Source organism: Dialister succinatiphilus YIT 11850, assembly GCF_000242435.1.
Lineage (GTDB): Bacteria > Bacillota > Negativicutes > Veillonellales > Dialisteraceae > Dialister > Dialister succinatiphilus.
In genome coordinates this window covers 133,370-241,234 of sequence record NZ_JH591189.1, presented here as the reverse complement: position 1 = coordinate 241,234, position 107,865 = coordinate 133,370, and the positions used below count along the sequence as shown (strand labels likewise).

Sequence of the window (107,865 nt, the reverse complement as noted above, 5' to 3'; positions counted from 1 at the left end):
GCAAGCGTTGGCCGCGCGCAGAATCTGGCCGACATGATAACGACGGAAGAACGCCGAAGTTTTCTTCGAGATGGATTCCATCTGCTGGGTGGTTTGTGATATACTTTTCATAGCATGAGCCTCCGGTGCTTGGTATGTTTTTGAGCCAACATAATTATACCAAACTGGCAAGACTCATGCTATTTTTCTGTTTACAAAGCCTGGACTTTCAAGGGGTGCAGGGGATTTTTACCTGCGAAGTTTGAGTTTCCATCATGAAAATCTTCTCTCTTCCCGCCTTCCCTGCCCCTTTCCGCCGGAGAAGAATCATCTTATAATAAAGAAAATCAGGAGCTTTCCCAGCCTGCAGCAGAGCAGGTAAAGAGAAGTAAGCCTGGCCCCTCCAGTGGAAGAACAAGCCCCGCCTTCTTTCCTTTCTTTCTGCAGCAGCCTGCTCCATCCAAAGGATTCCTGTAAACAAAGGAGAAAAACTATGAATATTGTCATTGCCCCGCCCATCAAAGAAACCTATGAAAAAGATGTCCAAGCCCTCTTCCCCGATGCCGCCCTGTTCTGGCTGGAAGAGCTGGATGAAGAGAAGCGGAAAAAGGCTCTGGAAAAGGCAGATGTGGTGCTTTCCAGAAATATTGTAGGCGATATCAGGAAAGAGGAAATCCCCCTTCTTGCCAAACCAGCCATGGTGCAGACCACCAGAACCGGCGTGGACCACCTGGATTTCAAAAAACTGCCGAAGGATATCCGCCTTTACTGCAACTCCGGCGGCTGGGCCCGGGGTATTGCAGAATCTGCCTGCGGCATGATCATCGCCCTGAACCGCTGCCTCCGGGAACAGCTCTATGACCTGCAGCAGGGGAAATTCCATATCCTGGGCTACCACCAGAAGCTCCTTTCTGAACAGACCGTGCTCATTGCAGGCTTCGGCGGCATCGGACAAGCCCTGGCGGAAGTGCTTCCCCCCTTCCACTGCCGCCTCACCGCCATTTCCCGCCACCTGCCAAAGTCCCCTCTTCTCCACAAAGCCTACACCATGGACCAGCTGGAAGAAGCGGTGAAGGAAGCGGACGTACTGGTGCTGGCCCTGCCCTTCACCAAAGAAACGGAAGGCCTCATCAGCAGACACATCCTTTCCCTCATGAAAGAGGACAGCCTGTTGGTAGACGTGGCCCGGGCCCAGCTCATTGACCGGGAAGCCCTGCTGGACAAGGTAAAAAACAATCCCCGCTTCCATGTGGCCATGGACGTATGGTGGGAAGAAAACGAAGCCTATCCAAAGGACGGCGATCCCCTCCTCACCTATCCCAACGTCATCGGCAGCGCCCACAATGCAGAAATGAGCAGCACCGCCCACCGGGAAGCCCTCATGAATGCCCTCCATAACATCCGCGCTTTCTTGGATGGAAAACCGGTGAAGGGAAAGGTGAACAGGAAGGAGTATGAAGCTTGAGGTTTGAGGTTTGAGGTTTGAGATTTGAGATTTGAGATTTGAGATTTGAGATTCTTCGGAATCTTTTCCTGAAAAAGCAGGTCCCTCCTTTCGGAGAGACCTGCTTTTTCAGCCATTTTCAGGGAAGTGATTTTAATCAGCGCTTCCCTAGTCCCAGCATTCCACGGGAATCCCGTTTTCCATGCAGTAGGTATAGGCGTTGCTGTCCCTTTCGCATTTCACAGTGACCGGCGTATTTTTGAATACATCTTTCCCTATTTCCCGAAGGTTTGAGGGAAGGGTGATGGTCCGAAGGTTCGGGCAGTCGGCGAAGGCTTCGTCTTCCAGCCGGAACAGGTTATTTCCCAGTTCCACATAGGTCAGGGCCCGGCAGTCCTTAAAAGCACCGGCCCACACTTCCCTCACCTTTTCGCCGTAGAAGGCGATGAGTTCGGAGGAGGCAAAGGCATATTCGCCGATGTATTCAATATCCCTGCCGCCGTTTACGTAGAGAAGGGTGGCGTGATTGTAGGTGTCGGTGCAGATGTAATTGTTGAAGGTCATGGTCCAGGGATAGATGAGGATATGCCGTTTTCCGTCGGCCGATGTATATGCCGGACGGCGGGGATCTGCCATGATGGCACGGGCCATGGCCTCCCGGTCATAGTCTCCGTTCTTTTCCGCCTGGACTCTGATGAAATAAATTCTTTCGCCATTGTCCTCTTTTTCCCTTCCCCTGCTGTCCACCGGAATGCCCCGGATGCTGCTGGTAGAAGGAGCGGTGCGCTTGAAATCATCCATAAACCCGTCGTGGCTGTAGTATTTGGAATTGTCGTAAATGTGCCAGTGATTTTCAGCCCAGTACTTCCGCTTCAGCTGCTCGTCTTTCACTTTCCTCATGAGAGGCGACTTCTCTCCCTTCAGGAAATAGGGAATATGGTTTTCCCGGCAGTAAACTTCCCAGGAACTTCCCGGCAGGCAGCACACCGTGATTTCATCACCTTCAAAGACTCCCTCTCCGATACGGCAGTCCTGCTGAAGGAGCTCCATGAAATGAAGGTCCCGGCAGTGGGCAAAGGCATGGTCTCCCACATAGGAAAGGCTTCGGGGCAGCTCTGCCTTGGCAAAGTAAAGCAGCCCTTCAAAGGCATGGGCCCCTATGGATTCAAGTCCCTCGTCTGCCTTTATCTGGTACACTGTAGATTTTTGGAAACAGGACTCCCCGATTTCTTTGATATCTCCTTTCAGGTGAAGATAGCAGATGGGCGCTTTGATGAAGGCGCTGCAGTCCAGCTTTCTATAGGGAGCTGCTCCTTCTCCCTTTTCCGGAATGTGGATGACTTCAGGAAAGCGATCATTGTCTTCCTCCAGGAGCTTTGAAATATCCGGAAGGAGCCGCCTGTATTCCACCGGAAGGCCCGGGTGTTCTTTTGCGGAAATGATATCCCCTGCACCTGCCTTCGTAAGAATGGTGGTATGGCTGTCTAAAAGGTCTCTTTCCTTCATATATTCATAGGCCTTGCCGGAAAGAGGGATGTCCAGCCGCACGGGAGATTCACGGTCCTCATCGTCTTCCACCATGGTATCCGGCGAAAGCTCCACCACCATGTTTCCCTCTGCCGCAGAAAGGGGATACACCGATACAGAGGAAGGGATGGACAGTACCTTCAAAGAAGGCAGCCTGTAAAAAGCATGCCTGCCGATGGTTCTAAGGCTCTTTGGCAGTCTGATTTCCTTAAGGTTCCTGCAGTAGCAGAAGGCGTAGTCGGAAAGGGCCGTCACCCCTTCCGGGAGCGTAATGGATTCATCGTCCCGGTGATAGAAATAGAAGGAGGGAATGGTGCCATCTTCTCCCATATTCCGGGATTGTCCCTTTTGAATGACGATTTCTTCTGTTTCCTTCTTTAATTCATCCATAAGGTCATAGGGAAATCTTGTTTCCACGCCTTCCATGGCCGCAGCAATATCTCCTGCCTTTGGAAGAAGTTCCCGATCCATGATCTCGTCAAGCGCCGTCCCCCCTTCCTTTATCCGCTGCAAGAGGGAAGGCAGCGGAAGGCCCCTCTGTTTTTCATAGGATGAAAGCACTGCCATGGAAAGTTCATACTTCACCTTTTCCAATGCTCCCCCAAGGCCGAAGGCCTCGGCAATACGGTCAGCGGTACCCTTTTGGTCCCTGCCAAAGGCATAGAAAAGCTTATAGGAAAGCATGCTGCAGGGATTATGGGCCAGGGCATAAGCAGCCCCATCCTTTCGGCGGCCCTTCTCCAGCTCTCCGTTTTGGATGGCAGAAAGAATCCTCTCCGGCACTCTCACGTCCTTCTTGTCCAGCGGAAGCAGGTTCAGCCGGTCCGCTGCATCCATCACCAGGCATCCCGCTGCCCTTTGATAGGCATTCATAAAGGACTTCATGAGGTCCTCTGATTGAAAAAGTTTCTCCAGCTCCTGCCTTTCCTGGCTGTTTGTAAAGGCATTGCCTATGGCATTGAAGAGACTGTGGCCGGCGCCAATGACCAGATTGGCAATGCCGGCGGTAATCATGCCTTCAATGGCGCCGCCGATACCGAAGCCGCCGCCTATAATGCGGCCTCTATACTCCTTGCGGAGTTCCCTATATTTTCTGGCCGCCTCGGCGCTGCCTGTAATCCGGCCCACCTTTTCCAGAAGGAATTCGATGAAGTCCTGCCAGGCATCCAGCGCAGAAGGGGCTCCTTCCTTCGTATCCCGGGTCATAAAGTTTTGAAATTCCAAACCGTAAATGCCGCGGCCCATGAGGAGGGACGATTCCTTTTTCAAGAGGCTTCCAAAGAGCTCCTTCACCGCCTTTTCATCGGAAACAAATTGAAGAAGCCCCTTCACATCACCTTCGCCCAGGTAAATACGCTTGAGTTCTGCCGGAGTTTTTGCTTCAGCCATCATAACCTTAAACAGACGGAAAAATCCCACCTGCCGCTCATCGTATTCAAAATGGCAGCCGTCCATGTCAAAAGCATAGACTCCCCTTTCTCCGTCATGGAAAGGACGGAGCGATTCACTGTCGTCATGGGGAGAGCAGAAAATAGGATAGATTTTTTCTTCCTTCTTCTCATCTACCTTCTTCAAGAGATCATCCAAAGAAGGCCCCTCTTCCGATGAGCCCTTTCCTTCGGAAGAAATCACCGGCGTCCCGCAGTGGGGGCAGAATTTCGAACCATCAGGCAGCGGTTTTCCGCAGTTCATGCAAAACATGGCAATCCTCCTATTCAATCAAAGGTTTCTTGTATTTTATTGTACTACGCAAGGCAGGGTATGTCACATGATAGACCGGGAATATATCTTCACTCTCCTCCCCACCAAAAAAGACCTCCCCCAGGGGGAAGTCTTTTTTTAGTGCCTATCAGGCTTTTGCCTTTTTCGCTTTCACTGCGTGAGGTTCATTTCTCTGGCTGTGAAGGTGTTCATGCCAGGTGACCCAGATACTGGATGCCACGCAGATGGAGGAATAGGCACCGGAGATGAAGCCGATGAGCATGACCAGGGCAAAGTTCTTTGTAGTATCCCCGCCGAAGAAGTAAAGGGATGCTACGCAGAAGAGGGTGGTGGTCAATGTATAGAGGGAACGGCGGATGGTCTGGTGAATGGAATCATTGGCCAGAGTGGCAAAGCTGTCGGTCCTTCTGTGGGTGTGAAGGTTTTCACGGATGCGGTCGAAAATAACGACCGATTCGTTCATGGAGTAGCCAAGAACCGTAAGGATGGCGGCCAGGAAGGAGGCGTCCACTTCCAGATGGAAGAAGGCAAAGACTCCCAGTACCATGAGGATATCATGGCAGATGGCCACAATGGCGGAGATAGCGATTCTATGTTCAAAGCGGATGGACATGTAGAGAATCATGGCACCGAAGGAAATGAGCACGTTCAGCAGGGTGCTTCTGGTTACTTCGGAACCGATGACGGCACCTACCGTTTCGATACGCTTCACGTCGCCGCTGCCTACTTTATCCTTCACATGACCTACCACGGTCTGTGCCTCTTCAGAGGACAGGTTTCTGGTACGGATGATCACATCATTGCTGGTCTCACCGGACATATTGCCGGAAAGCTGGATGGTGGCTGTCTGGAGTCCGTCTTCTCGAAGTCCGTCACGTACTTCTTCTACGGTGACATTCTTGTCAAAGCCCAGTTCCAGAATGGTGCCGCCGGTGAAGTCAATGCCCCAGTTGAAGCGGAACAGGATGATGGAAATGATGGAGAGGATGATCATGATTCCCGAGAAGGTGAACCAGATCTTCTTATGGCCGATAAAATCGAAATTCTTAAACATTATCTGTCATACCCCCTTTTCCCGCCGAACCACCAGGGATTATGAATCCAGCTGGCATCAATAAGGAGCATCAGGAGGGTACGGCTCACGGTAATGGCGGTGAACATGGAAACTGCCACGCCAAGGCCCAGGGAGAAGGCGAAGCCCTTCACCGTAGCACTGCCCAGGAAGAAGAGGATGCAGGAGGTAATGATGACGGTCATATTCGCATCGAAAATGGTGACAAAGGCCCGCTTGAAACCGGCCTGCACCGCCAGACGAAGGATTTTGCCCGCCGCGATTTCTTCCTTGAATCGTTCAAAAATAAGGACGTTGGCGTCCACCGCCATCCCTACTGACAGGATGACGCCGGCGATACTGGGGAGTGTCAGGGTGGCGTGAAGGATATTCAGCACGCCCAGAAGGATGAGCACATAGACCAGAAGTGCCGTATCAGCCACAAAGCCTGCCATGCGGTAAACCGCCATCATGAAGAGTACTACCAGGGAAATACCGATGGTAAAGGCTACCACGGACTTGTCCTTGGAGTCCTGGCCCAGGGAAGGACCTACGGTTCTGACTTCCAGTACAGAAACTTTCACCGGAAGGGCGCCGCTTCGAAGGAGGATGGCCAGATCTTTGGCTTCTTCCAGGGTGCGCTGGCCGGTAATGACGGCAGAGCCGCCGGTAATGGCTTCATTAACCACCGGATTGGTCAAAAGTTCGCCATCCAGGTAAATCCCGATGTGGCGGCCAATATTGGCAGCCGTGAGGTCGCCGAATTTTTTGCCCCCTTCATCGGTGAACTGCAGTGCTACCAGAGGCTGCTTGTTCTGACCCATTTCTTCCTTGGCGTTCTTCAGATCTTCACCGGTCAGCTTGACATTGCCTTCCTCATCCTTGAATTCGAGGACTGCCGTCTTACCGATGGTTTCGATGGCTTTCTGGGGATCCCGTTCACCAGGAAGTTCGATAATGATACGGTTGGCCCCTTCCCGCTGGATAATCGGTTCGGTGAGACCCATTTCATTGACACGCTTCTGCATGATATTAATGACCTGGGTAATCGCCTCGGGGGTGACTTTGTTCTGCGGCGTATCTTCCGCCTGCATGACGATATGGGTACCGCCCTGCAGATCCAGCCCCTGCCGGATATGGCCGGCCAGCGGTCCCACAGCGGCAGCAAAGGCACCGATAATGACCAGGATCACCACCCAGAATCGGATGAGAGCTCCCTTTCTCAGGGGGCTTTTCCTTTTTGTTTCCAAAACTTCAACCTCTTTTCGTTACAATGATACCGGTATCGGTTACAATTTTTGCCATCTTTCTATCAAAGGGTTCAGAAGGAATGGCCTCCACCACCTGGAAATCCCAGAGGGCAGCCACCCTCTTTTCCAAAGGCACCCGGGAGAGGTAGCGGTCGTAATAACCGGCGCCCATGCCCAGACGGTTTCCCGCCCTGTCGCAGGCCACGCCGGGAACCAGCACCAGATCCAGTTCTTCCGGAGTAATGGTGTCATATCCTTTGGGCAGATCCCGAAGGCCCAGGGGCCCTTTCACAAAATGGTCCATGTCCAGAAGCCTTCCGGCTTCCATCTGCCGTTCTGGCAGACATACCGGCACGTATACTTCCTTTCCCTCGGAAAGGGCCAGGGCAATGAGCCGGTCCAGATTGGACTCGCCTTTCATAGCCAGGAAGGCCATGATCCGCTTTGCTTTTTGGTATTCCGGAAGAGAAAGGATCTGCTCGGTGAGGCGGTCTGCCTTTTTTTCTGCCTCATCATCAGAAAGAGCCCGCCGTAAGGCGAGCATCTTCCGGCGGATTTCCTTTTTCAGTTCCGAAGAGGAAATATCCGTCTCTGTCATTTCTTTACCTCAGTTTTGGACTTTGCATCCTTAGCCGCATCCTTGTCATCCACTTCCACTTCTTCTTCGATGACTTCGGTACCTGCGTCTTTGGGATCGTCCACTTCCACCACTTCTTCTACCACCTGGGTTTCCGGTTCATCCTTTTGGGATTTCTTGTTTTCCGGAATCACTTCAGAGGCAGGAGCTTCGCCTACAGCCGGCTTGCCTTCAAAGTGCTGGATAGCTGATTTTTCAACCTTGATGACTACTTTCGGTGCGATTTCCAGTTCCACGTATTTATCACGGAGAACTTTAATGGTCCCATGGACGCCGCCGGATGTTACCACCTTGTCGCCTTTCTTGAGAGCCATGAGGAAACGTCCTCTTTCAACCTTCATCTTCTGGGTAGGACGGTACATGAAGAAGTACATAATAGCTACCAGAATGAGGAAAGGCCATACCAGGCTCAGGATATTCATTGCTTGTTCCACTTATGATTTCACCTCCAACGAACGTATAGAATCATTTTAGCATAAAACAGGGGGGATGTCTTTATCTTTTGTAGTTTGCCATGAAATTTTCGCGGAATTCCGTAAAGTTTCCGTCAATAATGGCCTGTCTCATATCCCGCATGAACTGGAGCAGGAAGTACAGGTTATGGATGGTGACGAGACGGAAGGCCAGAAGTTCTTCGGACTTATAGAGATGACGGATATAAGCCCTGCTGTAATGGGTGCAGGTATAGCACTGGCATCCTTCTTCCAGAGGCGCCCAGTCCTTCTCATATTTTTTATTCTTCATGTTCATGCGGCCGCTGTGCACCATGGCCATGCCGTTTCTGGCCACCCTGGTGGGGAATACGCAGTCAAACATGTCAACGCCCCGGGCCACGCCTTCCACCAGGCAGTCCGGCGTACCTACGCCCATGAGGTAGCGGGCTTTATTCACCGGCAGGAACTGGGTGGTATATTCCAGCATTTCATACATGAGGTCATGGGGTTCGCCCACGGAAAGACCGCCGATGGCCATGCCGTCAAAGGGCATGGCAGAGATTTCCTCGGCGCTCCTTTTTCTAAGGTCCTTGTACATGCCGCCCTGCACAATGCCGAACATGCCCCGGTCGGTGCGGGTGTGGGCCTTGATGCAGCGCTCCGCCCAGCGGGTGGTGCGGGCAGTGGAATGGTCGGCATAGTCATAATCTGCAGGATAGGGAATACATTCATCGAAGGCCATGGCAATGTCGCTTCCCAGATCTTCCTGGGCATGGATGGATACTTCCGGTGACAGGAACTGTTTGGAACCGTCCAGGAAAGAACGGAAATGGACGCCCTCTTCCGTAATCTTTCTCATGGCTCCCAGGCTGAACACCTGGAATCCGCCGGAATCGGTGAGGATTCCTTTATGCCAGTTCATGAAATCATGAAGTCCGCCGGCTTCCCGGATCAGTTCCGTGCCGGGACGGAGAAAGAGATGGTACGTATTGGACAGGATGATCTGGGCGCCCATGTCTTCCAGTTCCTCCGGCGTCACCGTCTTCACCGTAGCCTGGGTACCTACGGGCATGAACATAGGTGTTTTGAAGGTGCCGTGGGGCGTATGAAGAAGGCCCGCTCTGGCTCCTGTTTTCTTATCTTCTGCAATGAGTTCGTAGTTGATAACCATAGAGGATTCCTTATCTGATAAACATGGCATCGCCGAAGGAGAAGAAACGATACTTCTGTTTCACCGCTTCCTCATAAGCTGCCAGGATATGCTCCCTTCCTGCAAAGGATGCCATCATCATAATGAGGGTGGATTCAGGAAGGTGGAAATTGGTGACAATGGCGTCCACCATATGCCACTGGTAGCCGGGGTAAATGTAGAGCTGTGTCCAGCCGCTGCCGCTCTGCAGCGTTCCGCTCTGTCCTGCCGATTCCAGGGTACGCACGGAGGTGGTGCCTACGGCAATGATGCGGCGGCCTTCGCTTCTGGCCTGATTGACTGCATCCGCCGTTTCCTGGCTTACGGTGTACCATTCCTTGTGCATTTCATGGTCTTCGATATTTTCCTCATTCACCGGGCGGAAAGTGCCGATGCCTACATGAAGGGTAACGAAGAGAAGTTCAGCCCCCTTCTTCTTCATTTCCTCCATCAGTTCCGGCGTGAAATGAAGACCTGCCGTAGGAGCAGCAGCGGAGCCTTTGTACTTGGCATAGACCGTCTGGTACTCATCCTTGTTTTCCAGCTTCTTGTGGATATAAGGAGGTGTAGGCATTTCTCCCAGCTGGTCCAGGAGGCTGTCGAAATTACCATCATAGTGGAATTCCACCACCCGACCGCCAAAGTCCGTTTTGTCCAGCACTTTGCAATAGCAGGAATCGGAGAACTCGATTTCTGTGCCGGGAAGAGCCTTCTTGCCCGGGTTCACCAGCACTTCCCACACATCATTGCCTTTCGGCGTAAGAAGAAGCATTTCCACCTTGCCGCCGGTAGTTCTTTTCTTTCCGTAGAGACGGGCGGGAATGACCTTGGTATTGTTGAATACGAATACATCGCCCGGACGGATTTCATCCAGAATATCCCGGAAATGATGGTGCTCCCAGGCGCCGGTGTTCTTGTCCAGCATCATCAGCCGGCAGGAATCGCGGGGTTCCGCCGGTTCCTGGGCAATGAGCTCTTTGGGAAGGTTATAGTTGAATTCTTCAAGTTTCATTAATTCTTATCTCCTGTCATTCAATGTAATTCTTTATCAGTTTAACCTTTATATTATATGACAAAATGATGGAAAGTTTCCAGTTTCCGGTTTATTGGAGACATGCGTCAGGCAGAGGAACCATATGCCCGGTGTCAAAGGTGCAGAGGGCGGTGGTATCGCTGCCCCTCTCAATACATTTTTTCCACTTTTGTCCCTGAGTAATAATGGGTGAGAATGGTCTTATAGTAGTCTCTTCCATTGCCTTGTTTTTCCGCCATGGCTTCGGCGCCCCACTGGGAAAGACCCAGACCATGGCCGTAGCCGTAGCCGGTAATGATGAGATTGCTTCCCTTCACGTTTAAATCATAGAGGGTACTGTCCAGGCCATAGATGGACTGGAGCTTGTCTCCCGGAACGGTCCTGCTTCCCCCTTTGCCGATGAGGGTAAAGGTCTTCACCCTGCCGGAAATGCCCCGGTCACTGCTCCGGTGGGCTTCGCCTATGCGGAGCTTGGAGAGTTTGATGCCCTTTAATGAGCCTACGCCATAGCCATAGTTGCTCATGGTACGCACAAAGGAGGAAAGAGGAATGGTCTTTGTCCATGGATTTCCTACATAGGATTCTTTTACGCCCCGAAGATAGGGAATGACCGAGCCCCACACATTTTCGCTGTTTTCCGTATAGCCGCCGCCGCTGGAATGGAAAAGGGCATCAATGGGCTTTCCGCCGTAGGTCACAATTTCCCCTGCCGTTTCCCTCACCGCCCGGCTGGTGGCTTCCGTTTCGGAAGATATGCCGGAATAGACCTGGGACCGGGTATCATCGGTAACGTCATAGCCCGAGGAACGGTAGCCATTCTTATGGTACATGGCATAGGTCCTGGCTGCCACTGCCTGGGCTTTCAGGGCATCGGCCTTCCAGGACGGCACCGCTTCCGCCGGCACCACGCTCTGCAGGTACAGCTCCATAGGCACTGCATTCACTACGGTGACGCCGCTGCCCCAGGCAGAAGGGATAAGCTTCATCTGTCCCCGGTATCGGTTGCCCTTCACCGCAAAGGCAGGGGCGCTGTTTCCTGTGATGAGGTACACCTTTTCCCCTGCTTTTTTGCCATTCAAAAGGATGGTATTTCCGCTTCTGGAAATAGAAAGCCGCGTGCCATTTCCATATTTCCCTACCACCTTTCCTGCCGATTCCGCTTTGAAATCTGCAAGGCCCGTAATAGTCACCTCGCCGGAAGTAAGAAGCCCTACTTCCACATCAGGACCCAGGCCGGATGCCTTGTTTTCATCTCTTTTCGGCGCAGGCGCTGCCGCCTTCTTCCGGGGCACCGCCTTTCTTACGGCAGGGGCCTTGACGGAAATCGCCGATTTTCTATGAATGGGAATAGACTCTGCCTCTGCCGGCAGCACTGCCAGCGAAAAAGCAAAAGGAAGCAGCAGGGCTGTCCATAATTTTTGATTCATAATGATTACCTTCTAAAAAACAGATTAAGAAGAATGGTACCGATGACGCTGACCAGGATGCAGGAAATCACAGGAAAATAAAACTCCGTATTTCCTCTGGAAAAATGGATATCCCCGGGCAGATGGCCCAGAAAGGTGAGCCTGCCGCCGGCCATAAAGAAAAGGCCGGCCAGAATGAAAAGGACACCGATAATGATAAGTGTTTTACCGATCCCCATGATCTCCTCCAAAGAGGCTCGTTTCTCCCTCTTTGCCGGGCCAGGAAATTCCCAGATGGTCATAGGCTGCCGCCGTGGCTATCCGTCCCCGAGGGGTTCTGGAAATAAAGCCAATCTGCATGAGGTAAGGTTCGCATACGTCTTCAATGGTAGCCCTTTCCTCGCTGACAGCGGCGGAAATGGTATCAATGCCCACGGGACCGCCGTTAAATTTATAAATGATGGCCTTCAGAATTTCATTATCCAGATCATCCAGGCCGATTTCATCCACATGAAGGGCCTTCAGCGCTTCTGATGCAATATCGGCGGTAATGGCGCTTCCCTGTACCTGGGCAAAATCCCTTATCCGCTTCAACAGGCGGTTGGCAATACGGGGCGTACCGCGGCTGCGGCGGGCGATTTCTTCGGCGCCGCTGTCCTCGATATCAATGCCCAGAATATGAGCAGCCCTGGTAATGATTTTCTTCAGCTCCGCCGGTTCATAAAACTGCATATGATTGGTAATGAGGAACCGGTCCCGAAGAGGCGCTGAAAGGGAGCCTGCCCGGGTGGTGGCGCCGATTAAAGTGAAATGGGCCAGGTCGATGCGGATGGAACTGGCGCCGGTGCCCTTTCCCATGACGATATCCAGGGCGAAATCCTCCATGGCGGAGTAGAGGATTTCCTCCACATTCCGGTTCAGCCGGTGAATTTCATCGATGAAGAGCACATCATGGTCCTGCAGAGTAGTCAGAATGGATGCCAGCTCCCCCGGCCGTCCAATGGCAGGGCCGCTGGTCACTTTGAACTGGCTTCCCAGCTCATTGGCAATGATTTTCGCCATGGTGGTCTTTCCCAGCCCCGGCGGGCCGTAGAGAAGCACATGGTCCAGTGCTTCTTTCCTGGATTTCGCCGCTGCAATATATACCTTCAGGTTTTTCTTAAACGCTTCCTGGCCTATGTAATCATCCAGCCGCTGGGGGCGCAGGGAATTCTGCCACTCATCTTTCGGCGTTTCCTCCGTAGAAACGATGCGGCCCTTACTGCCCAGCACCTCTTCTTCCTCCTGGCCTCCCAGACTTTTTATATACTTATTATTCATCTATTACTCCCGGTTTTTTGCAAATTCACGGAGCGCGGCGCTGACCAGCTTCGACACATTATCATAGGAGCCTGAAAGCCTTCCCAGCACCGGCGTGATTTCATCCATTTCATAGCCCAGGCTCATGAGGGCCTTCACTGCCTCATCAGCTGCAGGATTTTCCTCTGCCGAAGGAGCCGCTGCACGACCGTCGTCGGAAAGAGGTTCCACCGAAAAGGCGCCTACTTTATCTTTCAGTTCCACCAGAAGTCTTTCCGCCGTCTTTTTTCCGATGCCCGGCAGCTTGGTGAGCCGGGTGACACTTCCTGTGGTAATGGCCCCTACAAAAGCAGAAGGCGTCATGGCAGACAGGATGCCCATGGCTACCTTGGGACCCACTTTGGAAATGGAAATCAGCAGGAGGAAGAGATCATACTCTTCTTTCCCCAGAAAACCATAAAGCAGGATGGCATCTTCCCGTACAGCCATGTAGGTCAGAAGTTTCGCTTCCTCCCCCTTTGCCAGCTGCTGCCTCGTCTTATCGGAAATAAAAATCCGATAGCCTATGCCGCCGGCCTCCAGAAAGCAGGAATCTTTAAATAAAGCAGTCACCTTTCCTCTGATATATCCAATCATTTCATTCCCCCATACAACTGACGATGTTCCACATGGTAGGCGGCAGTGAGACCGATAGCCAGTGCATCGGCTGCATCATCGGGATCAATGTTCTTATGGATGCCCATAAGCCGCTTCACCATTTCAATGACCTGTTTCTTTCCGGCCCGGCCATAGCCGGTCATCTGCTGCTTCACCTGCAGCGGTGTCACCGGCACGATAGGAATATTCTGCCGATACCCCGCCAGAAGGATGACGCCTCTGGCCTGGGCCACCTTGATGCCGGTGGTAATATTCGTATTGAAATACAGTGTCTCCACCCCCATGAACTGGGGACGATAAGCGGCAATGAGCTCACATATGCCTTCATATACAATATTCAGCCGCTCCAGGTCGCTCTGGTCCTTGTAGGTCTCGATGACCCCGTAATTCACCGGCGTAATGGACGTGCCCACCTTGTCCACCACACCGAACCCGCACCGTCCGGTGCCCGGGTCAATGCCTAGTACCCGCATAGTTCCTCCTGTTTCATGGCTGAAAAGTTTGTTCTTGACTGTTATATTATACCATAGTTTCAAAGGGAGGCAGAGATGGAGACACACCTTCGGTGTGAGGGTTCAGAGGGGAAGGTTCTTAAGATGGACCGGCCTTATGGCCGGAGGGTTCTTAGGTTTGACGGCCTTTCAGGCCGAGGGTTGTGGTGGCGGCTTCGCCGCAATTTTTAAAGGGGGCGATGAGTTTTATCATGTCACCACATGCTTTGATGCATGGAGAACCTTTTAGCTGCTCCCTCATAGGGCGCCCGCTTGGAAGCGTTTCCTTGGCCCTCATTGGGGAATGCAAGGGTGGTTAATTTTTCCCCACGAAAAAAAGCTGAGAAAAAATGATTGAACCTTTTTTCTCAGCTTTTTTTAACTGCCTGTTACGGCAAACCATCGGTCATGAGATGGTGGTAATGTTCCTGAATCTTTCTTGTCACCGTGCCCACTTTGCCATCGCCGATGGGCTTGCCATCGATGGCAACGACCGGCACAATGCCGTCCTGGCTGTTGGTGAGGAATACTTCTTCCGCATCCATCATATTGTCCAGACGCACCGGTTCTGCGCCGTCATCAATGGAGGTGACGCCGGCGGTGGGAGCTACGCGGGAGAGCACCAGGGAGCGAGTAATTCCGGGAATCATGAATTCATTCTTGGCGGGAGTCCAGATGACGCCGGCCTTGACGATGCACACATTGGAATGGCTGGCTTCGGTGAGAAGGCCGTCTTTGATGAAGATGGCATCATAGCAGCCTTTTTTCTGTGCTTCTGCCCGAGCCATCATATTGTTCAGCTGGTTCAGGGAGAGAATATCGCAGTGATGTCCGCGGTCATCATTCATGGTAATGCACTTGACGCCGTCCTGCACCTTGGCAATGCTGTCCAGGTTAATGGGCTTTGCATAGACCAGTACATTGGGGCGGAGCGCATTCCGGGAAGGAATGGTGAAATCGTGGTCGCCGCTGCCGCGGGTGACGATGATTTTCACATATCCTTCTGTAACTCCTGTTTCTTCGATAACCACTTCCACGATTTCCGTGAATTCATCAGGCGCCGTCACCGGGCGGATGCCCAGAAGGCGCATGGAGCGGTACAGACGGTCCACATGGTAGGAAAGGGCAAAGGGATGACCCTGGAATACCCGGATCCATTCGTAGCAGCCGTCGCCGAACTGCAGGCCTCTGTCGTCGGCACTGATGATTTTGGAGAAATCATAGTAGAAATTGTGATTGTAGTAGATGGTAGTTTTTGCTTCTGCCATACCATTCACCTCCAAAGTAAAATGGGAATGCAGGAAATCCTGCCGGTGAGAACTTCTATTTTATTATATCATTGTCAGGCCTGTTTTTCTGCCTTCCAGGTCTTCAATTTTTCTATGAGTCGGGGCATAAATTCTTTCAGGTCCGCCACAACCGCATAGTCTGCCATTTCCATAATCGGCGCCTTGGGGTCCCTGTTCACCGCAATGACAATGTCCGCGTTCACAGCACACATATGCTGCATGGCGCCGGAAATGCCAAGGGCAAAGTACACCTTGGGAGACACGCCTTTGCCGGTCTGTCCGATCTGACGGCTGTGAGGTTCCCAGCCCAATTCGGAAATGGGGCGGCTGCAGCCTACGGCAGCGCCCAGAAGGTCCGCCAGTTCATGAACCATTTCCCATTCCTCCCGGCTGTGGAAACCGCGGCCTCCTGCCACAATGACTTTGGCCGTTTCCACAGGATTTTCATCCTTTTCGCCCTGGATGATGGATTTCAAAACAGTGCCCAGATCCTCTTCATCAAGGGTCACCGGCACTTCTTCCACCGTGCCCTGGCGGGACTCATCGGCCTTGGGATATTTGAAAATCCCCGGCCGCACAGTGCCTACCTGAGGCCGGAAAAGAGGACTTACAATGTCGGCCATAATGTTGCCGTCCATGGCAGGGCGGGACCAGATCACCAGCCTTTTTTCCTTATCTGCCGAAAGCTCCGTCACATCGGCGGTGACACCGCATACCAGCTCTGCCGCCAGCCGGGGCGCCAGGTCTCTTCCAAAAGAAGTGGCTGCAAAAATAATGGTGTCCGGCTTGCGGTCTTTCAGAAACGAAGCCAGTACCTTCTGATAAGCTTTCCCGTCATAATGGGAAAGGAGCTTATGAGTGAGCACATAGACCTTGTCCGCTCCCAGGGGAATCAGGGATGCCGGGTCATCCTTCAGTGTTCCACCTACGAGCACCACATGCACCGTCTCGCCCAGCTCATCAGCCAGAAGGCGGGCTTCTCCGACCAGTTCCCCCGTCACTTTCTGAATCCCGCCGTTTACGAGAGCACCAATTACATAAATTCCTTTATATGTAGAAAAATCCATCATTGCCCTCCTATACCAGATTCAGCTTCCGCATGGCGCCAAACAATTCTTCCACTGCCTCTGCCGCCGGCTTTCCTTCAATACGGAGATTTTCCTTCTTAGGCGGCACCACAGGCCGCACCTGCCGCACCTGGGTAGGAGACCCTTTCATGCCGATACGGCCGGCATCCACCGGAAGGTCTGCTGCCGTGAGATTATGGATTTCCACTTCATCCTTCTTCAGGATGCCTTTAATGCTGGGATAGCGGGGCTTATTCAGCTCGCCGGTGCAGGTAACGACACCCGGAAGCTTCATGTCCAGCACTTCCAGGTCATCGCCAAACTGCCGCTCCACCTGTACATAGCCTTCTTTTTCATAGGAAAGGCCAATGGCAGCGCTCACATCGGAAATCCCCAGGGTCGCTGCGATTTCCGGCCCGATCTGGGCGGTATTGCTGTCGATGGATTCCATGCCGCAGAAAATCAGGTCAAAGCTGCCGATTTTCCGGATGGCACTGGCCAGGGTATAGCTGGTAGCCAGGGTATCGGCACCGCCAAAGGCCCGATCCGTCACCAGGTACGCCTCATCGGCTCCCATGGAAATGGCTTCCTTCAGCACCGCTGCCGCCTGGGGCGGCCCCATGGAAATCACAGTCACCCTGCCGCCGGTCTGGTCCCGAAGACTCAGCGCTGCCTCCAGCGCATTCCGGTCCATGGGATTCAGAATACTGTTTGCATTATTTCTTTTCAATCTGCCGGTAGCCGGATCCACTTCCATCTGGGAAGTATCCACCACCTGTTTCACGCAAACCAGAAACTTCATAATAACCCCCTTTGCAACAACTCCAAGGTTTCCTTCTTTAGAAGATTTTATCTATTTTAGTATATCATATGAAAAGCTTCCGCGGCATACTTATTTATGTACGGCCGCTTTGCGGCCGAGGTTCAAAAGGTTCAGAGGGTTCAGAAGGTTCAGCGGGTGTGGAATCGCCGCCTTTGGCAGCGATTCTTTATAACTTCCATGAACCAGCCCGCTCTGTGGGCTGAACCCATCGGTCAGTGCATCAGCACATGACCCATAGAACCGGGGCGTCCAAAAGGCGCCTGAACCCGCCTGATTCCGGGAATAGTGTTCCGAATTCCTTTGTACGACGGCCCCTTTCTCACTTCCGTCCTTCCACGCAGGCATTGCCCAGAAGGCCCTTCAGCGCTTCTTCCGCTTCTTCTGAAAAGTCCAGGAAGAACCTAGGCACCATGCGGATTTCCTGACGGGTCCTCTGGATATGGAGGAATACTGGCGTGTTCCCGTGGTATTTCAGAAGGATACGGCCCAGGGCATCGCTGACCATGTTATTTTCATGCCTTTCATCCACATAGAGATGGACCGCTGATACCGGCGGGCGCACTGTCTTATGGAAGAGGGAGAGGGGAATGATTTCGTCCGCCAGGATTTTGACTTCCCTTTCATTGGACTGTACCCGGCCTCTGATGCATATCGCTGCATCTTCGGTGAGCACCGGCCTTGCCTTTTCCCATACCGAAGGGAACACCACCGCTTCCAGTTCACCATCGTAGTCCTCCAGGGTCACATAGCCCATGGGGGCCCCCTTCTTTGTCATGGTGCCCTTCACCCGGGTCACCGTGCCGCCTACGGTTACTGCCTTTCCATCATATTTGGCACTTTCTGAATTCAATTTGTAAATAGGAATGCACTGGGCCATCTGCTTTTTGTAAGCATCCAGGGGATGGCCGCTGACATAGAAGCCCAGAAGCTTTCTTTCCCATTCGATTTTTTCATTCTGCGGAATATCCGGAAGGGGCGGATAGATGATAGTTTTCGCGCTGTCCATGTCGCCGAAAAGGCTCACCTGTCCCGATTCCCGGTCTTCCCTCACAGACTGGGCATTGCTCATGGCCTCCGGCAGCACCGCCAGCAGCTGGGAGCGGTTGCGGCCCAGGGAGTCCAGGGCGCCGCAGCGGATGAGGCTTTCGCAGGCCCGGCTGTTCAGCCCCCGGCTGTCCACCCGTTCCAGAAAGTCGCTGATATCCCTGAAGGGGCCTCCCTTCCTTCTGGCCTCAATGATGCCATTTACTGCATTTTCCCCTACATTCTGGATGCCGTCCAGTCCGAAGAGGATTTTATTTCCCTTAACGGAGAAATAGGCTTCCGAAAGGTTCACATCGGGAGCGGCGATTTCCACCCCCGCCCTTTTGGTATCGGAAATATAACGGCTCACCTTCTCCCGGTCGCCGATATAGCAGGTCATCATGGCCGCCATGAATTCCGGCCGGAAATGGGCCTTCAGGTACGCCGTCTGCCAGGCAATCCAGCCATAGCACACACTGTGGGATTTATTGAAGCCGTAGCCTGCAAAGTGGACCATGAGGTCAAAGACATAGTTGGCCGTCTTCTCATCCACCCCGTTCTTCAGGGCCCCTTCGAGGAAGGTATCCCTGTTCTTCTGCAGGATTTCCGGCTCCTTGTGGCCCATGGCGCGGCGCAGCATATCGGCCTGGCCCAGGCTGAATCCACCCATGACAGAGGCAATCTGCATGACCTGTTCCTGGTAGAGGATGACGCCGTAGGTTTCCTTCAGAATCGGTTCCAATGAGGGATGAGGATACTCCACCGGGATTTCCCCATGCTTTCTCTTGATGAAATCTTCCGCCATGCCGCTTCCCAGAGGCCCCGGCCGGTAGAGGGCCACCATGGGGATCAGGTCCTCGAACCGGTCCGGGTGAAGCTTCATGAGAAGGGACGTGAAGCCGGAGGATTCAGACTGGAACACACCGATGGTGTCTCCCTCGCAGAGCATGCGGCAGGTTTCCTCATCTTCCGTGGGAATACTGTTGATATCCAGATGGATGCCCCGGTTTTTCTCTATCATTTCCAGGGCATCATGGATGACCGTCAGATTTCGGAGCCCCAGAAGGTCCATCTTCAGAAGTCCCAGCTGTTCCACCTGATCCTTTTCGTACTGGGTCTGGATGAAATTGTCCTGGGTGAGCTGGATAGGCACATAGTCGTCTACAGGCTTTGAACAGATCACTACGCCTGCTGCATGGGTGCCGGAATTTCTTGACAGCCCTTCCAGGTCCAGACAGTGGTCGATGAGACTGTGCACCTGGGGATTGGATTCATAAAGCTCTTTGAATTCCCGGGAGCCCTCCAGGGTCTTTTTCAGTGTCACACCGGGACCGGAAGGCACCATTTTGGCGATCTTATCCACATCCCGAAGAGGCATATTGGTGACACGGCCCACATCCCGGATGACCGCTCTCGCCGCCAGGGTGCCGAAGGTAATGATCTGGGCCACCTGGTCCTTGCCGTACTTCCGGGCCAAGTAATCAATGACCTCTCCCCGCCGCCGGTAGCAGAGGTCCGTATCAATATCCGGCATGGACACACGCTCGGGGTTCAAGAAACGTTCGAAGAGAAGGTCAAAACGGAGCGGATCGATTTCCGTAATATGAAGGAGATAGGCCACAATGCTTCCTGCCGCACTGCCGCGGCCCGGACCGATGGGGATGCCATGGGACTTGGCATAATGGATGAAATCCATGACGATGAGGAAATAGTCAGAAAAGCCCATGTGCTCGATGACTCCCAGCTCATAGTCCAGCCTTTCCTTCTCCTTTCCCGAAGGATGGGGATACCGCTCCGGCAGCGCCTTCTCGCAGAGCTTTCGAAGATAGGTGGTGGACGTCTCCCCCTCAGGCACGTCAAAAGAGGGCAGCTTATGGTCCCCGAAGGTCAGGGTCACATGACAGCGGTCCGCAATCTTCTTCGTATTCTCAATGGCACCGGGATACTCTCCCAGAATGGCTTCCATTTCTGCCCCGCTCTTGCAGTAGAACTCATTATTGGCAAAATGGAAATGGTAGGGATCATCTAGCGTTTTTCCTGTAGAAATACAGAGCTTGATTTCCTGACTCCCTGCATCTTCCTTCCTGGTGTAGTGGAAATCGTTGGTGGCCACCAGACCAAGGCCATACTCCCTGGCCAGCGATGCCAGCACCGGACGCACCGCCGCTTCTTCCGGAAGACCGTGATTCTGGAGCTCGATGAAATAATTGTCCTTCCCGAAAGTATCTATATAGAACTGGATCACCTTCCGGGCCTTCTCCATATCATGGTTCAGAATGGCCTGGGGCAACTCGCCGCCTACGCAGGCCGACAGGGCAATGAGGCCTTTATGGTACTTTTGCAGCAGCTCATGGTCCGCCCGGGGTTTGAAATAATACCCCTCCGTCCAGGATTTGGAGCAGATTTTGATGAGGTTCTGATAGCCCTCATTATTCTCCGCCAGAAGAATCAGATGAGCCAGCTTCTCCTTCTCTCCCCCTGCCCGCTTCTCAAACCGGCTTCCCCGGGTCACATAGACCTCGCAGCCAATGATGGGCTTGATTCCCTGGGCCATGCATTCCTTGTATAGATACACCGCCCCATACATGACCCCATGGTCCGTAATGGCCAGAGCCGTCTGCCCCATATCCTTCACATGGGACACCAGTTCCTTAATGCGGCAGGTGCCATCAAACAAGCTGTATTCTGTATGCACATGAAGATGAACGAATGGATCCATGGTCCCTCCTGAAATCATTGAAAAAGGTTTTTGTTTTATTGTATCACAATGAGGGGATAAGGGCTTATAGGAAAGGACACGCCTTCGGCGTGAGGGTTGACGGGACTTCGTCCCGAAGGTTCTTAAGTTTGACGGCCTTTCAGGCCGAGGGTTGTGGTGGCGGCTTTCGCCGCAGATTTAAAAAGGGGGGGCGCGGCTGGCGCCGCAGGTTGTGTAAAAGGGTTGCGTCGCTTCCACTCAGGGGGCGACAGCGCCTGCGGCGCTGAGGGTTGTGGTATCGCCCCCTGGACGATGAATATAAAGTCAGCGTTACGGGAATTGACTTTCTGTGTCATATGGCATGATACGCATTCTGGTGATTGACTCACTGCGTTCACCACCAAAGGGGGGAACTGCGGAATGGTACATGAAATATATGCCTCTCTGTTTTTCCTCTCCATACTTCTCGTTTCCCCTTGAGGGGAAGTCCCGCGAAGCGGAAAAGGGTGTACGGGGCAGAGCACCGATAGGATGCTCTACCGCGGTCCTGACCGCCAATCGGCGGCCTGTGTCATTTTTGTTTCTTACCTTTGGACACACCTTCGGTGTGAGGGTTCAGAGGGTTCAGAGGGTTCAAAGGGTTCAGAGGGTTCAAAGGGTTCAAAGGGTTCAGAGGATTCAGAGGGTTCAGAGGGTGCTGGTGGCGGCTTCGCCGCAGATTATAAAAAGGGGCGCGGCTGGCACCACAGGTTGTGTAGAAGGGTTGTGTCCCCACAGGGGAAACGACTCACTATGATTTGTTCGTCGCTGGCGCTCCTTCATCCTCTGCTGTCACTGACTCACTGGATTTTCAGGTCGCTGATGCTCCCTTACAAATCCAGTTCGCATAGTGCATCCACTGCTGTCACTGACTCACTGGATTTTCAGGTCGCTGATGCTCCCTTACAAATCCAGTTCGCATAGTGCAAATCATGTTCGCTGTGCATCGCTTCGCTCAGGGAGCAAGGAAACTAGAAAATTAGCCGCCTTTCCCATGGATATGCAAGGCTTTGAAACTTCCACGCATCGAAAGTTGTCCCTTTAATTCATACATTCCTAATTTTTATTTAATATCCATCTTTATCTGATACAAAACTCCCTATTTTTTCAAACACAGAGTCGGTGCTTTCCCGAGCCATCTCCGGCTGGAGCCGAAAGACTTTTTTCTCATCTTTGGCAGGGTGCCAAACTTTTGGAGCATAAAAAAATGGGGCTCCCGAGAGAGTCCCATCTTTTCTTAGTTCTTAGAAGAGCCGCAATTATTTCAGTTCTTTAATTGGAAATGTTGTTAAAAGCAAAGTTATTGATTTTATCGGTGCTTTTCTTATTCCAGTTTCACCTATGTTGGCTATTTCAATATAATTTCCAGTACTATTCGTTGAATTTTTATCGAATTTTCTTTTAAACGCACTTGTATATTTTATCACTTCTACATCAAAAGCTAAGAAGTATATATCTATCTGCACGCCTATGCAAGATAAACATGACCCAGAAATTTATGTCTTTTATTTCAGTAAGGTATTCACAACTTTATGGTCAAATTCCTGCCTCCTATAAAATATTCCTGAAAACATGGGATGATAAAAGGAAGCATTGACAAACGAATGCTTCCTTTTATCATCCCATTATTACTTTATTAATAAAGAGTCTTGCCACCCGTCAGCGCGCTATAAGACTGATTGACCCGCTTCACATAGGTCAGGTGCTGGTTGCGATACCCCTTAAGTCCGTTTTCATAATAAGTTTTCTCGTCGTCTGTCATTTTCTCCCATTGGATTTCTCTTCCGAAGCCTTTAGCCCGAGATACCTTCATATCTCCAACATCCTGAATATTGGTCAACTGGAAGGCGCCGCTGTCATTATCCCACTGTATGTCTGCCGTCTTGTCAAGCACACGCCAGGCTTCTGCATGAGAAACATTGGGCGGCCAAAATTCAAAGGTATACTCCATTTTAAGGATGCCATCTTCCACATAGAAGCGAAGTCTATGACCACCTTTCTTTTCACCCCAGTCTTCCGCATCCGGCATGGGAAGCCCTGCTTCCTTCATTGAAGTAGGCGTAATATAAGAAATGAACTGTCCATCCTTTTCTCCCACGAGCCAATAGCCATGCTGAGTACCACTGTTTCCATTGCTGTCATACACAATAGACCAAAGGCGATAAGACGGATCAGACACCTGCACTTCCGTCACTTCCACACGGCCATGTTCATAGGGAGCATCTTCGCTGTCATATATTCTTTCCTCACTGTCCTCCGGTGTAATATAGAATCCAGATGCTTTGCAGTGCATAGTAAAATGATTTCCTTCTGCTCCTTCCAAAACACAGGATGCACTTGGTTCATCTCCCCTGGTTGGCGGATAAATAGTCCTCTTCTCACCTAAAGCAAGAATACTGATTTGAGGTTTTGCAGGTTCCGTCTGGGCTGCGTCTCCTCCATGCAGTAGGCCAGACCAATAAGCTGGTACCGCTGCCGCTGCAGCACCCATGACCACCACAGCAGAAATCAATATGACTTTCAATTTCTTGTCCATTGCTTACTCCCCTTTCCGAAATAAACCATTCTATTTATCCTTCTTCTGCTGATCCAGCACGTTTCCGGAAGGAAGCTTTGAAATTCTGGATACCAGCTCAATAGCTGCCAAAACCATGCCTATCGTCACGAGTGGCGGAACAACAACAGAACCTGCCAACAGTACAAGAAATACAGGAAGCTTAACCAAGCCCCAAAAGAGGCAAGCTATGCCTTCCCACACATGGTCAAAGAAATGGATGATACCAATAAAATTGCTGATAACTGAAAATCCTCCCCCAAGCTCCGGTCCTGCCACTACGGAAACAACGAGAGTCATTACTACATCAAAAATAATGGGTAATATGTAGGTACTGGCATAGCCAGAAATGAACCCATCTTTCCACGCTACGAAATCAGAGCCGAATGGAATTACTGATATAAGCCACCCTGCCGGCTCGTACAGAACAGTATACACGAATTCCAGCAGTCCTAAAAACAGAGAGATAATATCACTCATTTGCCATCCCCACCTTTACCCATCTCAAAGCCTTTTCCTTCTGGCCCCATTAAAAGGGCGCTGGAACTGCAGGAGAATCATCCTCCAGATCATAGGATTTATTAAATGCCATCTCCCAGTATTTCATAAAAATCAGGCTGGTTGGATCTTTGGCATGTTTCTTCAAATCCAGTCCTACAAACTGATGTACTGGCATGTTCATAGTATTTACAAACACCACATTCTTAGGTGCCGATGCTCTACGGATAAAAGTATACACCTCCACCTCAGCCTTTTTATCATTAGCTTCCCCTACCCTGGCCAGCGCCATAAGCATGACATCCTGATTATCAGGATCCATGCTTCTATATTCTTCCAGAGCATGAGGTGTCGGCTTAGCCACATATACCTTTTTCCCATTCTTAGCCGTCCCTGCTAAAGCAAACAGGCTATCTGTCTTGGCGGGAGCCGTTTGTGTTACGCCTCCATCTGTTGTTCCGGACGTGCTGGATGCAGCCAATGCAGTACCGCTTCCAAACATGCCTGCTGCCAGCACGATAGCCAAGATACCTTTATAGCTTCGTTCCATTCTCATATGAATCATACTCTCCCTTTTTTCGAAAAGCTAATATACCATTGATGCCCAAGTACCAATCCTTACTTCCTAAGAATTCCACGATTTTGCAATGCATTCACCCTATTATAAAAGTCGACTTCCCTCTTATTGCTGTTGCTTACGCGTGGTGAAATGATCCGGTATCCCGTAACGATGCCTCTTCTCAGATTTGTTTCGGAAATACGGTAGATAGAGAACTGTATAAGTGTTTCATCCGAAGCCAAGTATTCAATGACATCCACTTTGCTGGCCCAGCCAGCCCATGTATGGTTATTCAGATAAATACCTTTATCATCACCGGGATTGAAGCCCATTTCTCTGAAACCCTGATAAATACTTTCATTGGTGAAGCTCAGGTAATCCACACTGTTCGTATTAATACCTCGAACCGGACCATAAACATTCATGACATCCGCCACTGTGCTCCTGCCAATCTTAATACCTTTATCCGTAGTGCCTTTCCGAAAGAAAATATCGTAGATGTAATTACTTCCCGTATCAGTCAGCACTGTAATGCTTTTGTCTTTAGAATTATAAACAGATTCATACTGGGTTCCACCTGCATAGCTAAACCCATAGTTGTTCAGAAAAGATACTGCATCTGCCGTTGGCTGGACTCCATCTAGAAAGGTATATGTGTCAGCCGCCTTTGCTGGCAATGCTGCACCAAAAGCAGCCAGTACCATGCACGCTCCCAATACTGTTTTCTTCAAAGTATTCATTTCTTTCTCCCCTTTGCCAATCCTTTGCTGCTGGTCTTTTATATTATATACCTTTATTATTACATGCTTTATGCCCCGATGCAAATTTTTCGGGGCATGCCTGACATTCCTGCTATTTTGTATCTTTGAAACGACCTTTGGGGAATTCCAGATCATTTTCAAGGAACTGCTTCAGCTTCAGCAATTTAGAAGACTGCTCCATATTATAGATACCAACCCCATCGTTACCGGCTCTTTTAGCAAAAGCTTCATAATTCACTGCCTCCCCCTTTCCTTTTTGAGGCGTGCGTCCCATGCTTTTCAGATAGAGGTCATTATTCCGTTTTATCAGTTCATCATGAATTGACCCGAACTTGGCCTGGTCCTGATGAAGTGCCTTTACATTGGATTCAACAGATTTGTATACCTCATTCACCGCATCCATTGCATCCTGACCTTCCTGCAGTGTGTAATCATTTGACATCCATGACAAATTTCCCGGATGTTTTGCCGGATCCAGTGCCCTGTATTTCACCGGATCCTTCTTGTAGTACTCACCCAGTTTCGCATCTGCATCGCTCAGTGCTTTACCGTTTGCATCCACATCTTTTTCCACTTCTGCAATTTTACTTTCATAAGCATCATGGAGGGAAACCTGTTTCCCGTCGGAACTGCATCCTGCCATCACCAGAGACGCACAGGCCGCAGCACCAACAAGCATAAGTTTCAGAGATTTATTTAATGTATTCATTTTCTTCTCCTTTCTGACTGGAACCTTTAGTCTTTAATGTCATCATGGAATTTGATGTCACCGGTCAAAGTGGGATGCGGTCCAAAGATATGTCCGTTTTCCGCTTCTGTCTTCCATTTGTTATCAATAGCCTTCCGGTACTCGCTGATTGCATTCCGCATACTCTTTTCATACTCTTCAAGTGCTCCTTTCTTTGCCCTTGTAAGCGTAATGGTTTTTCCTGCCGGGTTCGTCATCTTCAGACTATCCTTCTTATCATCAAAGAAAATCCGATAATTCCCGTTCCTGCCAAATGCAGTAATCACATTGTCATTCTTACTGCTCTTGTTGTTCTTGCTGTTCTCATTTTCATCTGCAAAGGACTTATACATAAGATAGTCTGGATAAAGCGTATATTCATAATCCGTCAAGCCAAATGTTTTTTCCTGAGGCGCTTTCTTAAAACCTGCAATAGCTCCCCACATATCCGTAGTATCTACCAGGCACTTTACACCGGAATCTGTTGTATCCGGGCCATAGCCGGAATAAGTACGTACACGATACTTCTCCCCATACGAGTAAATCACATTGGTGACTTCATAGCGGCCCCCTTTCTTTTCAATGACCACATTCTGGAAGCCTGGACTGTCAAACTTCTTTTCGGGTTCAAGTGCAACCTTATCCTGGGCGGTCCACTCTCCTTCCAACTTGCTTGTGCCACATCCCGATGCAGTAGCAAGCACCGCCGCTACGGCCAAAGCCATCATACCGATTTTGATCCTTTTCATATTGTCCTCCTTTAAAATTTCCTTCCTGCCAAATCATTCAGATTTCATTTCCGAAGTAGTCATAGTATCTGCCTTCATGAACGCCACAATCACCACCCTCAGCAATTTCTCTCAACCAGTTATCGTATGACCCAACAAATTCACTGGTTTCCATTATTCTATCTTCTGGTTCATCGTAACCCAGAAGTGCTTCCCGCTCACGTTTTCCTAACTCATAACGTCTCATTTCTTCCTCACGTTCGCGTTCTTCCTCACGTTCACACGCTTCCTCGTATTCTCGTTCTTCATCATATGCGTCTTCACATTCATCTTCGTATTCTTCTCCCGCTCTGTTAGCCGTTTGGTTAAAGCTCTTGTTTTGAGTCATTGTCATACCTCCTTGTAAAAATGAAGCCGGTGTCTCGCCAGTCTTTCAGCTTCGCTGTTCTTAATTTACATATAGTATAAAGAAAAGTATGATTTTGCACCGTAACAAGTTAATATTAAATTTCTATTTATCTGTAATTTTTACCTATGCAGCAAAAAACGCCTGCGAAGCAGACGTTTCAGTAAATAGTATGTATTTCAAAGATCCAAGCCGCAGTAATCCCTGTTCAAATGAATTTCCAGCCGCGGATTTTCTGCATATGCGTAAATTTCCTTTACCCTTGCCACGGAGCCAAACACCTGGGTAAAACGGACGGGGATGCCTTTCTTCCTGATTTCTTCTGTATAAGCATCAATTCTTCCATGATTCCTCTTCCAGGATAATTTTTCCCTAGAGGGCCAAATTGCGAGATCATAGGAATGACTGTGCAGTAGGACAAGCTGCTCCTTTTCTCCTTCCTTTCCAATCCAGGAGCAAAGAGGGATTCCTAAGCTGAAATAAAAAGATGGATGACGGAAATCCATTTGTATACCGGAAGAGCCAGGTATTTCATCATTTCCCGTCGCAGGAACCGCCCATTTCTCTTCATCTCCATCTGCCTGTCCTCTGTACACTGTAACTGACAAGTCCCCATTTTTATCTTCCCACACGATCAGCTCCCGGTCTCCCTGTTGTTTCTCACGAATAAAAAACAGCCTGTCCGCTTTAAAAACCACTTCCTTGATTTCCGGAAACTGATGGTACCAAGGTACCGATCCGCATTCACCAAAAGATAAACACTCTCCTGTCATAAGAGACACATCAAAGTGTGTAGATATTTCTCCGTCCATCTCCGCCAGATAGGAGTAATACTGATCTCTGTGAAAGCCTCTGATTCTTCCTGGAAGGGATGCTTCTGCCCAGCTATTAACCTGCTCAATATCCCTGTCTTTTCCCTGCAGTTCCATGGTATACGTATCTGTCTTTCCCTTATGAGCCCTATCACAAACTTTCTTGATCCAGTTGTCCATATTCCTGCTGTCCCTTGCCTTTGGAGAAAAATTACCTATGTATGTCTTGATACTTTCCTTATCCAGACAGAAGAATAAAATCTTAACCAGCATCCATTCCTTCTTCTCAAGCCCTGTAAATGTATAAGGTTTTAAAGGTGCCCGGTAATAGTCAAATAATTTTTCCATAAATTCTCTGTCTGGCATCATCTTCTCATGGGATTCCTGCCCCTTATTGATTGACATCTTCTTTACCTTTTCCGGAAAAGACAAGCTGACCGGACATGTGTCAATCCCAATATTCGCTGCCGCCCAAAACAATTCCAACTTTGCAGAGAAATCAAGTGGCAGCCTCTCTCTTTGCACCTTCAAGTCAGCAGCTTTTTGCTTCCACCAATAAGAGACATCTTCTTTTCGCAGGATGAAATCCGCCGCTTGGCGAAGAGCAAATTCTTTACCTTCCCATAAGTTTGCTTCCGACTTATCTGTAAGAAACCTTTGGCATCCAGGGATTCCCGCAAAAAGGCCTTCCCATTTTTCTTCCGCTTTCTCCCATGACCGGCTGTCATCCAGAAGGAAAGGAATTGCATCGGGATACCGCTTCTCCATATCCAGCCGGAAATTAGCTTCGCCTCTCACAATCATTCGTTCCTGCCGTACCAATTTGACCAACGCCGTCCAAAGGCCTTTATAAGATTCCTCCAGCTGATTCCAAAACTGTTTTCCCCTATTTTTATCGTTCTCCAGAATATCCTTCAGAAATAATTTCTGCCTATGAAAAATATCCTGCAAATCAGCTTCAGAATCTGCATGTTCCCAAATAGCTGAAATCGTACTTTCCTCTGCCATATGATTCATCCATTCCTCCAAACCAGGCTCATACGCCCATTGAAGGGAAGATTCCTGCCCTGTTTCTCTCCAATCCAAACGATTCTTGGAAAGAATCTGATCCCAGAAATCACAGTATTCTGCTATCTCATTGGGGAGCGGATCCGTTTTAGAAAAAACTGCGGCACTTCCATGAAGAAGAGCCCAAAGCTTCCAGTTATCTTTGATTTTGTGCAAAATCCCCTGACCCAGTTTACCGCTGAAGGTCCACCTGCCATCTTTTTTTTCATAACCATAAGCATGGAAATCAGAATCTGCCATATGAGATTCATCCAGAAAGGACAAGCCTGTTTCCCTGACCAGTTCCGTTATTTGCCTAAAAAGATGGTTAGCCTTTTCATAGGATATCCGACTCTCGCTTCCTGTCAGGTATCGGGCAAGAAGGCAGTCCAACCATTCTTCTACTGGCTGCTTTTCCATAAGCCTTTCCTTTTGTCTATCAGAAAATACCTTTTCTGCAGCGTCATCACGGGCATTTTTGAAGAATCTGCTTTCCTCATTAGACAAGCTTTCACCAGGTAAATTCTTCTCAAAATGACTAACAAGGGATTTCACATAATTAACAAATTCCGACTGGCTCAGCCGTTTTCGCTCCGTTTCCAAAGAAGCAGAAAATATCTTTTTAGCCAGCTCCATTTCTTTATCCCGGCATCTGTTAAGCAATTTTTCTGTATTTATGTCCGCTCTGTCGCAGCCCAACTTCTTCAAGCAGGAAGCCAGCACTGCTTTGTCTGTATCTGCTGGCGGCAGGCCAAGGATATCTCCCATGCCCACTATCTGACCGGTCAGCTGGCTGATCGCACAAGCCAATGATTTGGCAAAAGCCAGCACAGATACCGGTTTGCTGAATTGATGAGTCAGATTTCCATTCCATGCTCCCTTTTCGCCTTTCATATAATCGAGAATATTACGAGATGAAGTGCTGCACTCCATCTCCGCAAGTTTGATACGAAAGTCTTTCTCTGACCGACATAGTCCATGTGCTGAAGCAAAAACAAACCAGGCATGTATATTAGTACTGATAGCAGCATCAATGAAAGCAGGGTAAAAGCACGTAATCACTAATCTGCGTGGATGTGTTTCGTCTCCTTCCAATTTGTAGACACCTGCATCATCCAATCTCCCTGTATGTCCATTGTATAAAGGAATCTTCCTCCAAAACTCCTCATCATAACTCCCTCTTTCAGTCATGGTACTCCTCCTTTCCATAAATACCGGTAACTGCATCTTTCATATAAGAGTCCACCTTTGACATATTCTCCATCATGCCGAATGCCAGCATGAGCAGCACATAAGGGCCATTTTTACTATCTTTCGCCAATCGTGTAAGAATATTTTCTGAAAGGCCATCACTTATAGCCATGAAACAGGAATAAGCAGCAGGCTGTAACTGACAGATTCCATTCTGTATGCATTTCTGCAGCTCCGGCTCACTGGATAATTTATTTTTAAAAGACTGGACTAACTGCCCCAGCTCCAGTTGCGGTGAAACAGGCTTTCCTTTCTTCCAATTTTTCCATGGTCCCTGGCTAAACAATTCCCAAAGGATTCGACTGCAGCCAAAATATATCCGGAATACAGAACTCCTCGCATCCTTGCTATCATATCCGCCGCTGCCCATCGTAAAGGAAGATGCATCCATGGAATACGATTTCAAAGGATTAAAGCCAAAGGCATCAAAACATAAGACTCCTATCAAGTCCAAAGAATGGGACCTGCGATCCACCTTCCAGCTCCGATTTTCACCTTCTTTGTCATACCGACTGTCCAGCCAATGGTATCTGGCTTTTCGATACACCTCATCTCTGCTTTTATTAAATCTTTCCTTGTGATACTCAAAGCCTCCTTTCCCATTCTCCGGGAAAAGAACATCTGTCTTAAAATCATTTTGTATTACTTTTAACAGTTCATCAGCCATGTATCGAGCAAATAAAAAGTAATCAAGTTGTGCTCTCTCATTGTCTCCGGACTCACGGAAAAGTGCATCTACCCGATCTCCATTCATTTTGACAACCAGCTCCCTATAAGATGAAAGGTCCTCCATTCTCTGCCTGACGCCATGGTTACGTTCTTTCTGCCCCAGGATTTCGTGAATCATGAAACTGTCCCTTTCAGCATTTGCCATTTCATTGACAGCCTTCAAATCCTCCCAGCGGAAAGATTTAACAGTTCCGTATTTTCCCTTGACTTCAGCCATGAAAGGAGCCTGGTCAAAAATATTTCTTTCCTCCTGTGGCTTAGCCGCCGCATCTCTGGCATTTCTGTCAATGCATATATGCAAAGACTCATCCTTAGAGCAGCTATCCTTCAATGCATCCATAATCGGAGAATCCAGCTGCGGAAGATGAACCAGATCCTCCAACGGCCTGTGATAATAAGCACAAAGCAGAAATAAAGTCGGTAAATTCATCCGTCCCTTATTTCCCGCAGCCACCTTTGCTCCTGCCCAATTATTAAAAGACTTGTCATGAATTTTCTCCATGCCAAGAAGGTTTCGAATTTCCCCTAAAACCTCCTCCTCCCCCTCCGAAGGAGTGTTTTCTTTTCCCTTAAGCAATACTCTTTCCAGCTTTTCTAAAAGAGAAACAAGCCTGGGATTCTCAGTAGGACAGTGTATTCTCTTTAAGGCAAAGTTCTTGATCATTGAATCAATGGATTTGTCCATCTGTTCAAGCTGCTTATCTAAATAATTGTCCACTTGATTCCAGCCATCATTGCCGTTAAGCCCCTTACATGTCTCCCTCACCAGATAATAAAAGTTATCGGTTGTATTTTTATTTCCATATGCCATCCTGCACTTTCTCCTTTCATTCCGCCACATCTTTCTTTATCTATACCCATATTATACCTGAATAATTCATTTGTCCTTTCGGAATATATAGAAAATTGCTAAAAATCCGATGTAAAATGAAGCAATCCATTTGCATATAAAAAGCAGGGACATGCATTGGTTACCACTGCATATCCCTGCTTCCAGATCATTAATACAGATCAGACTCATCCAGTTCCGGTAAAAAGGATTCATCCGGAATTTCGTCAGGCAGATCATCCCGACCCTGCTCATCCGATATTTGCTGGATTTCTTCCTGTATATTCTGGGGCTCTGTACCATCGCCCTCCAAATTTCCCTCTGGTTGGCCCATGACAAAGCCTTCCTGATTAAAGGCCTCTGAACGGTTTCTGGCAATTCCACGTATCACCAGACCGCACCAGAAGCGGACGTCAGCCTCTTCCGGAAGCATTTCCATTTCTCCTTCCGAATTGTCTTTTTCCGTTTTTTCTCCACCATTCCGTGAAGACGCTGGTGATGCCTCCTTTTTAGTGAAATAGGTGACTATATCCATTACAAGCAGACGGTCAAACACTTGGGGAAGCTCAAATTCCTGCTTTTTCCCTTTTCTGTAGGACTGCTCCTTCAAAAGCATCCTCCCTAATTTTTCCGTAATATTTCCTATTATTGAGGGCACATTCCCGGAAGTTTCCTCATCTTTTTCTACCAGGCCTAAAGTATACAATACCTTCTCCTGCTTTTCACGCTCGTTTTTATTTCCACCCTCTTCTGATTTATAAAGGAAGAGCTCCCTGCCTATGGGTATCTGATGAACGATAAACTGTTGAACATCCTGTCGATCAAATGAATTAGGATCTACATCATTATTGGAATCGAAAGGGAATCCGAGAAATATGGATTTTCCATCAGCCCTTCCATATCTGGAATAAAACAAAGTTCTTCCTTCACGACGCGGATAGGCATAGTGCCCCAAATCATCTTTCTCATACATCAGCTGTCGTCCAAAATAGGAGGAAAAGGATAATCCTCGAATTCCCTTGTTTCTATTAGCAGCAGTGGTGTAAAAATGCACATCTCTTCCCGCCCGTGTAAGTGCCACGTAAGATACGCGGCAAGCTTCACCAATATCCTCCTTATTACCATAAACTGCGGGATGAAAAATATGATGCGGCAAAAAAACTTCATCATACTCCAATCCCTTTGCCTGATGAATAGTGCTCAAAGTCAAGGAATGGTATGGCAGGAAAGTCTCATCATATTCCAGTCCCTTTGCCTGGGGGATGGTGTCTAAGCTTCCTTCACCCTCGCTCGGCATCCTTCCGGGCATATCACCGGGAAATAAATATCCCCGCTTGTCATATTGACGACTGGCATATTTACAAATTTGCCGAAGAAAATCCTGTACCTGATATGAATCTGTATCTTCCTCTTGAGTTCCCATTTCTTCCCCAAATTCCGGAAAGAGGAGAGACTCCTCTTCTTCAGAAATTGGCCAAGAAGGCTCTTCTCCTGCATCCAAATTCTCCGCTTCAGAAATTGGAAAATCATCAACTCCCTCAATCATTTGTTCAGGAAACTCTTCTCCTGCATTCCTGTCATTTTGCTCATAAAATGCTTCTGTATCCATCTGGCAGCTTTCCACTGCCTCCCAATACCCCTCCGCTTTACCGGTCATGTTCAGTTTCTTCCGTATATCCGAGGGAAAAATCTTGTTAAAATGATTTATGAACCTGTTACGGCTAATAGTCTTGTCCGGATAACTGAAGAAAAACAGACCAATCCAGCCAGCCATTTCCAGCAGCCCACCCTTGTGGTCCCCATGAGAAGCCATCCTTAAAAGAAACCATGGCCTCTCCTGACCCGTTTTCCATAACTGATGGAAATGCCACATCACCAGCAAGGCTGTGTTATTTCCCCATGTCAGCACTGCATTCTTTCCTTGAGGGACACAGAGTTGCCGATCATACAATGCAAAAGGAGCCAGTCTCTTTTTGACATCTTTTTCATTACCCATACGTTCCAACAGATGAAGCGCCCATGGTCCGTCATGCCATGAAAGCGGTCTTCGGAGTTCCGCCAGCCAGGGTTCCATCCATCTCAAATCGCTTCCGTTCTTGAGGCGATGATTTTTTTCATCCAATATATACCTTCGAACAGTCTCATTCAGTGCCAGTTTTCTGAACAACGAGGTGGAGTCAATGGACTCCTGCCCTTGCTTGGACTCCTGCCCTTGCTCTTTCTCATTGGAAAAATCATAAATAGCCTGGCATGGATCTGTCATAAAAATAAATTGGCAGTTCTGCATCACTGACATCAATTGAAGAAGAAAACGCGCCCGTATCCCTCTGATATCCTGAAGTTCATCTACAATCACATACCGGAAACGAGGAAAGTTTTTCCACCATATTCCCAATGCATCCTCGTCGCCAAAGCCGGAATATCCATACTTATTATAGGCATCATTCACTCTATCAAGGAAAAGTTTGATTTGTTCCTCATACGATGAAGACAGTTGGCGCGGGGCATGTGTATCATTTCCCATTTGCTCCGACGTACTGTTTTTCTCCTGTCCTGACCCCCCAGCCTTTTGATTCGCAGCCCGATATTCAGCGTCTTTTCTAAAAGCTTCCGATCCCGCCGCCATATCATCATCCTGTTCCTCCGAATCCTCCAGCCGGTCGATTTCTTCCATAGCTATCTTAAACGCATAATTCTGCCTGCCACAGAATGAGTCAATAGTCATGACTTGATATATCCTGCCTTTATTACTGCCATTTTCATTGTCTGTCAGCTTTTTATTAATCACCGCTGCCACGGCTGCTTTAGAAAAGCAAATAACCAATATCTTTGTATCACCATTTTTTGCCTCTCCCTCTTTAACGAGTAAATCATGATGAGCAGCCAGTTTCCGGACCAGCTCTACTAGTGTTGTAGTCTTTCCCCTGCCCGGCGCAGCTGTAATAAGAAAATGGTCTGACTGTTCACCAATTACACACTGGCTAAAGTTACTATTTTTAATCTTTTTTAATTTATTCCTGTACTTTTTATTCGTATAAATTCGCCGCAGTTCCCATGTGTCATCATCCACCATCTCAGTGAATTCTGAAAAATCCAGGTTCATAGCCCGGCAGACCTTCATAACTGCTGAAAGGTCTACATCGCCATAGTTCCATGGGTATTTTAATTTCTGCAAGGTACTTTTGGAAATTCCTGCCTTTTGGCATAATGTCTCTCCCTGCATGCCTCTTTCCTTCATGATTTGGAATAACAAACTGTATGATATATGCATAAAAGCCTCCGCATCAATCACTACAATCACTACCCATCGTTCATGCTAAATATTATAATAGAACAAAAAGAAGGGAAACACAAAGTCTGCCCAGAAAGAAGCACCGCCATGAAACCCAGTTTCCAAAAACTTTTCAACCTGATGAAAACGAAAGGCATCACTGCTCAAAAGCTCAGCAGCGATGCACAGATTCCGCCATCTCTGTTGACCAAATTAAAGAAAATATCCTTTCAGGAATATCCGGACGGCTCCGTACGTATGGACAGCCTTGCCAGAATCTGTGCTGCCCTTCATACCAATCTTACGGATATCATGGAAATAATTAAAGACAACCAGACTGCTTCCACGCTGGAAGGAAAGGAAAAACTGTCTCTTCCTTCTGATTTTCATTCACTGCAGGAAGAACACCCGGATCCGGAAATCTCTGAGATGGACAGTCCCTACTGGCCAAAAGCGAAAAAATTAGATTTATCCCACCTTCCATTTATCAAGATATACCCTTACGGCTTCCTAAAACTCTGCCAACTCTCCAAAAGTGGTGCATTCATATTCCGTGTAGTCTGCCATAAACTTTCCGGCAGCAAAGGCATTAACCAATTTTGGGTTTCACTTTCCGAAGCTGATGAAGATTGGATTTTAAAAGATTCCTCCCTGGGAAATTCACTAAAAAAAAGCTCTTCAATAAAATCCTTTAAATATATCCTGTTCCGTGGGAGGAAGGAACTGATAGAAAAGGATCTGCTTTACCCTGCTATTCCTAAAACTGCCGCCAATATTAAGGGAAACGATGTGTGTGTAAATAAATACTTCATCAACTTCTTCCGATTTTTTTGTGGTGACAGGTTATCTGACTTGAATGATACTATGCCCCGTGTCATTCGTAGAAATTTTAAGAAGCCAGACTTCGACCGGTTTTTTCCCCAATTTACCCGATTCAGAAAGCAGATTAAGCATAAAAAACAACTTTTCCATAAGGATAGGATGGACCATTCCTTATTCATAAAAATCATGGCTCCCTCACAGGAAAACAAAGAAAATGGCATTGATACCATTTTTACTCTGCCTCAAGCAGGGCTAGCCGTGATGTATCTTATTTTCAACCAGATTGCGGTCACTCCTGGGAAGACCTCCATCTACCTGCCCTCCGTTAGTTCACCTCAATGGAGATATACCCTATCATCTCTAGCAAAAGTATGTCCTCAGAAGACCTATGGCCGCCAAAAGGAATATACCCCCGATGATTATGAAAGATATCTAAGAAATAAGTATCAAAGAGGCATACGCGCCTGCCTTAGTGCTAATATAATCCGACGCAGCAATCGCTCCGACCTTTATTTTGTAAATCCACGCTGCCTGTTTTACGGCAAATTTCCAAAACTCTATAAACACTAATTAGACTCTGCGGCTCTGATTTTTCTCTTCTCCTTATGAGGATAAAAGAATGATCAAAAAGAATATGATAGAATTAGAGTTTGTCAAGCAATGTCAAGATTAAGGAGGAGTATCAAATGACCACAAAAAAAGTCGTATACGATATTGTTCTGGTCATGCCAATTCAAGATGACATCTCATCACCCGGTGCATTTATGCTAAAAGAAAGCTACGACAATCTGAAAGAGGCACTTGCAAAATTCAAGGAACTCGCAAAGGAGCCAGGGAGAGGCGAAAAAGGATTCATCCTTGAAAAAGCAACTCTGGCGCATGAAACAATCGAAAGAATTGCGATTATAGATTACGAATATAAAGGATACAAAACGCTAAATGAATTTTTCGACAAAAGGACGAAAATAATAAAAGATTATATAGATGATAAAATAACTTATGATGAATTTAGAGATGAGCAGCTTAAAAACATGCCAACATTGAAAATTAATAAGAAATACCTGAAATAAAACTAGGCTGTGAAAAAAATGTCAACCATTTCTTCACAGCCTATTATATTTTATTGTGGTCGTATTCAGTTTCAGAGATAGAGTACAAATACTGGGTCCGTTGTTGCCAGAAGTTATGACGAAGACATTAGCCAACAGCCTTTATAAGCAAAATAAGATATAATTATTTATCTCTAAAATATTAAATATTACATTTGACCACACAAAAAGGACCTTGTGCCCGTTAGAGCCAAAGTCCTTTTTCTAATCTGCATGTGGCTATATTAATCTGCATGTGGCTATATATTTATAAGTAAAATTCAAGTCCTTGGGACTTCCAATAACAGATGGATCCGCTTTATCTTAAAACGGTATCTCATCTCTCATATGCCATTCCGGGTATTCTTTGCTTTTTTCATCCAGCTTCTTGATTTTCGGATTGCCTTTGCCACGGATACACTGAGGTGTCAGGATAACTTCCTTTTCACCTTCTCCTTCCACCAGCGGAAAAATGCGATACATAATCTGATCCAACACAGATGCGAGCCCTCTGGCGCCAACGTTTTCTTTTATTGCCATCTTCGCCAATAGCTTATAAGAAGCTTCCGGTATGATTAAGTTTACTCCAAAATCAGCCAGAAGTTTTGCGGTCTGAGACAAATCACTGCGATCAGAATATTTCAAGATGCGGATCATGTCCTTTTCCTTCAGCTGATCGAGCACCACCATGGCTCCCATCCGGCCTGCCAGTTCCGGAGTGAGGTCGTAATATTTGGTTAAGCCATCCAGGGTAATAGCGGACGGTCCGACTTTCTTCAATTTTTCAATCCGGCCTATATAATCCACCTTGGTCTGCGCCTTCTTAGCAGTCAGATTTGCTTCCGTATCATCATATCCCCAAGCCTGGCTTTCCAGTTCTTTCATTTTCAAGTTGATTTTCTCTATTTTCAATTGCAGCTCATCCATACCCTCCTGATTTTTCTTTTTCTTTTCTGCGATTTTCTTCTCCAAGAGACCCAATTTCTGATTTGTCTGGTCAATTTCCTCTAACTTACTATCTGCTGCCATGCGTGCCTGTCTCTCCAGTGTCGCGAAGTCACCCTCATGGATTACCTCTTCACTTGTTTTGGCAGCTGAGTCCACAAAGCCGATACGATGGACTCTGTAATCATCATTGCAGTCAGCCCAGGCAGCCTGACAGCGGGAAATAAGTGCCCTGCAATGTTCCATATCCCCCTGCAGGCCGGCCAGCTTGAATTTCAGTGATTCTTCCATGCGCATGTCCTTAAGAAGTGTTTCCTTCTGTTCAATCTGAAGCTTTGCCAACTGAACAGAAAGACTGTTTACTTCCTGTTCCAGTGAAGCCTCTTGCTTTTTGATTGCAATAACGCCTGCCTCTTTATTGGCCCTGACTTTTTCAATTTCTCCATCTAATCTGTTTACTGCATCAGCCATCTGCTGGCGTAGCTCTCTTTCGGCCGATACCTTCATAATTTTCAGATAGTTGGCAAACGAACCAACTGCGATGAAGATTGTGTTGCTCGTATCTACTTCAATGGAATCTTGATCATCAGCATTTATGTTTGACAAACCCAAACCATCTAATGTAAACGTGGCACCTTCTAAAATTTTCAAGAGACATCCCTGAGAAAAACGGGAATAATTCCTGCCACCCTCATCGGGAATAATCGCTTTATCAAATTCATCGAGAACAATGACGCACCCCTTGTTGTACATTTGAACTGCCTCTTCCATGTTACCATTTGTCTTATTGGAAGCAATGTATCTTATGGCATCAGAAATCATGGTATACCATTCATTTCCTTTATAACCTGTAGCTACCTTTGTAGAAGCATCTACCATAACACAGGGAATGCCAAATTCTTCACACACTCTTGTCACTGTTGCAGTCTTCCCACAGCCTGAAGGCCCAGTAATCAACATATTTTTCGTATGCTGGGGGATGAAATCGTAATCATTCCGATGAACGCGGTTGTAATTGATTTTTTTGATTTCCATATTCATAAAAGAGCAGATGCGAATAACAGCTTTATCCTGCCCAATAATGGTTTCCTTCACTTTTTTAATAAGCTCAGCAGTGGGGATTTCCTCAAAAATATCAGTGTCAGGAATGCAGTCTGCATCCTCATCAAGCCTAAGGGAATCCAGCGTCTTGTCATAATCATCAGTAACAGTTTCAAAAGTATTAGTAAAAGTATTCATCATAACCTCCTGGAGAAATAAAGGCGCCCGGATCAGTCCCAAGGACTTCACCGGGCAATAAAAGATTACTTGTAAGAATAATTTAGATGAGAAATCATTAGATTAAAGAATACTGTTTAGCCGTAGTAAGCACTTTGTAATTGGAAGGTGCGTAAATAAACTTGCCTTGTTTTTCTGCTCTGTGAAGCCACGCGGCATATTTATAGAGGGAATTCAGTCTCGCATCATCATTTTTTGCCCAGATATCGTAACTGCAATAAACATCGTGAAGTGTATTAATCATCTTAGATTTGGTAATGCCTGAATATGATCTCACATTATCAAGCATCTCCTGAAAAGCATCCGGAGCGAGGATCTTCATATAACCGTTTCCCTCCGGCTTCTGCACCTTACGAATTACACGGTCTCTGAAGAAATTCAGGCAAGATTTTTCACGTACTGTTTCAGGCATTGCGCAATTACGGACTACACCCTGTTCAAATGTGTGCGGATAGATTTTCATGATGTTGTTCCTCCTTTGGAACTTATAAAATATAGAATATGGAAAAAGACTGTAGATATAAGACTAATATATTAAAAACCAAGAAAAGTCAGAAACGCATGCCAGGGTGTAGACAGAAGATATCCCAAAGCGAAAAGCACGAAAAAGGGACAAAGAAGTTCGCCAAGGAAGAAACCAGCAACGAGAGCAAAGGGTAAAAGAATAAACATGATGAAGTCTCCTTTCTAAATCAGAAAATTAAATAGCAGCAATAATTGACTGCAAAATCAAATACAACATATATACAAAACCTACTGCTACAAATACGGGAGTCAGAAGCGTTCCCAGGAACCAGCAGGCCGCAAGCAAAAGAATTACTGTAATAATGAGCATGATGAACTCCTTCCCGCCCAAATGGCTATTTAACTATTAACTATTCAATACATTTCATCGTATTACTCTGTAAATTTGAGTTTGAAGATTTTTTTACTTCCTCCAATTGACGCTTTAATTGAACATAACGTTTACATAATTTGAATTTATCATTCAATTCTGAATCAGAAGCATTCAGTTCTTCTTCCAGCTTGAATAGTTCATAAGCAATGTCTAATTCATCTTTTCTCATGCTAATCACCTCTCATTGATCTATGTTGTTAAAGGACACAATTTTTCCTCTTTCAGTAGTGATGAAAGCGTCATCACCGCTGGCAGAGAATACACCGTCTACCGGGGAAGTAACTGTGAGACTGGAAGCAACATCGAAATTCATTACTTCGTAATGAGTCCCAGGTGCCGGCGAAAAATCGGCATTGGCTGTACCCCCTGCCAGAACTGTGAGAACGACCAAAATTCTTGTGAATACATTGAAATTTTTCATGATGTTTCCTCCCTGCCCCTTTTGGGAACTTTTAATAATTAAAAAAGACATTTTATAAAGGCGGAGCTTTTGCTCCGCCCTCAACCGTGGAAAGTTTTTCTTACCCAGCGGGAATACAGTGGACAGGCAGGAAAGTCTCCGGCGGCAGAGCCGCTCTTCAGGAGGGCGGCGCTTTTAGTGCCGTCCTCCTGAATTGTATGGTTTTTTGTCGCCCGAAGGGCGGTTGTATGGTTTTAAATAATTAAGAGTAACAAAGTAGAAATAAAAACATTTGTAGAATATGCTTATAATTTCATCTCATTAAGTATTTTTTATCTTTTTATTTTTTTATCGCAATTTTATTTACAATATCTGATATCCTGATTTTGATATCCTATAGAATAAAAATATCCAGGAATTTGATTATTCCTGGATATTTTTATTGGATTCTCGTTTATATCTAACGGCACATAAACAAACACGAGATTTTTAATTGCGACAGTTTCACACTTTTCGTATCCTCCCCAATTCTCTTTCCCTGATCTTTTCTATCCTTTACACACCTTACCCTATTGAATTTGACTGATTGACAACTCACTGGTTTCTAACTATAATAAAGAGATTTGACAGTGCACGGTCGAATGGCAGGCTTGGGAGACTTCACAAGGAGGTATCTTTTATGTATCGGTACGTACCAAAGAAAACTGTAAGTTCTTACCGTAGTAAATGTTCGCCGTTTCTTATCCAACTAAGTAATGAGCTGAAAGAGGAACTAGGCCCTTCACAGGTAGTTCTCGTAGGCAGCGGCGGAAGTGGACTAGTCCTTAGGGATGGAAATGGTCCATTTGACTTGGACTATAACCTTTGCTTCCACCATCTTCCTGATGAATGGCGCACTCATCCTGAGAAGCTGAAAGCACATATTCGTCAGGTTTTGGATTCCCTTTTTCCTGATGACTACTCCTACGGTAAAGAATCAACCTCTGTCCTCACTTACTTGGTCCATAAGGATGGTGCCGTCATTTTCCATTTAGACCTGGGCATCCTGATGAAAAATTCCCAAGGTTGGTCTCGCCTTATCCATGATAAAGTGGAAAATACCTATAGATGGAATCTTGTTGGGAATACAAATAAACTTTCCTCCAAAATTGACCGTATCCACAAGGCAAAGAAGTGGAACAATCTGCGGTCCCTTTATCTGAGGAAAAAGAACCAAGATCTTCACGAAGGAAAAAGCAGCTCCTCTTTTGAGACCTATGCAGAGGCTATTAACGACCTCTACAATCGTTTAACCTAAAGGAGAATTCAAATGTCTAAAGTATTTGGTAATACACATACTCAGTCCCAGATGAACCATCATTCCAATCAGTGTAATCCAAACAGCAATGCCTATCGTTCTTCCATGAATAATCATGCCAACCAGTGCAATCCCAATCACTCCACTTCCAAAGGCGAACACCATAGTGGAAAGCATTGATTTTATGATTTTGTAGTCTTTAAGGCATAAAATACCTCATGATGCTGGCAGGACATACACCACTGCTGCATAAACACAAAAAGCCACGGAAAAGGACTTTCCCTTTCCCGTGGCTTTTCCACTCCTATAATTCTGATCAGCAGATCCAATTATGCCATGTATAATTCAATGGTTGCTTACACGACCGGATATTAATACATCTGATCTGTCATAATAAATTTTAAACTCCGCTATTCCCAGTTAGATACCAGGTGAAATTTCAATATCTATTTCTCCTCGAGCTCATGCATCAGTATAACTTCCTTGATCTTTTTCCAAAAAGTTATCGTCTTTCAGGTTTTCCATGATTATCAGGAGCCATAAAATGACAGCGTTCCTTCTCATCACTAAAAGCACTGCAGCCCCAGAAGGGACTGCCAGTCCCTTTTTGACGGATTATAAGATATCCTTTGTGACACCGGGGACACCGATAATGAAATGAATCATCCAGTTTAGATGCACTCTTCTCATTGATATTTTTCCCACATAATGGGCAATGCCAGTACGGCCCATATTTTCCTGCTGCATGATATTCCATCCAGCCATGGTGACAGTTCGGACATACATATCCTTTTTCCAATTTCATTTCCTGTTTCTTTACTAGCAAGACAACCGGAGTATTAGTATGGCCTGTTTTTACAGGGTGAGGCTCCGTCACTTTTCCAATCTGTTTTCCCACCATCCTGCTTCCTGCAGCAGATTTACATGCCGTGGCCGACGGGAGTTTGTATGGCTTTTCCGCTTTAGCTGTCTCACTCACTTCGTTGATAGAGATTTTTTCCGGTGAATTCTGCACTTCCTTCACCTGCGTGTCGGCAGCCTTTCTATCTACAGAACCATTCTTGTAAGCAGACGGCAGCCCCTTTAGCTGATGAAAAGCTGCCTCCACCATATCATCCGTTTTGCATATCCAGCTAAACTGTTCCATATTTTTCATGATATCCTGCATAACTCGAATATTGGGATTGATACGCCATTTATCATAATCCCCCACTACATATAATCTGCTTTTAGCACGCGTAACCGCCACATTCACGATATTGGCATTAACGAAATTGATGGTGCCATCTCCAGAATCTGCATCGCACCCAAGAAGGAAAATAACTTCGTGAGCCCCTTGTCCCTGAAATGTGTGGACCGTACCTATATGGTTATTCATCCATTTATAGAGTTTCTTACTATCTACGCCCAACTCGTCCTTTTTCCTGGCAATATACCGTTTCATAGATTCTGCTACTGTCTTAAATGGAGAAATAATAAAAATATCCGGCTCCTTGCCTCCGCCTAATCCATTATATTTTTTGAAAGACTGCTTCACTATTTCTAATACATAAGAACCCTGCCGGGGTACAAAATGATTTCCCCCGCCCTGTTCCTTTCCTTTAATGTTAAACCACAAAGAATGATGCCAGCAGAAAAGCCGTTTTGTTTCTTTCTTGGGCTCCATGCTCTTCTTTTTCATGATTCCGCCATAAGATAACGCATTGGAAATATCATACATAGGAGAAATACAACGCCTGTGTACCACAAGCGGACTTCCCACCCAGACGCCCCGGTCTTCATCCTCCGATTCCGCATCCTTTAGATAAGTTCCGAAAGTGTTAATTGTATCTGCAAAAGATTGCACGGACAGGCCCTTTACTGTGTAGGGTGCATAGAAATCAGATTTTCTGTACACATGCTCCAGAAGAGCCAACTCATCAGTCACCACCGGCTCTACCTGCTTAGGATCGCCAACAATCATGGCACTTCGAGAACGATACATAGCACCGATTGCCAGTTGAGGTGAAGCCTGGCCTGATTCATCCACAATAAGCATGCCAATGCTCTCCTGCCCCACTCCCTCCAGGAAGCGCTTAACCGAAGCAAACGTACTTGAAATCACAGGTACGACAAGAAACAATGTCTGGAGTGCTGGTCCCATGGCCTGTTCATAATCCTCATGATACTCATTATCCGGATCGGTGAAGTTAATCTTCTTCTCCATTCCTGAAATCTTACCATTCTTAAGCATTTGAAAGTTCTGTAAATTATACTTCACCTTCTTGGATGAAAGGACAAATTCCTTTTGCAGCATCATAGCCAGCAAAAAAAGCTTCTTTCTTTCAAGATCATAGTCATAGGTAAAACCCGGATCACATACATGAGCAGCAGTAGCACATTCTTCATCATCACTAAAAAGCTTGGAGAGGAAATCTTGATCAAGAGGGATATATTTTTCAAAGTCAGCCTTCCTCTCCTGATCTCGTTGACACTGCTCCATGATATCTTTTTCTGTTTCATCAGAAAGCCGTCCCGATAGGATCTGCATGTTTTTCATATTTTTCTGAATTTCATTGCATATCTGGTCCCATTGTAATGTTTCACGCTCTGTTAAAGGCCCTGCGCTTTTTTTCTTTTCTAATTTGTGATAGTGATAATAGATATATTTCTGCCTTTCCTGTAATCGCCACAGATAATAAGAATCCATATGATGACTATGCCAAGTACTTAATTTCTTCTGCATTTCACAGACCTTATCATACTGGTTTCGGAAAAGAGTCCGAAGATTACCATATAATTTCTTATGGATTTCCAAAGACTTCTTAGAATACTCCTGGTAAATAAGACCTTCAAGCACATACTTGAAAAAAGCAGAAATATTCTGTGACTTTCCCATAGGAGCAGCAATAAGCCCCCATGCCTTGTCATTTGCCAATAATTTTCTTGTCTTAGAAGTGAAGTAAAAATCCTTGGTGTCCAATCCCTCCTTTTCTTCGTCAGAAATTCCATCCAGCCAGTCTCCCTCCTTTACCATCGTATCCAGAAAGGACTCTATGCTTTTGGAAACATCACTGTCTACCGGGATATCCGTAGTAATATTCTCTACGGCCTTATTATTGCAAGAGCATACCAGCATCCCATAGTTATTGACAACATCATCTTTAAACATAAAATACCCCGGTACATAAGGGGAATAACGATGTCCCTTGCAGGGCTTTCTTGTTTTAGGGTCCACTGCATCCCCATATTTGTATTCCTGAAGCATCAATGCATCATCAGGATTTTCATAATTGGATAACAAATCAGCTCGTTCCACGATATTGTTTACAATGATTTCCTTCAATAATGTAGTTTTACCTGTCCCTGGTGGACCATTTACGGAAAAAATCGGCCCATTCGCATTGAAATAGGATGATTTTCTCGTACCCATGATGGCAGGGTTTACCATAGCACAAGCCATATTCACCGCTACCTGCTGCATTAGTGCCGGCGGAAACGGCGAAGGCCACCTTCCCTTGGGTGCCCTCATAGGACTTAAACTTCTAAAAAGAAAATGACGCAATTGTTCTCGATCATGACCGGACATATCTTGTCGTGGAATAATATTCACCCTTCTGTTGAAGCTTTCATCCGTCTTGCGAAGACCATTGATGTAATCAACAATAACTTTGCCCATCCCGTTGGTAAAATGCTCCGGGTGCTGCTTCATCTCCTGAAGAACAATGTAAAGATCATCCACTACAAAGCTCCCCTGCAGACGAATAGGTTCAGCAGTTTTTTCATTCTTTTTATTATTGCCAGCCTTAATCGTCAGATTTGGACATTGTACAAGCACAAAAGGCACTGTCCGTGAGAAGTCAAAAACGCTGAGCTCCTTTTCGTTAAATAATTCAGTAACATAATCTTTGACAAATTGATGGTACCAATCCATCAGGTAATCACCAAGGACAGATAAGTATTTAATCTTATCCTCCATCACCGTACCGGCATATTTTTTCCCATACTTATCATTCGCAAATTTCCACTGATCCAGATCACTATAAATCTTATGAATTTTTTTATCCCACTTCTCCATTTCCATTTGGTAATCATCCAAATCAAAAGGCTTATCAGAAAGTGTCTTATCCTTCTGTACCTGCTTCAATGCCCAAAACAGCGGAGATATTTTAAATGACCCTTCTTTATATACGCCTGATGCACTAGTCTGCAATGCAAATAAAGCCATATCTGCATCAGCAGCGTTTTCAATGCGGGGATCCTGCTGACCAAGGAGCTGAATGATCTTCTTGATTATGGCATCCCTGCTGAATCTTCCCACAAAAATGGAAAGTTCTCCCGTACTTTCGACAGCTCCATCATCATATCTCTCTTTGAGCGCCTGCGCCATCCAGCCTATTTTCCCCGGAGCCTGTTCGTCTGGCCGAATCAGTACAACATTGTTTATTTTTTTGCTTATTTCTGCATCGGGAAGAGGCTCCTGATTAAGGAATTCCATCGTATACCAATAAGTCAATGCCCTTATAGCATTTTCTATATCTGAATGCCCATTACTCATTTAAAACTCTCCTGTCGCAACAAATAACACCATCGCAACAAATAACACCATATTATCAAAAAGTACATCCAATTGGGGAGAATAGTTTTCCCCTATTCTATCTTGTCTCATGTTTACATAGCTCTTCGTCAGGACCCATCCCATTTCTCCCACAGAAGTATCTGAACTCGCAGTACTTACAGAATTCCGGAATTTTACCATGAGCGGAAAGGGGCGCCCGATGTTCAAAATCATTTCTCATAATTTGATGAACGGTATGATCGAAGCTTTCCATCGTCTTTTCAACTTCCGTGGAACTTAAAGACCTTGCAGGAAAGCTAAGCCATGGCGTTGAATCATTTTCACCCATAAAATAAAGGCGCATATTTTTGACTGTGTAGGACGTTTTCTGTTCAATCAGATAGGCATAAACCTGAAGCTGTTTTTCATATCTTCTGAGCATTGGACTTTCTTCCTTAAGTTTTCGCCCTGTCTTAAAATCCACAAGATCAATAAATGCCCGGCCATCGACAGACTTTCCATCTCCTGCACTAATCAAGTCGATTTTGCCCTTAATGATGTAATCATTTCGCACCATCTCGATAGCATACTCCGCCTGCTTAATGGCACCCCATCCAATGGACTTTTCCACTTCATGCACATAGCGCATGATCTGAATCCGAGCTTGATTAAGTATAGATTCACTAAAATGAATGCCTTCCCTCTTAGCCAGAGTAGAATAATTAGCCTGCATCCAGGATTGAATTTTTCCTTCATTAATTGAAGCATAATCTTTTCGCATGGCTGCCCTGTGAATATCCTCTATGGTCTCATGAACCATCTGACCAAAAATCATACCCCCACTGGACAGCGACGAAAAGTGCATCTCCCGATTAAACTTGTACCTCATGGGGCAGGAATCATAGAGCGACACATCTGTTGTAAAGGAATACGTATCCTTTAGGATGGATTTTTTCACCTTTTCAAAATGGAACTCATTGATATCAAAAGAAGTGTCCTCAACAGATGGCACAGTCTCAAGCAGAGAAGCAAATATAGGACTGGGGCTTTCTCTTTTAATTTCCCCCCTGCGCCAGCATGATAAAATCAGCAGATCCTGGGCTCTAGAAAAGGCTGTATAGTATTTTCTCCAAAAGTCAAAATATTTGATACTTTCATAGGGCTCCCATTTGTTCCTGCCTGTATACTCCTTTACGTAATAGTTCGCAATATCAACCTGATCCAAGGGAAAATCCCACAAGGATAACACAATAACAATCGGAAATTCCAATCCCTTAGACTGATGAATAGTAAGAAAAGGCACGTATCCCTCTGGTACCGTCTCCACCTCATCCTCATACTCATTGTCTTTCATTTCTAGATGAGAGCGAAGGAAGCGGGCAAACATCTGACTCAGGTTCCATTCTAATTTCCCCGCATCCAGACTTCTGATACCATGAATAAATTCACCGGATTCTATGATTTTCACCAGTTGTGACAGATTACGGCTCTGTCTAAGCAAATGGCTGTCCGGATCAGCCATATTGACTGCAAGCATCTCATTAAATGGCCAAAAAGCAAACATTTCATACACTAAGCCGGAGAAGGTAAGGTGCAACTTCCCCTTGGCTGCACCGATTTTCTTACGTACATCATGCACCCAATAATCCAGATTTTTGCCTCTTTTTTGGGAATCATTAAAGATACAATTCTTCAGATTTAAAATGCATTCGGTATAATACTTCTTCATGTCCAAATAAAAATTTGCACGCTCATACTGCTGGAAAACCAGCTTCAGTTGAGGAAACATAATCAGCAGGCAGCCAATCACCCATTGAACCTCCACCTTATTAAAAAGTTCTCCTGCCCTGGGTGCATACACCTTGAGCCCCTGACTTGCCATATACTGCTGAAGATCTACACATTCACGCCTCTTAATAGACGAAGACAAAATTGCGACCTGATTATAATCAGATATTTTCCCGCTCTCCTTCAGGTCCAGAATAAATTCTGTGACGTTCCTTTCCCAGCTATCTTTGTCGTTCTTTATAATAGAGACCACCGCAGGACTTTTCGTCTTCACTCCCCTTCCCGGTACGATCTTCTTAGGATACCGAAAATTTTTGTTCTCCATTGACCAGGCAAAAGCTTTTATGCCATTAGCTTGAGGATAATCATTCATCCAATAATTATAAAAATCTACAATTTGGTCATTAGACCGGTAATTGGTTACCAGCTTTATCTGCTTGCAGGGACGAGGTAAAAAGAGCTCAGGAAATGTGAGGATATTTTCAATCGTTGCTCCCCGAAAGCGATACATAGCCTGGTCATCATCCCCCACCACGCACACATTCTGCCTTGCCCCTGCCAATAGTGAAATAAGCCGCTCCTGGATGTAATTCGTATCCTGATACTCATCCACCATAATATATTGGATTTTTTCCTGAATTTTGGAAAGAATAGAACGATTCCCCTGCAGCAGACGGTACGTTTCCGTTAAAATGCTTGAAAAGTCAATCATATTTCTGGTTTTAAGCACAGAATTATATTGCCTCATAATTTCGGATAAAATGATAGCTGGATCAGTATTCCTGCTAGCAGGAATATGCTCACCCTTCCGCCCCGCTCCGGAAGCCGTTTTACCTTCTGCCCATTCCTCCAGCTTATCCGAATCCACCAGCTCCTCGTTCAGCTCATTGACATAGCCGCAAATCTTCTGACATGTACAAATGGGTTTCCTCCAAATGTTTAAATATTTAGGAAACAGCTTAGGAAAACCTTCTATTTCCCGAAACTTATCCCAAAGCCGGCAATATACCATGTAGCTTTGTATAAACTCATCATCCAGCAGATAATTCTTTTCCAAATCAGAATCCTCTGCATATTCCTTTAAAATCCGGAGGCATATGGAATGAAATGTGCCTATATACATTTCATCCAGATTGATGTTAATATTGTCTTTTGTCAGCTGATTGGTCAACCGTGTAATAAGTTCCTTCGCCGCTTTATTGGTGAACGTACACACCATAATATTTTCCGGCCTAACATGCTTATCCCTAATCAAATGCATGGTACGCTCTATGAGGGTATATGTTTTACCTGTCCCTGGACCAGCAATAATTAGTACCGGTCCCTCCGTAGCATTAATAGCCTCAAGCTGCTCTTTGTTTGGTCCCTGCTGGCTCATAAACTTATACCTCCGATAAACATATTCCAGACATAATGAATCGGTTTAATATACATTATTTAAATACTTATTATAATGATTGGTCCCAATGGATACGAATACAAGATTTGCATAAAGCTCTGCCTTTGCTATATAAAAAACGAATTTTACACTAAAATCAGTGAATTTTCTAGATTAAAAGACCTATGCTTTCTATATAAAATTCTACAAGAAACCATGTGAATCAAGATAGCCGTAACCTCTTTTTCTAGAAATTAAATTCATGGTATAAAAAATAATTACCTTTTTCTCCTATTGTATACTAAATTCAACAAAAGACGGTTCCCAATAAGAGTCCTGATCTTCGTTGTACCTGCAGAAAGACAATCTTCCTTTTCATTCTGAGACTTTAACATCACCAGACTCACAAAATAAAAGCAGCTATGTTCTCTATACAAGCTATAAGAGCGGCCACAGCAGAATCAATCCTTAATCATATTCACATTTTTATTATTTATTTGCCAATAATAAATGAATAATATGGCAATATATAGTATAATTAAGTTCATATAAAATAATAATGAGAACCTGCGCATTCAGAATACCTTAAGTGAAGAAAGGGGCAATATGTATGCAAAGGAAATTATTATCAACGTTTGTTTTGGGCTCATTGATGCTGGCCGGGTTAGGGCAAGTGGAAGCCGCTGATAGTGGGCATGTTTATCAGTTAAGCCCTATTGTGGTCACAGCCACCAGAATCAGAGAAAATGCTGCGGAGGTACCCGCCAGCGTCAGCGTTATCACTGCAGACCAGATTAAGCAGAAGAACGTGCGAACAATCACCGAAGCTATCAATTATCTTCCCGGTATATACAGTGATCGCCCACAGGGAATGTCAGATAATGCCGGTGGAATAAGTATTCGTGGATTTGGAGAGAGCAATATACTGGTCCTGTACGATGGCATGCCATTGAACAATGGATTCAGTGGTGGTGTTAACTGGTCAACTATTTCAATCGATGATGTTGCAAAAATCGAGTTAGTCCGCGGTGCCGGCTCTTCTCTCTATGGTGGTAGGGCTGTTGGCGGCGTAATTAATATTGTCAGCAAAAATCCGGACAAAAACAGTGGTAAAATTTACACGGAGTACGGATCCCACGACACATGGCGCAGAGGCGTGAATATCACACGAAAACTGACAGATAAATGGTCTTTCTCTGCCGGATACGAAAACAGACGAACTGATGGATACAGGAAGAAACTTTCCTATACAAAGAAAGGCGCAACTAAGACTCCTACCGGTACAGTAGGTACTGGATATGAAGAATCCAAGAACCATGCCGGAGATACCATTTACATCCTAGGCAATCCAGGAACCACCGCCAGCAAAGATAATACTTATAATTTTAAGCTGAGATACAATTTCAGCGATACAAAATCCATGATGTACCAGTACACTCATGACTATTTTAAGTATTACAGCAAAGATCCTGTTTCCTACATCCATGATGCCGATGGGAATGAACTTTTTAATGGCAGTGTCCTTCTTCCTGACGGCAAATATTATAACTTCAGTGAAGCTGATTTTACCGACTATTATGGGAAGAAGAAAACAGACATCCACTCCTTCACCTATAAGGATGACGCCAACCAGATTCTTTTCAGCGCCGGACTCGTTAATTCCAAAGATGATGGTTATTCTACAGGCAGTGACCTGGCTGGGGAAGGCCCAGGAAGCCGTAATCATTATCCAAATAAATCCTACAAAGCTGACTTCCAGAAAACCTGGGACATCGGTAAAAATACCCTTGTCAGTGGTTTTGATATTCAGCGGGACTCCATGACCTACAACCAGAGCAAACTGGCTCACTGGCACAACTGGGGTTCTATCACAAAAGACGTTGTAACACAGGGCGGTAAGAATTTAATTTCTTCTGTATTTGTACAAGATAAGTATAAATTCAATGATAACTGGAATGCCTATGCAGGACTTCGCCTGGATCATTATAAAAAATATGGTGGATTCTTCAGAGGCACTAAGGACGGTCAGTATTTAGATATTACAAGGGATACAAAGACATATAATGAACTCAGCCCCAAATTCTCTTTGGAATACCTGCCTAACAGCTCCACCACCTATTACATTTCCTACGGTCATTCTTTTAATGCACCTACACTATATAAGCTGTACCGTTTTGATGGAAGATATATCGGAAATCCATCATTAAAGCCGGAGAAGACAGATACCATCGAAGCAGGAATCAAGAAGTCTTTCAAAAAGACGCAGATCAACTTCGATGTCTACCATGCTAAAACGAAGGACCTCATCACCACTGAGCGTGCTGGAAAATACAGCACCTTTATCAATAAAGAAAAAGCAAAGAGAACAGGGTTTGAAATGGAAGTCCGCCAGAAGTTTAATGACTCTTTGTCCGCTTATGCCAACTATGCCTATGAAAGAGCCACCGATGACGAAGGTGAGCGGATTTACAGCATCCCAAGGCACATCTTCCATGCCGGACTGAACTATCAGAAGCCTTTATGGGATGCTTATGTCGAAGCACAGTATGTCAGTGACAGAAATGAGAAAGGTGACATTCCCCATCATCTCTACTCCTACGATGCCATCTATACCATAAATCTGGGTGCTAACTATAAATTTGCCAAGGGCGCAACCATAGGCCTTGCTATTGATAATCTTCTGGATAAAGACTATTGGTCCTGGTACTACTATGGAGCAGGAAGGACGTATACGGTGAAACTCTCTTATGAATTCTAAGCTGCAACTCATTGCATTATTTCTTGCCTTTACTGCCCTCTCTCCCTGTCTTTCAGAAGCACGCATGCCAGAGCCGCTGATCGTTCCATTGGAACTGAAAGGGACAGAGCCTCATAACCCCAAAGTAATCGGCTACTATCTGCAGGAACTGGTTAATCAGAATCTTATGACCACTGAAGAAGCAGAACGGACGAAAACATATATGATTTTCCGTCACGCACGAAGGATGCAGGACTTAAAAGAAGTATCCAACATGTCTCGTGAACAACGAAGAGCCTATATGAGACACAAACGGGAACTCCGAGGTAATCCATTGGTAGAATACGCAGACTATTGTGGATTCACTTACGAACGGGCAGAAGAGTTAATGAACCTCATGCATGATTCAGATAAAGGCACTAAGTACTATAGCCAAATGAAAAAGAAAGCCGCACAATAAATTACTATTATCTGGCTTTTCTGAAAACATAAAATCGGAGCCTTATGGAACTACAAATCAGTTCATAGGGCTCCGATTTTTCGCTGTTTTTCTAAGCAAAGGGACAAAGAAACAGAAACCATCCCATCAGAATTCCGTATATTTTTTAGCATTCCCCTTTGCCTTAGAAACCGGATATTTTTCCCCATCCTGCACCAGCTTCTCTCGGATGATGGATTCCAGATCCACATTCATGGCATGTCCCATGAGAATGCAGTAAATCATTACATCCGCCAGTTCTTCTTTCATATTTTTCGAATCTTTACCTTCTGTAGAAGAGCCAGTCCACTGGAAATTTTCGAGAAGTTCTGCTGCCTCGATGGATATCGAAATGGCAAGATCTTTCGGATTATGAAACTGCTCCCAATCCCGGTCTTTTGAAAAAGCAATTACCTGCTTAATCATTTCACTACTGATTCCTTTATGCATGGTCATTCCTCCTTGGTTTCATTATACCATTCTCTTTTGTAGAGAATAGTACAGATTCATAGATGAAAGCTACCATGTTGACCTGTTCATTACGTAGCATTGTGCTACAATATGAATTAAGTTAAGGCTAAGGAGGCACCAAATGATTATTTACGAAAACACGGCCCGTGGATTTATGGACGATGTCGACAATGATGAAATCGTTGAAAAAATGATTGCCCGGTTCCGCATCATGCGCCATGGTACTGTTTCACCAAATGAACAGCGTTCATGGCAGAATTCCCTATCCTTTATGAATAACCGTGTCAGGCGTGCCCATGTTCCTGATGACTGCGGGATACTTCTTGAATATAACCTTCCAGGTACAGGAAAGAGAATCGATTTTCTTATCAGTGGCCACGATGAAGAAAACAACAAGAACTTTATCATTGTAGAGCTGAAGCAGTGGGAATCAGCCCAGGCAGTAGAGGGGTTAAATTATACGGTACGTACTTTTTTAGGCGGCGGTATGCGTGAGACCACTCACCCGGCTTATCAGGCCTATTCCTATAAGCAGTATATGACGGATATGAGTACAGCCTTGGAAAACACAGACCTTATCCCCTTCTCCTGCGCTTATCTTCACAACTATAAAGAAAATCATCCCGAACCCCTCCTGTCAGACCAGTACAGCACTATCTGCCAGGATACGCCAGTTTTTTTCAAGGACGACACAAAAAAACTGGAAGCCTTTATTAAAAAGCACGTAGGCCATGGCAAAGGCATGGATATACTGTACCAGATTGAAAACGGTAAAATTAAACCGGCAAGGCAGTTCGTAGACTACATAACCGGGTTATTCCAGGGTAACCGTGTATTTACCCTCCTGAATGAGCAGCAGATTGCCTACGACCAGATTATGAAATATGCCACCACCGCCACAAAAAGGACCACCATTATAGTCAATGGCGGCCCCGGTACCGGCAAGTCCGTCGTTGCAGTCAATGCCCTTGTTCACCTCATGCAGCAGGGTTTGAACGTCATGTACGTAGCTCCCAATGCCGCTTTCAAAGAAGCTTTGGTTGATGAGCTGGCCTCCCACAAGGTCGAAAAGAAAGGTCGGCTGAAAAAGATATTTACCGGATCTGCAGGATTCTACAACGATGATTCTGAAGTGTTTGATGTTCTTATTGTAGACGAAGCGCACAGATTAAAGGCAAAAGGTGCCTTCATGTACCGTGGTGACAGCCAGGTAGATGACATCATACGTGCCTCAAGGGTCAATGTATTCTTCATCGATGATGCACAGCGCATCCGTCCTGACGATGAGGGTACAGTCGACCTGATTGAAACCATGGCAAGACATAGAAATTCCGATATCATCAAAGTTCACCTCAGTGCTCAATTCCGCTGCTCCGGAGAAGATGGATTCATCAACTGGATTGACGATGTTCTCCAGATTCAGAAAACCGCTAACTTTGACTCCTGGAATAACAAGAACTACGACGTCCGTCTCTTCGACAGCCCCAATGAACTGGCTGATGCCATCAATGAAAAAAATAAAGAAGGATATGATGCCCGCATGGTAGCTGGATTTGCATGGCCCTGGACTTCCATAGCTGACGGCAACAGCGACGCCCAGATTCATGATGTCAGCATGCCGGAATACAGTTTTGCCAAACCCTGGAACAGCCATAAGAACCAGTACACCTGGGCCATTGACCCTGATAAAAAGGATCAGATCGGCTGCGTTCATACCATTCAGGGCCAGGAAAAAGACTATATTGGCGTCATTATCGGTAACGACCTTCGCTATGACCCGGATACCGGTAGACTTGAAGCAGACGCTTCAAACTACTTTGATGCCAGCGGTAAGAAAGGCTTGAAGGAAAAGCCGGAAGAACTGACCCGGCTGATTAAAAATATTTACAAAGTACTGCTGACCAGAGGTACCCTGGGGTGTTATATTTTCTGTAGGGATAAAAACCTTCAGAAATATTTCAAAGAACGACTGGATATCGCGCGAAAGAGCGAAAGTAATAACTAGGAGGCGCTCATATGAAGCTCTATGAAGGTCCATCAAAAGCATTCATTTGGGAAGGACTGCATGGTACCATTGCATCTAAACTGGCATTAAGCTATTACAAAGCCTTTCAGGAACAGCCCAGTAAGGGTGAATACCAATCCTGGGAAAACTCTCTTCGGGAACTGGCCAATGTCTTTGATAAGCTGGGACTCTATGACCATGGGATTCTTCTGGAATACCAGATGCCCCTGGCCTCCAAACGGCTGGACTGCCTCATTGCAGGGAAGAACAGCCGTCATGAGGACAATGCTGTCATCATCGAGCTCAAACAGTGGTCTGACTGTTCAGAAATAGATGGTGACGGAGAAGTTTTCACCCGCTTTGCAGATGGCTATAAAGAAGTCCTCCATCCCTCTGTCCAGGTGGGCCAGTACGTTTCCTACCTTAACGATGTGAACACCGCTTTCACTCAGGAGGATCCTGTCACCCTGTCTGCATGCGCCTATCTTCATAATTACCATATCAAGCCTCATGATGCATTGACCGATTCCAAATTCGACCATATCCTGGAAAAATACCCTGCCTATACCATTGACAGGGAGCAGGACTTTGAAAAATTCCTCACCTCCCGCCTTTCAGAAGGCCAGGGGCTCCCCATTGCAGACCGCATCGCCAGAAGCCCTGCCCACGTGAGTAAAAAGCTGATGGACCATGTAGGGAACATGATCAAGGGAAACAAGGACTATATACTTTTGGATGAACAGAAACTGGTTTACGACAAGATTATGTCCAAAGTGCGCCATGCGTTACAGAGCGGTCAGAAATACTGCATCCTTGTCCGCGGCGGTCCGGGAACCGGGAAATCTGTAATTGCACTGAACCTTCTTGCAGACCTGTCTCTGAAGAACATAGAAACTCACTATGCCACCGGATCCCGCGCCTTTACCAGCACCCTTCGTGCCAAAGTAGGTGCCGCATACGCCCGTCAGTTCAAATACTTCAATAACTACATGTGGGCCCAGCCCAACCAGGTTCCCGTCATCATCTGTGATGAAGCCCACCGCATCCGCAAATCCAGTAACAACCGGTTCCAGCCCCGCACCAGCAGAGAGCAGATTGACGAGCTTCTTTCTGCCGGACTGGTGACAGTCTTCTTCATTGATGATCGTCAGGTCGTGCGCCCCGGTGAAATCGGATCAGCCGCCTACATTGAGCAGCACGCTGAAAATATGGAATGCCGGGTAGCCCGCTATATTTTAAGAACAGAGTTCCGCTGCCTCGGGTCCGACTCCTTCGTCAAATGGATTGACAATGTACTTGATATCAAGAAGACAGCCAACGCCATCTGGGACAGCCATGAAGAAAGCTTTGACTTCCGCATTATGGATACTCCCCAGGAAGTGGAAGACATGCTGAAAGAAAAAGTACAGGAAGGCTATACAGCAAGAATGGTAGCCGGATTCTGTTGGGACTGGACGATTCCACTGGATCCTGATGGAAACCTTCACAAAGACGTAGTCATCGGCTCCTACAGGCGGCCATGGAACGCAAACCCTAAACTTTCTGCCAGCGTACTGAAAAGCAAAGGTATTCCCAGTTCCGACCTCTGGGCTTCGGACCCCCACGGCTTCTCTCAGATTGGTTGCATCTACTCCGCCCAGGGATTTGAATTCGACTATGCAGGTGTCATTGTAGGAAAAGACATGGTCTATGATATTTCCAGCCAGCAGTGGATTGGTCATCCGGAAAACACTAAAGATAGAACCGTTGGCCGGGCTGGAGAATCTTTCCTCCAGATGATCAAAAATACATACCGCGTCCTCTTCACCCGCGGCATGAAAGGCTGCTATGTTTATTTCCTGGATGAAGACACCAGGAAATATGTTGAAAGCCGTCTCAAGTAATCCTGACACAAAAAGCTCCCCTCCGGGAGCTTTTTTATATGATATAAAAGATTAATCCGGCAATCCCCAATCCCTATCAGGGTCATTTCGACGATTTTCCTTGAAGCTGCTTGCCTTTTTGAGTACTTGCTTCTCGCCATTGGAATCTACCCAACTGAAAACTACTTCTGAATCCTGGCTTTTGCCTGAATTACTTTTATACACGGAAACATATTTAGTTACCTCAATCCCATCTAAGACCAGTGATTCTGCACCGCGTATGGCACCAAACTTTTTCCAAAATAATTTATCTAACAGACCATATGAAAAGTCAGATTCCTTAATTTTTTCCGGATTTTCCAAAAGATACGCCCTATGCTCATCATCACGTCTAAGCTGCTCCGCTTTTTGAGCAAAGTACTTTCCTTTTTCAATATATTCCTGTAATCCTGTCTCTTTGGAAATCTTCTCTCCTTTTTTTAATATTAAATCTCCGTTATAGTACAGTTTTAAGAGTATCCTGGCCCCCTGGGGGCTGGTTCTGATTGTTTTTCCATATGGGGATGGTATTTCAATCCATAATTCATTATAATCCGCTTCTGTTAACTCTGTTTTACCTATTTTGTATCGCGAATACTCAACTCCACTGTAATCAGGACTCATAATTTCTTTTGATTTGTTAGGCATGACTCCAGGAAGACACTTTAATGCCTGAATCAGAGTCATATACTCTGTGGCTACAGCCTCTTCATAAAGATCCATTATCTCATCTCCTGTCTTTTTTATTTTGATTATATCATATCTTTTATTGTACCCTTTCATCTTATCCTTTATATGGTGGATTGCCCTTTATCTGGAGTCTCGCTTATAGGACATTCGATGCATTGGGAGGATTGACGGCACTGACCGGTACAGAAGGTCTTTTAAGGCCTGATTTAGGGTACAAAAATAGCCTGATGATGTAAACGGGTCCCTAAAGACCGGCATTGACATCATCAGGCTATTTTTGTGTGGGCCATCCAGGCCTCAAAAGGACTACCTGACTGACGCTGCGTCAGCTGACTCCAAATAATGAATTGAATGTTGTGAGATCTTAATCATCAAATCCAAATTCTTTTACCTTCAGTGTTCTGCAGTTCTCACTCACAGTCCGCACCGTATCATCGGGTGTTCCGTTCGGCGCTTCCATCTGCACATCAAGGGTGATAGTCACCTTCGCTCCATCTACTTCTTCCAGGTGGTTGATGACCTCTTTCAGGTATGTACCCATATCCCGAATAGCCCGGAGGGAATCCAGATTGGCCGACATGAAGAAATGGGTATTTCTGGCCTTTTTCTGGGAATCAGACACTGTGGAATCACTGTGGGAATTGCTTTCAATGGAAGAGGAAGGATAACCGTTGATATTCGGTTCCGGATCCGTTTCCACATTCTTTGGATGGTTTTCTTCTTTCCTTTTCCTGTCCTCTTCCAGCTGCTTCTTTGCCACATCCACCTTGACCAGAAGGTCCGAGTCATGAAGACTGAAGGCCGGCTGCCCCAGTTTCAGGTCCACATAGCGCGTTCCATCGAAATCGGCTGCCAGGGCGAAGAATTCCTTGGATTCCAGTCCGTCGCGGATAGCTCCTTCCAAAACGTTGAATTCGGAAAGTCTTGGCAGGTAGAGGTAGGTGCTTAGATAATCCCATAATCTTTTGATGGAAATATGATTGACGTCCTTCCACAGCATATCGTCCAGTGTCATTTTCAAAAGCGTCGGTGCCCATTTGATGATGAGCTGCTCCGCTCCCTCCAAGCTCCGGCTTGCTTTGGTGGGAATCGTATCAGTGCCGCCACCCACATTGATTGGATCCCATAAAACTTTCTTCATATCGCCATATTCATCGATGGATGGCACCAGCAGATGGCAGTATAGTTCCTTAAGACGCATGTCCACTGTCTGGCTGCTGCGCTTTAAATTGTTTTCAGTCTCCCGTCTCTGGTTTCCATCCAGATTGAGCTCTTCCTTTTCCTTATCGATAGAGCTCCACGCCAGATACCGTCTTGTTTCCTGCACCAGGGCGCCCAGCTTATTGGCATCCGGTGCCATGAAGACAAGCATATTCTTATACATACGAGGTGATGTGCCGCGGTTATTTAAAATATCCTCCGCCATTTTCATAGCCCTGGAATCAGTCTGCTTGTACGTATCCGCCGGCTTCAGGATGACCAGACGCACCCGCTGCTCATCGGGCACATCATTGGAAGAATCGGGGCAGATGTGGATGCCTCCAAAGGGAGGTTCTTTGCGGACCTTTCTCAGTCTTCTTTCCAGTTCTTCCTCCACATTGGCGGAAGAGAACTGGGAAGCCCTGTCTTCGGCTGTCTTCTTCAGCGTAGGCTTCGTATCATACCAGTAACGGCTGCCGTTGGGACTGGTATACAGATACACCAGCGATCCGTGGAGTGTATTCAGCGCATCCTTAAAGAGTGCCGGATTTTCTCCTGGCTGCACGGTTCCCAGCATGATTCCGGAAATCTCGATTCCCCGGATGCCCTGATTTCTCATGGCTGCCGTTCCGGGCGCACTGCCCAGCATGATGGTTCTTGCCACCCGCCGGCAGGCCATACGCTGTGCGTAATGAGGATTGGACTTTTCTTTTTCGTAGGGAACGGACTCTTTTCCATCCACTTCCTTATCTACAATACTGCTCCATGTCTCCGGCAAGTAGCGCAGCAGCTCCTCCCGCACGCCCGATGTATCCAAGGGCAGGGAGCCCGGCATGATCATGGGGCTTTCATCATTGGCCATCCACAGTGCATGAATCACCGCCGCCATGAGGCGCAGCACACCTCTGGTACGCTGGAAATCTTCCAAAGTAGCCCAGTCTTCATAAAGCCTGTCAAAAACCTCCGGATGGATAGGATAGCTGGAAATCAGACGATTTTTATAGTCCAGCTCCCTGGCCTCCACAGGAAATTCGTCGGGATGATCTCTGTACATCTGACTGAAGACTTCACACACCTTTTCCCTGGCTGCATCATCCTTGCAGCGCAGGAAAAGTCTGCGCCGTACCACTTCAAAGCCTTCGCTGGCAGCTACCGGTTTCCAGATGGCTTCCATTCTGCCGAAGGTATGCTGGATGGTCTCCAATACCTTCTGCCCTGCTGCGCCACCGATTTCAATATCGGACTCCGGAATAGATGCCACCACCAGACTGTTTGCGCTGGCTCTTGCCGCCTCCGTTACTTCCTGGATAAAGGTAATAAAGTTATCATAGGTACCCGCCGGCAGGTCATCCTTCCCATACAGTTTCTTTCCATAGGCCACCAGTTCGTCCATCAGTATGAGGCAGGGGCCGCACTCATTGAAAAGATTTTTCAGATTTTCAGAGCCCGGCGAAGTTCCCTTACGGTCTGCATCACGGATGTACTTCCCATAGAGCTCCGGTTTCCCTGCAGAGGTCACCAGCTGGAAGGCCATTTCGCCCCAGATGGTGCTCACTGTATAACCGGGAAGTGTGGCCGGATTTTTCCGTTTTGATGGATCCAGTGCCGTTCCGACCAATACAGCTACATTGGCCTTCGGCAGTGCTGTAAGCCCTGCTTTTTCCAGTGCCGGTTTCACCACGGGAATGGAATCGATGGTCGTTTTACCGCGAAGCATATGATAAAGGGCCAGCATACTGTGGGTCTTGCCGCCGCCAAAGGCTGTTTTAAGCTGGATTACCGGTTCTCCGCCCTTACCGGACACCCTTTCCAGAGACTGCACCAGAAGTGTCTTCATGCCTTCTGTCACATAGGTACGATTAAAGAACTCCACCGGATCCCTGTATTCGTAGGCACCCTCGCCTCTGGCCACCTGGGCCAGGTCTGCCGCAAATTCCGCTGCCCGATACCTGCCTTCCGCCACATCGGGATGGGGTTCCATCACATCCCGCCAGCTTGGCAGATTATCTATGACCTTGTACTTGACTACATCGGCAATGTTATCCTTATTTTTTGCCTTCAGCTGATCCACCGGTGTCGTATTTTCCGTAACGCCGGTAGTTCCTTCCTTTGAGCCATACCTAAGCTGGCGGTACAAAGCACGGATTTGTTCTGTCGCTTCCGCGTCGATGCTTTCACACAAGCGAGCCATGGTGTCCAGCGCCCGTTCCGCATCTCCCTGGGATAAATCGCCGGAGCCCCGATGAGCCACCTTATTTCGCACCCCCTGCAGCTCAGAGGCCCAGTTTCTGTGGCTGAGGGACATTTTCTGACTGAATACGTATCTCCACCGACGGTTGATGAGACGAAGGCAGTTGGACATATCCAGGGAGTCCTGCAGCATAGCATAGGTACCGTCCACCGGTACATCCGCCTCATGATGATCGGTGTCTGTCAGTGCTTCCCGCACTTCCATCCACCACTGATTTCCATAGATCCTGTGCATTTCCGCACATACATATCCGGAAAGCATGGGCAGAAGAATATTAAATCCCTCCTGCACCATATCATAATTACTTTTCTCCGGCATCATGATTCCCTCCTGTCAATTGTCTGCCTCAGAATGGGCAGCGCCTCTTCCAGTGTCATAGTGCTTCCATCTGCATTGAGCACAGACCGGAAGCTTGTAAAAATCTGGAGGCCCATACCCAGTCCCACAATATACCGATCCTTTTCATCATCCGTTCCTTCATAAGCTTTACCCAAAATGTCAGGTAATTCTCTTTTTAGTGCCGCGATGAAATCTCTCTTCGAAGCGGCCGGTCTCTTTTCCCCGCCCTTACGGAAAACCACAGCAGTCCGTATGGATTTGCCTGCCACTCCTGCCCTGGCCGTCCGAATGGGCCACAGGGCAGTAATCATAAATCCGCTGTTCATTATGCTTTTCAGCAGATAACCAAAAGGAGAAAGCCCTGCTTTCTTATTCTCAGCATTAGGCGCCTCTTCGTCCTCCTGGTACTCGAAGAAGACAAGGGATGGATACTCTGTAGAGGCAGACGGATAGAAATGGGTGAAAAGCTGCGTTAATCCATTACGATAGGCTGCCAGGGCTTTTTCCCTGTTTCCGCCATAATGTTCCGGAATAGAAGAAAGTTCATCCTTTGGCGTCTCCTTTTCCGAAAACAGCTCCGGATAGATATCCTTCAGGCATTTCCTCAGCCAAATATAGTAGTAATCCGATAAATCGGCATATCCTATATGATCATAGTAGGGAAGTTCCGTAAAAAGGACAGAGTCCTTGGGAAATGAAATCTGCAGCGCATTTACCTGCTTCACTTCAATCTTATTGGGATATAACGTCTTACACGTATCTCCCTCCTTCACTCTTATTCCCACAAAGCTGTAATAAAAGCCCGGAGCGATTTTTTTCACAAGAGAATCAAAATTACCCGAAACCGTGGAAAAAGGATTCCCCTCCCCTATGACCCATGTCATGGGAAGTGCATTCCTCGTAATGGAAGAACGTAAATATCCTTTCCGATGGTCCCAGGAGCAGCAGGTGGACTGATAATCCGACAAATAGCTGATGGCAAGTCCCAGATACACACCCAATGCCTGGCTGTAAGCGGTAGAACCTGTCCCCCCCTCTTCCAATGAGCGGGTATCAGGAGTTGTATTTCCCAAAGCATGGTCAACATCCTTCTGAATTTCCCTGATTACATCAGGAAGCAGGCTGCACATGGATTCCAAAAGATACATCTGACGGGGAAGATAAAGATCGGAGAAGTTTTTCATTCCAAAACGGGGTGTGGAAAACCAGCGGGAATTATCGGGAATCCGGCCTTCCGGCACATCCTTTGTCTTTCTCGCTTTGGCTGCACGAAGCTGCGCCTCATCGGGTTCTACAAAGATACGGCTTTCTTTGGTTTCTGCCGCCACCGCCATCATCCGGTAATGAAGCTGCCCCTTCTGCCCTGCTTCTATTACACTTTGATCCGTTGTAATAGCACCGCAGTGGGGGCAGATAAAGCGGGCGCCCCGGCTTCCATGCTTATTGGTTTTCTTATCCTCCGGGCACAGTCCCCGATGCACATGGAAATGAAGCTTTCCCTCTTCCCAGACCGGCTCTGCCCAGAATTCTTTTCCCTTCTGCTCCGAAAGGATAAAACTGCCGGCCATGGGCATTTCGTATCCGCAGGCAGGGTTGGGGCATTTCATAGTCCTTACCCACACATAGGCGTAGGCAGGGGCCTTTGTTCCATCAGGCAATGCAATGTCCGGATAGAAGGACGCCATTTTTTTGTAAACTTTCTCTTTCAGCCGTTCTCCATAGTAAAGGAGATCATCACCTGCATCTCCGATGATTGCTTCAAAATCGGACTGGATCCCAGGATTGATGGGATCCCAGTCTGCACAGAATCGAGGGAGTTCCAGAACTGCTCTGGTAAGAAGTGCGGCCACAGGATTCAGGTCGCCAGCCTTCACAGAGAGTGCCAGTTTGTCAGCCGCCAGCTCCAGGCCGCCATATCCACAAAAGGGATCACAGATGATGGGTCTCTCCTCATGAATCAGCGTGGGTTGAATGCCTCCCCATTCCCAGGAGTCCCGATATGTGTCGCCCGGATACCACTTATCCAGAATTTTCTCATCGAATTCATCATGGCAATATCTTCCATCCCTAAATCCATCCGCATGTTCTCTATCGGAATACATTACCTCATTTTCCGGCCAGAAGTCGTAATCTTTTCCCCAGGCCAGGTGGATCAGGTCCTGCTGCACTGCTTCTATTCTCTCCTCGTCAGAAGGTGCGTCCCATAAAAGAGCGGCCAGAAGAGCGGCACTGGAATACACAGGGCTCCGCTTCCACCAGGGATGCATGTTTCTGGGATGATTTTTTTTCGTCTTTTCCGTCATGGCAGAACGATTCAGCTCTTGAAGAGGAATCGTGGTCTCAATGACTTTTTTCATTTCAAGCTCCCTTCTACTGCTCATGGAAACTGCCGATTATTCAAACAGACTTGTTTCTACCATCTGTCTCGACTGCAGCTCCGCAGCCCGGCTCTGGATATCCATCCAGGAAACGATCAATGCGTTATAGGCGAAAGCTTCCGCAGTCCATCCTTTCTGCTCAGCCACCGTATACAGGCGATATGCCAAATCCTTTGCATATTCCACATTGACCCCATAAAGGGATGCTACCTGTTTGGCACATTCTTCTATGCCCCCCTTTGCCATGGCACCGGTAAGCTGCTGGGTGAGCCGCCAGACGTTGGATTCATCAGAGTCTACTTTAGGCGGCAGCTCTTCCCGCCTCACCAGGTGCACCTTGCCGGCCTTGGCGTAGAGCACCTTGCTGTCTACCATCTTAGGAATGAGCGCCCCCTTGGCATTGGCCAGGATTTCCGCTTCGCCGTAGGGGATATCTTCATATTGGGCCTGCATATACAAGTCCACGCAGAAGCGGCTTTCCGCATCCAAACTCCCTACCTGTTCATTAAAATAAGCATCTACCTGCTCATTGATGACCTGCAGGGCGCTCCGTATACTCATTTCCGAGCCATCTGCCTCCAGCACCCGGCTGTACTTGGAGAATACCCCCATGCCGGGACCGATGGATGCCTGGGCTAAGTCTACAGGAGCAATATTGCTCTGCTGCAGCTTTTTTAATGCTGACTGTAGTTCTCTCCGAAGCTCTGCTATAAAATGACGGCGAGTTGTCTGCGGCGCATCTTCCGAACGTTTGCGGCAGACAAGTACTATCGATGACGCCAAAGCATTTGAATTCATACTACGGGTCCTACCTGATCTCTCGGTTCTAATTGGCCACGTCCCAGTTATTCTAAATCCTGAACGTATTAATGCTGAAAGCATAGTTTCCCAGCCCGTTGATGAAACAAATTGTTTTTGTTGGCTAATTGTTATGGTACTTTCTTTAAATGCATAATAAATAGTTACTGGAACATCATCTTTCGAATATTTATACATTTGTTTACACGCGAGGAACATCCCATTTTCGAAATATTCTGCTGCTTTTAATTTATTCCCTTGCCTATAAGGATCTGCCACTAGCTCTTCATTTTTAGGGGTTTGAATTGTTTTAAATAAATTAGGATAAACAGATTGAAGATTTCTTCTCATCCATCCATAGAAAAAATCGGCAAAATCTGCATATGGAACATTGCTATAGTAAGGAGGATCTGTTGAAATAACTACATTTCTCAATCCTGAATCAATTTGTGCGTCAACCTGCTCAACATTTCCAGCATTTTTAGTTGGCAAATTGCGTATACTTTTTACAACCCACTCTAGCATATTATCAAATGAACCAGACGCTCCAGAAAAAGGATTTGCTTCAGCATAATCCCATGTCATCGACATCCCCGTTAATCCGAATGTATTGCGAATTTTTTGTCCAACAGCATTCCAAGAACATACAGCCGAATTATAATCTGCCAATTTGTCTATAAGAAAAGCAAGATACACTTTAATTGCTTCAGAATACGCTTTTGCGCCGCAGCCTCCATTGCTTAAACTAACATGGTCATTTTTTAATCCTGCAATAATAGCTGCTTTTTCAATGCGGTCTCCTAAATTTTCTATATTCTTTTCTAATTCTGTAAAAATTGTCAACTGCCGCGCAGTAAATAAGTCCTGAAAATTCTCTAGCCCATATGCAGGCGTATTCAAATAACCTGGATAATTTGCTATTTTCCCAAGATCAATATCTGGACGATCACAAGAATAAGCAGTTCTCTTCTGGTATTCATCAGGTGTTAAATAAATCCTCCCCTTCTTACCTTTAGCAACCACTGCCATTAGTTGAACCCCTAAATTATTTGCTTTCCCCTGTTCACGAATATATGAGAAACTAACAGGCGTATTGCAGTAAATGCAATGAGCTCCTTTTCTATTAACCGTTCCTTCCTCTATGGGGTCCTTCGCGTTGATTACCCTAAAAACCGGGTATCCGTTTTCGTCTCTTTCTACCTTCACATAAGCTTTATTTTTAGCAATTATATTTGATTTAAACAATGGCATATGGCAACCGCATGCAGGATTAGGGCATTTAATAGTTCGTGCCCATAACCAAGCGATTACTGTAGCTTCACCACCACCTTCTTCCTTTGGCAGCTGTACTTTCGGATAGAGATGACCGATTCGCTTAAAAGCTTCTTTTTTCATCCATTCCCCATAGTACCGTACATCCTCTGCAAGTCCCTGTGCCCCATGCCATTCATTAATGCGACGTCCATCATCAGGGCTTACAGGCGGTTTTCCTGCAAAGCGGGGCGGAATTTCAATCATGGCCTTATTGATCATGACGGCTACAGGATTCAGGTCATGGGCAATGGCTTTGAGTCCCAGCCGCTGGGCTTCTAGGGGAATAGCACCGCCGCCGGCGAAGGGATCCAGCAGCGTAGGGAATTCTCCATTGTTATACTTCAGGATTTCCGCCTTGGCTTCATCCAGGACCTCCTGGTTATTGGAATTTTCCCATACCACCAGTTTCTCCAAAATGCCAAAGAGGCGCTGTCTTTCTTTCGTCTGCGCTTCTTCCGTAGGGAAAAGTTCGGGATGGGAGGAAGGCGCATCTACGAGGCTGGCCCAGATGACCGCTCTGGCAGCGGCCAATGGCCGGCGTGCCCACCACAAATGAAGGGTCGATGGATGCCCATGGCGGATAGATTTCTCCCTGGCGCAAGCTTCGTTGATTTTATCCAGCGGCAGTGCCACTTCAATGAGTTTCTTCATTCCAAAATTCCTCACTTTTCCAAAAGGATTTCCGATTCTTTCACCAAGTCCCGGATATTAAAGTTGATACTGGTGGCGGTAAAATCCGGTGGATTTCTAAAGGGCTTTTTTAAGTACAGGGTATGGGTATTTTCCCCATCCACTTCCACCAGGGCCAGGATGAATTCCTCCGGCCGGTTCAGGGCTGTGAGGATTTCATTCTTGCTGACAGTCACAGTTTCTGCCCCCTTCTGCCGACCTTTCACCTCGATGAACCGCAAAGCGCAGTCACCGGAAGCGGCACGCATGGATTCAGGCACTCTGGATTCCACATCGTAGCCGCATTTCTGGGCGCTCACATCTTCCGGCTGATAGCCCAGTTCTTTTTCGATTTCCATCACCCTGTTCATGGCTGCATATTCCACGCTTTGCCGATCTCCCTGTCCCATGGAAGGCAGCGGGTCTGCCATGAGCCGGTGAATCAGCCCTTTAGGAATAATCAGTGCACCCCCTGTAATAATGGGAGGCAGGGGGGAAATGCTCCGTTCTTTACTGATTTCTTCCAATCGTTTCTGCAGACGGCTGGCCGAATCATCGGCTCTTTGGGCAGCCTGCATGGAATTCAGCCGGGCATTCGTTTTCCCTGCTGCTTCCTGTTCCCTCAAATTTACTGCCTGGTTATCCCAGTACTGGATTTCTTCGGTCAGCCTCTGTTTCACAGCCTTTTCCGTCTTATCCAGCATGGCTAATTTCCGATGCTTCACTTCTTCCATGTGCCGGGGAATCAGGTGCTCTATGGCGTAGCCTTTGGCTGCATTCTGCACATCATGGCAGAGCCATTCCTGTGTTTCCATCCATTCACCGACAGCCTTCTTCTCCTGTTCATCCGGTGCCCGGTAATCCAGGTAGGGTGCATAGCCTGCATTGATGGCGGATCCGTTTTCCTTCATTTCCACAAAGTGTATGTGCTTGGATATGGTCCGGCGCTGTCCATTTTTCAAAAGGACACCATCCTGTATGGCATCTTCCACATAGAAAAGAAGCCTTGCTTCGGTGCCATAATCCTGGTCATCGATAAAGACGGCGCCTCGCTTCATCACATCCCTGCTTTTTTCACAAATGATATCTATCACTGCTTCCAGGAGGGGATGACCGGGGCAGAGAAGTTCTGCCATGGGACGCCCCGGAATGATGCAGTCTTCTTTATCAAAGCAGACTCTTTCGTAGCTCTTCAGCACAGGGATTCCCAGGCCGATCTGCATATCCCTGTTCCGCACGGCCTGGGGAACAAAGGTCACCTGATATCTGCCTTTTTCTCTTCTGACCATCCGCCCTCCCAGCCTCTTAAAAGCCTCCAGGAAGAAAGCTTCAATGAAATGGGGCTGCAGCTTATGGGCTTCCATCCTTTCCATGTCTTCCTTGATCACATTCACCGTGTGAACGTCCATGACATCATCGGTCAATGCCTGGTCCTGAAGCATTTTCCGGAATACCTCAGGATTCACGGAAGCATCCACCACCTGTGTCAGCCTTGCCCGTACCTGGGGATCATTGCCATACCGGATGGCTTCGATCAAAAGGTCCTTCAGCGGCTTATTATCAAAGGTCATTTTTCCAAGGATGTCAAAGACTTTCCCGCCCATGGCCTGTCTTTCTTCTTCCAGCTTGCTGAAGAGCCGCTGGAAGACATAGCCTTCCCTTGTTTCGGAAGCCACCAGATTCCACAGATGGCAGACCTCGGTCTGTCCGATTCTGTGGATACGGCCAAAGCGCTGCTCCAAACGGTTGGGATTCCAGGGCAGGTCATAGTTGATCATCAGGTGTGCCCGCTGGAGGTTGATGCCTTCACCGGCCGCATCGGTGGCCACCAGGATACGGACTTCTTTATCCTGTTTAAACTGTTCTTCCACCTTGCGCCTGTCGCCGCGAAGCATGCCGCCATGGATGGTCACCACTGCCTCATCATCACCTAAGAGGGAGCGGATCTTCTCCGCCAGGTAACGGAGTGTGTCCTTATGCTCTGTAAAGATGATCAGCTTTTCCCGCTCACCATCTTTTCCTACCATGAATGTCTTATCCTGCAGGAGATTGGACAATTCATCCCACTTGCGGTCTACGCCGCTTAAACGGACGTCATTGGCCATTTCTTCCAGCCTTTTCAGGATACGGATTTCAGCCTGCAGTTCTGTCATGGTGGCCGCAGCAGAGGCGTGATCCACCACCTGCTCTTCCATCTGTTCCTGCTCTATGGAAGGCAGATCGTCTTCATCCTCTTCTTCCCAATCGGGATTTCTGTATTCTTCTGCCCGCCTGCCCAGTTTTTCCTCTTCCAGGCGATGTTCCAGGCGCTCTCTTCTGCGCCGGAGGGATTGATAAATGGCTTCCGGTGAGGAGGCCAGTCTTCTCTGCAGGATGGTCAATGCAAAGCCTACGGCAGCTTTGCGGTCATTCTGCAGCTGATCGGCACGGTTGAATTCTTCCTGTACATATTCCGTTACTTCCTGGTAAAGCTTTGCTTCCATGGGAGAAAGGGAATAGTTCACCGTATAGGCTCTCCGTTCAGGGAACAGGGGGGTACCATCAAATTTCAACAGCTCTTCTTTCACCAGGCGCCGCATCACATCGCTGACGTCGATGGAGTGCTGGCTCTTGATACGTCTCACGCCAAAGCGGTCCGCATCCACCAGGGACAGGAAGAGTTCAAAGTCCACTTCTTTTCCATTGTGGGGAGTAGCGGTAAGTAACAGGAAATTGCGGGCTACCTGGGAAAGGAGCTTTCCCAGCTGGAACCGCTTCGTATACTTGACCTCTCCGCCCCACACGGTGGCAGAGAGTTTATGGGCTTCATCGATAACCACAAGATCCCAGTCTGTATGCTTCAATTTGGCCTGTAAATCTTCATTTCGTGCCAACTTATCCAACCGGCAGATGATAAAGTTTACTTCATTAAAAATATTGCCGCTCACTGCTGATTCAATCCGGTCATTGGTGAGAATATCAAACTTCAAATGGAATTTGGAATACAGCTCATCCTGCCACTGTTCCACCAGGTTTCCGGGAGTCACGATCATGCAGCGCTTCAGATCACCCCGGGCAATCAGTTCCTTGATATACAGGCCGGTCATAATGGTCTTCCCTGCTCCCGGGTCATCGGCCAGGATGTAGCGCAGGGGCACCCGTGGCAGCATTTCCTTATACACCGCCGAAATCTGATGAGGAAGCGGCTCCACGGAGGATGTATGAACCGCTAGATAGGGGTCAAATAAATGGGCAAGGCTGATTCGATAGGCTTCTGATGCCAGTTTCATCTGGTCCGGGTCTGCATCGAAACTCCATGCCAGGTGTCTGAATGATACGGAAAGTTGGGGCTCGTTTTCCCGATAAAGGAGCTGATTTCCAAGCACGCCTTTGGAGTCCTTGTAGGTGACTTCCAGCACATTGCTTCCATACCATTGAACTGCCACAACGGAAACAATGTCACTGTCTACTATCCCTTTTACTGTACTTCCGACAGTCACGTCTTCCAATTTACTCATAGCCAGCCACACCTGCCATTCATTTGATTTCTCAGGATTCCGAATTCAACTTATATAATGAAGTCTTATTTGAAGCAAATCGTTTATTATAGTAAAAAAACTCATAAAATACAAGTATATGCTTATGACATGCACAAAGTGTAACATTTGTCAAATGAGACAAACTACTTTAATTATATCTTATTTTCCCCCCCGAAGGAAATGCAAAATACAAAATAAAGGTGGCAAGAATGAAGATGAAAAAAGTGGATGAACATGTCCGCCGCCATGTCTATCCACTTCATTCCAGGCAGTTTTTTACTGCCCCACTCCTGCTTAAAGATTGCATGGCACTTAGTAAAGCTGTCCCTCCAGCTTTTCAATGCGTTTTTTCAGCAGTTCATTTTCTTCTTTGGCACTGAGATACTTTTCTTTCCACAGGCGGTCCTGTTTCAGCATCTTATTTTCCTTTTTAAGCTCTTCGATTTCCACTTTCAGCGCGGCTATCACTGTGTCGGCGGCTTCTGCAGAAATATCCGGTTTCTTTTCGCCTTTAAGATTCCGGATCAGATCAATCAATTCACTGTGAGCATAGATAAAGGTTTTGGATACTCCCGAAGCTTTCTGCACACTATAAACGGATATTTTTTTGTGCTCCATCTCCATTTGGCTGATTACCGATTTCACATACTCGATTTTCTGCTCTGATCGGTTTTTTGAGAATTCTACCATTGCTTTACTGCGATCTGTCATGATCCGATTCCTCCATTGCTTGTATAATATTTCTTTCCAGATTTCTATATAACTGGCTTTCCCGTACAAAACCTTTCATTTCCATGTCTTCGGCTTTCTGCCGGACTCTGACCAGGTACTGTCTCATCAGGGCCTTGTCCGCTGCATCCATGGAGAACATACTGCAGGAGTAGCAGATCCATGCATCTTCACATAAATCGCTGCTGTCGGTGCAATATCCATTCACCAGCGGCACATAACGATCCTTCCCCTGCGGCCCATTGACTGCGGCAGAGAGTCTTTTCCCCTCTTTTTCAAAAAAGGCGCGTAGTTTTTCTTTTTCCATATCCCTGCTGTATTCCACATAGGGCATAATGGATTTCGGACTTCTATGACCTAAGAGTGACTGGATCATAAGAGGACTGAATCCTTGCCTTGCATAGTCTGTGGCTACGGTGTGCCTGAATTGATGGCTCTGAAATCGGAAGATTTTCCCATCGGGTCCTGTGATTTTTTCCTTGACTGCCAGGATGTTCAGCATGCGGGATACCGATTCCTGGGGATAGAGATGATTTTTCCCCCGCCCACTCTGTATGGTAAAAAGGAAAGCTGCATGGGGATCCCGTTTTTTAGTTTCCGTCTGCTGTTCCTTGATGAGCTCTGCCATGGAATCAGAGATAGGTATCCGATTGTAGTGTTCTGTCTTGTACTGGTAATACTCTATGTAGTATCCCCCTTCGCTGTCCTTTTTCAAACAGCGGATGCTCAGCCTGCATGCTTCATTGATCCTCATCCCTATTTTGGCTATAAGAATAACAATATTCTGAACCGGCTGGGGAAGTTTGGGTATTGCTTCCTGCAGCTGATCCATGACTGACTGGGGAATCACCCGAGGTACAATGTGGATTTGCTGCCTGTAATCTTTTCGCAGAATCAGATTTGTTGGTATTTCAGCCAGGTCAAGGTATATGACATTTTCAAAAAAGGTTTTCAGACATCCCTTTCTCGATTTTGCAGTGGTGTACACATAATGTCTGCTGTCAATGTACCGGAAATAGTCCAGTACAACGGGTCGTGTCAGCTGTGGGAGTTCCTTGACATCCGGATAGTACCTGCGCAGAAAATCGGAAAAAAGGTTCATTGCTTTCATATCATCCATCACTGTTGAAAGCTTTCGCAGCTTCAACCTTTGAAGAATATATTTTTTAAAGATTTTCCGTATGGGCAGCTGGGTGATACCCGTAAAGTTCAGTATATACCTGGGCCTGGATGACTGCACTGTAACCTGGAAAGGGAGCCTTTTTACATCCCATATATCCTTATCCGTTTCCGGAATATCTTTATTTTTCTGATCCAACAGGAACTGATAGAATGATTTGATTTCCAATACCGGACAACTATCCTCCAGATACACATGGTATTTCTGTTCTTTCCTTACGGCATGGTCCCTGAGTATACAAGCCTCATTCTTAGCCTTCAGAAACTTTTTATATTTTTTGTAAAGATCATCTTCCTCATAGTCCAAGGTTGACTTATTTCCCGGCAGTGAGCTCAGGAAATCTATCATATAATGACATACCTTCAAGCTGCAGATAAAGGTTCGCGCGCTCCGTCTCCTGGTCAGAATAATCTGACGATAAAAACTTTTCAGTTCTTCCCGCATAGTTATACTGCCTATTTTTCCAAAGTCAAGAATACCACGTTTTATGGTTCTCGGGAGCCTTTTACCCTTGCAGCTTTTAGCAAAGTCAAATGAACAGATATTCCAGCAGTCTTCTTCCATACGACTTTCATCACTGAGCGTTTCTTTGATCTTCACTGCTTGCTTCATCATGATCCGCCTCCAGCTCTTGAATCAGGTAATCAATCCGTTTTTTTACTTTCAAAGCGGCTTCATACCGTTTATCCTGTCCGCTTTTCTCCAGAGTATGGAGAAAGAGTGCCAGTTTTGCCGACTGCCTGTAAAATACAGGCAGAAAGTCCTTTGTAGTATGGAAATTATCACAGAAAAGGCAATGATTCGCATGGGGACAAAGGCCCAGCTTGACGGGATAGGAGCAGTATCCATTAGGAAGTATCTGGGCCATTCTTTCTCGTATCCAAAGAATTTGCCGGTCTTCCTCTCCATCTGCCAATACTTTTGTTTTGCCGGTCTTTTCCAGAAAATGGAAATATTTGTCTCTTTTTTCTTTTTCATGATTCGTAGAGTACAGCAGCGCTGATTCTATTGTGTCTGCATGCAGCAGATTCTGTACTGTCAGCAGTGAAAGGTCATCATCAAGCATGCGATAAGCCAAGTCATGCTTAAGAGAGTGGAATCGAAATTTTATGAGGTTTCCCTGCTCATCCGTAATATGATGGTTCAGAATGAAGCGGCGCATCTCTTCTTCTACTGAGGCTGAGCTGATGAATTTGCGCTTAATTCCTGGAAATAGCCAATCGCCCGGATTCTGCTTCAGTACCCGATCTCTATAGTAAGAGAGGTAATCAAAAAGTGTCTGTGGAATAGGCTGGTTGACCGCATTCTGCGCATGGAGCTTCCAGACGCGGATGTAACAAACCCCTTCCTGTTTAAGCAGACAGTCTGTTTTCAGCTGGCATACCTCTGACAGATACAGACCTGTACAGTAAACAGTCAGAAATATCATGGCAACATCAGGCCTCAGTTCATGCAGGTGAGCAAATATCTGCTTTTTTACCCTGGGAGACAGCCTTTTGAACTGCATATTTATTCGTCTGGGTTCCCTGAAATCCCTGAAATTAATTTTGATGTCCGGCAATAGATGCTCAAGATTGCAGAAGCGATAGAAATCTTCCAGAATGTAGATCATATTATTATACTTTTCCTGGCTCCGGTAAAATTCTTTCTGCTGCATAAGCAGTTCTTTTAATTTGCCAGAGTCTATCTCCTTCAAAGAGCAGGGACATCTTCTCAAAAAAGCTCTCAGTGAGTAGGATCTCGTACAAATGGATGTGTGACAGATGTTCCGGTCTTCAATCAGATGCAGCATATAAGTCTTAAAAAGCTTCTTATTGTCCGGATTCTCTATATCAAAAAAATTAATTCTGCTATTTGGTACTGATATATTGATTCGCGAAGGATCCATATGTACTTTTCTTAAATCCCAAGTATCCCGCTCATACCAGGCAGCTGCATGGAATTCATCATGCCACGTGCATCTGACATTACGCAGAAAACTACTGATCACAGGTGTTTTTCCAACTATCAGGGACAAATAGTTTTTAAAAGCCTCTATCCCCTCCATAGTCAGGTCACCCAGGGAATTGATTGGCTTAACGTCACGTGCATAATGAATAAAGAGAGATACTGCCTTAAGAAAGTCAATGAGGGGCAAAAGCCTTTTATAATGAAGATTCAACAGAAAATATAATATCACCAGCTTCATTTCCCGGCATATGGGTCTGCCTGCCAGTGGCGTGAAGTCCACATAGTAGTATCGGCTGATTCTGACTCTGATGGAATTTTTTCCGTACACTTTTTTTATTAACTCTGATAGGTCCCACGTCATGCTCTGCCATTCCCGGTGCCTCTCAAAATACGACTCAACTTCCCTGCCTGTCATCATAGATCATCCATTTCTTTTGGCATACGCAATACCTTTTCCAGCTCTGCCAGGAGTTTCTTATATACCTGACCTTCTCTTTCCATACCTTTCATCTCCAGCTCCGGAATTTTATTTCGAAGAGCCGACGCATAGTCCTGAAGTAATTTTTTATCCGTATGATCAGCAGAAAACATACTGCAGTTATAACAGATAACGGCGTCTTCACAAATGTCTCCTGCATTCATGCAGTACCCATTCGTCAGCCTTACCGCCTGGTCCTCCTCATTCCCATCTGACGGGGAGAGTATCTTTGCCAGGTAGTTTTCCTCTTTATTCCAGAATACTTCCAGCTTCTTGTCTGCCATAAGGTCATTAAGTTCCACATAGGACATGATGGATTTAATAGATTTGTGTCCCAGCATACAGGAAATCATATAAGGTGTCATCCCTGCCTGGGCGTACTGCATGGCTACGGTATGCCTGAACTGATGGAGCCGGAAATGAAAAGATTTTCCATTTTCATCCATAATATGATACTTGTAGGACAGTTGATTCAAATGGTTGGATAAGCTTTCCTGGGGATACGGTGTTTTTCCATTAATAGTAAACATGAGTCTTGTAAGGGGAAATCGTTCCAATGTCTCTCCCCTCTGTTTCTGTAATCGATCGGCAATGGCATCAGAAACTGGTACCCGGTTATAGCAGCGCGTTTTTCCCTGGTAGTACTCAATAAAATAGAAACCATCATAATCCCTTTTTAGACAGTCGATGGAAAGCTGACAGAGCTCGTTGACTCGCATGCCTACATTTTCTAAAAGCAAAATCATGGTCTGCAGCTGATAGGGCAGGTGCGGGAGCTCACGATTCAGCTGCCATAGAACCTCATTAGGGATGGTTTTCGGAATCAGCTTTACTGCTTTCCTGAAATCATCCCTGAATATAAGCTCCTGCTGAGGAACATCCTCTATGCCCATGAAGTAAGATAATTCCAAAAACTGTTTCAGCAGGCTTTTTCTTGATTTGCTGGTGGTGGTAGCAAAATTTTTCGAATCTATGTAAGAAAAATAGTGGGTGATAATATTTCTATCCACCTCTCTCAGGTGCTGCAGGTCAGGATAATACTTCATAAGAAAATCAGAAAATAGATTTACTGCCTTGAAATCACAGAAAACAGTGGACAGTTTCCTCGTTTTCAATCTTTCATATACATACCTCTTAAAAACCTTTCTGATAGGAAGCTGGCTGATATGCTCAAAATTCAACATAAACCGGGGTCTTGAAGAGATGCCTTCCACCTTAAAGGGAAGCTCCCTCAAGTCCCACACATCCTTTTCTGAAAGTGACATGCCCGCAAGCTGTTTTCTACTCAAATAATTGTAGACAGCTTTCAGTTCCAATCCCAGACTGCTGTACTCCACATAGGTATGAACAACCTGTGTTCCATGAATCTGTCGAATTCTTGATTTAGTCACCTTACCATGATCTTTAAGGAACCGGATATATTTTTCCTGCAGCCGATCCAAAGGATAATTCAGCAGCGATTTTTTTAGCTCCAGGCCTGAAAGAAACTGCAAAACCCAATGTATATAAAATAATGTGTTCGCCAGCGTTTGTGGATTTCTGGTACGGTCATTTATGACATGGGCATAGTAGGTCTTCAGCTCTTCTCGAATACCGGTATCAGCAATACAGGAGAAGTCAACCACCCAGTAACCGGAGACCTGAGATAAGGGTTTCATGGTATCCGGAATATAATCAAATTCCAGAAAGTTCCACCGATCTTCACGCATTCTTTCTTCGTCTGTTTTAGGTGAATTGATATTTTCCTTTGTAATTACTGTCATTCTGACGCCTCCAGGGACGAAATAATGAGCTGCAGCTTTTGGTGAACCTTTTCCAGCGTTTTTCTGTATTCTTCATTTTCACCATGCCCTGCCCGGTCCATCAGACAGTTGACCTTAAGAAGCTGCCTTTTCAGCACAGGAAGGAATTCCGACGTCGTCTTAAACTGATCGCAGAAAAGGCATCGATTGGCATGTGGACATACGCCAAGCTTTGCAGGGTAGGAGCAGTATCCGTTAGGCAGAATCTGACCAAGCATGTAATGCATCCAAGCTACGTCATCATGAACAGCCATTTCCTTTTCATTCAGTTTTGAGGAAATATGACCGGTGCTATCGCAGAACCGGTTATACCTTTCCTTTCTCTCCTGCTCAGACACCTTTGCATAGATCATTGACATTTCCGGTGAACTATGATGAAGGAGTTTTTGGATTTCCAGAAAAGGTATCCTGTTATTTACAAGCCGGAGTGCAAAATCATGACGGAATTCATGGGCTTTAAAGTGATATGGTGTGCCATCTTTCTCCATAATGCCTGCCAGGCTGATAAACTTATTCATTCGAACAGAAACAGCAAGTGTTTTCGCAGGAGTACAGAATCCGGATGTAAAAAAGTAAATTTCTCCCGGATACTCTGTCAGCAGCTCTTCTTTATAATCTTTCATTTTAAGATACAGACCGTAAGGAATCGGCTGCTCCACTTCTTTTTTCATCTTTAGCTGCCAGTAAACTAAATAGTACCTGCCATGAAAATCCTGCAGGCTATCCAATGTAAGCCGGCAAACTTCACTGATTCGCATACCTGTTTCGTACATAATGAGTAGAATCATAGCCAGATCTCGGGGCATCTCTTTCATTTTTGAAAAGAGCTGCCGTTTGACATAATCGGATACTCCACCAATCGTATGATAATCGCAGACATAGGAATACCGCTTCCTATAGGCATGAAAATTTAAGGGAATCGTGTCCCAGAAGCCCAGCTTTTTCCCTAATTTATAAAAAAATTCCAAGCTGCATATTTTGACATTATACGTGGTTATCTGCCTTGATGTATCAGAAAGCTCTGCCATATAAGCAGTCAAATCTTCCGTGGTCAGGGACTGGACACGTCTTTTCTGAAAGTGTTTCAGAAACTCTTTTATATGACTATAGCGGGCGTACATGGTACTGAATGAAATATGGCTTTTCTTTATCATCCAGTCAACCATCTTTTTCAGGATATATCGGTTATTTTCATTATAGATATCGTAAAAATAGAAGCGGTACATACTATTAGTGGGATTAATGCGGTCCTTTTCCATGTGAAAATCATAAATAGACCATGAATCCCTTTGGAAATAATCCTCTTCTGAAGTATATGCCATCCGCTCCAAAAGATTCTTGATCTTTCGAGGAAGCAAAGAAGCATATTTAATTCTTGACATAGTAAATTTATGATCCTGAGCAAAGTATTTCCGTATGTCGGAATCAAAGCCTTTTAAGACTTTAACAAAGCTGAATTCCCTGATTGGCTGTGATAATCCATGGGCAAGAAAATCTATCATGCAGGGATAGACTTCAATATAATAGACAATAATGGTTTGCAGCAGTAATTTCCGATTTAAAATCAGATAAAGCAAGACCAGCTTCATTTCCATTTCTGCTCTCGTACCATGAATAGCAGAGAAGTCTATATAGTAGTCCTTTGTGAAAATCCATTCCGTCTCCGGATAGGATGTAGAAACAACAGAAGCTGCATTAAAATAAGGGCCCTGTAATTCCGGATGTTTCCGGTAATACCTCTGTACTTCCTCCCATGTCATGACTGATCATCCCCTTTATCACTCCCCTGGCTTTTCTTCAGGCATTTCTGGAATTCTGCATACTTCTTCTTTTTGTATTCATCCGAGATTTTGACATAGCTGTCAATGGTAGTCTGTACATGCTTATGCCTAAGCCTGGTCTGCACATCCAGCACATCCCAATTCCCTACTTCTATCAGCTCTGTGGCATGGGAATGACGAAGCATATGGGGATGAACCTTGAATCCACATTTTTTCGAAAGCTGCTCAAATTTCTTTTCAACCGTATCTTCACTCAATGGCTGTCCCCGATGAATCCCTTTATAGTTGAGAAACACATACTTATAATCGCCCTCCGGATACTCGTCCACAATATACTTGCAGAAAAACTTCATCACGTAAGGAGGCATATCCAATGTAGCCTCACTGTGATTCTTAATCCGGGCATAGGGATTTCCCTCATGCTGACGCAGGACAAGCTGGTTATTCCAAACCTTGAAATCCTGTACCCACAGATTCAGCGCTTCGCCCAGCCGAAGCCCGCCCTCAAACATGCACATAATCAGGAGCTGATCTCTCATGTAATGGCATGCTTCAATAAGCTGCATCACCTGCTGTCGGCTGCAAGTCTCTATTTTCCGATCATCCTCCTTCAAATGGAAATAAGATGCCCGGACCCGCTGGCTCATGTACATTTCCGAAAGCATGGATTTATAGCCGCTGCGGACTTTATTCCCGGAAAAGAATCCTGTTTCAGGGATTTCATTGTTCATCTCCAGAAAATGATAGAACCCCAAGACAGCGGCCATAATATTGTTAATCGTTCTGGGGCTTCTTGCCACCCTGACGGAAGGTACATCCTTATACTTCCACTGCTTTAAAAATCCGATGAAATCCGTCAGCAGCGATACCTTTTTCCCCTTTCCCAGCAGTGTCAGATAGTTATATCCCTGGGCATCCAGAAATTCAAAATAAATCTTCAACCCATAGCAGTATGTGCGAAGAGTGAAAATGCTCCGCCCCAGAGAGTCCATGTATTTCAAATACCGATGTACCGGCTCCACAATTTGATAATCATCGTCTAAGAGCAGATATCTTGTTTCATTCCGTGGTGTGATAATCTTCTGTATAATCATTTTATTTTCAGTAGTTTAGGTAGTCTACGTATGATAAGTACTTACTGTACATATTATAGACATCCCGAATCATCAAGTAAAGGGAAAAGATAGCTGTGGTCACGTAAAAAGGCAGTGAGGAGGAATTTCCTTCTCACCGCCTTTATGCCAATGGTAAGTCTTACACAGGAGTTGAATCAAATCAACGTTTCCATAAGAGCTGCGTAAAAATCTCTGGATCTCTTAAATCAAAAATATAATTCGATATTACATTGTCACCAACAGTCTTGGAATTTGTATACTTTTTCAATGGAAGATTATATTTCTTTATGTAAGCTACTATTTTAGCAAAATCTGCCACCCATACACCTTCAAAAGGAGTTACCTCAATCTTTTCACCTTGAAATGTGACGCGTTCTGATTTCTTCTTATTCCAATGGACCCAAAAATAGATAAGGCATTTTTCTCCTCTATCTAAATACTTCCCTTTTAGGTAATTATAATCTTCTAATCCAAGTGTAATCGTATACGATGGGTCGTAACATGTCTTACTCTTCGGATTTTTTATAAATATGGATGTAAAAAAAGGAGTTCTTTGGGGTATCAAAGCAGCATAGCATTTATCATGCTCATCAGTCTCATCAATCAGCTCAATCGCTTTTATATGCCTGTTTCGATTAATTTCTTCATATGTTTTCGGCGTTTCTTTAAGTTTGCAATTTATTATAGGCGCAATTTTATCTAGGAATTCTTTTCCATATTTTCTTGCTATTATTCTGTTCTTTATATCCTGCTTTTCTCTTACTATATGAGGATCATCACGAGATGCTGGCGCATCCGGTCCATTACGGAACACTGCTGTGTCCGGCCCATTACAACGCGCTGCTGTGTCCGGCTCATTACGACGCACTGCTGTGTCCGGCTCATTACGACGCACTACTGTGTCCGGCCCATTACGACGCACTACTGTGTCCGGCTCATTACGACGCACTACTGTGTCCGGCTCATTACGACGCACTACTGTGTCCGGCTCATTACGACGCGCTACTGTGTCCGGCTCATTACGACGCATTGCTGTGTCCGGCTCATTTCCCCCTGGCATGAGGAACTTAGCATACATATGACCGTATCTGCTTTGTACAACAGAGAAAAGGACTTTATCTTGAAGGCATACATTTTCAGGTAATGAAAAAATTGTATAATACTTAAATTTATCATCACTTCTCATCACAACTCCAACTTTACCTTTTTGCCTTTCACTCCAACCATAATTTTTTCTTTCATCCAAACCATAGATATAAAGAATGGTTCCTTCCACTAATTTTTCCATTAATATCAATGCCCTCACTCCTTACTCATTAAATTAAAGAATTTATTTCCTCAATATGCCATATCCCCAAATGCTATCCCAAAATACTTTGTTTAAAATTATTATAGCGCATATTTGTACAATTGAAGCGTAGATGCAAACTTAATATTAAATAACCATTTTATAATGCCAAATCGATATATCAAATACCATATTTATGTTTCAACAAGTAATATGGAGCCATTCCCCCATATTAAATCCTGTAAAAACACCGATAACTATTGTCAATCTTCTTGCCTCCATACATGTTAATACAAAAACCGATGCGCTGATAAAACTTGTATTCATTAAGGGGAGAAATAAATGAAAAAGGTGAATGTAATGAAAAACAAAAAATTGTATATATTAGCAAGATATGTGATAATATATATAAAATATAAAATTATAAATGAACGAATATCCACAATGATCAGAAACGTAAGGCAGAGTCAATTAATCTTAGAGGAGGAGAATCATGATATACTGGTTGACTATTAATCAAGACAAGCAAAGAGAAATTAAAGAAACACTGAAAAGTCTCTGGGGAGACTTTGTAAGCGTAGCCCCATCACATGTAGGAGATTTTGACAGCCCGGACATTGATTGCAAAATTGATTGTAATTTTACGAAATATGATACAGTCTGTGATCTTATCTCTTCTGACGATTATAAAATTTATTTTACAGTTCAGGTTAATCTTAACCAATCTAAAAAAGCGGTATTCGAGGACATAGCAAAACAAATCGAAGAAATCGGAAATGAATTTGACGTAGAAGATTATGTAACAGAAAGATCAGAAACCTTAAGTGACAATGAGATTGATCTCGAAAAAGTAGATTGGGATTTCATATACATACAAAGTGATGAATTTAGTAAAGACCTTGATCGGTCCCTCCATCAAGATGGTGAAGATATTAAAGAAAGTTATGTGGGTATGGTATCAGTGCTAAGAGAATTCATCAAAGATATGCAAAGTAGATGGTTAATAAAAGCTTGATGTTTGTCTAAAATGTTGGATTACGTCAACATGCTAAAAAATAAAAATAGCGCAAAATAAAAAGGGCTGTGGAAAATGTTCAATCATCTTCTCACAGTCTCTTTTTCTCTAGCGTCAAAACTAACCGGTAGGTGTTAGGCCCACGCCGACTTTTACTACTCTCTGAATCACTATCGGCGCCAATCATTACCGATATATAAAACGCCTATTCAATTATCCCTTTAATTTCTTGCTCTGCTGCAGGTACCAACTTTGTGTTTTCGCTGGCAGTACTTTCTGTATGAGCTTCCTTGCTAAACATACCTCTCGTCTGTGCTGCATGAACAAGTGTTGATTCCACAATGTCGTCAGGCATGAAGAAATTACCATATCTATCTTTGCAGGGGCCGTTCCAAATGATCATAAAGGCAGGAATCACATAGCGTTTATGTACATCAAGCTTAATTGGGTCTCCAATCCGGACAGCACGAGCCCTATTAAATTTACTGTGCCGATGAATTTTTTCAATGAGTATATAGTTCTGACCCTCTGGTGTCACATAGCGGCCATACCTGTTTCCCGAATCGGAAAGCTTACCTCCTTTATACAGTATTTCTTCTGTTACCCGCGGAACAGATGGATCAAGTAATGCTTCCGCAGGCTTTTTTTCTGCTATTACTTCATTTCTATCGGATTCTACCTGCGCATCAATAGTATCCACAAAATACATTTCGTAAAAGCTCGTACTTGTCTGAAACCCGGAACCAACGCCAATTTTCACAATCGAAAGCAGGGAATTGCTCAGAATGGGAATCTCCACTTCATTTTCTTTATAAGATATAATTCCCAGTCCCAAACCAGGTTTTACCAGCATGGCGATATTGAGCGAATTATCGTTAAAAAGATTCACATAATTCCCTTTGAAGATATCTTTCTTAATAGAGTCCTTGATTTCCTCAACATCGACCTGCTTTTTCGGAAAATTCTGAAATGCCTTGATAATACCGAATCCTGAAACTTCTTTAAACATCACCTTTACATTTGCCATCATTGCTTCCTCCTTATGCCTCGCGCAGGCCATTTATCCCTCAGATTTGATTTCTGCAATAGAGTGTGGTGATACTTTGAGTGCCTTGGATAAGACTCTGACTGTCCTGACAGAGCTATGCCCAGTTCTTTTAATACGAATCAGGGTATTATAGTTAATTCCGGATTTTTCCGACAAATCTGCATAATTGAAAAACCTCTGGTTGAGAAGTCCGTTTAGAGCCTCAACATTCACAATAACTTGATTCTTTTTCTTCATTTTCTTCATTTTCTTCACCTCTTTTAACACTTTTGGAATCATTTTCTCTATATTACTACCATTTTTAGAATAAGTCAATTGAAAAAATAAGTATTTTAGAATACTTTGAAAAAATAAATATCATATTGAGGATCAAATTTGCGTAGAAATTTGTATTCTAACTATATTCCTGCTATCATAAAGATGTATTCCATAAGTATTATGGTGTATTTCTACATCTACCATGAATAGTTTCAGAAAATGAGGTCTTCGATTATGTCTGCCTTTGGTGAAAACCTGAGAAAATACCGAATTCAAGCCGGCTACAGATCGGCCAAAGCCTTTGCCGAAGACTTGGGCATCTCAATCACACAGTACCGGAATTACGAAACTAAAGGCAGTGAGCCCAAATTCAACATGTTAATCAAAATGGCTGATAAACTTGGAATAACAGTTGATACTCTTTTGGGCCATGCAAAAACAGTTTCTAAAGATGACTGGCTTCTCACCATTCAAAAGGCACTAAAGGATAGGGATTTAGAAATTGTGAATCAGTCAGATACAGATATTATGATTCGGATTCCTACCTTAAACTTGACCGCTTCCCTTCCTAAAAATATCCTGGAAAATATTCTCCAAACCGCCCGGGAGCACGCAGTGGATGACCAAATCTATAACGACATTCTCAAGGAATTGAAAGATACCATCCTCGCTTATGCCCTAACTACAAAAATGGAAGCCTTGCCGCCAAAAGCAAAGAAAACGCTGGAAAAATTCGGTTATGTTAATTCCAAATAATACAAATCTACACGACTCAGTAATAGATGCATATAGACTGGCTTCAGATTTTTTATTTAAATTACGGAATCTAAAAAGGCAGGAGCAAAACGTTCCTGCCTTTTTGAGTGATAATTTGTCACAAATTGTGATAAATTGTGATAAATTGGCACAAACTGGCACAATTTGACGTCATTCAATACGAGAGCTATAGTAGAGTGAAGATATACACTGGGAAATCTTTGATGGCGGACCTCCACCAGCATGACAAACATCTTCCTTGCATCGTATCTGATTTGAATGCTAAAAACGATAATCTTATAGATATCCACTCTGATATATTCTCCTGTAATTACCTAAAGAATCTGAAAGCGTAGGTAGATAAGCATGACCTAGATTCTGAAACAACTCCGTGAAGCCAAAGGGCAGACTATTGATGATATGGCTCTACTGCTGAACATGGAGCCGAATGAATACATTTATTGCGAAAACCGCTCATATGAGTTCGATTTAACCCAGGCGTACAAAATCAGTAAGCTTCTGGGAGTGGATTTTAGCGAAATTAATTGGACAAAAAATATAGAAGCGGAGCTAAAAAGAAGAAACCGCCTATGATTTACACCCTTATGCAAAAGAATGAACCAGTGATGATGCTGGATATCAATGAAAAATATGGAAGAGTAAGAAAAATTATCCAAATTGAAAGTTCGGAAAGGCTGCCATTGTCAGTCATTTATAAAGATGAAAATGATTCACTGGAAGAATCTGTGGAACAATGGATGCGTTACCGGAATGTACCCAAGACTCGTGAAGGCTTAGAAACTTTCCTCAAAAGATTTCAAGGAGATCCTATACAGGAGATGTCTTTGAAAAGCCTTGGGCTGAATCTTTCAGATCAGTATTGGTTTAAACCCGAAGGGGGACAGTTTAACTGGGAAAGAATAAATTTCTTTCAAAATGATTTCACTGGGAAACCTCTTGAAATGAGCTTTGAATCCGAAGAACCAGGACCTGATTATAGCTCCAATGGAGATCTCGCTAAGTACTGGACCATAGAAAACGAAGAAAGGGTATTGCTGAAGGCTGGAAAAGGACCATTATATCAACAGCCAATTAATGAAGTCATTGCAGATAAGCTGTTAACGAAGGCAGGAATTCCACATGTAAAATATTCACTGAACATGATTGATGGAACTCCCTGGTCTAAATGCCCAACTTTTGTAAACGGAACTACCGAATACATACCGGCATATGAAATTCTGAACGTCGTAAAAAATGAAGAAAATGAGGAACCTTACAATCATTTCATGAGATGTATGGAAGCCCTAGAAATTCCTGTGGCAAAAAAAGAAATAGATACAATGTTGCAGTTTGACTATCTTATCAAAAACAAAGATCGCCATTATGGTAATTTTGGCTTTATTCGTAATGTGGACACATTGGAGTTCACAGGCTTAGCTCCTCTTTTTGACAATGGTAATTCCCTATGGTTTGATAAACATATTACCCAGATAAATCAGTACAAGCAGCCAGCACTGCCATTTGCTCAGAAGCAAGAAAAACAGTTAAAGAAAACCGGCCAACAAATAGATTGGCTTAAAAAGCTGGACGATGATTTTGTTCGAGAAACTATAATAACTGAAATGGGTAAAAGCACATATCTTGATAATGAAAGAGCTGTGAAAATAGCTGACATGGTATTGGCGGTGAAGAATAATTCGGAAAAGGCCCTTTCGTAACCGAAAAAAAGCTGGCGGAGCACCAGCTTAAAAATTAAACATCTATAATATTGTTCAGTGTGCAATTATTGCATAAACGGAAAAATGAGTAGAGTCAATTTTTTTCATGAATATTTACTGGCAAGAAAAGCCTTATTTCTGATGGATTTATTCACTTTTCTGTATTGAAATACCGTATTAGTTCCGATAAATCGGCGTTATCGGAACTAATTATTTTATCCAATCTCTAATTCCCTACTTCAATCTACCTCCAAGCCCAGATCCTTCTTTAGCTCATCCAAACTGTGGGATCCTTTGATTTCTTTGTTCGTAGCAATCCGATTGCCTTCTTTGATTGCAGCTTTAGTAGTCTTATTTGGTTTTTCTCTTTTCCCCTCTTTAGTCCTACGCTTATATTTAGTCTCTTTCTTTTTGTTTTCAGCTTTTCTTTTTACCATACTATTTTCCCTCCCTTTTTTCCCCCAGAATAAAAATCAGCTCAAATCAAAACCGTACATGGAACCTGCCGTAAGTACAGCGTTTCCTTTTTCATCAAACAGCTATTTCATAGTATATCAGGATAAGTTATCCAATAGGAAGTAAAATATAAGATTCTGAAAAGTGCAGGAGCAAATAGCTCATGCCTTTTTTGTGTCGATATGTCACAATTTGTGATAAAATGTAACAAGTTGTGACAATTTATCATAAATACCTATGATCACCGATTAATATTATTAGTATTTAAAATTCCCAAAGGCTCATTTTTATTCACTTTAGTGGATTCAAAATGAGCCTTTCAAGATTCCAAGAGAGTGGAAGAAGCTTTTTCTCTCCCAATATTTAACCTAAAAATCTGCCGTCATGACTGATATTAATACTTCGATCTAATGCCCATAACAGCACCCTCATACGTGGGATGTGGACCAGAAAGGTTTATCATATATTCTGCCGCAGAACCTGAATATAAAGATTCCAGTGGAAGCTCTCCACTTTCCTGGAATAATACTGCTCCATTACTAGAATCATATGCTGCCAAGGACTGAGGAATAACACTAAATACCCCTTTATTCCTAATAACCACATCGGAGATAACATATGAATTATATAGGCCGGTTCTTTCTTCAGTTTTAAAGGTTTTGGAATCTAAGGGTACAACTTTCCCTTTTATCTCAAAACTCCCCCAAGTCACATATTCATTAGACTGGCCTTGATCTCCTGCATGGCTATGACAGTAATACACCTTAAAATACCTATAACTTCCATATGATGACTTCATTATTCCCAGATGATTAAGAATTAACGGGTCTCTTGCATAGTTATAATCTAATGGCAGTGTGAATTCACCGAGATACTGCCAATCTTCTGCATAGGAGTGACAAGCACCTGCTACTGCAAACGCAAATAAAAATGCCAGCATTTTCTTCAACATAATAACTCCATAACTCCCTTTCCCATCATATTTCTTTCATCAAGCGCCCAGCCAATTCATCTAACTTTTCTTTAAATGGATGATTCTCAGCGTAATTATAAGCCAAAAGCCGAACCTTGCTTATCAGCTCCACATCTGAGTCTGCCAGAATAGCGAAGGAATAATCCTTTTCCCTGCAAAAGCAGAAATGAAATCGTCCATCATCTAAACTGACAGTCCAGCCGAGTTCACCAGCTATATTCTTTACATCTTGATAGGTCATACAATACTCCAATAACTCTTCAACTATTCAGCAACGATTCTATCTGCACAAAGCCAATCACATGGCAATCCTATGATTTGAAGGTGTTAAAATGCACTAATACCATACCATATAATACATGGTACAGAACATCATAAGCAACTGAAAGAAAAGGCAACCGTATTCAACGATTGCCAAATAACGGCATATGAATGCTTCTACAATAAATTTCTCTTCGATTTCTCACGTTAAAGCCGTCTCAGATGTGACTCTTTTTATTTTACCACCAATAACTCCCGCTGCTGCCTTAAACTGTCTACAGACGTATTCAGTTATTTAAACTGCCACCTATACGCATTACAGACCGCTTCTATTTCAAGTTACTTACAAATATGGTCGAAGATATATTGAAGCGCCTCTTTAGCCTGCTGATATCTCTCTTCAGTACCACTTAAAATAACACTATTTTCGCTAGTACGCTCAGCTTTATCACTGCCAATACTCAGTGGACTGTTGGCGGTTTCAAATTCAATATACCCATTAAGAACGGTAGACTTCAACTTAGCCTGTATGGCTATTATGGATTTGAAGGGGATAACTTTGAAATTGTTATCTCCCAAATTCCATAATCCGCCTCCGGTCTTATCGATCACAACTGCATTCTCATGTACATAAAGATTAGCGCCACGGCAATCAATAGCATATAACTCCTGCCCAAGAAACTCACGTACCGGGCTTGGACGCATGCCTTCAGATGAAGTGTTGCTCCCTTTAACCGAATCAAATAAACCCATGATTAAGCCTCCTTACCTTCTCTTCATATCTCTGCTGCACCCTTTGTCATATACAATAGAGATACTGCAGGAATCACACCTATATTGGATTACTCCTCATCATCAATGATATATCCGCTTTCTATTCCTTTATTGGAGTTATAGAAATGGAACTCATCATCAGCCAGGCTCCTTATTAACTTATCTGTTGCGTCCATGTTGAGGATATTCCCGTATCCGTTTACCCAGCGAATCGTATATGGCACATTCAGAATCACACTACGTGGGAAAGCATAGTAAACGAGGCCGAAGCTATGCGGCATCAAATTCTCAATTTCTTTTGGCATCGGTACAGGGCGGATAATTGTGCCATCTTTGTCTATGACTAGTCTTTGTGTAGGCAATTGGGGAGCAATAGCACCACCGCCAAACAGGACGCTGCCACCTTCTCTGGAGAAATCAGTCCATGTGGCTACATAAACCAAGTCGTTATATTTTTCCATGATGGATTCAAAATCTGCCGGAACATCCAGCAGTCTCTTTTCACCGGTAAAAGAAATGTAACTGACAATCATTCTAGGAGTGACTAAGGAAATAGAGTTGGTAGATGCTTTGCGCCACTGTCTACTGAACAAATCAGGGGCTTCCTGATTCCCGTTGGATTTAAAGGATTTTCCTTCTTCCCAATATTCAGAATAAGTCTGCGGAGTTACGTCCTGGAAGCTGACTGGCTTTGCCTTGTTCAAGGAGAGACCCGGAACAGCCGCAAAAGCAGAACCCGCTGATAATGCTGAAGCAAGGAGAGTTGCAATGAGTAACTTTTTCATAATTTATACCTCCCACCTGATTGTTTCTAACTGCTTAAAATTTTCTTCCTTCTAAATTGCCACCGATTAACTTGTTGCCTCTATAAAAACAGGTATGATGCTATTTGGTTCCAGGCGTACCTTTTTGTTTCTGTCTACGAGGTCACAGTGATTGTTATTGTTATCGTCTGTATACCGTAAAGAATACGCCTGATAAATGCCTTTGAGCATTTCTTTGCTAACTTCAAACATTGATAGCCTTACTAATTGTTTCCCATACTTAATATCCCAGCAAGCCTGGCCATTATTTTCAGCATTACCACTGATTCTTTCTATTCAAATATTCAATATAATCCGGCTTAAGTTCAATGTAACAGCTTCCAAAAGCACCAGCAGTTAGTTCATACGGCTTGAACACCACACATACTACTCCGCCACCAGTCAAAAAATAATTAGTCGGAACTTCTTTTAAAGGGGATTTCCACATGTTTTCAGATTTTAGCTTATTGCCTTTTTGGTCATAACTGTGTCCCCACCTATATTGCTCCAAATCGGAAGGAGTAACATGAACATAATTATCCAGAGGGATTCTCTCCCCTGTATTTTTATCATAAACGAGGTCAAGGCTTTTAGAATGATTACCACAGGCACCGTATGGCAGGCGAAGTTGATACAAGGAAATGGAAAGAACGTCATTATCCTCATAATGGACAGTATAATACTCTTTACAGATGTAATATTTACCATTCTGGAAGTCCATCCGCAGCTGCTCTAAATAATCATTAAGGTCTGCATTGATAGAATTCTGGGCATCCGCATTGCCTTCGATAGAAACTATAGGATATGTGACTTCCCAATTTGTATCAGACTCCTGTCCGCTGCTTACCGCTGCATAGGATGGAAATGCACTAAGCGAACCAGCAATAAGAAGAGCACATAAAAACTTTTTCATTTTCATACCTCCCTCAATCCGAAATTTCTTCTATAGATGATGCAGTCCTCATTTAGAATTATCGCTCATCTGTATTATAGCAAAGCAAAGCGACAATCTATGTCCTTTTAAAAAATATCTTCCTTTTTACTATATTTCATCTCAACTAAGCCATCTCTATACCACTGAGGTCTCTAATGCGTAGACTGCCGGCCCAAACTTAGATAATAAAAAGGCCTGTAAAGGCTGTTTTTCTGCAGGCCATTTTTTATTTTTCCACTCCTCAACAATAAGGCTTCACACATTTCTCTTCAGCAGCTTTTATGGCCTTTATGGCATCCTGTATATTCACAAACAACCAAAGCTCATGTGTCCTCCCCTGGACGCAGATAAAGGCACTGCCATCCACTTCTGCTTTTCCTTATGCCAGGAAACACCTCTCACTCCGGATTTACTTCTGGAGGTAAGTTTTTCAGAAGTCACCTGTGCAATTGGTTCCTTCGAACAGAAAGTTCTCTTTAGCCTTTTGGGCTCCTTCTCTCAGCATGCATCCGCAGGGTAAAAAATTTTCTCTCAGCAGAATCACATTTCTAAATTCACCACACAACTATATTGTATCGCCGATTAAATTCATAGTATACCCCTGTTCTTAATTCGTATAAATCATGTTGCCCGCTATGAATCATTGTAATAAAAACAGCCACACAGAAACTATGTGTTTCCATGTGACTGTTTAAGTTCCAACAAATAGAATAGCTATATTTTTAGCTCTTGAATCCAACCATTAACCATTACATACTACCTTTGACGCCCAATGGATTTCTGCTGGAATTTTCCCATTTCCTTTTGAAGGCTATTGGATGTCACTCTTTTTTCAAAAGGTATTTCCGGATGCTGTTCATAATAATGCTGGATTTCCTTTGTATACTGACTCAACAACTGCTCATAGTTTGAATATGTAAAAACTTTTTCCTTACCATCAGCAAACTGTAAAAAAACGCACCTCGGTCTGGTTCGAATATTAATGCCCCAGGAGATACGAGTTATTTTATTGTTATCGTCATTTTCAATCTGCATTGTTCTTTCTTCCTTCAATTGATCAGCAGTATTGTTATCTACCATCTTAGGAACTGCCATCCCGTTAGAACTTTGATTCAGATCTGCACCTACTGATTCATCATCATGTCTGGCCGCCCTATCAATCTGCTCTAGTTTCAATAACGTCTTTTCAGTTTCCAGCTGTTGAGCAGTCTCTTCAAACTCAGCATCCAACTTTTGGCACTCCTTCAAATACCCATCACTTAAATCAAGCAATTGATTATATTGCTTGATTCTCTCATTGCGTTCATAACGCGTTCCTTTCATGCCGGTGCGATTAAGTTTGATATAATCTTTATACCCCACCTTGATTTGGGGAAGTCGATTACTGCCCTGGTCTTTTAACGAACGGGAATCGACTCTCGCATTTTGTCCAGCCAACTCCAGTGCCTTATTGGTAGCTATCTCCCAACTTTTACGTTTATCAATCAGCCATGCCTTTCGATTGGATCCTGTAATCATCCTATCCTTTGAATATCCGGACCGTTGCTTACAATAGTGCTCAGCATCCGGTTCCGGTTTATTTCGGTCAATCTTACGCTCGCAAAAAAATATATGAACATGGGGGTTATTGTTTTTTTGATGAATGGCAGCCGAATACGCATGGTCTTTTAGATTATCGTCGCACCACTTCTTCGTATATAGAAGCTGCTGTTCATTGGTCAATTCATTCGGAAGCGCCAATTCAATCGTTCTTCCACGACTTTGCCCAGGCTTTTCATGAGTCTCTATAGTTTTCCAGAATTGCCTTGCACTTGAAGCCCAGGATGGCAAATTTCCCGACCATGAAGTTACCAATTCCTCAGCTTTCCTGCCGTTTGAATACTTCCCTTGTCGAGCAATGTAATCAAATTTCAAATCGGCATGGGCCTTCACTACTTTGAGGGAAAAGTGATAAATCGCCATTTTGATAGCCTCCAATAGATTGTCGTTTTTAACATATCATTCGATAGATGATTTCATTTTTGATGAATCAAACCCCCGGAGGGCGCGCGTGCAACTCGGAACGAGTTGCCTAAGCGCGCATTCCCAGCTTTTCTCTCTCCAGGTACATCTGTCTGGCAATGTCTATCTAACCAAAATCACTGGTTTTGAATCACCTGGAATCTTTGATCAGGATCCTCCACCACCTCAAGGTATTTCTGCCACAGCCATTTTCGATTTGTTGTATACTTCATTCCCGGTGATTTTGACAGCGGCTCTCCATTCGAATAATAGGCGGGAGCTATGTATTTCAAAAAAAAGTCTTGGAAAAAGCCATTTCCAACGTCATCTAAATCTGCGCCAAAACTATCTAGCACCATTTTCCCCACTTCCATCGTTAAAGGATTCAAGGCATATATCGCGCTGCCCGAATCCAGTTTGAAATTCGGATCCTCTTTTTTCATAATTCTTTCAATTTCCAATCCGCCTTCGATTAAACGTTGAAAATGCTGCCTCCTCCTTTCTTTATCCAGTTCTTTCTGTATTGCTTTTGCCTGCGCAACACTTCTATCCAACTTGTCTTGATAATCCTTTCGCTGCTCACCAATTTTGTCAATCTTCTTTTGCAGACGTCTGATATTCTCTGCATGACTCGCCATAATACATTTCACCTCGTCGCTAAATAAATCACTTTTATAACCGTTCATCAAATAGCTGTTCATCAAAATGGGGATATTTATTTGACCACCATTCCGGGAGATATGGAGCATATACGTTCCATTTTACAAGGTTATGTTGGTCTTCATCCAGATCATCCCTCTTACTTTTTATCAAATCGTCTAAAGAATTCACAGCTTCCAGCCACGCCTTGTTATGAACTCTTTCATTATCTGCCAAATAAGAAGTCATAGACTTCACTAAGACCCTAATCCACTTGACTTGGAAGCTAATCTTCATTTTCAAAGATTTGTACGCATGCATTTCTTCATCCCTTGCATTTTCAACGTTTTCCACAAATACATTGAGTACTTTTTCCATTAACTTAATGTTTTCTTTCTTTGAATTACCCAACTTATAGTTGTAATAAATGACGACTGCAGCAGGAGAATGATCATCTGCATATTTGCAACCTTTTCTTGTAATAGCCAACGGAGATATTACTATTGTTTCATTATCAAAATGCTGAAAAGCTTTTCCCCTGAGATATGTTTCAAGCGTCTCACGAGTGCCATGATTAATCTTAATATACTCCAAATGGCCATTTTTATTTCGGAAGAGGCTAAACATTTTAGTTTCTATCCAATCTCCATTCTGTTTAAATCTGGTCACATAAACATCCTGAAATGTAAACTCATATGAAAATTTTTTGATAAATTCTTCCAAATTCGACATAATAATCATCCTTTCCTTCAAATCGACATTCTATCTAGTGCCAAATATCCAAACGTAATTAAGTTAGTAAATAAATTAAAGTACTCGTTTATAGCTAAATATCCCGTATTGCTTGGTAAATATATATATGGCGGGGGAAAAATACATGTACACTTTTTTTGAGCTTGAATCGCAAAGATCTCGATAATATCGGAACTTTATCCTAATTCGAGCATTGAAAAAATACCAGTCTACAGATTTTCAATCACATGAGCAATACCAATATGATACATCTGCAGTAACTACCGAATAATACAGAAATTTTCACTATTTTCGTACCGGATAAAATTTACGTGTAACTAGGCTAGTAAATTTTACCCGGTACAGAAAAATATGCATTTCAATATTAAAGACTTCTTATTCATCTGTCTTCTGATAAATACTCCGGATAATCTTATCTTGTTCCGTAGTTTTCGCGCTGCTACCAATTACCTTTGCTGCTTTCAGTCGAGCAATATCATCGGCATTTATCGTTTGCCAGCGGCTAGACATCCGATATACACTTGCTATTTTAGGAGCTACTGTCTTTCCATCAACGACAATATCGAGAAATCCAAGAATAATTAATGTTTTGCGATCACTATAAAATGTTCGTTCATCATATTTGGGATACACCCCTCCCTTAACTGCTGTCTGAAATGTAATATATGTCGTATCATCCGTAACCTTATCATAATCACTCCATCTAGTAGTTGGAGTGATGGGCGATTCATTCTTTCTTAAAGCAGCGACCAGAGCTTTAAATCTCAATCTTTGCGCGAAGAAATAGAGATTCAATTGTTTCTTGGTCAATGCTTTACATGCATCACTGTCTAATAAACCATAAGAGACCTGAATCCACTGATCATTCGGTCTACGCGATTGCCATTTTTCAAGTCCTGGATTTTTTTTCTTTTTATTTCTGTACATAAAAAAGCCTCCTAAAATTTTTAATACAACATGAGGCCACATTCCTTGCATTACGCAGATTTTCATAGTAAGATATTAATAGATAGTGGAATATGACCATTGAAGAAAGAACCGTTGTCCCGGTTCTTTTTTCAATTGTTTTCATGTGCAGATTCATGAACTTTATCTAATAGTTTTGCAATTGACTGTTCCCTATTGGGATACAAGTGACTATAAACCCGCCATGTTATGTCGGGTGATCGATGACCACAGCGTTTTGAAATTTCAAGAATTGGAACACCTTGATCAATCAGGAATGCTACTGCGGAATGGCGAATTGAATGAACCCGAATAAGCTTCACTCCTGTCTTTTTACAAACAGACCTCATTTTACGCCAAAGACTATACTTTGAAATATTGAAAAACAATCTCGTTTTTTCATCCGGTAATCGTTTGATGTATCCTGCCAACATCCGAGTCAAAAACTCCGGAATACTAATATCTCGAATAGACTGCCTTGTTTTAGGGGGTTGAATAATGTCTTGCCCTTTTAACCGTACATAAGTTTTGGTAATATGAATTAGATGACTATTAAAATCAATGTCGTCTGGCACTAAAGCAAATGCTTCTCCAATACGCATGCCGGTATAATAGAGCAATTGGAATAAGACATAATACGATATATCATCCTTAGGATTCAGCCCCTTACAAAAGTCATTAAACTCATCAAGTGTCCAAAAACTCATTTCTTTCGAATTTCTAGTACCTACATGACCAGCAGACTTAACAGGGTTTCCGTGAAGGTTGTAAAACCGCATAAAGTAATTAAAGAGTGCTGAGGCTCTTGAGTTTAAAAGAGAAATATAGGCTGGTTTATAACCTTGGGTAAGCCAGTGATTCTGAAGCTGCAATCTAATTATCTGAGGTGTTACTTCAGTTATTTTATATGTTCCAATAAACGGTTCAATCTGCTTTCGCAACACTGCTTCGGCAGACACATAAGTAGTCAACTTAACTCGAAGGCAGAGATCTTCTAAATATCTCTGAATTCCTTCTGACACTGTCATCATACTTGCGGTAATAGCAAATTGCGACAATAAGTCAGCCTCCATTTTCTTGGCTTCGGTCATAGTCCGAGCAGTACCACGTTTGATTAAATATTTCCCTGGTGCTATTTTTCCGTGCACTTGAACTCGGTAAACTCTACCTTTATGCTTGGTGTTAGATTTGTAGATAGGCATTTGTATTCTCCTTTGCTATAATAAAATAGTAATGTAATTGTTAGGGGAGAACCTTAGATTCAAAATAAGCTCTATTCACACGTCCTCGAAGAACCAGTTTACCATGGGCTTTAAGATCTTTGTTCATCTCACGGATGATTGTATATGCCCTTGATACCGGAATATTCAAAATCGTTGCAACATCCTTTGCATTGAGCATTTCTACCTGTTTCCATTCTCTACAATCAATCATTTTGGTATCTCCTTTCTAATAGTAAACAAAATACTTAATATCAAAACGTTCAGCAATTCACATCTACTGGCATATTCTAACTTTTAATACCTTCCATACATCTACGAATTATCAAATAACTTCTTTGCAATAAATGTTTTTGTTTAGATAGTTTCAAAAAGCATGGTTTTTTAAAACTGTACGTTTCATGTCTTTATTTTATTCGCTTTGTGTTTTTTTTGCAAGTGTTTCTTTTGATATGTGAGGATTTTAATATGCCCGAATATTCATATGAATTCAGTGATTACAATTTTTCAAAGAAAATGTACTTACTCAGAAATTTCTATCAGCTCTCATTTCGTGAACTTAGTTCTTTATTGAATTATAAGAGTAAAGGAAACTTAACGTTTTTCGAAAAATTTCCAATGCAAAATAAACCATCATACCAAGCATTAATAAATCTTCAACAAGTGTTTGGAATATCTATTGATTGGATGCTTGGTTATAGCAAATTTCCTTATACAAATGAGACTATTCAATGCGCTGAAGCTCAACAGGCTGACCGCTTTATAATTAAAACGTCAACTTTTGATATGCCTGATGTATCCCCAAAGAACATCGTTCACTCATTCGATAGACCTGAGTATATAATTGATTCATTAAAAAGAACTGTATTTCCAAATATTGTAATCCAAAGAAAGCTTTGCTTAGCTGATCGATTTGTATTGTTATTTTTATTAAATTTCTTATCGTATTACATGATTAAATTTTATGTAGAGCACTATAACAGTAAAATTCTCCAACAATTAAATCACCTACTTCAAGTCGTAAATGGTGAAATCACTTTAAAGTCAGAAACGATTACAAGACACCCAGACTATTTACCAGCATTTTCGAAACTTGAGAATGCACTGTTTCCACAAAATGGCGAAGAGCAGGCAAATACGCTAAACCAGTCGGTTTTAGATGAAAGATGGGACTTTCTAAAATATCTTAACGATAACAATATAGAAGTACAAATTAATAACAGAAATTAAAAATGCAGGATAGTGAGTCTGTATACTTACTCATTATCCTGCATTTTTACTATTTTGATAAAATTCAAGACTAATAAAATTGATCGAATTTTTATCGAAAAAAAATGGAGCCCTCTTAAGAGCCCCATTTAATCTTGCTTTTTGGAATAGCCGCAATTATTTCAGTTCTACAGTTGCGCCAGCGTCTTCCAGTTTCTTCTTCATTTCTTCAGCTTCAGCTTTAGCTACGCCGGTTTTAACTTCTTTCGGAGCGCCATCAACGAGAGCTTTAGCGTCTTTCAGGCCAAGGCCGGTGATTTCACGAACGGCTTTGATAACCTGGATCTTCTTTTCGCCGATTTCTTTGAGAACTACGTCGAATTCGGTCTTTTCTTCAGCTGCTGCAGCTGCGCCAGCTGCCGGAGCTGCTGCTACTGCTACAGGAGCTGCAGCGGATACGCCGAATTTGTCTTCAATTGCTTTTACCAGTTCAGAGAGTTCGAGAACGGACATATTGCTAATGGCTTCAAGGATTTCTTCGTTTGTCATTTTTGTTTCCTCCATGGAATGATTTTTATGCGTATCGATTACGCAGATTCTTTCTGTTTACGCACAGCTTCGAGAGCATATGCGAGGTTCTGGATGTTGCCGTTGAGGGCACGGGCCAGTCCGGAAATAGGAGCCAGCAGGGTTGCTGCCACCATTCCGAGGAGCTGTTCTCTGCTTGGCAGATCTGCCAGTGCTTTGACAGCGTCCTTGTCGATGACTTTGCCATCGAGTACACCTGCTTTAACTGTGATTGCTTCGCTCTTGGTTTCCTTCAGGAATTCTTTCAGAGCTGCTGCCGGTGCTACGGGATCGTCCTTGCAGGTTGCAAGTCCGTTCGGACCCTGGAGCAGATCGTCAAGGCCTTCAAGACCAAGTTCGTCAGCTGCAATACGAGTCAGTGTGTTTTTAATAACTTTGTATTCAACGCCGTGAGCCAGGAATTTACGACGCAGCAGTGTTGCGTCTTTCACTGTCAGTTTGTTGAATGTGAGAAGAACAACGCCCTGGGAGGAGAGTCTGTCTTTCATTTCTGCAACAACAGCTTCCTTTTCGGGACGAATTCTTACTTCGTACTTTTCTTCGCTCATGAGTACACCTCCTCTGCTATTGGTTTATATTTATCACGTTAGCTAAAACGACCCCGCAGAGCCTGCGAGGTCGTGTACTGGCTTTCCAGTACTCAGCCTCGGGAGGCGGGCTTTGGCCCTTTAAAATGATTTACCGCCGGTCTTAAGCTAAGTGTAAATAGGCTTATTAAGCTTTTGGTGCTGCTACGCTGGAGATATCCAGATGGATACCAGGTCCCATGGTAGAGCTGATGGTCAGGCTCTTCATGTATACACCTTTCACAGAAGCAGGACGTGCTTTCTGAATGGTGTTGAAGATAGCCAGGAGGTTCTGTTTCAGTTTGTCTTCGTCAAAGGATGCTTTGCCGATGATAACCTGTACATTGCCTGCTTTGTCGGTACGGTACTGAACCTTGCCGCCTTTGATTTCGTTGACAGCTTTGGTAACATCCATGGTTACGGTGCCAACCTTCGGGTTTGGCATGAGGCCTTTCGGTCCGAGGATACGGCCCAGACGGCCAACTACAGCCATCATGTCCGGGGTAGCCACTACGACGTCAAAGTCCATCCAGCCCTGCATAATCTTATCGGCCAGTTCTTTTCCGCCTACGTAATCAGCGCCTGCTGCCTTGGCTTCGTCTTCCTTGTGGTCTTTGGCGAAAACCAGGACTTTCTTGGTTTTGCCGGTGCCTGCGGGGAGTACGGTAGCGCCGCGGAGCTGCTGATCAGCGTATTTCGGGTTGATATTGAGATTGAAAGCAGCTTCGATGGTTTCATCGAATTTTGCGGATGCTGCTTCTTTGACCAGCTTTACAGCTTCGTCGAGGTCATAGAACTTATGACTGTCAACGATGGCTGCAGCTGCCTTCTGTTTCTTTGTCAGTTTTGCCATTGTTTCCTCCTATGTGGTCATTGGGGATTTACCCTGCCACGAACGGGTCAGTCTTAGTCTACTACTTCGATGCCCATGGAACGGGCTGTGCCTTCAACGAGACGCATTGCTGCTTCTACGTCGTTAGCGTTCAGGTCAGGCATCTTTGTTTCAGCGATTTCCTTGACCTGGGCTTTGGTGACCTTGCCAGCTTTTTTCTTGTTCGGTTCACCGGAAGCTTTTTCAATACCTGCAGCCTTCTTCAGAAGAACAGCTGCCGGCGGAGTCTTACAAATGAATGTAAAGCTCCTATCTTCATAAACGGTAATTTCTACAGGGATAATCAGGCCTACCTGCTTAGCAGTGCGATCGTTGAAGTCTTTAACGAAGGCCATGATGTTAACGCCTGCCTGGCCGAGGGCCGGGCCTACTGGCGGTGCCGGGGTAGCTTTGCCTGCAGCAACCTGCAGTTTTACAACTTTAGAAACTTTCTTTGCCATAATGTTACACCTCCTATCCGTATTGGGAATGTGGTAATTTCGGGCTGTAACGGGCCCTCCCACAGTGAGACGAGCCTAGTTCAAGACAGTCTCACAAGAGTATATTTAAGGAAGAGGTTCAAAAGAACCGGCTTCCAGCTCTATCGTAGTAGTGGTACCGAAGTTGCTGATGTCAGCCTTGATTTTGGTCTTGTCATCGGAAACTTCCAGAACCACGGCGGTCCGATCTTCGAACACGCCTTTTGTTATGCGAATCCGGTCACCCGGTTTTACATTGATTTCATTCTTTGCTGCTTTGGTGCCGCCATGAATGATTTTTTCAGCTTCTTCATCGGAAAGAGGAATCGGCTTGGTGGTGGTTCCTACGAAACCGGTAACACCGGGCGTATTTCTGACCACGTACCAGCTCCTGTCATTCACTTCCATCCGGATGAGGAGATAGCCGGGGAATACTTTACGGGAGACAAGTTTTACCTTCCCGTCTTTTTCTTCTTCCTCTTCTTCCAGTGGGAGCAGAATTTCACGGATGGTATCGTCCATTCCCATGGAATGAACTTTCCTTGTCAGCGTATCTTTGACCTTGTTTTCATATCCGGAATAGGTATGAATGACATACCAGCGGATATCTTTCTTGGCCCCTTCAGTAGGTTCGCCAATTTCGGTCGGAGCACTGACTTCAGCCTGATTTTCTGCTTTTACATTCTTGTTTTCAACTTCCATATCCGACATAGTCTCTCTCCTTTCAGCCCACAGCGTGTACTAACAATTTGGAGAGGCCACTGAATACGAAGTCTACTGCAACGATCAGGAATGAAACCAAAATCACGGACACGATGACGGCAATGGTGTACTGGACCATCTGGCGCTTTTCAGGCCAGATGACCTTTTTCATTTCCATCTTGGTTTCCTTGAAAAACCTGGTCCATGAAGCATTAGCTTCCTGTGCTTTCGCTGCCTGTGTCTTACGCTTCGCCTTGGCCATGCTCACACCCCAGTTTCAATCACTCAAAATTATTTGGTTTCTTTATGCAGAGTGTGTTTGTGGCACCATTTGCAATACTTCATCATTTCGATACGTTCGGTCGTATTCTTTTTATTCTTGTTTGTACGATAATTGCGGCGCTTGCATTCTGTGCATGCAAGAGTAATTCCTTCACGCATTCTTTACACCTCACTCAATCTTTCTCGGCCCGCGGCCAATTAACATGCTTGATTAGTATATCACAAGCACAATGCACAAGTCAACAGAAATTTGCAAACCTGGCATTTAAAAAAGCCGGGCCATCCCAGCAGGACTATTGTAGCATAGGGCGGAAGACTTTGCAAATATTTTTTACAGATTATTTTCATGGCAGTAACCGGCCTTTTATCTTTTTTTGTATACTTGATTTTAAAAGTTCATTCCATGAATGAACTTTCAAAACCGTCATTTTGACTGCCTTTTTTATTGTATTCCCCTGCGGGCAATGAGTTTATAGAGCTATCCTCACTGCTCTGCGGAACTCCATTCCGGTGGGATACGAAGGGTTCAAAAGGTTCAGAGGGTTCAGAGGGGTAGGTTGACGGGCTTCCAGCCCGAGGGTTGTGGCCGCCTGTCGGCGGCGGGTTGTGGAAAAGGGTTGAGGAAAAGGGTTCTTAAGATGGACCGGCCTAACGGCCGGAGGGTTCGTAAGTTTGACGGCCCTTCGGGCCGAGGGTTGTGGTATCGCCCCTTGGGCGATGAGTATAAAGTCGGCGTTACGGGATTAGCTTTCTGCGTCATATAGCATAGCAAGCATTCTGGTGATTAGCCGCTACGCGGCTCCCCCTTATCCGGCTACGCCGGACTTTCCCCCATCCGGGGGACAGAATAAACTGCTCTATGTTTTCCTGCAGAGACATGGCTCCATAGCTAAGTACCCATAGTCCCACCACGAAGCGGGGGCAAGGTGGTGGCGCCAGCCACCAAAGGGGGAATCTCCCTCGCCCGCCAGGGCGGTTGTCAAGGTTTTATTATAAGAGGGCGCCATCTATAAATTAGAGGCGCCTACCATAACCCTCGCGCCGGAGGCGCGTCAAACCTAAGAACCTTCGGGGCGATAGCCCCGTCAAACTTTAGAACCCTCACGCCCGACAGGGCGTGTCCTTTTGAACCCTCAAGCCCCCAAAGGGCCTGCCCATCAAAAAAATCCACCCCTTTCGGGATGGATTCTTTTTTATTTCTTTGCCTTTTTCCGGGTTTCTTTATCTTTCTCTTTCTCCGCTTTCCTTTCTCTCTTTTCTTCGGCCCGTTCTTCAAATTCTTCCACTATATCTTCCGGTTCTTTCACTTTATACCAGAAGGAGTAGAGGGCGGGGACGAAGAGAAGGCCCAGGGGGGTGGCCACGGAGAGGCCGCCTATGAAGGCTGCGGACATGGGGCTCCAGAAGGGGTTCGGGAGCAGGGGAATCATGCCCAGTACTTCAGCAAAGGAGGTCAGCATGATGGGGCGGAAACGGAGGACCGCCGATTCTACCACTGCGTGATAGGGAGTCATGCCGTCTTCCAGGTGCTGACGGATCTGGTCCAGCAGGATGATGCTGTTTCGCACCACCATGCCCCCGATGGCCAGCATGCCGATGATAGCTACGAAGCCCATGGGCTTCTGGGTGACCACCAGGGTGAGGATGCAGCCGATCATGCCCAGGGGAGCGGAGATGGCGGCAATAATCATAAGGCGCAGGTCTTTCAGCTCGAACATGAGGATCATGAGGATGATGAATATCATAATCGGCACGGTAGCCATGATCTGTCCCATGGAAATGTCGCTTCGTTCCAGGGTGCCGCCTTTTTCAAGGGTGTACCCTTCGGGCAGGTTATTTCTGAAATCTTTCAGTGTCTTGTCATAGACAGAGGAGGCCACGGTATCTGAGGTAGCATCACCGGTAATATCACTGCGGAGGGTGATGCAGGGTTCAATATTTCTGCGCCAGATGGTGCTTGTTTCGTTCTGGTAGGAAATATCGGCGAATTCACCCAGCGGCACGTAGCGCCCGTTTCCTACATATACCGGCAGGGAGGAAAGGCTTCCCAAACGGGCGGCGTTATCCCCTTCCAGGCGGAAGGAAATGGGCACCAGCTGGTCGCCCTGGTAGGATTCAGCCACTTTGTAACCCGACAGTTTCACATAGAGGTCCTGGGAAACGGCATAGTTGTCGATGCCCAGTTCCCGTACTTTGTCCTGGTTGATTTTCAGATGAACCGTAGGTGTCTGCTGCGGCCAGTCCAGGGACGCATTGGTGACGTGGGGGTTCTGCTTCATCAGGGCCAGTGCCTCTTCTGCCAGGGCTGCCGTCTTTCCGGCGTCAGGCCCCCGGAGTCGGAGCATTACCGGATATTCTTCCAGCGGCCCGGTCTGGATGAAGCGGGTATGGGCCCGCACTTCCGGATATCTGTCGGCCAAGAATTTCTGCACATCTTTCTGGAGGCTGTCCCTGGAGGTGGTATCTTTGGCTACGATAATCATCTGCCCATGGTCGTCTTCTGCTGCCTGGGGGCTGAAAAGAAGGATGAAACGGGGCGCTGTATCTCCGATGTAGGTGGAGAAGGAGGACACCCGTTTGTCACCGTACAGGCTGTCTGCCACGGCGCTCATCACTTTCTTTGTGTCTTTAATGGAGGCACCGGAAGGCAGGTTCACGTCCAGAATGATTTCCGGACGAACGGAAGGCGGGAAGAATTCCCGATTCACCAGGGGCAGTGTGAGGAGAGAGAAGATGAAAAGGCCTTCCACGCCCACAATGGCCGTTTTTCTGTAATGAATGAAACATTTCACCGCTTTGCGGAAGGCACTGTAAGCCTTTTCCTGCACTTTCACCTTGATGGGATTCGGTTTTCCCAGTTTAATGAACTGGTATCCCAAAACAGGACTGACAAAAATGGAAGCAATCCAGGAAAGTACCAGGGTGGAACTGATGACCCAGAAAAGGGAATTGGTATATTCTGTCACCTGCCCCACGGCCAGGCCCACGGGAATGAAGCCGGCTGCGGTAATCAGGGTGCCTGCCAGCATGGGGGCGGCACAGGCCTTGTAGGCGCCTTCGGCTGACTCCATGCGGCTGCATCCATGCTCCAGTTTCACCTGCATCATTTCAATCACGATGATGGCATCATCCACAAGAAGGCCCAGGGACACGATGAGGGAGCCCAGAGACACGATATGAAGGTCAATGCCCCGCCATTTCATGAAGAGGAAAGAGGCGCACACCACCACCGGCACGCACATGGCCAGTACCATGCCGCTCCGAAGGCCCAGGGACAGGAAGCTCACCGCCATTACGATGATGAGGGCTTCAATCAGGGCTTCCGTAAATTCGGCAATGGAATTGTTGACTACCTTCGGCTGGTCAGCCACTAGGCTCACTTCCATGCCTGCCGGAAGGTCCCCTTTCATTCTGTTTACGGCAGCCTCCAGGTTCTTGCCCAGGGTCAGGTTATTGCCGCCGTCAGCCATGGCCACGGCAATGCCGATGGCCGGTTTGCCGTTGAAATACATGAGGGACGTTTCCGGGTCCGTATAGGTCTGGGTCACTTTGGCCACATCGCCTAGATGGAAACTGCGCTCACCCACATGGATGGGAATATTTTCCAGAGCTGCCGTAGTCCCCAGAAGACCTTCCACCCGGATAGCCACATTTCGTGTATCCGTATGGATGGTACCGGCAGGCATCATGGCGGACTGCTGCTGCAGCACCTTGTAAATATCAGAAGGATTCAGTCCGAAAGAGGCCAGCTTGTTCTGGTCCATTTCCACATAAATCATCTGCTCCTGTACGCCCAGGAGCTTCACCTGCTGCACGTCCGGCACCAGCACCAGCTGCCGGCGGATATTTTCCGCATACCTGCGCTTTTCCTCATAGCTGTAATCATCGCCGGTCAAAGCGTAAATAGAGCCGTACACATCATCGAAGCGGTCGTTAATCACCGGCCCTATAACGCCGGCAGGCATATCGCCCCACACATCGGTTATGGCGTTTCGCACATCGTGCCAGCGCTGCTTCACTTCCGATGCAGGCACTTCATCCTTCAAGTCCACATAAATAACCGTCTTCCCGTCATGGGTGAAGGACTTGATATAGTCCAGGCCCTTGGTGTCCTGGAGCTTCTGCTCCAGGGGATAGGTGACCTGGTCTGTAATCTGCTCTGCCGTAGCCCCCGGCCAGGCAGCGGCCACCACCATTTCACGGATTGTGAAATTCGGATCTTCACTGCGTCCCAGCCGGAAATAGGAAAATACACCGCCAATGATAATGGAAATGATGAAGAAATAAATAATCTGTCTATGGCGGATGGCCCATTCCGCCAGATTCAGCCTTTTCATGTCCTCACCTCTTCACCTTCCGACAGCTTGGAAGCGCCGGCGGAAACGATACGGTCTCCCCGGGAAAGGCCGCCGGTAATTTCCACGGTATCATCCCCATACCGCCCCACCGTTACCGGCACCAGATGGACTTTGCCGTCCTTTACGATCCACACGGACGGATTCTCTTTCTGGGAAGCCATGGCCGACAGCGGTATCATGAATCCCTGACTGTCCTTCTGACTGCCGAATTTCACTTCTGCCGTCATGCCTACAGCCACGGTGTCCGGCGGATCCACCAGGGTCACCTTGGCATCGTAGGTGCCGGTCTGGGAATTGGGAGCGGCTGCCACATCACGCACCGTCCCTTCTACCGTCACACCGGGCAGGGCCCAGAAGGTCACGGTAGCCGGCGTACCTACACCATAGGAGCGGTACTGCTTTTCTGTCAGGGAAATATGCACATCCAGTCTGGAATCATCAATAATGGTCACCACCGGCGTACCGGCAGCCACCACCTGCCCCACCTCATAGAGAGTAGAACCGATGACTCCGTCCCGGTCTGCCGTGAGCAGGGTAAAGCCCAGATTATTCTCTGCCCGGGAAAGGGTGGCCTCCGAAGAATCCAGCTCCGCCTGGGCCAGCTGGGCCTGGTTCCTCACCTGATCCATATTCAGATCGGAAATGGCATTGGCAGCGTGAAGCTTTTCATAGCGAGCCAGCGTAGAATAGGCCAGGTCCGCCTTGGCCCGGGACGCAATGACCGCACTTTGGGCGGAAGCCACCTGCTCTTCGGCATCCTTGGAATCCACCTTCATCAGCGCTTCACCGGCGCTCACCCGCTGGCCCTGGTCCACATACCGGGCCATAATGCGTCCTCCTGTCTGGAAAGCCAGAGGAGATTCGAAATACCCATGCACCGTACCGGAGAAACTTGTCTTTTCCCCTTTGGCTGCTTCTCCTGCCACCACCGTCTTCACCAGCGGCGCTTCCGTAGATACGGCGGCTTCTTTACCGCAGCCAGCCATGAAAAATGCCATACCCGCTGCCGCGAGGCACACCCATTTCTTCCAGTTCCTCATCTCGACTTCTCCCCCTCTTTCGCAGGTGCTGCCGGACTTTGTCCATGCTCCTGCTTTTCCAAACCCTTCAGCATAATATCTTCCAGAATCTCCAGCACATCTTTGCCGGTCATATTCATTTCACGAAGGAAGGCAGGATCCGTGAGACCCTGGGCCGCGTAGAATACACACTGCCGTACCACCGGAAGATTCACCTTCCGGTACTCCCCTTTATCCACGCCTTCCTTCAGAAGTGCCACCATATCATCAAACTTCGACTCCCGGTAGCTCTCCCATTCCTTCCAGATATCCTCATACCTGGATTCCAGATCCTCATTCACCGCATCCGGCAGGTACCAGAAGGTATCAAAGAAAAGGCCGCAGAATGCCATGAGCCGTCGGTTCACCGGCCCCTCTCCATGAAGCAGAGTCTCCGCTTTCCGGTCAAACCGTTCCATGGCCCAGTGCATCACCAGACGCACCAGATCCTCCTTGGACTCCACCATCTTATAAATGGAACTTTTGCTGACATGGAGTTTCCTTGCCAGATCATCCATGGTAAACTTCAGCGATCGCGATTTCATTTCTTCCAGCGTCGCCTGCACAAGCCTGTCTTTCATTTTTCCTCCCAGTACTGATTTGGTTTTTTTAGTACTGTAGCTATTATAGGGGATACCGGCAGGGGATGTCAATCACGGGACGCGCCTCTGGCGCGAGGGTTGACGGGGCTTCGCCCCGAGGGTTGTGGCCGCCTGTCGGCGGCGGGTTGTGTAGAAGGGTTGCGGAAAAAGGTTCTTAGGATTGATGGGCCCTTTCGGGCCCAAGGGTTCTTAAGTTTGACGGCCCTTCGGGCCGAGGGTTGTGGTATCGCCCTATCGGGCGATGAGTATAAAGCCAGCGTTACGGGATTTACTTTCTGTGTCATATGGCATGAAAAACATTCTGCGGATTGGCTCGCTGCGCTCGCCTCCCCCTATCCGGCTGCGCCGGACTTCTCCACGGGAAAGCGTGTCACACGATTCTCAGGTCGCTTCGCTTCCTTACGAATCGTGTTCCCTTGCCACCCCTATTCAGGGGGCAGAATAAAACACCGCGAGACAATCTTCTCATAAATCCTCCGCTCGAGATGACGGTGGCGACGGGCACCCCTATCGTCATTTCGACCGAAGCGAAGCGGAGTGGAGAAATCTCACTCCACCATGGTTCATGAAGCATTGGGGCAGGAGATCTCTCGACTCAGAGCTTCATATTGCCTAAAGTCTTTACCACCCATACCGGCACGCAGCCCCGCTCGAGATGACGATGTCGGATGACGCCTTTGGACACGCCTTCGGCGGCTTTGCACTCCCTTTCCGGTCATCCTGCAGGCATTTTCCCCCTGCACACAGAAATTGCCACGCAAAAAGGCTGTGAAAAAATGGGAATCATTTCTTCACAGCCTCTTTTTATTTTTCCCTGTTTTATCCCAGACGGGCTACAATGGTTTTGGCCCAATTTCTGTCGATAATGAGATCATCTCTGGAAATGGCATCGATACGGGAAAGGGCCGCTTCTTTGATGGCATTGTAAAGAGCCTTGTCAAATTCCATGGACGCCACCATGTGACCTTCTTTCCGGAAAAGGAATCCATTCTCCCCGTCTTCGTTGGTGGCAAAGTAGATTTCATCAATGTGCTTATCCTTGTACCGTTCCTCCACATTGTCCCAAATGGAAGACTTAATGATTTCCACAATCCGGTCATCCAGCCCTGCATCGAAAATCAGGAGTTTTTCCTTGAAATCGTTATAGGAAAGGACGATGCGCTTCCGGTACCCGTCAAACGCATTACCTCTCTGCTTCAGAATCTTTTCCATATCCCCATAGGAAGAACCGTCGGCATCCACAAAAATAAGGATTTTGTCCTCCTGCTGGTGATAAAGGAAATTGTAATTCAAAAGAGCCGTGGCACCGCAGTCGGGGCAGCGGTAGCGGAAAGCTTCGTCGTTCCTGACCTTCTCTTTCATTTCCGGAAATTCAAGGGTATTGATACTGTCCCAAACCTGAAAGGAATGTTTCTTCCCGCACTTGGGGCAGGTGATTTCCTGCATTGCACTCTGTGACATGACAGCCTCCTAATCAACTGATTTGATTTTTATTATAGCACACCTTCGGTGTGAGGGTTGACGGGGCTTTGCCCCGAGGGTTCGTAAGGTTCTTAGGGTTGACGGCCTTTCAGGCCGAGGGTTGTGGTGGCGGCTCCGCCGCAAGTTATAAAAAAGGGGCGCGGCTGGCGCCGCAGGTTGTGTAGAAGGGTTGTGGTTCGCTTCGCTCAGGGGGCAGGGAAAGAGGTTCTTAGGATTGACCGGCCTTTGGCCAGAAGGTTCTTAAGTTTGACGGCCCTTCGGGCCGAGGGTTGCGGATTGCCCTGCGGGCAATGCTTATAAAGTCAGCGTTACGGGATTGTCGTTATGGGTCATATAGCTTGATACGCATTCTGCTGACTGGCTCGCTGCGCTCGCCCCCCT

Annotated in this window: 86 protein-coding genes; 14 read left to right on the top strand and 72 right to left on the bottom strand. The window is 45.5% G+C overall.

Going from position 1 to position 107,865, the window contains the following annotated elements:
• Positions 1 to 472 precede the first annotated feature (472 nt).
• Complete coding sequence (locus HMPREF9453_RS09945) at positions 473 to 1,444, top strand: NAD(P)-dependent oxidoreductase (RefSeq protein WP_008860435.1); 972 nt, start codon at positions 473 to 475, stop codon at positions 1,442 to 1,444.
• Positions 1,445 to 1,591: 147 nt separating this feature from the next.
• On the opposite strand, the gene HMPREF9453_RS09940 is transcribed toward HMPREF9453_RS09945, so the two are convergent.
• The 27 genes from HMPREF9453_RS09940 to HMPREF9453_RS09810 all read right to left on the bottom strand — a co-directional run bounded on the left by HMPREF9453_RS09940 (position 1,592) and on the right by HMPREF9453_RS09810 (position 35,230).
• On the bottom strand, positions 1,592 to 4,651 hold the full coding sequence (locus tag HMPREF9453_RS09940) for a leucine-rich repeat protein (protein ID WP_008860434.1): 3,060 nt from the start codon (positions 4,649 to 4,651) through the stop codon (positions 1,592 to 1,594).
• A gap of 148 nt (positions 4,652 to 4,799) precedes the next feature.
• Positions 4,800 to 5,726 (bottom strand): protein translocase subunit SecF, encoded by a 927-nt coding sequence (secF, locus tag HMPREF9453_RS09935; RefSeq protein ID WP_008860433.1) that lies wholly within the window; start codon positions 5,724 to 5,726, stop codon positions 4,800 to 4,802.
• On the bottom strand, positions 5,726 to 6,949 hold the full coding sequence (gene secD / locus HMPREF9453_RS09930) for a protein translocase subunit SecD (protein ID WP_040380652.1): 1,224 nt from the start codon (positions 6,947 to 6,949) through the stop codon (positions 5,726 to 5,728). Before secD ends, secF begins: the two co-directional genes overlap by 1 nt.
• A 28-nt stretch (positions 6,950 to 6,977) precedes the next feature.
• Positions 6,978 to 7,571, bottom strand: coding sequence for a 5-formyltetrahydrofolate cyclo-ligase (locus HMPREF9453_RS09925; protein WP_008860431.1), 594 nt, complete (start codon positions 7,569 to 7,571; stop codon positions 6,978 to 6,980).
• Positions 7,568 to 8,044, bottom strand: a complete 477-nt coding sequence (yajC, locus tag HMPREF9453_RS09920) for a preprotein translocase subunit YajC (RefSeq protein ID WP_148363772.1) — start codon at positions 8,042 to 8,044, stop codon at positions 7,568 to 7,570. The genes HMPREF9453_RS09925 and yajC overlap by 4 nt, the downstream gene beginning before the upstream one ends.
• 61 nt (positions 8,045 to 8,105) lie before the next feature.
• Positions 8,106 to 9,215 carry a tRNA guanosine(34) transglycosylase Tgt gene (gene tgt / locus HMPREF9453_RS09915; protein WP_008860429.1) on the bottom strand — a complete coding sequence of 370 codons (1,110 nt, stop codon included), beginning with the start codon at positions 9,213 to 9,215 and terminating at the stop codon, positions 8,106 to 8,108.
• A 10-nt stretch (positions 9,216 to 9,225) separates the two neighbouring features.
• A complete protein-coding gene (gene queA, locus HMPREF9453_RS09910) occupies positions 9,226 to 10,245 on the bottom strand; it encodes a tRNA preQ1(34) S-adenosylmethionine ribosyltransferase-isomerase QueA (RefSeq protein ID WP_008860428.1) in 1,020 nt (339 codons plus the stop codon).
• A gap of 170 nt (positions 10,246 to 10,415) precedes the next feature.
• Complete coding sequence (locus HMPREF9453_RS09905) at positions 10,416 to 11,693, bottom strand: SpoIID/LytB domain-containing protein (protein ID WP_008860427.1); 1,278 nt, start codon at positions 11,691 to 11,693, stop codon at positions 10,416 to 10,418.
• Positions 11,694 to 11,698: 5 nt separating this feature from the next.
• Positions 11,699 to 11,911, bottom strand: coding sequence for a DUF2905 domain-containing protein (locus HMPREF9453_RS09900; protein ID WP_008860426.1), 213 nt, complete (start codon positions 11,909 to 11,911; stop codon positions 11,699 to 11,701).
• Positions 11,898 to 12,992 carry a Holliday junction branch migration DNA helicase RuvB gene (ruvB, locus tag HMPREF9453_RS09895; protein WP_008860425.1) on the bottom strand — a complete coding sequence of 365 codons (1,095 nt, stop codon included), beginning with the start codon at positions 12,990 to 12,992 and terminating at the stop codon, positions 11,898 to 11,900. Before ruvB ends, HMPREF9453_RS09900 begins: the two co-directional genes overlap by 14 nt.
• A 3-nt stretch (positions 12,993 to 12,995) precedes the next feature.
• Positions 12,996 to 13,607, bottom strand: a complete 612-nt coding sequence (gene ruvA, locus HMPREF9453_RS09890) for a Holliday junction branch migration protein RuvA (RefSeq protein ID WP_008860424.1) — start codon at positions 13,605 to 13,607, stop codon at positions 12,996 to 12,998.
• On the bottom strand, positions 13,604 to 14,101 hold the full coding sequence (gene ruvC, locus HMPREF9453_RS09885) for a crossover junction endodeoxyribonuclease RuvC (RefSeq protein WP_008860423.1): 498 nt from the start codon (positions 14,099 to 14,101) through the stop codon (positions 13,604 to 13,606). The genes ruvA and ruvC overlap by 4 nt, the downstream gene beginning before the upstream one ends.
• A gap of 407 nt (positions 14,102 to 14,508) precedes the next feature.
• Complete coding sequence (locus HMPREF9453_RS09880; RefSeq protein ID WP_008860422.1) at positions 14,509 to 15,387, bottom strand: aminotransferase class IV; 879 nt, start codon at positions 15,385 to 15,387, stop codon at positions 14,509 to 14,511.
• 74 nt (positions 15,388 to 15,461) lie between these two features.
• Positions 15,462 to 16,475: an electron transfer flavoprotein subunit alpha/FixB family protein gene (locus HMPREF9453_RS09875; RefSeq protein WP_008860421.1), complete on the bottom strand. Its 1,014-nt coding sequence runs from the start codon at positions 16,473 to 16,475 to the stop codon at positions 15,462 to 15,464.
• 10 nt (positions 16,476 to 16,485) lie between these two features.
• Entirely contained in the window at positions 16,486 to 17,277 is a 792-nt protein-coding gene (locus tag HMPREF9453_RS09870) for an electron transfer flavoprotein subunit beta/FixA family protein (RefSeq protein WP_008860420.1), read from the bottom strand.
• A gap of 340 nt (positions 17,278 to 17,617) precedes the next feature.
• Complete coding sequence (locus tag HMPREF9453_RS09865) at positions 17,618 to 21,040, bottom strand: DNA polymerase III subunit alpha (RefSeq protein WP_008860419.1); 3,423 nt, start codon at positions 21,038 to 21,040, stop codon at positions 17,618 to 17,620.
• 1,277 nt (positions 21,041 to 22,317) lie between these two features.
• The gene (locus tag HMPREF9453_RS12205; RefSeq protein ID WP_187368082.1) at positions 22,318 to 22,524 is read right to left on the bottom strand and encodes a hypothetical protein; all 207 of its coding nucleotides are present in this window, start codon (positions 22,522 to 22,524) and stop codon (positions 22,318 to 22,320) included.
• A gap of 170 nt (positions 22,525 to 22,694) precedes the next feature.
• Positions 22,695 to 23,594 (bottom strand): hypothetical protein, encoded by a 900-nt coding sequence (locus tag HMPREF9453_RS09855; protein WP_008860418.1) that lies wholly within the window; start codon positions 23,592 to 23,594, stop codon positions 22,695 to 22,697.
• Positions 23,595 to 23,624: 30 nt separating this feature from the next.
• Positions 23,625 to 24,092: a hypothetical protein gene (locus HMPREF9453_RS09850; protein ID WP_008860417.1), complete on the bottom strand. Its 468-nt coding sequence runs from the start codon at positions 24,090 to 24,092 to the stop codon at positions 23,625 to 23,627.
• A gap of 49 nt (positions 24,093 to 24,141) precedes the next feature.
• The gene (locus tag HMPREF9453_RS09845) at positions 24,142 to 24,675 is read right to left on the bottom strand and encodes a hypothetical protein (protein WP_008860416.1); all 534 of its coding nucleotides are present in this window, start codon (positions 24,673 to 24,675) and stop codon (positions 24,142 to 24,144) included.
• Positions 24,676 to 24,728: 53 nt separating this feature from the next.
• On the bottom strand, positions 24,729 to 25,409 hold the full coding sequence (locus HMPREF9453_RS09840) for a hypothetical protein (RefSeq protein ID WP_008860415.1): 681 nt from the start codon (positions 25,407 to 25,409) through the stop codon (positions 24,729 to 24,731).
• Between the two features lie 112 nt (positions 25,410 to 25,521).
• Positions 25,522 to 26,139 (bottom strand): hypothetical protein, encoded by a 618-nt coding sequence (locus tag HMPREF9453_RS09835; RefSeq protein ID WP_008860414.1) that lies wholly within the window; start codon positions 26,137 to 26,139, stop codon positions 25,522 to 25,524.
• A gap of 26 nt (positions 26,140 to 26,165) precedes the next feature.
• Entirely contained in the window at positions 26,166 to 26,906 is a 741-nt protein-coding gene (locus tag HMPREF9453_RS09830; RefSeq protein WP_008860413.1) for a hypothetical protein, read from the bottom strand.
• Between the two features lie 37 nt (positions 26,907 to 26,943).
• The gene (locus tag HMPREF9453_RS09825; protein WP_008860412.1) at positions 26,944 to 27,273 is read right to left on the bottom strand and encodes a hypothetical protein; all 330 of its coding nucleotides are present in this window, start codon (positions 27,271 to 27,273) and stop codon (positions 26,944 to 26,946) included.
• Between the two features lie 197 nt (positions 27,274 to 27,470).
• Entirely contained in the window at positions 27,471 to 30,341 is a 2,871-nt protein-coding gene (locus HMPREF9453_RS09820; RefSeq protein WP_008860411.1) for a hypothetical protein, read from the bottom strand.
• A complete protein-coding gene (locus HMPREF9453_RS09815; protein WP_008860410.1) occupies positions 30,334 to 31,941 on the bottom strand; it encodes a hypothetical protein in 1,608 nt (535 codons plus the stop codon). The genes HMPREF9453_RS09820 and HMPREF9453_RS09815 overlap by 8 nt, the downstream gene beginning before the upstream one ends.
• 190 nt (positions 31,942 to 32,131) lie before the next feature.
• Positions 32,132 to 35,230, bottom strand: coding sequence for a 3'-5' exonuclease (locus HMPREF9453_RS09810; protein WP_008860409.1), 3,099 nt, complete (start codon positions 35,228 to 35,230; stop codon positions 32,132 to 32,134).
• On the opposite strand from HMPREF9453_RS09810, the gene HMPREF9453_RS09805 reads away from it, so the two are divergent.
• Together HMPREF9453_RS09805 and HMPREF9453_RS09800 are read left to right on the top strand one after the other, a co-directional pair.
• Positions 35,225 to 36,622: a helix-turn-helix domain-containing protein gene (locus HMPREF9453_RS09805; RefSeq protein WP_083827294.1), complete on the top strand. Its 1,398-nt coding sequence runs from the start codon at positions 35,225 to 35,227 to the stop codon at positions 36,620 to 36,622. The genes HMPREF9453_RS09810 and HMPREF9453_RS09805 overlap by 6 nt on opposite strands.
• Before the next feature lie 116 nt (positions 36,623 to 36,738).
• Positions 36,739 to 37,122 (top strand): hypothetical protein, encoded by a 384-nt coding sequence (locus tag HMPREF9453_RS09800; protein ID WP_008860407.1) that lies wholly within the window; start codon positions 36,739 to 36,741, stop codon positions 37,120 to 37,122.
• A 342-nt stretch (positions 37,123 to 37,464) separates the two neighbouring features.
• Here HMPREF9453_RS09800 and HMPREF9453_RS09795 read toward each other — a convergent pair whose 3' ends face one another.
• The 5 genes from HMPREF9453_RS09795 to HMPREF9453_RS09780 form a co-directional block, all read right to left on the bottom strand.
• Positions 37,465 to 39,324, bottom strand: a complete 1,860-nt coding sequence (locus HMPREF9453_RS09795; RefSeq protein WP_008860406.1) for an AAA family ATPase — start codon at positions 39,322 to 39,324, stop codon at positions 37,465 to 37,467.
• Between the two features lie 97 nt (positions 39,325 to 39,421).
• Positions 39,422 to 39,826, bottom strand: coding sequence for a hypothetical protein (locus tag HMPREF9453_RS09790; protein ID WP_008860405.1), 405 nt, complete (start codon positions 39,824 to 39,826; stop codon positions 39,422 to 39,424).
• A gap of 71 nt (positions 39,827 to 39,897) precedes the next feature.
• On the bottom strand, positions 39,898 to 40,035 hold the full coding sequence (locus HMPREF9453_RS11995; protein WP_008860404.1) for a hypothetical protein: 138 nt from the start codon (positions 40,033 to 40,035) through the stop codon (positions 39,898 to 39,900).
• A gap of 203 nt (positions 40,036 to 40,238) precedes the next feature.
• A complete protein-coding gene (locus tag HMPREF9453_RS09785; protein WP_008860402.1) occupies positions 40,239 to 40,430 on the bottom strand; it encodes a hypothetical protein in 192 nt (63 codons plus the stop codon).
• A 12-nt stretch (positions 40,431 to 40,442) separates the two neighbouring features.
• Entirely contained in the window at positions 40,443 to 40,682 is a 240-nt protein-coding gene (locus tag HMPREF9453_RS09780; protein WP_008860401.1) for a hypothetical protein, read from the bottom strand.
• Positions 40,683 to 41,340: 658 nt separating this feature from the next.
• On the opposite strand from HMPREF9453_RS09780, the gene HMPREF9453_RS09775 reads away from it, so the two are divergent.
• Together HMPREF9453_RS09775 and HMPREF9453_RS12200 are read left to right on the top strand one after the other, a co-directional pair.
• Positions 41,341 to 41,958: a hypothetical protein gene (locus HMPREF9453_RS09775; protein WP_008860400.1), complete on the top strand. Its 618-nt coding sequence runs from the start codon at positions 41,341 to 41,343 to the stop codon at positions 41,956 to 41,958.
• 12 nt (positions 41,959 to 41,970) lie between these two features.
• On the top strand, positions 41,971 to 42,138 hold the full coding sequence (locus tag HMPREF9453_RS12200) for a hypothetical protein (RefSeq protein ID WP_008860399.1): 168 nt from the start codon (positions 41,971 to 41,973) through the stop codon (positions 42,136 to 42,138).
• A gap of 322 nt (positions 42,139 to 42,460) precedes the next feature.
• Here HMPREF9453_RS12200 and HMPREF9453_RS11135 read toward each other — a convergent pair whose 3' ends face one another.
• Together HMPREF9453_RS11135 and HMPREF9453_RS09765 are read right to left on the bottom strand one after the other, a co-directional pair.
• A complete protein-coding gene (locus tag HMPREF9453_RS11135; protein WP_008860398.1) occupies positions 42,461 to 46,495 on the bottom strand; it encodes a DEAD/DEAH box helicase in 4,035 nt (1,344 codons plus the stop codon).
• A gap of 97 nt (positions 46,496 to 46,592) precedes the next feature.
• On the bottom strand, positions 46,593 to 49,661 hold the full coding sequence (locus tag HMPREF9453_RS09765) for an ATP-dependent helicase (protein ID WP_008860397.1): 3,069 nt from the start codon (positions 49,659 to 49,661) through the stop codon (positions 46,593 to 46,595).
• Between the two features lie 610 nt (positions 49,662 to 50,271).
• Between HMPREF9453_RS09765 and HMPREF9453_RS09760 the strand changes: the two genes are divergently transcribed.
• Positions 50,272 to 52,419, top strand: a complete 2,148-nt coding sequence (locus tag HMPREF9453_RS09760) for a TonB-dependent receptor (RefSeq protein WP_040380528.1) — start codon at positions 50,272 to 50,274, stop codon at positions 52,417 to 52,419.
• Positions 52,409 to 52,858, top strand: a complete 450-nt coding sequence (locus tag HMPREF9453_RS09755) for a hypothetical protein (RefSeq protein ID WP_008860395.1) — start codon at positions 52,409 to 52,411, stop codon at positions 52,856 to 52,858. The genes HMPREF9453_RS09760 and HMPREF9453_RS09755 overlap by 11 nt, the downstream gene beginning before the upstream one ends.
• A 126-nt stretch (positions 52,859 to 52,984) precedes the next feature.
• Here HMPREF9453_RS09755 and HMPREF9453_RS09750 read toward each other — a convergent pair whose 3' ends face one another.
• The gene (locus HMPREF9453_RS09750; protein WP_008860394.1) at positions 52,985 to 53,326 is read right to left on the bottom strand and encodes a nucleotide pyrophosphohydrolase; all 342 of its coding nucleotides are present in this window, start codon (positions 53,324 to 53,326) and stop codon (positions 52,985 to 52,987) included.
• Between the two features lie 142 nt (positions 53,327 to 53,468).
• Here HMPREF9453_RS09750 and HMPREF9453_RS09745 point away from each other — a divergent pair, with 142 nt between their 5' ends.
• Positions 53,469 to 55,352, top strand: coding sequence for a DUF2075 domain-containing protein (locus HMPREF9453_RS09745; RefSeq protein ID WP_008860393.1), 1,884 nt, complete (start codon positions 53,469 to 53,471; stop codon positions 55,350 to 55,352).
• 11 nt (positions 55,353 to 55,363) lie between these two features.
• A complete protein-coding gene (locus HMPREF9453_RS09740) occupies positions 55,364 to 57,235 on the top strand; it encodes a DUF2075 domain-containing protein (protein WP_008860392.1) in 1,872 nt (623 codons plus the stop codon).
• A 51-nt stretch (positions 57,236 to 57,286) separates the two neighbouring features.
• Here the strand turns inward: HMPREF9453_RS09740 and HMPREF9453_RS09735 are convergent, their stop codons facing one another.
• From HMPREF9453_RS09735 to HMPREF9453_RS09675, 12 genes are all read right to left on the bottom strand, one after another.
• Complete coding sequence (locus HMPREF9453_RS09735) at positions 57,287 to 58,036, bottom strand: hypothetical protein (RefSeq protein ID WP_040380526.1); 750 nt, start codon at positions 58,034 to 58,036, stop codon at positions 57,287 to 57,289.
• Between the two features lie 271 nt (positions 58,037 to 58,307).
• Entirely contained in the window at positions 58,308 to 61,715 is a 3,408-nt protein-coding gene (locus HMPREF9453_RS09730; RefSeq protein WP_008860390.1) for a DUF499 domain-containing protein, read from the bottom strand.
• Positions 61,712 to 64,090 carry a DUF1156 domain-containing protein gene (locus HMPREF9453_RS09725; protein WP_008860389.1) on the bottom strand — a complete coding sequence of 793 codons (2,379 nt, stop codon included), beginning with the start codon at positions 64,088 to 64,090 and terminating at the stop codon, positions 61,712 to 61,714. Before HMPREF9453_RS09725 ends, HMPREF9453_RS09730 begins: the two co-directional genes overlap by 4 nt.
• A 36-nt stretch (positions 64,091 to 64,126) precedes the next feature.
• A complete protein-coding gene (locus tag HMPREF9453_RS09720) occupies positions 64,127 to 66,874 on the bottom strand; it encodes a DUF1156 domain-containing protein (RefSeq protein ID WP_008860388.1) in 2,748 nt (915 codons plus the stop codon).
• A gap of 11 nt (positions 66,875 to 66,885) precedes the next feature.
• The gene (locus HMPREF9453_RS09715; protein ID WP_008860387.1) at positions 66,886 to 70,389 is read right to left on the bottom strand and encodes a helicase-related protein; all 3,504 of its coding nucleotides are present in this window, start codon (positions 70,387 to 70,389) and stop codon (positions 66,886 to 66,888) included.
• Between the two features lie 333 nt (positions 70,390 to 70,722).
• Positions 70,723 to 71,121, bottom strand: coding sequence for a DUF6262 family protein (locus HMPREF9453_RS09710; RefSeq protein ID WP_008860386.1), 399 nt, complete (start codon positions 71,119 to 71,121; stop codon positions 70,723 to 70,725).
• A complete protein-coding gene (locus HMPREF9453_RS09705; protein ID WP_008860385.1) occupies positions 71,105 to 72,934 on the bottom strand; it encodes a tyrosine-type recombinase/integrase in 1,830 nt (609 codons plus the stop codon). Before HMPREF9453_RS09705 ends, HMPREF9453_RS09710 begins: the two co-directional genes overlap by 17 nt.
• Positions 72,894 to 74,687, bottom strand: a complete 1,794-nt coding sequence (locus tag HMPREF9453_RS11740; protein WP_008860384.1) for a tyrosine-type recombinase/integrase — start codon at positions 74,685 to 74,687, stop codon at positions 72,894 to 72,896. Before HMPREF9453_RS11740 ends, HMPREF9453_RS09705 begins: the two co-directional genes overlap by 41 nt.
• A complete protein-coding gene (locus HMPREF9453_RS09690) occupies positions 74,684 to 76,510 on the bottom strand; it encodes a tyrosine-type recombinase/integrase (RefSeq protein WP_008860383.1) in 1,827 nt (608 codons plus the stop codon). Before HMPREF9453_RS09690 ends, HMPREF9453_RS11740 begins: the two co-directional genes overlap by 4 nt.
• Complete coding sequence (locus HMPREF9453_RS09685) at positions 76,507 to 78,309, bottom strand: tyrosine-type recombinase/integrase (RefSeq protein ID WP_008860382.1); 1,803 nt, start codon at positions 78,307 to 78,309, stop codon at positions 76,507 to 76,509. The genes HMPREF9453_RS09690 and HMPREF9453_RS09685 overlap by 4 nt, the downstream gene beginning before the upstream one ends.
• Complete coding sequence (locus tag HMPREF9453_RS09680) at positions 78,306 to 79,424, bottom strand: tyrosine-type recombinase/integrase (RefSeq protein WP_008860381.1); 1,119 nt, start codon at positions 79,422 to 79,424, stop codon at positions 78,306 to 78,308. Before HMPREF9453_RS09680 ends, HMPREF9453_RS09685 begins: the two co-directional genes overlap by 4 nt.
• A 181-nt stretch (positions 79,425 to 79,605) precedes the next feature.
• Complete coding sequence (locus HMPREF9453_RS09675) at positions 79,606 to 80,742, bottom strand: hypothetical protein (protein WP_008860380.1); 1,137 nt, start codon at positions 80,740 to 80,742, stop codon at positions 79,606 to 79,608.
• A 484-nt stretch (positions 80,743 to 81,226) separates the two neighbouring features.
• Between HMPREF9453_RS09675 and HMPREF9453_RS09670 the strand changes: the two genes are divergently transcribed.
• Positions 81,227 to 81,748 carry a hypothetical protein gene (locus HMPREF9453_RS09670; RefSeq protein ID WP_008860378.1) on the top strand — a complete coding sequence of 174 codons (522 nt, stop codon included), beginning with the start codon at positions 81,227 to 81,229 and terminating at the stop codon, positions 81,746 to 81,748.
• Positions 81,749 to 81,953: 205 nt separating this feature from the next.
• Here the strand turns inward: HMPREF9453_RS09670 and HMPREF9453_RS09665 are convergent, their stop codons facing one another.
• Both HMPREF9453_RS09665 and HMPREF9453_RS09660 read right to left on the bottom strand, forming a co-directional pair.
• A complete protein-coding gene (locus tag HMPREF9453_RS09665) occupies positions 81,954 to 82,778 on the bottom strand; it encodes a hypothetical protein (protein WP_008860377.1) in 825 nt (274 codons plus the stop codon).
• A gap of 30 nt (positions 82,779 to 82,808) precedes the next feature.
• Positions 82,809 to 83,042: a helix-turn-helix domain-containing protein gene (locus HMPREF9453_RS09660; RefSeq protein ID WP_008860376.1), complete on the bottom strand. Its 234-nt coding sequence runs from the start codon at positions 83,040 to 83,042 to the stop codon at positions 82,809 to 82,811.
• Positions 83,043 to 83,288: 246 nt separating this feature from the next.
• Here HMPREF9453_RS09660 and HMPREF9453_RS09655 point away from each other — a divergent pair, with 246 nt between their 5' ends.
• From HMPREF9453_RS09655 to HMPREF9453_RS09645, 3 genes are all read left to right on the top strand, one after another.
• Positions 83,289 to 83,810 (top strand): helix-turn-helix domain-containing protein, encoded by a 522-nt coding sequence (locus HMPREF9453_RS09655; RefSeq protein ID WP_008860375.1) that lies wholly within the window; start codon positions 83,289 to 83,291, stop codon positions 83,808 to 83,810.
• A gap of 375 nt (positions 83,811 to 84,185) precedes the next feature.
• Positions 84,186 to 84,404 (top strand): helix-turn-helix transcriptional regulator, encoded by a 219-nt coding sequence (locus HMPREF9453_RS12430; RefSeq protein WP_392389371.1) that lies wholly within the window; start codon positions 84,186 to 84,188, stop codon positions 84,402 to 84,404.
• Positions 84,405 to 84,415: 11 nt separating this feature from the next.
• Positions 84,416 to 85,528 carry a HipA domain-containing protein gene (locus HMPREF9453_RS09645; RefSeq protein WP_222859648.1) on the top strand — a complete coding sequence of 371 codons (1,113 nt, stop codon included), beginning with the start codon at positions 84,416 to 84,418 and terminating at the stop codon, positions 85,526 to 85,528.
• Between the two features lie 239 nt (positions 85,529 to 85,767).
• On the opposite strand, the gene HMPREF9453_RS09640 is transcribed toward HMPREF9453_RS09645, so the two are convergent.
• The 12 genes from HMPREF9453_RS09640 to HMPREF9453_RS09585 form a co-directional block, all read right to left on the bottom strand.
• Positions 85,768 to 85,965: a hypothetical protein gene (locus tag HMPREF9453_RS09640; protein WP_008860372.1), complete on the bottom strand. Its 198-nt coding sequence runs from the start codon at positions 85,963 to 85,965 to the stop codon at positions 85,768 to 85,770.
• 413 nt (positions 85,966 to 86,378) lie between these two features.
• Positions 86,379 to 86,936, bottom strand: coding sequence for a hypothetical protein (locus HMPREF9453_RS09635; protein ID WP_008860371.1), 558 nt, complete (start codon positions 86,934 to 86,936; stop codon positions 86,379 to 86,381).
• Between the two features lie 25 nt (positions 86,937 to 86,961).
• Entirely contained in the window at positions 86,962 to 87,198 is a 237-nt protein-coding gene (locus HMPREF9453_RS09630) for a hypothetical protein (protein ID WP_008860370.1), read from the bottom strand.
• Positions 87,199 to 87,557: 359 nt separating this feature from the next.
• Positions 87,558 to 87,971, bottom strand: a complete 414-nt coding sequence (locus HMPREF9453_RS09625; protein WP_008860369.1) for a hypothetical protein — start codon at positions 87,969 to 87,971, stop codon at positions 87,558 to 87,560.
• Positions 87,972 to 88,060: 89 nt separating this feature from the next.
• Positions 88,061 to 88,777: a hypothetical protein gene (locus HMPREF9453_RS09620; protein ID WP_008860368.1), complete on the bottom strand. Its 717-nt coding sequence runs from the start codon at positions 88,775 to 88,777 to the stop codon at positions 88,061 to 88,063.
• A 295-nt stretch (positions 88,778 to 89,072) separates the two neighbouring features.
• Positions 89,073 to 89,708, bottom strand: a complete 636-nt coding sequence (locus HMPREF9453_RS09615) for a polysaccharide deacetylase family protein (RefSeq protein WP_008860366.1) — start codon at positions 89,706 to 89,708, stop codon at positions 89,073 to 89,075.
• A 777-nt stretch (positions 89,709 to 90,485) separates the two neighbouring features.
• Positions 90,486 to 91,691 carry a MobA/MobL family protein gene (locus HMPREF9453_RS09610; RefSeq protein WP_008860365.1) on the bottom strand — a complete coding sequence of 402 codons (1,206 nt, stop codon included), beginning with the start codon at positions 91,689 to 91,691 and terminating at the stop codon, positions 90,486 to 90,488.
• 176 nt (positions 91,692 to 91,867) lie between these two features.
• Complete coding sequence (locus HMPREF9453_RS09605; RefSeq protein ID WP_148363770.1) at positions 91,868 to 92,416, bottom strand: hypothetical protein; 549 nt, start codon at positions 92,414 to 92,416, stop codon at positions 91,868 to 91,870.
• The gene (locus HMPREF9453_RS09600) at positions 92,403 to 93,101 is read right to left on the bottom strand and encodes a hypothetical protein (protein WP_008860363.1); all 699 of its coding nucleotides are present in this window, start codon (positions 93,099 to 93,101) and stop codon (positions 92,403 to 92,405) included. The genes HMPREF9453_RS09605 and HMPREF9453_RS09600 overlap by 14 nt, the downstream gene beginning before the upstream one ends.
• A 396-nt stretch (positions 93,102 to 93,497) precedes the next feature.
• Positions 93,498 to 94,049, bottom strand: coding sequence for a hypothetical protein (locus HMPREF9453_RS09595; RefSeq protein ID WP_008860362.1), 552 nt, complete (start codon positions 94,047 to 94,049; stop codon positions 93,498 to 93,500).
• Between the two features lie 131 nt (positions 94,050 to 94,180).
• Positions 94,181 to 95,269 (bottom strand): site-specific integrase, encoded by a 1,089-nt coding sequence (locus HMPREF9453_RS09590; protein WP_008860361.1) that lies wholly within the window; start codon positions 95,267 to 95,269, stop codon positions 94,181 to 94,183.
• A 40-nt stretch (positions 95,270 to 95,309) separates the two neighbouring features.
• Entirely contained in the window at positions 95,310 to 95,501 is a 192-nt protein-coding gene (locus tag HMPREF9453_RS09585; RefSeq protein ID WP_008860360.1) for a hypothetical protein, read from the bottom strand.
• 404 nt (positions 95,502 to 95,905) lie between these two features.
• Between HMPREF9453_RS09585 and HMPREF9453_RS09580 the strand changes: the two genes are divergently transcribed.
• On the top strand, positions 95,906 to 96,517 hold the full coding sequence (locus tag HMPREF9453_RS09580) for a hypothetical protein (RefSeq protein WP_187368081.1): 612 nt from the start codon (positions 95,906 to 95,908) through the stop codon (positions 96,515 to 96,517).
• 156 nt (positions 96,518 to 96,673) lie between these two features.
• Here the strand turns inward: HMPREF9453_RS09580 and rplL are convergent, their stop codons facing one another.
• The 11 genes from rplL to HMPREF9453_RS09530 all read right to left on the bottom strand — a co-directional run bounded on the left by rplL (position 96,674) and on the right by HMPREF9453_RS09530 (position 107,463).
• Positions 96,674 to 97,045 carry a 50S ribosomal protein L7/L12 gene (gene rplL, locus HMPREF9453_RS09575; RefSeq protein WP_008860358.1) on the bottom strand — a complete coding sequence of 124 codons (372 nt, stop codon included), beginning with the start codon at positions 97,043 to 97,045 and terminating at the stop codon, positions 96,674 to 96,676.
• Between the two features lie 38 nt (positions 97,046 to 97,083).
• Positions 97,084 to 97,632: a 50S ribosomal protein L10 gene (gene rplJ, locus HMPREF9453_RS09570; RefSeq protein ID WP_008860357.1), complete on the bottom strand. Its 549-nt coding sequence runs from the start codon at positions 97,630 to 97,632 to the stop codon at positions 97,084 to 97,086.
• A gap of 166 nt (positions 97,633 to 97,798) precedes the next feature.
• Positions 97,799 to 98,503: a 50S ribosomal protein L1 gene (gene rplA / locus HMPREF9453_RS09565; RefSeq protein WP_008860356.1), complete on the bottom strand. Its 705-nt coding sequence runs from the start codon at positions 98,501 to 98,503 to the stop codon at positions 97,799 to 97,801.
• A 53-nt stretch (positions 98,504 to 98,556) separates the two neighbouring features.
• Positions 98,557 to 98,982 carry a 50S ribosomal protein L11 gene (gene rplK / locus HMPREF9453_RS09560; protein WP_008860355.1) on the bottom strand — a complete coding sequence of 142 codons (426 nt, stop codon included), beginning with the start codon at positions 98,980 to 98,982 and terminating at the stop codon, positions 98,557 to 98,559.
• A gap of 105 nt (positions 98,983 to 99,087) precedes the next feature.
• Positions 99,088 to 99,711: a transcription termination/antitermination protein NusG gene (gene nusG, locus HMPREF9453_RS09555; RefSeq protein ID WP_008860354.1), complete on the bottom strand. Its 624-nt coding sequence runs from the start codon at positions 99,709 to 99,711 to the stop codon at positions 99,088 to 99,090.
• A 13-nt stretch (positions 99,712 to 99,724) separates the two neighbouring features.
• Positions 99,725 to 99,964, bottom strand: a complete 240-nt coding sequence (gene secE / locus HMPREF9453_RS09550; protein ID WP_008860353.1) for a preprotein translocase subunit SecE — start codon at positions 99,962 to 99,964, stop codon at positions 99,725 to 99,727.
• A 29-nt stretch (positions 99,965 to 99,993) separates the two neighbouring features.
• Positions 99,994 to 100,143 (bottom strand): 50S ribosomal protein L33, encoded by a 150-nt coding sequence (gene rpmG / locus HMPREF9453_RS11300; RefSeq protein ID WP_008860352.1) that lies wholly within the window; start codon positions 100,141 to 100,143, stop codon positions 99,994 to 99,996.
• Between the two features lie 1,034 nt (positions 100,144 to 101,177).
• Complete coding sequence (locus HMPREF9453_RS09545) at positions 101,178 to 104,321, bottom strand: efflux RND transporter permease subunit (RefSeq protein WP_008860351.1); 3,144 nt, start codon at positions 104,319 to 104,321, stop codon at positions 101,178 to 101,180.
• Positions 104,318 to 105,340 (bottom strand): efflux RND transporter periplasmic adaptor subunit, encoded by a 1,023-nt coding sequence (locus tag HMPREF9453_RS09540; protein WP_232217353.1) that lies wholly within the window; start codon positions 105,338 to 105,340, stop codon positions 104,318 to 104,320. Before HMPREF9453_RS09540 ends, HMPREF9453_RS09545 begins: the two co-directional genes overlap by 4 nt.
• A gap of 38 nt (positions 105,341 to 105,378) precedes the next feature.
• Positions 105,379 to 105,981 (bottom strand): TetR/AcrR family transcriptional regulator, encoded by a 603-nt coding sequence (locus tag HMPREF9453_RS09535; RefSeq protein WP_008860349.1) that lies wholly within the window; start codon positions 105,979 to 105,981, stop codon positions 105,379 to 105,381.
• An 840-nt stretch (positions 105,982 to 106,821) separates the two neighbouring features.
• Entirely contained in the window at positions 106,822 to 107,463 is a 642-nt protein-coding gene (locus HMPREF9453_RS09530) for a CpXC domain-containing protein (protein ID WP_008860348.1), read from the bottom strand.
• Between the last annotated feature and the right edge of the window lie 402 nt (positions 107,464 to 107,865).

Bases quoted from the DNA above. Each gene is read 5' to 3' on its own strand.
- rplK (WP_008860355.1), bottom strand. From the start codon at position 98,982: ATGGCAAAGAAAGTTTCTAAAGTTGTAAAACTGCAGGTTGCTGCAGGC.
- HMPREF9453_RS09850 (WP_008860417.1), bottom strand. From the start codon at position 24,092: ATGAGTGATATTATCTCTCTGTTTTTAGGACTGCTGGAATTCGTGTAT.
- HMPREF9453_RS09625 (WP_008860369.1), bottom strand. From the start codon at position 87,971: ATGGGTTTATTTGATTCGGTTAAAGGGAGCAACACTTCATCTGAAGGC.
- HMPREF9453_RS09830 (WP_008860413.1), bottom strand. From the start codon at position 26,906: ATGAAAAGGATCAAAATCGGTATGATGGCTTTGGCCGTAGCGGCGGTG.
- HMPREF9453_RS09905 (WP_008860427.1), bottom strand. From the start codon at position 11,693: ATGAATCAAAAATTATGGACAGCCCTGCTGCTTCCTTTTGCTTTTTCG.
- HMPREF9453_RS09880 (WP_008860422.1), bottom strand. From the start codon at position 15,387: ATGGCAGAAGCAAAAACTACCATCTACTACAATCACAATTTCTACTAT.
- HMPREF9453_RS09740 (WP_008860392.1), top strand. From the start codon at position 55,364: ATGAAGCTCTATGAAGGTCCATCAAAAGCATTCATTTGGGAAGGACTG.
- HMPREF9453_RS09535 (WP_008860349.1), bottom strand. From the start codon at position 105,981: ATGAAAGACAGGCTTGTGCAGGCGACGCTGGAAGAAATGAAATCGCGA.
- HMPREF9453_RS11135 (WP_008860398.1), bottom strand. From the start codon at position 46,495: ATGAGTAATGGGCATTCAGATATAGAAAATGCTATAAGGGCATTGACT.
- HMPREF9453_RS09815 (WP_008860410.1), bottom strand. From the start codon at position 31,941: ATGGCATATGGAAATAAAAATACAACCGATAACTTTTATTATCTGGTG.
- HMPREF9453_RS09685 (WP_008860382.1), bottom strand. From the start codon at position 78,309: ATGACATGGGAGGAAGTACAGAGGTATTACCGGAAACATCCGGAATTA.
- HMPREF9453_RS09845 (WP_008860416.1), bottom strand. From the start codon at position 24,675: ATGATTCATATGAGAATGGAACGAAGCTATAAAGGTATCTTGGCTATC.
- HMPREF9453_RS09735 (WP_040380526.1), bottom strand. From the start codon at position 58,036: ATGAAAGGGTACAATAAAAGATATGATATAATCAAAATAAAAAAGACA.
- HMPREF9453_RS12200 (WP_008860399.1), top strand. From the start codon at position 41,971: ATGTCTAAAGTATTTGGTAATACACATACTCAGTCCCAGATGAACCAT.
- HMPREF9453_RS09665 (WP_008860377.1), bottom strand. From the start codon at position 82,778: ATGATGGCAAATGTAAAGGTGATGTTTAAAGAAGTTTCAGGATTCGGT.
- HMPREF9453_RS09725 (WP_008860389.1), bottom strand. From the start codon at position 64,090: ATGAAAAAAGTCATTGAGACCACGATTCCTCTTCAAGAGCTGAATCGT.
- HMPREF9453_RS09835 (WP_008860414.1), bottom strand. From the start codon at position 26,139: ATGAATACATTAAATAAATCTCTGAAACTTATGCTTGTTGGTGCTGCG.
- HMPREF9453_RS09645 (WP_222859648.1), top strand. From the start codon at position 84,416: ATGCAAAAGAATGAACCAGTGATGATGCTGGATATCAATGAAAAATAT.
- HMPREF9453_RS09680 (WP_008860381.1), bottom strand. From the start codon at position 79,424: ATGATTATACAGAAGATTATCACACCACGGAATGAAACAAGATATCTG.
- HMPREF9453_RS09615 (WP_008860366.1), bottom strand. From the start codon at position 89,708: ATGAAAAAGTTTTTATGTGCTCTTCTTATTGCTGGTTCGCTTAGTGCA.
- tgt (WP_008860429.1), bottom strand. From the start codon at position 9,215: ATGGTTATCAACTACGAACTCATTGCAGAAGATAAGAAAACAGGAGCC.
- HMPREF9453_RS09610 (WP_008860365.1), bottom strand. From the start codon at position 91,691: ATGGCGATTTATCACTTTTCCCTCAAAGTAGTGAAGGCCCATGCCGAT.
- HMPREF9453_RS09595 (WP_008860362.1), bottom strand. From the start codon at position 94,049: ATGTACAGAAATAAAAAGAAAAAAAATCCAGGACTTGAAAAATGGCAA.
- HMPREF9453_RS09655 (WP_008860375.1), top strand. From the start codon at position 83,289: ATGTCTGCCTTTGGTGAAAACCTGAGAAAATACCGAATTCAAGCCGGC.
- secF (WP_008860433.1), bottom strand. From the start codon at position 5,726: ATGTTTAAGAATTTCGATTTTATCGGCCATAAGAAGATCTGGTTCACC.
- HMPREF9453_RS09620 (WP_008860368.1), bottom strand. From the start codon at position 88,777: ATGAAAAAGTTACTCATTGCAACTCTCCTTGCTTCAGCATTATCAGCG.
- secE (WP_008860353.1), bottom strand. From the start codon at position 99,964: ATGGCCAAGGCGAAGCGTAAGACACAGGCAGCGAAAGCACAGGAAGCT.
- HMPREF9453_RS09530 (WP_008860348.1), bottom strand. From the start codon at position 107,463: ATGTCACAGAGTGCAATGCAGGAAATCACCTGCCCCAAGTGCGGGAAG.
- rplL (WP_008860358.1), bottom strand. From the start codon at position 97,045: ATGACAAACGAAGAAATCCTTGAAGCCATTAGCAATATGTCCGTTCTC.
- HMPREF9453_RS09945 (WP_008860435.1), top strand. From the start codon at position 473: ATGAATATTGTCATTGCCCCGCCCATCAAAGAAACCTATGAAAAAGAT.
- HMPREF9453_RS09795 (WP_008860406.1), bottom strand. From the start codon at position 39,324: ATGAATACTTTTACTAATACTTTTGAAACTGTTACTGATGATTATGAC.
- ruvA (WP_008860424.1), bottom strand. From the start codon at position 13,607: ATGATTGGATATATCAGAGGAAAGGTGACTGCTTTATTTAAAGATTCC.
- HMPREF9453_RS09730 (WP_008860390.1), bottom strand. From the start codon at position 61,715: ATGATGCCGGAGAAAAGTAATTATGATATGGTGCAGGAGGGATTTAAT.
- HMPREF9453_RS09765 (WP_008860397.1), bottom strand. From the start codon at position 49,661: ATGAGCCAGCAGGGACCAAACAAAGAGCAGCTTGAGGCTATTAATGCT.
- HMPREF9453_RS09825 (WP_008860412.1), bottom strand. From the start codon at position 27,273: ATGACTCAAAACAAGAGCTTTAACCAAACGGCTAACAGAGCGGGAGAA.
- HMPREF9453_RS09775 (WP_008860400.1), top strand. From the start codon at position 41,341: ATGTATCGGTACGTACCAAAGAAAACTGTAAGTTCTTACCGTAGTAAA.
- HMPREF9453_RS09875 (WP_008860421.1), bottom strand. From the start codon at position 16,475: ATGGATTTTTCTACATATAAAGGAATTTATGTAATTGGTGCTCTCGTA.
- nusG (WP_008860354.1), bottom strand. From the start codon at position 99,711: ATGTCGGATATGGAAGTTGAAAACAAGAATGTAAAAGCAGAAAATCAG.
- HMPREF9453_RS09865 (WP_008860419.1), bottom strand. From the start codon at position 21,040: ATGGATCCATTCGTTCATCTTCATGTGCATACAGAATACAGCTTGTTT.
- HMPREF9453_RS11740 (WP_008860384.1), bottom strand. From the start codon at position 74,687: ATGATGACAGGCAGGGAAGTTGAGTCGTATTTTGAGAGGCACCGGGAA.
- queA (WP_008860428.1), bottom strand. From the start codon at position 10,245: ATGAAACTTGAAGAATTCAACTATAACCTTCCCAAAGAGCTCATTGCC.
- HMPREF9453_RS09600 (WP_008860363.1), bottom strand. From the start codon at position 93,101: ATGTCGAATTTGGAAGAATTTATCAAAAAATTTTCATATGAGTTTACA.
- HMPREF9453_RS09900 (WP_008860426.1), bottom strand. From the start codon at position 11,911: ATGGGGATCGGTAAAACACTTATCATTATCGGTGTCCTTTTCATTCTG.
- HMPREF9453_RS09710 (WP_008860386.1), bottom strand. From the start codon at position 71,121: ATGACAGATCGCAGTAAAGCAATGGTAGAATTCTCAAAAAACCGATCA.
- rpmG (WP_008860352.1), bottom strand. From the start codon at position 100,143: ATGCGTGAAGGAATTACTCTTGCATGCACAGAATGCAAGCGCCGCAAT.
- HMPREF9453_RS09705 (WP_008860385.1), bottom strand. From the start codon at position 72,934: ATGATGAAGCAAGCAGTGAAGATCAAAGAAACGCTCAGTGATGAAAGT.
- HMPREF9453_RS09750 (WP_008860394.1), bottom strand. From the start codon at position 53,326: ATGCATAAAGGAATCAGTAGTGAAATGATTAAGCAGGTAATTGCTTTT.
- HMPREF9453_RS09800 (WP_008860407.1), top strand. From the start codon at position 36,739: ATGACCACAAAAAAAGTCGTATACGATATTGTTCTGGTCATGCCAATT.
- HMPREF9453_RS09670 (WP_008860378.1), top strand. From the start codon at position 81,227: ATGATATACTGGTTGACTATTAATCAAGACAAGCAAAGAGAAATTAAA.
- rplA (WP_008860356.1), bottom strand. From the start codon at position 98,503: ATGGCAAAACTGACAAAGAAACAGAAGGCAGCTGCAGCCATCGTTGAC.
- ruvB (WP_008860425.1), bottom strand. From the start codon at position 12,992: ATGAATAATAAGTATATAAAAAGTCTGGGAGGCCAGGAGGAAGAAGAG.
- HMPREF9453_RS09870 (WP_008860420.1), bottom strand. From the start codon at position 17,277: ATGAAGTTTCTGGTTTGCGTGAAACAGGTGGTGGATACTTCCCAGATG.
- HMPREF9453_RS09855 (WP_008860418.1), bottom strand. From the start codon at position 23,594: ATGGACAAGAAATTGAAAGTCATATTGATTTCTGCTGTGGTGGTCATG.
- HMPREF9453_RS09720 (WP_008860388.1), bottom strand. From the start codon at position 66,874: ATGAAGAAACTCATTGAAGTGGCACTGCCGCTGGATAAAATCAACGAA.
- HMPREF9453_RS09745 (WP_008860393.1), top strand. From the start codon at position 53,469: ATGATTATTTACGAAAACACGGCCCGTGGATTTATGGACGATGTCGAC.
- HMPREF9453_RS09545 (WP_008860351.1), bottom strand. From the start codon at position 104,321: ATGAAAAGGCTGAATCTGGCGGAATGGGCCATCCGCCATAGACAGATT.
- HMPREF9453_RS09585 (WP_008860360.1), bottom strand. From the start codon at position 95,501: ATGATTGATTGTAGAGAATGGAAACAGGTAGAAATGCTCAATGCAAAG.
- HMPREF9453_RS09715 (WP_008860387.1), bottom strand. From the start codon at position 70,389: ATGAGTAAATTGGAAGACGTGACTGTCGGAAGTACAGTAAAAGGGATA.
- HMPREF9453_RS09810 (WP_008860409.1), bottom strand. From the start codon at position 35,230: ATGCATATATCATACAGTTTGTTATTCCAAATCATGAAGGAAAGAGGC.
- HMPREF9453_RS09690 (WP_008860383.1), bottom strand. From the start codon at position 76,510: ATGACAGTAATTACAAAGGAAAATATCAATTCACCTAAAACAGACGAA.
- ruvC (WP_008860423.1), bottom strand. From the start codon at position 14,101: ATGCGGGTACTAGGCATTGACCCGGGCACCGGACGGTGCGGGTTCGGT.
- HMPREF9453_RS09925 (WP_008860431.1), bottom strand. From the start codon at position 7,571: ATGACAGAGACGGATATTTCCTCTTCGGAACTGAAAAAGGAAATCCGC.
- HMPREF9453_RS09640 (WP_008860372.1), bottom strand. From the start codon at position 85,965: ATGGTAAAAAGAAAAGCTGAAAACAAAAAGAAAGAGACTAAATATAAG.
- rplJ (WP_008860357.1), bottom strand. From the start codon at position 97,632: ATGAGCGAAGAAAAGTACGAAGTAAGAATTCGTCCCGAAAAGGAAGCT.
- HMPREF9453_RS09660 (WP_008860376.1), bottom strand. From the start codon at position 83,042: ATGAAGAAAATGAAGAAAAAGAATCAAGTTATTGTGAATGTTGAGGCT.
- HMPREF9453_RS09805 (WP_083827294.1), top strand. From the start codon at position 35,225: ATGCATAAAAGCCTCCGCATCAATCACTACAATCACTACCCATCGTTC.
- HMPREF9453_RS11995 (WP_008860404.1), bottom strand. From the start codon at position 40,035: ATGTTTATTCTTTTACCCTTTGCTCTCGTTGCTGGTTTCTTCCTTGGC.
- HMPREF9453_RS09760 (WP_040380528.1), top strand. From the start codon at position 50,272: ATGCAAAGGAAATTATTATCAACGTTTGTTTTGGGCTCATTGATGCTG.
- HMPREF9453_RS09820 (WP_008860411.1), bottom strand. From the start codon at position 30,341: ATGACTGAAAGAGGGAGTTATGATGAGGAGTTTTGGAGGAAGATTCCT.
- HMPREF9453_RS09785 (WP_008860402.1), bottom strand. From the start codon at position 40,430: ATGAGAAAAGATGAATTAGACATTGCTTATGAACTATTCAAGCTGGAA.
- HMPREF9453_RS09540 (WP_232217353.1), bottom strand. From the start codon at position 105,340: ATGGCATTTTTCATGGCTGGCTGCGGTAAAGAAGCCGCCGTATCTACG.
- HMPREF9453_RS09780 (WP_008860401.1), bottom strand. From the start codon at position 40,682: ATGAAAAATTTCAATGTATTCACAAGAATTTTGGTCGTTCTCACAGTT.
- HMPREF9453_RS09580 (WP_187368081.1), top strand. From the start codon at position 95,906: ATGCAAAATAAACCATCATACCAAGCATTAATAAATCTTCAACAAGTG.
- HMPREF9453_RS09590 (WP_008860361.1), bottom strand. From the start codon at position 95,269: ATGCCTATCTACAAATCTAACACCAAGCATAAAGGTAGAGTTTACCGA.
- HMPREF9453_RS09630 (WP_008860370.1), bottom strand. From the start codon at position 87,198: ATGACCTATCAAGATGTAAAGAATATAGCTGGTGAACTCGGCTGGACT.
- HMPREF9453_RS09840 (WP_008860415.1), bottom strand. From the start codon at position 25,409: ATGAATACTTTGAAGAAAACAGTATTGGGAGCGTGCATGGTACTGGCT.
- HMPREF9453_RS09790 (WP_008860405.1), bottom strand. From the start codon at position 39,826: ATGAAAATCTATCCGCACACATTTGAACAGGGTGTAGTCCGTAATTGC.
- HMPREF9453_RS09605 (WP_148363770.1), bottom strand. From the start codon at position 92,416: ATGAACGGTTATAAAAGTGATTTATTTAGCGACGAGGTGAAATGTATT.
- HMPREF9453_RS09940 (WP_008860434.1), bottom strand. From the start codon at position 4,651: ATGTTTTGCATGAACTGCGGAAAACCGCTGCCTGATGGTTCGAAATTC.
- HMPREF9453_RS09755 (WP_008860395.1), top strand. From the start codon at position 52,409: ATGAATTCTAAGCTGCAACTCATTGCATTATTTCTTGCCTTTACTGCC.
- HMPREF9453_RS09635 (WP_008860371.1), bottom strand. From the start codon at position 86,936: ATGTTGAAGAAAATGCTGGCATTTTTATTTGCGTTTGCAGTAGCAGGT.